The sequence below is a fragment of the bacterium (Candidatus Blackallbacteria) CG13_big_fil_rev_8_21_14_2_50_49_14 genome (assembly GCA_002783405.1).
Classification (GTDB): Bacteria; Cyanobacteriota; Sericytochromatia; order UBA7694; family UBA7694.
On the sequence record PFGG01000050.1, the window covers coordinates 1 to 85176 of the forward strand.

At 47.5% G+C, this 85176-nt stretch carries 86 protein-coding genes; 51 read left to right on the forward strand and 35 right to left on the reverse strand.

Features of this window, described 5'->3' with window-relative positions; translation table 11 throughout:
• The coding region (locus tag COW20_11865; GenBank protein PIW47577.1) for a hypothetical protein at window positions 1-250 on the reverse strand (250 nt) is incomplete at its 3' end.
• A 174-nt stretch (window positions 251-424) separates the two neighbouring features.
• Here COW20_11865 and COW20_11870 point away from each other — a divergent pair.
• Both COW20_11870 and COW20_11875 read left to right on the forward strand, forming a co-directional pair.
• Entirely contained in the window at window positions 425-946 is a 522-nt protein-coding gene (locus COW20_11870) for a flagellar protein FlaR (protein PIW47578.1), read from the forward strand.
• Window positions 947-1029: 83 nt separating this feature from the next.
• On the forward strand, window positions 1030-1617 hold the full coding sequence (locus tag COW20_11875) for a hypothetical protein (protein ID PIW47579.1): 588 nt from the start codon (window positions 1030-1032) through the stop codon (window positions 1615-1617).
• A gap of 204 nt (window positions 1618-1821) precedes the next feature.
• Here COW20_11875 and COW20_11880 read toward each other — a convergent pair whose 3' ends face one another.
• The gene (locus tag COW20_11880) at window positions 1822-2706 is read right to left on the reverse strand and encodes a hypothetical protein (GenBank protein ID PIW47580.1); all 885 of its coding nucleotides are present in this window, start codon (window positions 2704-2706) and stop codon (window positions 1822-1824) included.
• A 392-nt stretch (window positions 2707-3098) separates the two neighbouring features.
• On the opposite strand from COW20_11880, the gene COW20_11885 reads away from it, so the two are divergent.
• From COW20_11885 to COW20_11900, 4 genes are all read left to right on the forward strand, one after another.
• On the forward strand, window positions 3099-4859 hold the full coding sequence (locus tag COW20_11885) for a hypothetical protein (protein ID PIW47581.1): 1761 nt from the start codon (window positions 3099-3101) through the stop codon (window positions 4857-4859).
• A 120-nt stretch (window positions 4860-4979) separates the two neighbouring features.
• Entirely contained in the window at window positions 4980-5276 is a 297-nt protein-coding gene (locus COW20_11890) for a hypothetical protein (protein PIW47582.1), read from the forward strand.
• 88 nt (window positions 5277-5364) lie between these two features.
• Window positions 5365-6771 carry a hypothetical protein gene (locus tag COW20_11895; GenBank protein PIW47583.1) on the forward strand — a complete coding sequence of 469 codons (1407 nt, stop codon included), beginning with the start codon at window positions 5365-5367 and terminating at the stop codon, window positions 6769-6771.
• 155 nt (window positions 6772-6926) lie between these two features.
• Window positions 6927-8390: a hypothetical protein gene (locus tag COW20_11900; GenBank protein PIW47584.1), complete on the forward strand. Its 1464-nt coding sequence runs from the start codon at window positions 6927-6929 to the stop codon at window positions 8388-8390.
• A gap of 42 nt (window positions 8391-8432) precedes the next feature.
• Here the strand turns inward: COW20_11900 and COW20_11905 are convergent, their stop codons facing one another.
• Window positions 8433-9320 carry a hypothetical protein gene (locus COW20_11905; protein PIW47585.1) on the reverse strand — a complete coding sequence of 296 codons (888 nt, stop codon included), beginning with the start codon at window positions 9318-9320 and terminating at the stop codon, window positions 8433-8435.
• 79 nt (window positions 9321-9399) lie between these two features.
• Here COW20_11905 and COW20_11910 point away from each other — a divergent pair, with 79 nt between their 5' ends.
• Both COW20_11910 and COW20_11915 read left to right on the forward strand, forming a co-directional pair.
• Window positions 9400-10608, forward strand: a complete 1209-nt coding sequence (locus tag COW20_11910) for a hypothetical protein (protein ID PIW47586.1) — start codon at window positions 9400-9402, stop codon at window positions 10606-10608.
• 292 nt (window positions 10609-10900) lie between these two features.
• On the forward strand, window positions 10901-12442 hold the full coding sequence (locus COW20_11915) for an aldehyde dehydrogenase family protein (protein ID PIW47587.1): 1542 nt from the start codon (window positions 10901-10903) through the stop codon (window positions 12440-12442).
• Between the two features lie 182 nt (window positions 12443-12624).
• Here COW20_11915 and COW20_11920 read toward each other — a convergent pair whose 3' ends face one another.
• Together COW20_11920 and COW20_11925 are read right to left on the reverse strand one after the other, a co-directional pair.
• A complete protein-coding gene (locus COW20_11920) occupies window positions 12625-13077 on the reverse strand; it encodes a hypothetical protein (protein PIW47588.1) in 453 nt (150 codons plus the stop codon).
• Window positions 13078-13093: 16 nt separating this feature from the next.
• Window positions 13094-15601, reverse strand: a complete 2508-nt coding sequence (locus COW20_11925) for a hypothetical protein (protein PIW47589.1) — start codon at window positions 15599-15601, stop codon at window positions 13094-13096.
• 250 nt (window positions 15602-15851) lie between these two features.
• On the opposite strand from COW20_11925, the gene typA reads away from it, so the two are divergent.
• Window positions 15852-17633 carry a translational GTPase TypA gene (gene typA / locus COW20_11930; GenBank protein PIW47657.1) on the forward strand — a complete coding sequence of 594 codons (1782 nt, stop codon included), beginning with the start codon at window positions 15852-15854 and terminating at the stop codon, window positions 17631-17633.
• 5 nt (window positions 17634-17638) lie between these two features.
• Entirely contained in the window at window positions 17639-18727 is a 1089-nt protein-coding gene (locus tag COW20_11935; protein ID PIW47590.1) for a hyaluronidase, read from the forward strand.
• Here COW20_11935 and COW20_11940 read toward each other — a convergent pair.
• A complete protein-coding gene (locus tag COW20_11940) occupies window positions 18715-18945 on the reverse strand; it encodes a hypothetical protein (GenBank protein PIW47591.1) in 231 nt (76 codons plus the stop codon). The genes COW20_11935 and COW20_11940 overlap by 13 nt on opposite strands.
• Before the next feature lie 192 nt (window positions 18946-19137).
• On the opposite strand from COW20_11940, the gene COW20_11945 reads away from it, so the two are divergent.
• Entirely contained in the window at window positions 19138-19593 is a 456-nt protein-coding gene (locus COW20_11945) for a hypothetical protein (protein ID PIW47592.1), read from the forward strand.
• A gap of 166 nt (window positions 19594-19759) precedes the next feature.
• Here COW20_11945 and COW20_11950 read toward each other — a convergent pair whose 3' ends face one another.
• The 6 genes from COW20_11950 to COW20_11975 form a co-directional block, all read right to left on the reverse strand.
• Window positions 19760-21868 (reverse strand): hypothetical protein, encoded by a 2109-nt coding sequence (locus COW20_11950; GenBank protein ID PIW47593.1) that lies wholly within the window; start codon window positions 21866-21868, stop codon window positions 19760-19762.
• Window positions 21865-23052, reverse strand: coding sequence for a hypothetical protein (locus COW20_11955; protein ID PIW47594.1), 1188 nt, complete (start codon window positions 23050-23052; stop codon window positions 21865-21867). The genes COW20_11950 and COW20_11955 overlap by 4 nt, the downstream gene beginning before the upstream one ends.
• A 119-nt stretch (window positions 23053-23171) precedes the next feature.
• Window positions 23172-23927 carry a hypothetical protein gene (locus tag COW20_11960; GenBank protein ID PIW47595.1) on the reverse strand — a complete coding sequence of 252 codons (756 nt, stop codon included), beginning with the start codon at window positions 23925-23927 and terminating at the stop codon, window positions 23172-23174.
• On the reverse strand, window positions 23924-24841 hold the full coding sequence (locus tag COW20_11965) for a hypothetical protein (protein PIW47596.1): 918 nt from the start codon (window positions 24839-24841) through the stop codon (window positions 23924-23926). The genes COW20_11960 and COW20_11965 overlap by 4 nt, the downstream gene beginning before the upstream one ends.
• An 81-nt stretch (window positions 24842-24922) precedes the next feature.
• On the reverse strand, window positions 24923-27064 hold the full coding sequence (locus COW20_11970) for a hypothetical protein (protein PIW47597.1): 2142 nt from the start codon (window positions 27062-27064) through the stop codon (window positions 24923-24925).
• A complete protein-coding gene (locus COW20_11975) occupies window positions 27024-28925 on the reverse strand; it encodes a hypothetical protein (protein PIW47598.1) in 1902 nt (633 codons plus the stop codon). Before COW20_11975 ends, COW20_11970 begins: the two co-directional genes overlap by 41 nt.
• A 457-nt stretch (window positions 28926-29382) precedes the next feature.
• Here COW20_11975 and COW20_11980 point away from each other — a divergent pair, with 457 nt between their 5' ends.
• Both COW20_11980 and COW20_11985 read left to right on the forward strand, forming a co-directional pair.
• A complete protein-coding gene (locus tag COW20_11980; GenBank protein ID PIW47599.1) occupies window positions 29383-29697 on the forward strand; it encodes an RNA-binding protein in 315 nt (104 codons plus the stop codon).
• A 166-nt stretch (window positions 29698-29863) separates the two neighbouring features.
• Complete coding sequence (locus COW20_11985) at window positions 29864-30136, forward strand: ethanolamine utilization protein EutN (GenBank protein PIW47600.1); 273 nt, start codon at window positions 29864-29866, stop codon at window positions 30134-30136.
• Between the two features lie 83 nt (window positions 30137-30219).
• Here the strand turns inward: COW20_11985 and COW20_11990 are convergent, their stop codons facing one another.
• Together COW20_11990 and COW20_11995 are read right to left on the reverse strand one after the other, a co-directional pair.
• Window positions 30220-30423 (reverse strand): hypothetical protein, encoded by a 204-nt coding sequence (locus COW20_11990; protein PIW47601.1) that lies wholly within the window; start codon window positions 30421-30423, stop codon window positions 30220-30222.
• A gap of 54 nt (window positions 30424-30477) precedes the next feature.
• Window positions 30478-32076, reverse strand: coding sequence for a glutamate--cysteine ligase (locus tag COW20_11995; GenBank protein PIW47602.1), 1599 nt, complete (start codon window positions 32074-32076; stop codon window positions 30478-30480).
• Window positions 32077-32243: 167 nt separating this feature from the next.
• Between COW20_11995 and COW20_12000 the strand changes: the two genes are divergently transcribed.
• The 3 genes from COW20_12000 (at window position 32244) to COW20_12010 (ending at window position 34730) form a co-directional block, all read left to right on the forward strand.
• Window positions 32244-32621, forward strand: a complete 378-nt coding sequence (locus tag COW20_12000; GenBank protein ID PIW47603.1) for a hypothetical protein — start codon at window positions 32244-32246, stop codon at window positions 32619-32621.
• Window positions 32622-32725: 104 nt separating this feature from the next.
• A complete protein-coding gene (locus COW20_12005) occupies window positions 32726-34012 on the forward strand; it encodes a hypothetical protein (protein PIW47604.1) in 1287 nt (428 codons plus the stop codon).
• Window positions 34013-34016: 4 nt separating this feature from the next.
• The gene (locus COW20_12010) at window positions 34017-34730 is read left to right on the forward strand and encodes a hypothetical protein (GenBank protein ID PIW47605.1); all 714 of its coding nucleotides are present in this window, start codon (window positions 34017-34019) and stop codon (window positions 34728-34730) included.
• Here the strand turns inward: COW20_12010 and COW20_12015 are convergent.
• From COW20_12015 to COW20_12065, 11 genes are all read right to left on the reverse strand, one after another.
• Window positions 34727-35467 carry a hypothetical protein gene (locus COW20_12015; GenBank protein ID PIW47606.1) on the reverse strand — a complete coding sequence of 247 codons (741 nt, stop codon included), beginning with the start codon at window positions 35465-35467 and terminating at the stop codon, window positions 34727-34729. The genes COW20_12010 and COW20_12015 overlap by 4 nt on opposite strands.
• 25 nt (window positions 35468-35492) lie before the next feature.
• The gene (locus COW20_12020) at window positions 35493-36053 is read right to left on the reverse strand and encodes a hypothetical protein (protein ID PIW47607.1); all 561 of its coding nucleotides are present in this window, start codon (window positions 36051-36053) and stop codon (window positions 35493-35495) included.
• Complete coding sequence (locus tag COW20_12025) at window positions 36050-36736, reverse strand: hypothetical protein (GenBank protein PIW47608.1); 687 nt, start codon at window positions 36734-36736, stop codon at window positions 36050-36052. Before COW20_12025 ends, COW20_12020 begins: the two co-directional genes overlap by 4 nt.
• Before the next feature lie 21 nt (window positions 36737-36757).
• A complete protein-coding gene (locus COW20_12030; GenBank protein ID PIW47609.1) occupies window positions 36758-37477 on the reverse strand; it encodes a hypothetical protein in 720 nt (239 codons plus the stop codon).
• Window positions 37478-37523: 46 nt separating this feature from the next.
• Window positions 37524-37985 (reverse strand): molybdenum cofactor biosynthesis protein MoaE, encoded by a 462-nt coding sequence (locus COW20_12035; protein PIW47610.1) that lies wholly within the window; start codon window positions 37983-37985, stop codon window positions 37524-37526.
• A 2-nt stretch (window positions 37986-37987) separates the two neighbouring features.
• Window positions 37988-38236, reverse strand: coding sequence for a molybdopterin converting factor subunit 1 (gene moaD, locus COW20_12040; GenBank protein ID PIW47611.1), 249 nt, complete (start codon window positions 38234-38236; stop codon window positions 37988-37990).
• Complete coding sequence (locus tag COW20_12045; GenBank protein ID PIW47612.1) at window positions 38233-39330, reverse strand: molybdenum cofactor biosynthesis protein MoeB; 1098 nt, start codon at window positions 39328-39330, stop codon at window positions 38233-38235. The genes moaD and COW20_12045 overlap by 4 nt, the downstream gene beginning before the upstream one ends.
• Before the next feature lie 242 nt (window positions 39331-39572).
• The gene (locus tag COW20_12050) at window positions 39573-41318 is read right to left on the reverse strand and encodes a hypothetical protein (GenBank protein ID PIW47613.1); all 1746 of its coding nucleotides are present in this window, start codon (window positions 41316-41318) and stop codon (window positions 39573-39575) included.
• A gap of 11 nt (window positions 41319-41329) precedes the next feature.
• The gene (locus COW20_12055) at window positions 41330-42112 is read right to left on the reverse strand and encodes an AAA family ATPase (GenBank protein PIW47658.1); all 783 of its coding nucleotides are present in this window, start codon (window positions 42110-42112) and stop codon (window positions 41330-41332) included.
• A gap of 4 nt (window positions 42113-42116) precedes the next feature.
• Window positions 42117-43496, reverse strand: a complete 1380-nt coding sequence (locus COW20_12060; protein ID PIW47614.1) for a nitric-oxide reductase large subunit — start codon at window positions 43494-43496, stop codon at window positions 42117-42119.
• Window positions 43497-43508: 12 nt separating this feature from the next.
• Window positions 43509-43943, reverse strand: a complete 435-nt coding sequence (locus COW20_12065) for a nitric oxide reductase (protein PIW47615.1) — start codon at window positions 43941-43943, stop codon at window positions 43509-43511.
• A 137-nt stretch (window positions 43944-44080) separates the two neighbouring features.
• Here COW20_12065 and COW20_12070 point away from each other — a divergent pair, with 137 nt between their 5' ends.
• Window positions 44081-45493 (forward strand): hypothetical protein, encoded by a 1413-nt coding sequence (locus COW20_12070; GenBank protein ID PIW47616.1) that lies wholly within the window; start codon window positions 44081-44083, stop codon window positions 45491-45493.
• Between the two features lie 52 nt (window positions 45494-45545).
• On the opposite strand, the gene COW20_12075 is transcribed toward COW20_12070, so the two are convergent.
• Together COW20_12075 and COW20_12080 are read right to left on the reverse strand one after the other, a co-directional pair.
• Window positions 45546-45905 (reverse strand): DNA-binding protein, encoded by a 360-nt coding sequence (locus tag COW20_12075; protein ID PIW47617.1) that lies wholly within the window; start codon window positions 45903-45905, stop codon window positions 45546-45548.
• 2 nt (window positions 45906-45907) lie between these two features.
• On the reverse strand, window positions 45908-46960 hold the full coding sequence (locus COW20_12080; protein PIW47618.1) for a hypothetical protein: 1053 nt from the start codon (window positions 46958-46960) through the stop codon (window positions 45908-45910).
• A gap of 186 nt (window positions 46961-47146) precedes the next feature.
• Here COW20_12080 and COW20_12085 point away from each other — a divergent pair, with 186 nt between their 5' ends.
• Window positions 47147-47761: a hypothetical protein gene (locus COW20_12085; protein ID PIW47619.1), complete on the forward strand. Its 615-nt coding sequence runs from the start codon at window positions 47147-47149 to the stop codon at window positions 47759-47761.
• A 9-nt stretch (window positions 47762-47770) separates the two neighbouring features.
• Complete coding sequence (locus tag COW20_12090; protein ID PIW47620.1) at window positions 47771-48040, forward strand: hypothetical protein; 270 nt, start codon at window positions 47771-47773, stop codon at window positions 48038-48040.
• 33 nt (window positions 48041-48073) lie between these two features.
• Here COW20_12090 and COW20_12095 read toward each other — a convergent pair whose 3' ends face one another.
• From COW20_12095 to COW20_12105, 3 genes are all read right to left on the reverse strand, one after another.
• Complete coding sequence (locus tag COW20_12095) at window positions 48074-48478, reverse strand: cupin domain-containing protein (GenBank protein ID PIW47621.1); 405 nt, start codon at window positions 48476-48478, stop codon at window positions 48074-48076.
• A gap of 18 nt (window positions 48479-48496) precedes the next feature.
• On the reverse strand, window positions 48497-48874 hold the full coding sequence (locus COW20_12100; GenBank protein PIW47659.1) for a hypothetical protein: 378 nt from the start codon (window positions 48872-48874) through the stop codon (window positions 48497-48499).
• 89 nt (window positions 48875-48963) lie between these two features.
• Window positions 48964-49548 carry a hypothetical protein gene (locus tag COW20_12105; GenBank protein PIW47622.1) on the reverse strand — a complete coding sequence of 195 codons (585 nt, stop codon included), beginning with the start codon at window positions 49546-49548 and terminating at the stop codon, window positions 48964-48966.
• 108 nt (window positions 49549-49656) lie between these two features.
• Here COW20_12105 and COW20_12110 point away from each other — a divergent pair, with 108 nt between their 5' ends.
• Both COW20_12110 and COW20_12115 read left to right on the forward strand, forming a co-directional pair.
• Window positions 49657-50175, forward strand: coding sequence for a hypothetical protein (locus COW20_12110; protein PIW47623.1), 519 nt, complete (start codon window positions 49657-49659; stop codon window positions 50173-50175).
• Window positions 50176-50242: 67 nt separating this feature from the next.
• Window positions 50243-51031 carry a hypothetical protein gene (locus COW20_12115; GenBank protein PIW47624.1) on the forward strand — a complete coding sequence of 263 codons (789 nt, stop codon included), beginning with the start codon at window positions 50243-50245 and terminating at the stop codon, window positions 51029-51031.
• On the opposite strand, the gene COW20_12120 is transcribed toward COW20_12115, so the two are convergent.
• The gene (locus COW20_12120) at window positions 50965-52005 is read right to left on the reverse strand and encodes a hypothetical protein (GenBank protein ID PIW47625.1); all 1041 of its coding nucleotides are present in this window, start codon (window positions 52003-52005) and stop codon (window positions 50965-50967) included. The genes COW20_12115 and COW20_12120 overlap by 67 nt on opposite strands.
• Before the next feature lie 70 nt (window positions 52006-52075).
• Window positions 52076-52420, reverse strand: a complete 345-nt coding sequence (locus COW20_12125) for a hypothetical protein (protein ID PIW47626.1) — start codon at window positions 52418-52420, stop codon at window positions 52076-52078.
• Window positions 52421-52660: 240 nt separating this feature from the next.
• On the opposite strand from COW20_12125, the gene nirK reads away from it, so the two are divergent.
• Genes nirK through COW20_12145 form a run of 4 tightly spaced genes read left to right on the forward strand, consistent with a single transcriptional unit; the run spans window position 52661 to window position 55950 of the window.
• Window positions 52661-54118 (forward strand): nitrite reductase, copper-containing, encoded by a 1458-nt coding sequence (gene nirK, locus COW20_12130; protein ID PIW47627.1) that lies wholly within the window; start codon window positions 52661-52663, stop codon window positions 54116-54118.
• Between the two features lie 10 nt (window positions 54119-54128).
• The gene (locus COW20_12135) at window positions 54129-54893 is read left to right on the forward strand and encodes a hypothetical protein (GenBank protein ID PIW47628.1); all 765 of its coding nucleotides are present in this window, start codon (window positions 54129-54131) and stop codon (window positions 54891-54893) included.
• A 15-nt stretch (window positions 54894-54908) separates the two neighbouring features.
• Complete coding sequence (locus tag COW20_12140; GenBank protein ID PIW47629.1) at window positions 54909-55529, forward strand: hypothetical protein; 621 nt, start codon at window positions 54909-54911, stop codon at window positions 55527-55529.
• A gap of 10 nt (window positions 55530-55539) precedes the next feature.
• The gene (locus COW20_12145; protein PIW47630.1) at window positions 55540-55950 is read left to right on the forward strand and encodes a hypothetical protein; all 411 of its coding nucleotides are present in this window, start codon (window positions 55540-55542) and stop codon (window positions 55948-55950) included.
• Here COW20_12145 and COW20_12150 read toward each other — a convergent pair.
• Genes COW20_12150 through COW20_12160 form a run of 3 tightly spaced genes read right to left on the reverse strand, consistent with a single transcriptional unit; the run spans window position 55947 to window position 59032 of the window.
• Window positions 55947-57011, reverse strand: a complete 1065-nt coding sequence (locus tag COW20_12150; protein PIW47631.1) for a tRNA 2-thiouridine(34) synthase MnmA — start codon at window positions 57009-57011, stop codon at window positions 55947-55949. The two genes, COW20_12145 and COW20_12150, sit on opposite strands and share 4 nt — an antisense overlap.
• Before the next feature lie 12 nt (window positions 57012-57023).
• Entirely contained in the window at window positions 57024-57905 is an 882-nt protein-coding gene (locus COW20_12155) for a Crp/Fnr family transcriptional regulator (GenBank protein PIW47632.1), read from the reverse strand.
• Entirely contained in the window at window positions 57848-59032 is a 1185-nt protein-coding gene (locus COW20_12160; protein ID PIW47633.1) for an NnrS family protein, read from the reverse strand. Before COW20_12160 ends, COW20_12155 begins: the two co-directional genes overlap by 58 nt.
• Window positions 59033-59183: 151 nt before the next feature.
• Between COW20_12160 and COW20_12165 the strand changes: the two genes are divergently transcribed.
• From COW20_12165 to COW20_12290, 26 genes are all read left to right on the forward strand, one after another.
• Window positions 59184-60284, forward strand: a complete 1101-nt coding sequence (locus tag COW20_12165) for a hypothetical protein (protein ID PIW47634.1) — start codon at window positions 59184-59186, stop codon at window positions 60282-60284.
• Window positions 60277-60936 carry a hypothetical protein gene (locus tag COW20_12170; protein ID PIW47635.1) on the forward strand — a complete coding sequence of 220 codons (660 nt, stop codon included), beginning with the start codon at window positions 60277-60279 and terminating at the stop codon, window positions 60934-60936. Before COW20_12165 ends, COW20_12170 begins: the two co-directional genes overlap by 8 nt.
• Window positions 60937-61069: 133 nt before the next feature.
• The gene (locus COW20_12175) at window positions 61070-61561 is read left to right on the forward strand and encodes a cytochrome C (protein ID PIW47636.1); all 492 of its coding nucleotides are present in this window, start codon (window positions 61070-61072) and stop codon (window positions 61559-61561) included.
• A gap of 17 nt (window positions 61562-61578) precedes the next feature.
• On the forward strand, window positions 61579-63576 hold the full coding sequence (locus tag COW20_12180) for a nitrous oxide reductase (protein ID PIW47637.1): 1998 nt from the start codon (window positions 61579-61581) through the stop codon (window positions 63574-63576).
• A 73-nt stretch (window positions 63577-63649) separates the two neighbouring features.
• Complete coding sequence (locus tag COW20_12185) at window positions 63650-64777, forward strand: hypothetical protein (GenBank protein PIW47638.1); 1128 nt, start codon at window positions 63650-63652, stop codon at window positions 64775-64777.
• Entirely contained in the window at window positions 64704-66017 is a 1314-nt protein-coding gene (locus COW20_12190; GenBank protein PIW47639.1) for a nitrous oxide reductase family maturation protein NosD, read from the forward strand. The genes COW20_12185 and COW20_12190 overlap by 74 nt, the downstream gene beginning before the upstream one ends.
• A complete protein-coding gene (locus tag COW20_12195) occupies window positions 66014-66727 on the forward strand; it encodes a copper ABC transporter ATP-binding protein (GenBank protein PIW47640.1) in 714 nt (237 codons plus the stop codon). The genes COW20_12190 and COW20_12195 overlap by 4 nt, the downstream gene beginning before the upstream one ends.
• Window positions 66714-67490, forward strand: coding sequence for an ABC transporter permease (locus tag COW20_12200; GenBank protein PIW47641.1), 777 nt, complete (start codon window positions 66714-66716; stop codon window positions 67488-67490). The genes COW20_12195 and COW20_12200 overlap by 14 nt, the downstream gene beginning before the upstream one ends.
• Window positions 67491-67573: 83 nt before the next feature.
• Window positions 67574-68677, forward strand: a complete 1104-nt coding sequence (locus COW20_12205; GenBank protein ID PIW47642.1) for a hypothetical protein — start codon at window positions 67574-67576, stop codon at window positions 68675-68677.
• An 84-nt stretch (window positions 68678-68761) separates the two neighbouring features.
• Window positions 68762-69445: a hypothetical protein gene (locus COW20_12210; GenBank protein PIW47643.1), complete on the forward strand. Its 684-nt coding sequence runs from the start codon at window positions 68762-68764 to the stop codon at window positions 69443-69445.
• Complete coding sequence (locus COW20_12215; GenBank protein PIW47644.1) at window positions 69442-69822, forward strand: hypothetical protein; 381 nt, start codon at window positions 69442-69444, stop codon at window positions 69820-69822. The genes COW20_12210 and COW20_12215 overlap by 4 nt, the downstream gene beginning before the upstream one ends.
• A gap of 1 nt (window position 69823) precedes the next feature.
• The gene (locus tag COW20_12220) at window positions 69824-73318 is read left to right on the forward strand and encodes a molybdopterin oxidoreductase (GenBank protein ID PIW47645.1); all 3495 of its coding nucleotides are present in this window, start codon (window positions 69824-69826) and stop codon (window positions 73316-73318) included.
• A gap of 16 nt (window positions 73319-73334) precedes the next feature.
• Window positions 73335-74468: a dehydrogenase gene (locus COW20_12225; GenBank protein ID PIW47646.1), complete on the forward strand. Its 1134-nt coding sequence runs from the start codon at window positions 73335-73337 to the stop codon at window positions 74466-74468.
• 14 nt (window positions 74469-74482) lie between these two features.
• A complete protein-coding gene (locus COW20_12230; protein ID PIW47647.1) occupies window positions 74483-75376 on the forward strand; it encodes a hypothetical protein in 894 nt (297 codons plus the stop codon).
• An 87-nt stretch (window positions 75377-75463) separates the two neighbouring features.
• Window positions 75464-76111, forward strand: a complete 648-nt coding sequence (locus COW20_12235; GenBank protein PIW47648.1) for a hypothetical protein — start codon at window positions 75464-75466, stop codon at window positions 76109-76111.
• Between the two features lie 2 nt (window positions 76112-76113).
• A complete protein-coding gene (locus COW20_12240) occupies window positions 76114-76338 on the forward strand; it encodes a twin-arginine translocase TatA/TatE family subunit (protein PIW47649.1) in 225 nt (74 codons plus the stop codon).
• A complete protein-coding gene (locus COW20_12245) occupies window positions 76335-77537 on the forward strand; it encodes a molybdopterin molybdenumtransferase MoeA (protein ID PIW47650.1) in 1203 nt (400 codons plus the stop codon). Before COW20_12240 ends, COW20_12245 begins: the two co-directional genes overlap by 4 nt.
• Window positions 77504-78505: a GTP 3',8-cyclase MoaA gene (gene moaA / locus COW20_12250; protein PIW47651.1), complete on the forward strand. Its 1002-nt coding sequence runs from the start codon at window positions 77504-77506 to the stop codon at window positions 78503-78505. Before COW20_12245 ends, moaA begins: the two co-directional genes overlap by 34 nt.
• A gap of 11 nt (window positions 78506-78516) precedes the next feature.
• The gene (gene moaC, locus COW20_12255) at window positions 78517-79011 is read left to right on the forward strand and encodes a cyclic pyranopterin monophosphate synthase MoaC (GenBank protein PIW47660.1); all 495 of its coding nucleotides are present in this window, start codon (window positions 78517-78519) and stop codon (window positions 79009-79011) included.
• Window positions 78977-80143, forward strand: a complete 1167-nt coding sequence (locus tag COW20_12260; protein PIW47652.1) for a bifunctional molybdenum cofactor guanylyltransferase MobA/molybdopterin-guanine dinucleotide biosynthesis adaptor protein MobB — start codon at window positions 78977-78979, stop codon at window positions 80141-80143. Before moaC ends, COW20_12260 begins: the two co-directional genes overlap by 35 nt.
• A gap of 17 nt (window positions 80144-80160) precedes the next feature.
• Window positions 80161-80934, forward strand: a complete 774-nt coding sequence (modA, locus tag COW20_12265; GenBank protein PIW47661.1) for a molybdate ABC transporter substrate-binding protein — start codon at window positions 80161-80163, stop codon at window positions 80932-80934.
• A 1-nt stretch (window position 80935) separates the two neighbouring features.
• Entirely contained in the window at window positions 80936-81640 is a 705-nt protein-coding gene (gene modB / locus COW20_12270; protein ID PIW47662.1) for a molybdate ABC transporter permease subunit, read from the forward strand.
• Window positions 81633-82712 (forward strand): hypothetical protein, encoded by a 1080-nt coding sequence (locus COW20_12275; protein ID PIW47653.1) that lies wholly within the window; start codon window positions 81633-81635, stop codon window positions 82710-82712. The genes modB and COW20_12275 overlap by 8 nt, the downstream gene beginning before the upstream one ends.
• Window positions 82709-83371, forward strand: a complete 663-nt coding sequence (locus tag COW20_12280) for a hypothetical protein (GenBank protein ID PIW47654.1) — start codon at window positions 82709-82711, stop codon at window positions 83369-83371. The genes COW20_12275 and COW20_12280 overlap by 4 nt, the downstream gene beginning before the upstream one ends.
• A gap of 162 nt (window positions 83372-83533) precedes the next feature.
• Window positions 83534-83953 carry an aldehyde-activating protein gene (locus COW20_12285; GenBank protein ID PIW47655.1) on the forward strand — a complete coding sequence of 140 codons (420 nt, stop codon included), beginning with the start codon at window positions 83534-83536 and terminating at the stop codon, window positions 83951-83953.
• A gap of 350 nt (window positions 83954-84303) precedes the next feature.
• Window positions 84304-85176, forward strand: an 873-nt coding sequence (locus tag COW20_12290; protein PIW47663.1) for a hypothetical protein, incomplete at its 3' end; no start/stop codon positions are given.

Consider the following 85176-nt stretch of genomic DNA (forward strand, 5'->3'; position numbering starts at 1 on the left):
CAGGTTGAACTTTTGTCAAAAGCCAATTCAAAAGTGTGTCTGCCAGGTCTTGAGAAAGCCAAGCATAACGGTTCAGAAAATCGTAAATAGAGCTAAAATGCTCTTGGGGTGGTTTCTTACGAATCAGCTCTGTTATGGCTTTTGGCCCAGGCACTTCTAAAAATCCTTTCATCAAGCGTACAAAATACTTGAAAGCAGGACGTGTGAAATTTCCAGCAAACTGATTTAAAAATTCGGGTATAATTTCCATTGGGCGTTCTCCAAAGGTTTAGTCACTTTACAGAGTACGCCCTCTTCTTTGGAATTTCAAAATCTCCGAAACTACAGTGTATTTTCCAATGTTTGAAGTAATGTCAACAATAGCAAAAGATATAAAAAGGCATTGAAGGATGAAAATACGATTCGATTTAAAAGAAAGCATGTGATGAAGCGAATTGCAATTGTTGGGAATGGTGGAGGCGGAAAAACCACCTTAAGTCGTGGCTTAGGTGCCGCCTTAGGGCTGCCTGTTTACCATGTCGATTCACTTCAATTTCAGCCAGGTTGGAAGGTGACTCCCCAAGTTGAAACTTCGCAAAAATTGGATCAGATTGCGCAAACGAATGCCTGGATTATTGACGGTTTTGGTACAAAAGAAGTGATCGAGCGTCGATTTAATGGGGCGGACACGATTGTGTTTGTGGATTTTCCGCTCTGGAGACACTATGGGTGGGCTTTTAAGCGTCAAATGGGATCGTTTAAAAAAGTTCGCGAGGAGTTGCCCGAAAACTGTCCTGAATTTTCACTGCAATATACCTGGAAGCTGTTTCGTGCGATTTGGAGAGTTCACAAAGAATACAGGCCCTGGTTCAGAGAAAAAATTCAAGCTTTGCCTCCAAGCACCCAATGTTTTCATATCAAATCCAAGCAGGACTGGCAGAAATTTTATGCCCACTATTGTGAATAGTAAGTCGCATTTTGTGTAATAATTATGCAAAGGACATTCAATTGATACCGTATTATTCTTTGACTGAAGTGTTAAATTTTATTATGGATGTAAAATTTGAATATGAAAAGATATATGCAGTTCATTCATTTGAGCGACTTGGCTTATTTGAGTGCTTAAAAAGTACATTTGAAATAAATACCGTTGCATATATTGGTTCTTCAATCCATATTACTCCTTCTTTTGTATTTCAAAATGTAACTTACATAGATAAGAGTGATTTAACAAAATGCTTTTTTAAGGAAAAGAATGAATTAGTTTCATACATAAATACTCGAAAACAATATAAATTGAAACCCTACATTCATTTCATAGACGATGACTATAATCAAGGTGAATTGTTTTCAAGATCAGAATATGACTTAGTATTGGCTATAAATTCACCTAATTCATTAAATGCTGCACTCAAAATCGTAAAATCTAAAGGTTTACTGCTTTATTTGCCATTACCTCAAGAGGCAAGTTTGTTAACCTCGCAAGCTAAAATTAAATCTATTGGTTTTATTCATAAAAAAGGAAAGAAGTATATTTTTGAAAAAGATGAAATAAATCAAAGATTAAAAAAGAACTACAATAAGAATCTAGTCTTTGTTGAAAATAATGAATATCATGTATATGAAAAAGTGATATGAGGTAAATCCAATATTTAGTTGAAAATTTGGACAAAGTTAAGATAATTTCTGGGCCTTTAACTCCGAGAAAACGGATTTCATACAGCATTCTTTCGTTCAGAATCTGCAGGAAGTCTTTCCCTTGCACTATTTTGTTGCTAGTTTATTTTAAGACTTTGTCCTATTTGGGGGGGAAGAATGCTCTTGGTATACTGGCAAAACGGTTCACGCATTGAGTAGATCTTGGCTTTCTTCGACACACTGAATCATCTGATGGTATTTAGCTTCTAGCAGGCGATATAGTTCATTGTGGGAATCAAGATCATCAAGTTGATCGGCTATCAGATCACAGCGATCCAAAAGATGCTCTAGATCCAGATCCTCAAGATGGGCTTTATTTGTAGAAATTTCGTTGAAGATGTTTCCTATTTGTTGGTGAATTTTTAGCCCAGATCGTAGCTGAATCTCACTCTGTGATAGCTGTATATAGTAGGCTTCAATGGCTTGGGTGTCTTCAAAAAATGGATTGATATCAAAATGCCGATCAAGCTGTTCCAGCTTTTGCTGAATGAGATGACATGCCGATAACCAGGACGGTATTGCAGTTTCAAGCTTTGCCAGCTGTGTTTCCAACTTTTCCAGATCAGCGACAATTGCATATTCAGTCATTTGGCTCTTAATCTGTTGCAAAAGCCATTCCATTTGGCTATAGAGAACCTCTGGATCATAGGTCAGGGGCTCCGGCTTTTTTTTAGGTAGGTAGGGAAGGGGTTTGCCCTTGTCTAAAAAAAACTGGAGATCCTGGGCAAAGGTAGAATGGGGTGACAGTTCTTGGCCTTTTTTTAGGTATTTGACTGCTAACTGAGGTTGTTCCAAGGCAAAATAGAGGTAGGATAGCAATAAATAGGGTTCCGCTTGATTTTTATCATATTTTAGCGTTGTTACCAGTTCTTGAATTGCCTTCTTTAGCGTTTCTTGCTCCAAATTTTGGCGGTATTTTTCCAGAAAATCAAGGGCAAACTGGTAATGTTTTCTGGACTCTTGTTGTCTCTGTTCTGTAGGATTTTTGAGTTGGGTTTTGACTGCTGCTAAACTTTTAAAGTCAATCATTTTTTTATCTGGCTCCGAGTCTGAATAGGTGCTACCATGGGTCTGAAAATCTAGGTAATTTCAGAAATCAGACAATCTATGGAGAAGGTTATTTCTTTGCTCTTAGCTGTATCTATTTGATTTACCTTATTGTACTATAAGTCTACAATTGTTCTGAGTTTAATTTCTTTGTGCTGATACATTACAATAAAGAGGTCTCATCTCATATGCAGGTAAAACCAGACACAACAACACTTCTGTTGCATTCCAACGCAATACCTCAGCACTCACAACAGCCAAGAGTGAACCCTACTCCCCCCCTGGCTCTGACTGATCGGCCATGGAGTGAAATGGAACGACTGGGAAGCACTTCTCCGGACAAAGCTGCTCGCCTAATTCGCCAGGAATCCGATATGCAACACATATTTTCGTCTTCCAATCTGTTCAGTGCTTCGCACAGTGGAATGGCTATCCAATTGCCCATCCTCCTCCCCTCTCTCGAGAGTGGGGAGAGTTCTCATCTTTCTTTGGATCTTGTTCACAAAATGCCTTCGAATCTTGAAATTGTTCCCTTTGTTCACCCGATCAATCAGAAAGCCGAAGCATTATTTAAAGATATTCAGATCTCTGTTGGGCTTCAGTTTTCAGATAGGGTCAGGCATCTGTGCCCTCAGCCTGCCTATCTGGCGGGTGGCGCAGCAATTAACTTACATTTTCCCACAACCTCCCGCCCTATTCAGGATATGGACTTTCGGATTGATGGCTCATCCAGTATTCCCCATTTTAATTGCAGTGGCGGAAAGAAATTGATCGATGGGCTGAACAAGGCGATCAAGGGGATTGCTCTTCACCCAGATTTAATCCGCGAGGCCAGCGAAATATTAGCTTCTCCCGATGCAAAACATTTATCCCCTGAAATGATCAAAAACTTAGAAAAGAGTGTCACTGCTCTGCACGGGCTCTCTGGTGGGCAGTTTCATTTTAATGGGGAGGATGCCTTGACGATTAAGAACCCCAGTATCTATGGGGTTGAAGTCAGCCTTACTGTTCATCAGGGCTTTGCCCACGAACTTCCTGTTCCATTAGGGGATACAGGTCTCTTGGGTTTGCACCCTGTAGATTTGTTACAAGACAAAATCAAGACAGCGATTACGCGGACAAAGACAGGAGATCAAAGTATTAAAAAGGTGGCTCAGGATCTGTTTGATGCCTTGACAGTTGCGGGTCATCTGGATGTCTTTGCCACAGGGGTTCGGGGAGTGATGCCTCACCTTTTGGCCAGAGAGCCCCAATACCAAGTTGCCAACCTGGAGACGACCGTTCTTCCTTATCATGGAGATCCCAATGCAATGGCTTTGCGAATGTTGGATCGTTTTGTGCGAACCTTGGAATCCCATATTGGCCCTGGTTCACATGAACTCAGAGGGGTTAAGTTTATCGAGTTGACCAGGCATTGTCCTGGTGCCATGGAGGAAGGACTCAAGCTTTTGAGTCTCAAGCCTCAGGTGGATAGTGGGGTCAGCCAAATGCATGATCACCATTGGGATCAGGTCAGCTATGTTCTTTTTCAAGTTTTGGACATGGCTGCGGGCCGATCAGGACTGGATACATCGAATATGAGTGTCCATCAAAAACTGGCTCTGGGCCGGGAAATGCGCCACACAGATCGCATTATTTCAACCATTATCCATTATGCGGATGACTTGGATCTGAGCAGTTGGTTCCAGATCTGGAACGCAACCTTGCGTCCACCCGCGATCCCTGAGCACTTGCCTGGAGTTGCCAAGCCTTCCCTGGTCTCTACAACGATCAATGCCCATTCCAGTGTGGATGAGATCATGGCCTTGTTGCCCAAGGGTGCCACGATCTCTGATATGGATAAGGTTTTGTTTATAACCCATCATTCAGGTGGCCTGCGCCCCTTGACGAGTATGGACCCACAAAGCATTCAGGATGCTTTTGGAATGAGTAAATTAGCTTTTAATAAAGCTTATCAAGCCCTGAAAAAACGCGACTTGGTTTCTCCACAAAATGAAGGCTTAAAAATGGAAACTTCTTTGTATCATCTGTTTCTTGACCCTGACAATTCTCAGACTCAGGCAAATCAAGTGAACTTTCCCCATACCTATCAAGCTTTCCAGGACTTATTCAGTGAACCTCTTCCAGACTTTTAAGCGGGTACAGTGCGCCCCTTCGTCAAGATAGCTAAATCACGCAACATGAACTCCCTGGCCTGAAAACGTGTTAGAGTCTGCATAAAAAACCTGATCGGGTGTTTTATCTGCTAAAGTTTGGTGATACCTCCTCTGGTTGTAAAACTAGACGTAGAGCTTGATTCCAACCTGCAATTCCAATACATTTTGGTAGTCTTTGAGATACAGGTCTTCGTAGCGATGCTCGCTCCATTTTTTTCCGCCCAGTTCACCTTGAGAGTGCATCTGAGTCTTATTCTCTCAGATCAGGAACTTAAAATCACGTTATCGCTGTCCGATTTTGGGGGAGCAGTATACTTGGGTTTTCAATTTAATTTTTTCAACACGGGCAGAGAATCAATGCTATATTTATACAAAGAGATCCATTCCCTGCCTTGATCAAAAATGAGGAAAGCTCACTGAGCCTGCTGAGCCTGATGAATGCCCTCAGCAGATAACTTAGCCCTCAGGATGCTGATAGAGATTTATGCTGCAAAATGATCGTGAACTGATTTTAGCGGGTTCTGAATACCAAGATTCCCTTACCGATTTACAGTGGGCGCGCCAGGGGCCCCATGGCAACTGGGCAATTCGCCTTTTGGGCTTTGTGCTTCGCAAAGCTTTCCGCAGAGGCTGTTCCAGCATTACCTTTGACAAGCCCAGTTTTCAAGCGGCCATGGCCAAGATTGACGATGAGCAGCTGGTGGTGCTGGCACCGACCCACCGCAGCATGATGGACTTTTTGGTCTGTTCCTATCTCTGTTATGCGCACCCTGAACTGAAAATTTCAATTCCCTATATCGCCGCCGATTTGCAATTGGGGCAATTGCCTTTTCTGGGCTGGCTGCTGAAGCAGGCCTATGCCTTTTATATCAAGCGGGGCCAAGGCAAAGCCGATCCCGAATTGAATGCCCAACTCAGACAATTGGTAAGCTCAAAACAAACCCTTGAAATTTTTATCGAAGGCACCCGCAGCCGGGCAAGGCAGTGTTTGCCACCCAAGCGGGGCTTGTTGCGTGCGCTGCAGGCCACGGGTGTTTCCTGTACGCTTTTGCCGATCACCATCAGCTATGACCGCATTCCTGAAGAAGAAGCCCTGATGAAAGAGCTGCAGGGCGGCCCCAAGCCTTTAATGCGCATGGGCCCCTTGCTGAAATGGTTTCAAAAATTAATCCAGGGGCAGATTCAGATTGGCAGGGTGCATATGGTCTGCGGTGAACCGATTCAAATGGGGCCAGACAGTGATGTGCCTGCTGTCAGTTATGCCGTAATGCAGGAATTGCAAAGGCACTATGTTGTTTCAACCTACCATTTGCGCGCATTTTTGCACCACCATCCAGAATTGGGAATCAGTCTGCAAAGCCTGATTTCAGCTATTCAAGCGCGGGGAGGAACGGTCATTGAAAGCCCACTCAGCGATGTTTCTCAGGTGGCGTTAAAAACTGAGTATACCCTGCGCTGCCAGTGGTTGCATTTGTTTTACCCTGATTTGCTGGCACTTTACCCGCACCATCCAATTGTTCAGCACCATGTGCATAGCCATTGCTTTTCAGAGCGCTATCGCCAGGTGGCAGAACCTTTGCAAAATGAACAGGAATTGGCCCTTTTAAAATCACTTTTTGACCCCCTGTTTCAAGCCTATGCCCGGCTGATTGAAGTAGCCTCTCAAGACTCAGGTCAAGGCTACCCCCATCCCCGTGCTTTTGTCGCTCAAAATCCAGACTGTTTCTTGCCCATGGTAGAAGAAGCCCTGGCCCACCTCACCGATACCCAAATTTTGATCAAGCGCGATTCGCATGCAGGTTTTGAAAAGGGAGAAGCTTGGGCCAGTCAGATTGAACGCTACCAAGTGCCGTGGGGAAAAAATCTGGTTTCAAAATCCTCGTCACGCTGATTTTGTTCTGTCGGGATATTGTCTCATGGGCTAGCTTTGACTTCTAGAAAAGCAAGATGGGTTTGTGAATGCTTTGGATCTTTCGTTTTACTGCTTTAATTTTGGGGGGCAAAGTGCTAATCTGAAGGGGCGAACAGCCAACTGAGGTTAAACCGATGCAAATCTATTCAGTACTTGTCATTTCCCCTGTCTACAGTACCCGTGAAATGATCGCCCGCTATCTTTCGTCTGAGAATTTAATTGTCTATACGGCTGAAAATGCCCGTGATGCGGTGCCGATCATTGAAAAATTGCCTTTGCAAGCCGTGATCTTTGAATTGGATTTGGATCAGGCTTCGGGCTTGGATCTCTTACTCTGGCTGAATCAACGCCATTCCCATTTGCATCCCATGTTGATTTGCGATCCCCATGATACAGATTTGATTCAAATCTTACGTTCGCAACGGGCCTCTGTGGTTTCACGCGATAATTTAAATCTTCAGGCCATTCGCAACCGCCTGCAAACCATGCTGAAATTTCCCAGAGGAACCACCAGTCTGTTTGAGCAGGTCAGCTTGTTTGAATTGGTACACTTGGCCTCCCAGGCGCAGACCTCAAGACGTTTGAGCATTCGCAGCCCCCAAACCGATGCCAAGGCTGAACTCACCTTTCAATTGGGAAGGGTCAACCATGCCTGTTTGGGAGAGCAAACCGGGGAAGAAGCCTTCTTTGAAATTATCCGCATGAAATCTGGGCGTTTTGAGGAACTCAAACAGAAAGCTGAAGTCCCCCAGACGATTGGGGCCAGTTTGAATCAGCTCATGTCCAAATCCTCGCTGCGGGTAGACGAGGGGGGCGTGAAAATGCCGACCACCTATTGTACAGTGCTTTCTGATGACCTCAGTTTGGGGGATTATTTGAGTGCAACCTATCCAGAAGCTGAAATGGAGCTGCTCTATACCGATCATCCTGAAACAGCGTTGAATCAACTTAAAACCAAAGCAGATTTGTTGATTATTGACTTGGATTTGCCAAACTTTGATGCCCAAGCCTTTTTAGAAACGCTGCGTCATGAACGGGTGGCCATGAATGTCTTTTTAATGGGCTCCCAATTTTCAGCCCCTCTGCATGAATGTTTGAAACGGGAGCATGTGCACCGCTTTTTTAGAAAAAATCTGCAGTTCAAAGAACTTGGCGATTTGATCCACCACAATTTTCTCAACCAGCAATTTCAGGGACGGATGTATAATCTCTCGCTTTTGGGGGTGCTTGAAACCTTTGTCTATTTCAAACAGCCCCGCCTGCTCGAAATCACAGATTTTCTCACAGGTCAGACCGGCCAGATCTTTATGGCTGAGGGCGTAATTCAGCACGCTGTTTATGATAAGCAGGTAGGTCGCGATGCCCTCAACGAAATGATGCAGATTCAAAGCGGGATTTTTCAACAGGAAACCTATTGGGCACCCGCATTTTTCAGCTTAAACGTACCTGTGGGCCGTCTCTTTCTCTATCTCAACCGCATCATGTCAAAAGTGCAGGCCCCCCAAGAGCTGCCGCGTGATCTCTTGCTGCAAAATGGCGCGGTGATTTCCTTGCAACCTGAAAAGCTTTCCTATCTCTTGGCGGTCAGCCAGGGTTAGCTTTGCTGGCCTTGCAAAAATAGCAAGCTTGAGAAGCTGAGACTAGCGTTGAAGATCTGATTCAAGCAGGTAATTTTTTTCATGTGTTTCCTGTTTGGTTTCATGGCTTTTCAGATCCAGGCTATAGAGTTCAAAAGAACCGTCACGGTTGGAAGAAAAGAGAATTTTCTGATTGGAAACCCAGCTGGGAACGCCATCCCAAGCTTTGTTTTCGGTTAGACGGGTGGTTTTTTGCGTCTCCAATTCAAACAGGTAGAGTTCATTGTTGCCGCTGCGGTCAGAGACAAAGACGATGGCTTTGCCATCGGGGGAAAATTTGGGGGTGCGTTCAGCTCCTGGGTTGGGGCTCAAACGCTTCCAAGCTTTGCTTTTTAGATCCAAGAGGTAAAGATCGTCGTTGCCCGCTTTGTCTGAAATAAACACAATTGATTTCCCATCGGGGGCCCAATCTGGTTCGGTATCCATGCTCGGGGAGTGGGTCAGGCGGCGAAGGTCTTTGCCCTCTTTGTTCATGAGATAGAGTTCTTCATTTTTATCGACTCGCTCAGAAACAAACAGAATCTCCTTGCCATTGGGTGACCAGCGAGGATGTTTGTCGGGATAGGGGTCATGGGTCAGACGAATCAGATTGCTGCCATCGGCTTTCATGCGGTAAATTTCGTCATTGAATTCGCGGGTGGAAATAAAGACAAGTTCTTCGCCATCGGGGGACCACTGGGGTTGGCGTTCGATTGAGGGATATTTGGTGAGATTGACCCAGGGCCCCTCAGGATTTTCGCGCACAAAGATATCCCAATTTCCCTCTTTGGCGAAAGCCGCTGCCAGTTTTCCTGATTTAGCAGGGCTGCACCCCTGTGCAGCCAGGAAAAGACAGAGCAGCCCCAGGGCCATGCTCTGCCAGGATTTGAGAGATAGAAACTTATTTGACATCTTTTTGTACCTCCCCTATTATAAGGAAAAATGGGTATGATGGAATCTATCGCATACTTTCTTCCTGCAAAGGTCACTGATGAACAGACCGCTTAAAAAAATCGGTATGGCTCTATTCTGCGCCTGTCTTATTTTGGGCAGCAGCCAAGCGCCTGGGCAAACTCAGGAAAAACGCTTCAGAATTGCCTTGTTTACCCCGCGCAATGATGAATTTTGGACGCTCTATGCCAATATCGCCAAAGCTGCCTGTGAAGATCTGGGCATGGATTTGGAGTGGCACCCCGCCATGAACAAACCTGAGAGGCAACTGGCTGATGTCAAAGCCGTTCTCAGTCGTCCGGGCCCCAAAATTGATGCCATGGTGTATAAAAACTTTGATGGCACAGCCGGTGAGATCATGGCTTTGGCTGAAAAAGCCAAGGTCTATTCACTGATGGTTGAAGAAGGCTATACCGATGCTGAGCTTGAAAAATATGGGGTTCCCCGTTCCAAATTCAAGTATTGGATTGGCGAATTTTTGCCTGATAACCAGGATGGGGGCTTTGAGCAAACCAAGGTGCTTGTCCGTTTGGCGCATCAAAAGCACCGTTTAGACAAGCACCAGCAAATTCAGATGGCCGTTGTGGCGGGCAATATGGTTGAAGGCAGTTCAACAGAACGCGTTTTGGGCATGCACATTGCCTTGCAGGAATATCGCGAAGTTCTCCTGCATCAAATTGTAGCTGGCTATTGGAAGAAGGCAGTGGCCTATCGCAAAACCCAACGTCTGCTTCAAGACTACCCAGAACTTTCCACCTATTGGACAGGCAATGATACCATGCCCCAAGGGGTGTATCAGGCGGTTAAAGACTACCGGGCAAAGCATCCTGCTTATCCCCAGGCGATCATTGGCGGGTCGGGTTCAACACCGCCGGCAGGGTTTGATGTCGAAACGGATCGAATCCAGGTCACGGTGGGTGGGCCATTTTTGCTTTCAGCCTTTTCAATGGTGTTGCTGCATGATTTTCTGCACGGAATTGATTTCGCTGAAGAGTCAACCACCATGCGCCTCTGTTTTTATGTTTTTACCCGTGAAAACGTGCATGCCTATACCAGTACCCTGGGCAAAGCTGAATGGAACAAAGTCAATTTTGCCCGTTTTTCAAAACATCTCAATCCTGGGTTGACCAAATACGATTTTGGCTTTGGTCAGGTGCTTGAGCAGTTCAAGGCCTTGCCAGACCCGATGCGAATTTCAGAATTTTCAGGAATTAAAAATGAATCGCTTGGATCAAAAATCGCGCAGTAAACGCAGAAAGTCACTTAGCCAATCGCTTTACTGTGAAAGGGAAAGGCCTTTGATATTTGGCGAATCGGGTTTGCGATATGTTTCTGGTCTATGCTTGAGCGGGCTGTTTTCCCAAATCGCTATAATTGGGTTCAAAACACACTGAAGACCCCGTCTGAAGAGCGAATTCCAGCCTGAGCCCACCGCAGGCAGTGGGGACTGATTCCTCTCTCCTTCAGGGCCTGGAAAATGGTAAAATTTAAATTAAATCAACGTAAGGCAAGTGATCGATTCACTTGCCAAGGAGCTTGCGATGCAAAATATTCAAGAATTATTGACCTCTCTTGGAATCGAAAAATTATCTTCCCCCTGTTCGACAGGTTTGAACTGGTTTGGCAATACTGAGTCTCAGATTGAATCGGTTTCTCCAGTCGATGCCAAGGTGATTGGCAATATTGGCAAGGCCAGCCCATCAGATTATGAAACCCTGATCCAAACCGCAGAAAAAGCCAAGGGGCCTTGGGCCAGTATGCCTGCCCCCAAGCGGGGCGAAATCGTACGCCAGATTGGCAATGCTCTGCGTGAAGCCAAAGAAGACCTGGGCATGTTGGTTTCCTATGAAATGGGAAAATCCTACCAAGAGGGCCTGGGCGAAGTTCAGGAAATGATTGATATCTGCGATTTTGCAGTCGGTCTTTCACGTCAGCTCTATGGTTTGACCATGCATTCTGAGCGCCCCAATCACCGCATGTATGAACAATGGCATCCGCTGGGGGTGGTGGGCATCATTTCAGCCTTTAATTTTCCTGTCGCTGTTTGGGCCTGGAATTCAATGATCGCAGCTGTCTGTGGCGATGTTAGTATTTGGAAACCCTCTGAAAAAACCCCCTTAACGGCAGTCGCTTGCTTTCATATTATGGCCAAAGTCTTAAAAGACAATCATGTGCCTGAAGGTGTCATGAATCTGATTGTGGGAGATGTTCATCCGATTGGTGAAACCCTGATTGCCGACCCCCGCGTGGCTTTGATTTCGGCAACCGGTTCCACCCGCATGGGCAAACGTGTAGGCGAAGTTGTGGGGGGCCGTTTGGGCAAAGCGATTCTTGAACTGGGCGGCAACAATGCGATTATCCTGACCCCCGACGCGGATTTGAAAATGGCCTTGCCTGCAATTGTCTTTGGTGCAGTGGGCACCTGTGGTCAACGCTGCACCTCGACCCGCCGTCTGATTATTCATGACTCCATTTATGCCAAGGTCAAAGAGATTATTCTCAATGCCTACCAAGGTTTGAAAATTGGCAATCCGCTCGATCAAGACAACCATGTTGGCCCCTTGATCGATCAGGATGCCGTTGAAATCATGCAAAAGGCCCTGCAGGCGGTTAAAGCTCAAGGTGGAGAAGTGGTCTATGGCGGGCAGCGTCTTGAAGGCCCAGGCTTTGAAAGTGGTTGCTATGTCATGCCTGCCGTGGCAGAAGTCAAACCTGAAATGGAGATCGTGCAGAATGAAACCTTTGCCCCGATTCTCTATCTTACCCGCTATTCAGGCGATGTAACCGAAGCAATTGCGATTCAGAATCAGGTCAAACAAGGACTTTCTTCTGCCATATTCACCACCAATATGCGTGAATCTGAGCGCTTCCTGAGCTGTATGGGTTCTGATTGTGGCATTGCCAATGTCAATATTGGAACCTCGGGTGCCGAAATTGGTGGTGCCTTTGGCGGTGAAAAAGAAACGGGCGGAGGCCGTGAATCGGGTTCTGATGCCTGGAAAGCCTATATGCGTCGTCAGACCAATACGATTAACTATGGTTCCGATTTGCCCCTGGCCCAAGGGATCAAATTTGATATCTAAGTTCGATTGCGTTTCAACAGGGTCCTCTTCGGAGGGCCCTGTTTTGTTGCCCAGGCTAAACAGAAAGACACACCTGGCGTTTGCTGAGAATTGATAGCCAATCCGAGAGCCCCTTATACCCCGGCTCAGATTGGCTCCCCAAAGATTTGGTTTTGAGTCTGAACCCTTGGGGGGGGCTTGAACTATGGCTCCTCCCAGACCCTTGCCTCTTCCTCTTGATTCGCAATCGGCGCAGTGAGGGTTTCCAGCTCAAAAACTGAAAGGGCGTGGCCTTGGGCTGGAGGAGCGTTCAAACGTGCTGAACGCTGATCCTGAGCAAAGATCACACTGCTCAGTAGGTTTTCAAGCAGTTCCTGTTCGGGCTGCACAACAGCTCCCGGAATCTTCGTGGCTTGCGGGGTTTTCTGCAAGCGCAATTCAATTTCCGTTTCAAGAGCTTGCAGGGCTGGGCCCGAATAGCTGTTTAAACCGTCTCGAAACCGATTGAGCGCATAGCCTCTCTCATTTTCGGGCAGGGCCAGCAGTGAATTTAGCAAATGCTCAAGTTGGCCGGGTGTCGCTTGGGCGTGAGCAGGCGATGTGTGCTGAGCGTTCAGGGCCTGAGACTCAGAGGGGGGGAGCGGAGAAATATTCATTGAAGCAGCCTTCTTTCTACCAATTTTTGGCACCCATCAAGATATTTTTAGCAATCACGGTGGTTCCATCCTGGTACATATCATCCATGGTCTTATAGAGGGCCTTGAGCGTATCTTTCGGAACCTTGTCAATGATTGCTTTCAAACGTATTGCCAGGGACTCTGCCAAATTATCTGAATCCCAGGTCCATTTGACAGCAAGATCAATAAACAATGCGTCAAATGCCTGCCAACAACCTGCTTTTGCCAGAGATTCAAGCTTTTCTGCCGCCTGTTCAACACTCCAAGTGGCTTTGTCTTTGCTGATTAAGTTTTGAATCTGCGTTTCAATTTTATCCTGTTGACCCAAGGCCAGCGCTTGAAGCAGTTTCAGCATTTCAGCTTTCTCCAGTTTCTCGGGGTTTAAACTGAGCAGCAGGGTTTTAATTTCTTCAGAAATCAGGGGGTTGGAGCGCATTGCGTCTTTTAAGGCCGCCGTACGGAAGGCTTCCTGTTTGTCGGCACTCAGGGTTTCATAGCCATGTTTGACATATACTTGGGCCAGTTCCAGGGCGGAATTTTCAAGTTTTAACTGTATTTTGACCTTGTCCCCAGCGATGAGCGCTTCAAGCAAAGCTTTGTTTTCTGCCGCGTTCAAAAATGCGCCCGGTCTGACATTCAGAATCTGACTCAGGGTTGTCTGCGTGATGCTGCCTTTTTTGACGGCATCATAGCCATTTTCAATCAGGCGCAGCAATTGAAAGGCTTCATAGGCTGAAGAGCAACGCTTGAGCTGCTGTGTGATTTCTGTTGCTTGGGCTGCACTCAGAGGGTGTTTATTACAGGTATTGCGTAAGTATTCAAGAGCATAGGTTCCCAGTTTCAGATCCTTGAACGCATCCCCGATCTCCGTTTGCTGGGCAGCTGAAAAGCTTGTCTTCAGTTTGGGATCACGTTGCATTTGTTCGAGGGGCGTACGATAGCGATAGCTTGCAATTTCTGGGTAGGCCTCGGTTTTGGCCATGGCACCTGGCAGAAATTCAAGTGCGGGTTTGAGCTGGTTGGATTCCTTGGGCAGGCAAGCGCTGCGCAGACGATCCTTAAATTCATCCAGGGGCATGCTTTGCAATTCACCCCAGGGATTAAGCAAATAGACTGTTTTGGCAGCTGCATCAATTTTGCTGACAATCACGCGGTGTCCACCGTCATCCCATCGCAGGCCGACCGAAAGGGGAGTTCCCGCATCGATATGGGCTTTCACTTTGGCATAGACTTCTGCTTGGGTGGGTTTGGGCTCGCCTTCAAAAATCGAATAGTTCTGATAATCCCGAAGCGGAAAGAGGTATTGAATCAGGCGGGTTGTCTCACTGGAGTATAAGCCGCTGTGCGCATCAGAATGTTTATCTGTGGCATTGTCATAGTTCAGCTCCTTATTGGCATACTCCATAAAGGCCGGTTGAATCAGTCTGCCGCTGATGCTGCGTCCGCTCAGATCATCGGTTAATGTGCCAGGCTCTCTTTCAATACTGCCATCATCCACTTTGCCGTCTGGGCTGGCCAAAGCTTTGACGATATTTAAATATTTGCCAGGGTCTTGAAGGGCCAAGAGAATTTGAGCGCTGGTGGCAGCGCAGGTGCCGCGTGCATGTTGATTGATCTGGTGGGGAAAGGCGATATCCTGTAGAGAACTGCGTAAAAGTCCCATTCTTTGGGGCTGTAAATCTGCGTGGAGTGGGGCTTTTTTTAGATCTTTTATGGCCTTGTAAACACCATAGCTGAGTCTGTTGGTGTTGATCAACTGCACAACAGAGGACAAAAGGCTGTTGACATAATGGCCTTCTTTTCCTTCCCCGATCACACCTCCGCCTACGGCTCCTCCCCCGAAGCCCTGAATATCTGCAGCGATCAACTCTTTTAAGGGGATATCCGCCAAGAGCTTGAGCAGGGCAGCTTGCTTGTTTTTACTGTAATGCGCAAAGGCAGGAGCCGACTGAAGCAAAAAACGTTTCAGCAGTTCAGATTTTTTATTTTCAGCGGGCAAGAGGCCATTTTTAACTTCTTCATTGATTGTTTTGCCGATTTGGCGCAAGAGATCATGCGATTTTTGATCCACAGGATTCAGTTTTGCATCGGCTGGTGCGCCGGGGGCAAATTTGGCAAGGCCTTCGCTGGGTTGAGAAGAATGCCGGATTTGGTCGAGTAAAGGAGCGGCTGCATCAATTAAAATATGTTGCTGGCGTGGGTTCAGTGGGTGTGCTTTTTCAAGACTTTCAAGCAAATGTTCTTTTTGCAGGTTTTCAAGTGGAATGACCAAGGCTTTGCCATTTTGAAGGGGAACACTCAAAAGTGCTTGACTGGAAGCCTGATAGCGGTGGGGATCAACCATGACCTCTTCAAGCGGAATGGGGTTTTCATGGTTTTCGAAAATCACATGGGGTTGATTCTCGAGGCTGCTTTGGTGTAGCTTGGCTAAGGTTTGGGCATTCAAGCCTTCACGCAGTTGGGGCTCATAAAAATGAAGGCGCTGATCAAGTTCTAAACTCATGCTTTGCTCCTCTGTATGCAGAACGCGCTAAGTTTAGTTTAGACTTTTTCAAAAAAGAATTCACGCTGCTTAGAACAAAGAATCGCTTGATTCAGATCATTTTATTTCAAGCGCTATCCCCTTTAATTCTGGCGCAGCGCATTGGTATAATGACCCTTCAAAGAAAAATTTCTCCATTTTAAGCTGCTCTTGTTTTTTTCATGCGCATACCAATGGAAATCAAAAAGGAAACCCCATGACCGTTGCTGTTCTGACCCAACCGATTCGAAATGTTGCCGTAATTGCCCACGTGGACCACGGCAAAACCACCCTTGTAGACTGCCTGCTTCGTCAGAGCGGGACTTTTCAACCCCATGAAAAACTGCAGGAACGCGTGATGGACTCCAATGACCTGGAGCGTGAACGCGGGATTACCATTCTTGCCAAAAACACGGCGATTGATTACTACGAAACCCGTATCAATATTGTAGACACCCCGGGTCACGCGGATTTTGGCGGTGAAGTTGAGCGCGTGCTGGGCATGGTCGATGGTGCGCTGCTGATTGTGGATTCTGTTGAAGGCCCCATGCCCCAGACCCGCTTTGTGCTGCGCAAGGCCTTGGCCCAAAACCTGAAGGTGATTGTGGTCGTGAATAAAATTGACCGCCCCTTTGCCCGTTCGACTGAAGTTGTAGATGAAGTGCTTGATCTCTTTATTGAATTGGGTGCCAGTGATGAGCAGTGTGATTTTCCCTTGATTTATGCCTCAGCCGTTCAGGGCACTGCCACCGTTGACCTGGAACACCCCCGTGCAGATATGCAACAGCTCTATGACGTGATTGTAGAGCACGTTCCCCCGCCTGTGGTGCACCCTGAAGAGCCCTTGCAACTGCAGGTTGCCAATATTGATTACGATGAGTACGTGGGCCATATTGGCATTGGCCGTCTGATTCAGGGCCAATTGCGTTTGAATGATCGGATTGGGGTTTCAACCCTTGAAGATGGCATTCGCCAGGTCAATGTCAATAAGCTCTATCGCTTCAAAGGCCTGAAACGCTATGAGATTACAGAGGCCATTCCGGGTGATATTATCGCTTTCAGTGGTTTGGGAGAATTGCATATTGGTGAAACCCTGGTGGATCTCAACAACCCCATGCCCCTGCCGCCGATCAAAGTAGACGAGCCCACCCTGCAAATGACCTTTGCTGTGAACGACAGCCCCTTTGCAGGCAAAGAAGGGGAGTTTGTCACCTCTCGCCACCTGCGTCGCCGCCTCTACCGTGAAATGCTGAGCAACCTCAGTTTGCGGGTCGAAGATGGCGATACCACAGATCTCTTCTATGTTTCTGGCCGGGGTGAGCTGCACCTGGGTATTTTGATTGAAACCATGCGTCGTGAGGGTTTTGAGTTTCAGATCAGCCGTCCCCGCGTTATTTTTAAAGAAATTGATGGTCAGAATTGCGAACCCTTTGAAACCCTGGTTCTCGACACCCCTGCGGAATACGTGGGTTCCTGTATTGAAGCTTTGGGTCGCCGCAAAGGCGAAATGGTGCATATGGAAAGTGGCGAGCAGAACCGTTCGGTTTTGACCTTCTCGATTCCTGCCCGTGGTTTGATTGGCTATGCTTCTGAATATATGCGCATTACCAAAGGTGAAGGTATTATGAGCAGTACCTTTGAGGATTATAAACCCTTCAAAGGGGAGTTTGAGCAAACCCGCAATGGCGCGATTTGGGCCATGGAAGCCGGCACCTGTTCAGCCTATGCCCTGCAAGGTTTGGAAGACCGTGGCTTTTTCTTTATCGGCCCAGGTACCGAAGTCTATACAGGCATGATTGTGGGGGAACACAACCGTCCCCAGGAATTGCCCGTCAATGTCACCAAAACCAAAAAATTAACCAATATGCGTTCTGCGGGTGCCGATGAGCTGATTCCGCTCAAGCCCCCCCGCCATATGAGCTTGGAAGAAGCCATGTCGTATATCAAAGACGACGAGCTGATCGAAATCACGCCCAAGCATATGCGTTTCCGTAAAAAGAACCCCAAGCGCTAAGCCCCATGCCAAGCTCAGGGAGTGCCGCCAGATTGCCCGAACTCGGGTTGATTGAAGGCTATTATGGCACGCCCTGGAGCTGGCAGGAACGCCATGAAAATATGTCGTTTCTGGCAGCGGCGGGTTACCGCTTTTTTCTCTATGCCCCCAAGGCCGATGCCGGTTTGCGCCGGGAATGGCAACGTCCTTTTTCAGACTCTCACTTTGCTGCGCTTGAAAAGTTTTCTCAGGCCTGTCAAACCCAGGGGGTGCGTTTTGGCATGGGGCTCAGCCCCTATGAAATCTATTTGGATTTTAATGCCGAGGCCCAGCAGGCGCTGGCAGCCAAACTCGAAGCTTTTAATCGACTGGGCGTGCGCGATTTGGCCTTGCTCTTTGACGATATGCGCGGAGATATTCCCCAACTGGCGCAAAAGCAGATTGAAATCGTTCATTGGGCTGCCGAACGCAGCCAGGCCGATCGGATTTTGGTTTGCCCCAGCTATTATTCCGATGATCCTGTGCTCGACAAGGTCTTTGGCCAACGTGACCCAGACTATCTCAGCCGCTTGGGGCAGGGGCTTGACCCTGCGATTGAAATTTTCTGGACGGGTGAAGAGGTCTGTTCACGGGCTTTTTCAGTGGGGCATTTGCGCCGTGTGGCCCAGGAGCTGAACCGCAAACCCTTTCTCTGGGACAATTATCCTGTCAATGATGGCCAGCGCATGTCGCAATATCTCTATCTGCGCGGCTTTACAGGTCGCCCCGCTAAAATAGCCGATGAGATTTCTGCCCACGGGATCAACCCCGCCTTGCAGCCGACACTTACCCGGATTCCCGCCTTGAGCCTGATAGAAAGTTATTTGCAGGGCGAAAATTATGAATACCGGGCTGCAGGTCATCGCGCTGCCCGGCAGGTTTTAGGCCCAGAATTGGGAGACCTGCTGCATGAGGATTTACTCACTCTCCAGGATATTGGCCTGGATCGGCTGGCTGAAAAGGCCGCTTGGCTGCGTGAAAGGTATTCTGGTCAAACTCACCCAGGGGCCCGCGAGATTCTGCGTTGGCTGGATGGAGCGTACCGCATCAGCCAGGAAATGGTTCAAACCCAGTAACCGGTCAGTTTTATCGTTTTCGCTACATTTTTCTGGTAGATCTTTTCAATTTGAGAAGTATAGACTTGAGCTGCTTCATTCGCTATATTGATCCCCACCAGTGATTGGATCAGAGGGCCTGTGTGACCTATATCTTGTCCAAAGCGAACGACATTGAGCATTTCTTCAAGAGACCCTTGGGGAGTTTGCCCAAACTTGACAGAGCTGGCATTTAGCATTAGTTTGGCGTGAATCTCTTCTATCCAAATCGCAAAACGCTGAAATTCAAGGGCTCAATTCAGTGTTTGAGTGGCTGGAATTGTGATTATACTGAGAAAGGGATTTATTGCTGCGCATAGGCAGAAGGAAGGGCACCCATGTTAGAAATACGCGCTTTTGAGGATGCCGATGCTGAACTGATCTTAAGCTAGATCGGCAATTTTCAGGAAAATTTTTTCTGGTCAGGACTCAAATCCTATCCCTTAGAACCTGAGGTCTTTCAGACCTGGCAGATAGATCCAGATATCCAGGCGTTTTTGGGACAGATCCAGGGGGAAACGGTTGTTTACGCTGAGTGGATGTTGAACCCCGATTTGGGGGAACTTGAAATCATGCGCTTAATCGTTGCCCCAGAGCATCGTGGCAAAGGGGTTGGAAAAGCCTTTCTTCAGAGTTTGCTTAAGCAAGTGTCTGAATTAGAGGCCTCTTTTCCCTATCGGGCAGCATATGCACGCATTTTTCCCCAAAACGATGCTGCTCAACGCTGTTTCTCGGGGGCAGGTTTTGATCGGGTTTCCCCTGAACGCGAAGCCCATTTCAATCAATGGGACAGCGTTGATTTTGTTTGGCTGGAGCATTTTTTACAGGTTGAGGCTATAGCTTCATAAATCAAGAGCCCTTGCGGGCCCTTGATTTATTGTGTTGCGTAGATAAATATTAATTTTATTTAGAAAATTAAGATATTTAAGCTGTATATAAACTGAGAAGTTTATTTTCTGCTTCAAACGCGGAAGAACTGTTACAAAGTACAGATCTGCCGCATAGAAGTGAGCTTTATTTCAGCTTTTGGGCAATCTTCAAGAGTTCCAAATACTCTTGAGCGAGCGCACTCTTACGTTCTCCGAGCAGCGCCAATTCCTGACTGACTTGGGCGCTGTTCAGCTCATTTTTCAAAAACCTCGGCAAGAGGGTGACAAGATGCGCATCCTTGATATTTTCAAGATCCTTGCCGATTAGCTCGCCCACTGTTTTTTCAACCCATACCAATTTGGGTTGATAGCTTACAGGATCGGTATAGGCGATTGAAAGCCTGATTTTTTGCTCCAGGATCGTGCTGTCCCCAGGAGCCTGCATTTGTTCTAAAAAGAATTGCGAGGTATTAAAAGAAAAATTAGAAGTCTGAACTTTTTCGGCTTCCTGTGAAGACTGTTCAGCAGCACTGACCGCACGTTTCAAGGCTTTGGGATACTCCAGCCGGAAGCGTACATCCCGTGCAGCGACATTGATCAGTCCCATAAAGCGTTCGCCCATGGCGCGTTCCACATCGCCGAGGGTGATCATTGAGAAATAGGCACCTTTTCCTGCTTCGGTCAATTGATTGAGAAAAGCCTCATTAAAATTTTGTCCAAAACCCAAGCCAGAGAAGTAAATTCCTTCAGCGTTGTTGATACGGGTATAGTAGGAAACCCGGTTCACATCCGTATCACCGGCATTGGCGTAGGCATCGGTCAGCATGATCACGCGGTTGATCTTGTTGGGGTCATAGTATTTATTGGCAAGGGCATAGGCCTGTTTCATGCCTGCCTCTAGATTGGTTCCGCCTTCAGGGGTCATGTCCATGATGGTTTTTTCATAATCGATTGACCCATTCAGCTGATAATTTTCAAAGCGCACACGGGGTGCGTCTGAAAAACTTACCAAATTGATGATGTCACCTGCTTTTAGATTTGCTTTTAAAGCTTTTAAGCTGGCTTGAACCAAGGACAGTTTGCTGACACCTTTTTCGGGTTGAGAAGGTTCTTGCATGGAACCTGAGACATCGACCACCAAAGTTAAAACCAGGTTGCGACGTTGGGCCCGACTGATCTGAGGAGAGGAAACATGAGCCCCAAATTCATAGTTTTCAAGCCCAGTTTGTTCGCCCGCAGGATATTTCCAAATGCCCATTGAAATTTTAAACAAACCGTGAGATTCCTGGGCTGAAGAATCAAACCGGGCTGAATTGAGGAATTCCCAAGGACGCAGCAAGGTTGTACTGGGTAAATATTGATGTGAGAGCGCATATTTGCTGAGTTCTACCCCAGCTGTACTGGCTGAGTCATCATAACTGAAAAAGAAAAAGTCAGAGTTTGCCAGGGGGGCCGGAGTTTGCTGGGGAAAGGGCGTTGCTGTGGGTTCTGGGCTGGGATAGGGGGTTATCTCTGGCTGTGGTGTGGGCAATGGGGTGGGGGCCATGGAGGGTGTGGGCGTCGGGCTTGGAATAGGGTAGGGGGTTTGACCTGGTGCAGGAGTTGCCGTTGGGGTCACGCCCACCTGAAAATCATAGCGGTTAATATCGCTATTGCCGAATTTATTCGTCTTTGGAATTTCAACCCTGCGCAAGATGGAGTGATCAGTCAATACTGCCGTGATTTCAACTTCAATTCCTGGCGGAACATTGTTCATGGCATAGGTGCCTCCTGCCAAACTTGTCGCCGCTTCATAGGGTACTGAAAGATTGAGTGAGCGGGCATAAACCATTCCGCCAAGCGGAAGTCCCGAAGCATCGCTGATAGAGCCGTGAAAGGTGGTTTTTTCAATGATGGAGATGTCTGAAGTGGGAAAGGGCTGTGGAAGGGGGGCTTGACCATTTCCTGGGCTGGGGGGCAGTAAAGCAGGCGGAGAAGCAGGAAGCAAGCTATTTGGCCACCCCCGCGGAAGAATGCCTGAAGATACGCCTGAAAAATTTTGCTGAAGGGACTGGCCTTGAGCGCTTGGATCGGTCGCTGAGCCTGGCTGGCGGGTTCCCTTGGGCAGAGGAGCAATATTACTATTCATATTCCCTGGCCTGGGAGCACTCATTGCTGCAACTTGGGGGGAGTCAATCACTGGGGAATGTAGAGATTGTGTACAGGCGGTGAGACTCAAACTCAGGGTGAGGCCCCAAAAGATTTTCCATTTCATCGTGTTTGCTCCTCGCTTTTTTCTTGAATTTTTTGAAATAACTCGGGATCATAGGCCATCAAAACTGACAGATCGGGGTCTGCTTGCGCTTCACTCAGGGTGCGGTTGCCTGGATCTGTATCCAGCAGGGCTTTTTGCAAAGCCGATGAAGCGAGGGCGAGCAATTTGGGTGCCTGTTTCTGCTGAAAATTCAGACAGAGGCAGACGGCTCGGATATAGTGTAAAAGCCAGCTTTCAGGTTGGTAAATGCTGACCAGATCGAGGGTTGAGAAGGCGGCTTGAAAATCATCGGTCTTGGCCAGGGCCAAAGCCAAAAAAAGCGCTGCTTCGTTTAAGACAATGCCCCCCAAATCCTGCTTGTTTTCAGCCCGAATCACCGATTGAAAAGCTGAAATGGTTTGCTGCCAGACTGGTTTTGACGCTGAGGCATCTAAACACTGCGCCCAATTAAAACTGCAGCGGGCAAATTCGTCGAGAATATACACATCTTCAGGTGCCAGGGAGCTGGCTTCGTGAAGTATTTCACAGGCTTTGCCTAAGGCTTCTGTGCGGTCTTCTTGAGGGATTTCGGCTTGGTGAACCGCCCTGAGAAAATACATTTCCCCCAGATTGAGTTTTAAATCTGAAAGTTTGATATTTTCAGGTTTCAGACTGAGATAGGCCTCAATTGCCTGGTTTTGGGCTTCTATGGCTTCGAGATAATTCCCCCGACTCAACTCCAGCAGGGCCAAAAGGCTTTTTAATTGAAGATGATCCTGGAAGCGTTGAAATCCCATTTGCAGTGCTTTCTGAGCTTCTTCCAGGTGATTGTTTTTCAAAAGAGCCATTACCCAGGTCGAAAAGGCTTGAAAATTATCCTGCTCAGATTCAGCGGCTTCAGCTTTTAGCTCAAGCAGATCTTTAAGCAGTGAAAGATTCGCTTGGTGAATGGGAGAAAAACCTGCAAGTAGCAGCAGTTCATCAATTTGATGGGTTTGATAAGGGCTGAAAAAAAGGGCTGCAAGCTTAAGCACCAATTCCCGAGAGGGTTGACGTTCCCCACTTTCCAACATTCGGATATACGTGGCTGAAACTTCGACCTGGGCCCCCAGTTCTTCCAATGAGAAGCCTCGTTTGGTGCGCAATTCAGCCAATTTTTGACTTAAGGGGGTGGCCTCAATCTGTTTGGTTCGTTTACGTCCCATACTTCCATCCAAATAAAAACAATTTGTTTTTATAATATAAACTATTTGTTTTTAAATTGCAAGCCGAGACAGATACGCTTGATTTACATAAAAAAAAAGAGCCCTTGCGGGCCCTTGATTTATTGCATCGGTTCGGCCAGTTTGCGGGCCGTCATCCACTGCATCAACACAAAAAACAGCAGGCTGATGCTCAAGACAGCAGCCCATGAAACCAGGATGGGCGTGTCGGCATACCCTACAAATCCATAGCGAAAAAGATTGATCGTATGGTGGACGGGGTTGAATTGGCTGAGCATATTCCAGGGCGCAGGCAATTGTGCGATTGGATAAAAGACCCCGGCCAGAAAGATCATGGGCTGTAAGACAAAGGTCGTAACAAAGGTCAGGGCTTCAAAACCGCGTGCCCAGAAGCCAAAGGTGACTCCCAGCATGCCGTATTGCAGGCCGGTAATCAGCATCACAGCCAGCAGGCCCAAGGGGTGGGCAATGCCCATGCCGGGAATGAACCAGATGGTCAGCAATACTGCAACACAGAGCGTAAACAGGCCACGGGTTAAAGCGGCCAAAGAAAAGGCAATGCCAATCTGCCAGGGCTTGAGCGGGGTGACCTGAAGATCGAGAATTGAGCCCAGATTTTTGGCGATGATCAGGGCAAAGCCTGGATTGGAAAATCCAGAATTGACCATGATCATGCCCAAGAGACCCGTATAAATAAAGGCCAGAAAACTGATCCCTTCGATGCTCTTGGTGCTGACCACCACGCCAAAAACAGCAAGGTAGAGCACCATCGAGACAATCGGGCTGAAAACGGTATCGAGCATGAGCTTGCGAAAACGTTTGACTTCACGCGCATAAAGCGCCCACATAAAAGTCATGCTGTTTTTTCCTCTCCGGTAAGTTCAAGAAAAACCTTTTCAAGCGAAGCCACTTCGTTGCGAAACGATTTCAGGTTTTCGCCATAGTGTTCAAGCAGGCAGCGCATATCACAGGGCAAGTCCTCAAAGGGATATTCAAACTCAACGCCGACCTTGCGCACCCCCGGCAAATGTTCGACTTCTGTTTCAAAGAGTTCAAAGTGAATCAGCTTTTGCGAAAATTCCTGCTGAATTTCTTTGACCTTGCCTTCTTTGATGACCTGCCCTTTGTTGATAACGGTCATGGACTCACAGAGCTGTTCCGCTTCTTCAAGATAGTGGGTGGTAAAAATTATCGTGGTGCCCTGTTGGTTGAGCTGTTTGACCAATTCCCAGATTTTTTGGCGCAGGGCCACATCGACACCTGCGGTGGGTTCATCCAGAATCAGCAGACGGGGCTGGTGCAGCAGGGCTTTGGCAATCATCAGGCGACGTTTCATGCCCCCCGAAAGCCAGCGTGCTCTTTCACTCATCTTGTCAGCCAAACCCAGCGATTCCAGCACTTCGGGAATGCGCTTGCGCCGATCTGTGGCAGAAACACCGTACATGCCGCTGAAATAATGCAGGACTTCTTCAACGGTGAAAGCAGGTTCTACGACAATTTCCTGCGGCACGATGCCCAAAAGCATTTTTGCAGCTTGGGTTTGTTTCACAACATCATGCTCAAAGATCTTTATCGGCCCACTGTGGGGGTCGGGTTTGAGTGAGCCGCTGATCATGCTGATCAGGGTGGATTTTCCTGCGCCATTGGGGCCCAACAGACCATAGATTTGGCCTTCGGGAATATGCAGCGAAATATCTTTCACGGCTTTGAGTTCGGGTCGATTGGGGCTGCGATAGGTTTTGTGGACATGTTCTACAGAGAGGGCATCCATTCTGTTTTCCTCACGGTTCTTCTTAACAAGGCAGATAACTTCAGCTTACAGGAGGGTTCAGGCCGCTGAAAAGCAAATGCTTTAAACTGTCTTTCGCCAGGCAATGACTTTCTCAGTAACAAAATCTGAGAATTCGCGCAGGCTCTCGGGATTTTCAAACAGGATTTGGTTTTTAGCCAATATTTCGCTCTTCAAGGCTTCGCGCCAGACGCTATCCTGGGCCAGTTTGAGAGCCAGTTGAATGGTTTCTTCGGGGGTTTCTGCCACCGGGCCAGCTATTTTCATCAAGCGGTAAGCTCCCAAGGCCACCCGGCCCCGAAACCAGGGTGAGGCCCAGCTCACGATCGGAATCCCCAGGCCCAAACAGGTAAAGACGGTATTGCCCCCTCCGACGGGCCAGGAGTCTAAGACCACATCGACCTGTTCCAAGAGATGTAAAAACTGTGAAGGCGGCTGCCAGGGGGCAAAATGGAGCTGAGCATCAAAGCTCGCCAGACTTTTTTTCCAACGCCCCGCCAATTTTTGACAGATTCCATCCTGACGGTGCATCAGCACCCAGATCAGGGCTTGGGGGTCTTGCTTGAGAATGCCCGCCAAAATCTGATCAAAAAGGGGGTGGAATTTGAAGGGGGTCATCGGGCAGAGATAGATTCTGCGATCGGCCGGCAAACCCAGCTCTGCGCGTGAAAGCAGCGGAGAGGAACGCTTTGGTTTGCGCGGCATAACAGGCAGAGCTTGGGTGCGTATCAAGGTTTCAGTATAGTGCGCTTCTGCATCGGGGGGTTCCATCACCTCGGGAGAGAGATAATAATCAAGGCTCTTGATCCCTGTGGTTTGCATAATGCCAGGTAAAACGATTTGAATCGGGGCCAGGCGGTAATGGGCCAAACACCAGCTAAAGGGGTCAGAGCCTAAATCTGTATAGATCAAGGCTTCAGCCTGCCAGGCCGCTAACTCGCGCAGGCTTTGCGCAAGCGACCCACTTAAACTGAAAAAATTCTCTACCCGGTCAGCCAAATGCTGGGTGCGTGCATCCTGAATGGCGGGGGCAATCAAAAAAACAGCGACTTCAAATCGGCAGGGATCAAGCCCGCTGATCAGGGCTTCAAAGAGGTGCAATACCGAGTGCTCATAAAAGAAGTGAGAGACAAAGCCGATTTTTATCCTGCCGCTGCCTTTGACGAACTCAGGTTGGAAGCTGGGTAAAAACCGGGTGTAAATCTCTGCAAGTTTTTCAAAGGGGGCTCTGTTCAGTTCGGCTTGAAAAGCGGGGTAAAAGGGGGCTGTTTTGAGTTCGCGAAAAGGCTCAGCGATGCAAAGCGGGGGGCCATTTTTCAGGCTTTCTAACTGGCTGATAAAGCGCACTCTTGCGGTTTGGGCCTGTGCTGAATTTTGATAGAGCAGGGGCAGCATCAACAGGGCTTCGAGTTTTAGCGCATCGCTGGGTTTGCGTTTTTGAGCTTCCTGAAGGGCCCACTGGGCCTGTGCCTCTTCGCCAATTGCTTGATAGGCCCGTGCTAAAAAAGCATAGAGTTGAGCCTGATCCCCTTTTTGCCATTCGGGCAAAGCCCTGAGACCTTCCAGACTTTTCTGAATCAAAGGCGTATACCGGGCATAGGTTTCATAGAGCCCGAGCAGGGTCAGCCGCAGTTCCATCTCCCAGGGAAACCGGTTTAAACCGGCTTCGAGCAGTTCAAACGCCTTTTCAGGCGCTCCTATTTTCAGGGCCTGTTGGGCTCCTGCCAGCCAATCTTCTGGCCGGGCTTGGGGGTGGGCGAGCCAATTTTTCCAGACAGGATAAAGCCCTTGGGGATTGAGTTTGAGTAAGAGTTCGGCCTGCAGTGGCAAAAGCGCGAGTGCTGCTTCCGAATCAATCGGTGTCAGCGTTAAGGCTTGGCAGCAAAGTGAAAGGGCTTCTTCAGGGGCTGTGTTTCGCAGCAACCAGGCCAGATTATTCAAGCTTTCAATCGCATCGGGGGTCAGGCTTAAGGCTTGACGGTAGGCTTTTTCGGCTGCTTCAGCCTGAGCTAGATTTTGCAGGCAAAGCCCCAGAGCATGAAAGAGTTCAGGTGTGCTTTCAGCTTGGGCTTGAGCCTGTTTCAGCAGTTCAAGCGCTTCTGCCCAGGCTTTTGCTTTTATCTGCGTCAAAGCCTTTTCAAATAAGGCTTTTCCTGTGCTCAAGCTAGAAGAATTTCCGCTCAAGATGATCGGCAATAAAACCACGAATACTGCGGAGATAATCCTGGTAGGGTGTCACTTCTTGCATCTTTTGAGCCAGTTGGGCCTGGATTTTGACCTTGTCAGGTTTGGCTTCGGCTAGATTTTTTGCTATCGCCAGATATTCGGCCTCAGTTTGCGCAATGGAATGGGTTTCAGCAAAAATCTGAAGTGCAGCCTGGGCATAGCGGCTGCGTTGGCTTTGACCTGGCAAAGTGAGAATTGGGGTTCCCAAAGGCAGAAAAGAAAAGACCTGGGCGCCCAGCCCGAAATAATAGGGGTCCAGAATTAGATCCACATGCTGGGCCAAACTCATCAGTTCATGGCTGGATAAGGGGGGGAGCAACTGCAAGCGTTCTTTGCCCTCCGCAATAGTTTTTTCCCAACGGGAACGCAGGCGTTGGTTCAAGATCGCATAGGGGTGGCTCAGCACCAAAATCTCAGCTTTGGGATCTCCTGCCAAAAGTTGGGCAAGTACCTGGTCGTAGTCAGGATGAAGGCCTACGGCAGAGACAGGGCAAAGATAAAAATTGCGGGTTTCGGGCAGTTGAAAAACAGAGCGGGGCAGCAATTGCGAAAAAGGCTTGCGCAGCGGGTAGGGCAGCCCCTCCAGGGCAAAAAGCGGTTCGCTGTAATCGGCTTGCGCATTCGGGGGTTCCAGCCACTCAGAAGAGAGATAAAAATCCAGGCTCGCAATGCCGCTGGTGGTGGGGAAACCATTCAAAACGCCTTGTCTTGGCGCCAGACGGTAATGGGCCAAAAGCACAGAGTTTAAGTCATTGGGGCCCAAATCCGTGAAGATCAGATAATCCAATTCGAGCTTTAAAATTTCTTTGCGCTGAAATTCGAGATCCTTGTGAAGCACAAGATACTGTAAATCGGGATCGGAGAGCACCTGCGCAGGGGGGTCTACCGACGAGAGCAGGATCACTTGAAAATCCCGGCACAATTGTTGAATTAAGCTGAAAAGCGGTTGGTAGAGCCCTGTCTGATAATTGCACCAAATCCCCAAGCGCGGCGTGCGAAAGTCATTGCTGGGGAAAAAGGGATGGTCATCTAGATTTTTTAAGCTTTTCTTGAGCAAGGCCTGGGCCATTTCAAAAACGGGTTGAAGGGGTTCCTGACTGTTTGCCAGACGGTAAAACCCTGGAGGGCAAAGTTCCCAGAGTGGATTGTGGATAGTTTGTTCAGCCTGAAGCGCTGCTTGGATTTGGGTTTTCCATTGCGCCAACCAAAGGGCTTGCTCTTGTTGATCTGCAAAAATCCAGGGGGGATTGAGCAATTGACTGATTTTGGGCCCCGTGCTTTTTTCAGAGACGAGCATTTCGTCCCAGACCTGAGGCGATTCTCCGACCAAATTCAGGGCCTGTTGGGCTTTGATATGAATTTGGGCCCGGTTGAGCAGAAATTGTTCTTCTGGATGTGATTTGACAAAGGCTGCGTAATGTTGCAGGCAGAGGTTCCAGTTTTGTTGTTCAAAATTTAACTCGCCGAGATAGAAATGGGCGAAGCGATCGGGGCTTGGGCTTTTCAAGGCCTGTACAAAGGCCAATTCAGCCTCTTTGCGGAATCCTTTCAAGAGCAGAATCTGTCCCACCATGCAAAATGCCCGTCCCCTTTCTGGGGCATTTTCGGGGGCTTGCTCTAAAAAGGCCTGAAATTGGCGGATGGCCATTTCAGGTTGTCCAGAACTTTGCTGGAGCAAGGCCAGTCGATAATTTGCGAGGTAGTGTCGGGGTTGAATTACCAAGGCCTTGATATACGCGCGCATGGCCTGTTCCTGACTGTCTTGTTCCTCAAAAAGCAGACCCGTCTGAAATAAATCCTGTGCTATCTGCTCAGGCGTCTTGCTGGTATCTTCAGACATTTTTCTATATTCTTTCTGTTTTTGGGCTCAGTATACCCGATTTTGAAGTTTTCAGTCTGGCCTGAGATAGATGAATCGCGACGAGATATTCAGTTATTTTCGCTGCAGAGGGTAAATTTAAAGCGCTTTTTGAGCTTGACGTGAAAAGGGCTTTAAACCGAATCAGGTGAACGAAACCTGACACTCAAACCAGGAAAATTCAAGGGCAAACTTCTGAAACGTAAAAATAATCTTGGCTTTGGCCCCTTGTATTCCAGGGACGAGTCGTGTATGATTAATTTCAATGAGACTTAAGAGTCCATTCAGTTCGCTGCTATCGTGTGTTTCGTCCCTGTTCCGCCGGTGATAAGGATTCCAAGCGCTTCCCTCCCCGTCCCAGGTTCCCCCACTGTCTGCTGCGCTTCAATTGAATTGGAGTCCCATGTCCTTATCACATTTTTAAAGGTATTTTTCTCGAATGAATATTTATGTTGGCAATCTTTCCTACCAAGCTGATGAACAAAGCCTTGCAGATCTTTTCTCTGCTTACGGCGAAGTTCGCAGCGTACGCGTAATCACCGATCGTGAAACCGGTCGTCCCCGTGGCTTCGGTTTCGTCGAAATGGATTCCGCTGATGCAGGTCAGGCTGCTATCTCAGCTCTGAATGGCAAAGAACATCTTGGCCGTCAGCTGAATATCAACGAAGCACAGCCCCGCCAGGAACGCAGCGGTGGTGGTGGCGGTGGTTTCCGCGGTGGCGATCGTCGCTCTTTCAGCAACAGCCGCTACTAAACACATAGCATTGAAGGCCCTCCGTTTGACGGGGGGCTTTTTTCATGCTCATTTACGCAATCCCAGCCCTAAGTTTGGCTGATTGGGGAGAGAGTTCCTTTGCAATTTGGCTTGAGCAGGCGATCTGTGGTAACATGCCTCTGAATTTTTCCCAGGAGAATACCCCATGCAACTGGCCCGAGTGATTGGAAATGTGGTCGCCAGCCGCAAAGAAGAAAGTCTGAAGGGTGTAAAGCTGATGATCGTTCAAAAAGTGAACGATCAGAATCAACCCCAGGGTTCACCTTTTATCGCGATTGATGCAACTCATCAGGCGGGAGAGGGAGATTTGGTCTTTCTTGAAAGTGGTCGTGAAGCGGCTCTGGGTCTTGAGGCCTGGTATAATCCTGCAGATCAGGCAATTCTTGGGATTGTGGATCAGGTACACACGGTAAACTAAGACCTGTTAAGAGCTCTGCTACTTCTTTGAGCTCTTCCGGTAGATCCGTAAATGTCACGGAACCATCCGGATCTAAAAAGATTTCAATACTGTTTGTTTTGGATGCTTCCATCGTTTTGGACCTGCGCAGAATAATACTCGCTTTTAAAGCGGCGATCTTCTACAACGCCCAAGGCGTCTTCAAGAAAAGCTGAGAGTTCTGTGCAGACAGGGCCTTGCGCGCCCATGACTTCAATCTGAACGTCTCCATTGGGGGCTATCTTGATTTGAAATTCAGCTTGACTCATGGCAAACTCCTCAGCGGGTACTGTGTTTACTTAAACATACCCACCCCTTTGAATTCAAGCGTTCTCGAGCAATCCTGTTTCTTTCAGGGTGAGAAACCTACGCAGGGCCTCAGCAAAACTGCCAGAATTTTCGGCTTCAGCTTCGGCAAATAGACGTAAGGATTGCTGTACTTCAGCTTCAAGCGCATCCTGAAGGGGTTTTTCCAGTTGGATGGCTTTTAATTCAGCTTGTAACTGGGTGGATTGTTTTAAATTCCAATCCGGATAGCTCAAGTTTGAGGTCTGCAGGGTCTCTATCACCTGGGCTGAAGGGGTTAAGTTGGGGTCTTCAAATTTGGCGCGTTCGTTGGCCAACAAAGGCCGATAATAGGGCTGAGAGCGCCCAGCATCCATCAGCTCGGCCAGGGGTTCCATTTTTTCGAGAATGCCCAAGCCCCAGTCTTTTAAGAGAATGCTGCCTTCAGGTCGCAAAAGCTTCATGCCGGGCTGACGGCCTTGAATTGAAACCCAATGTTGGTTCTCATTGATCAGTTCCAATTCATCCATGCCGATGGGAGGATTGGGGTCGAGCAGGCAATAGAGCAGGAAAAGTCTGACAAAATGCAATTGGTCGGCAGTCACTCCAATATCTTCAAAGGGATTGATATCCAAGGCTCTCACTTCGACATAATCAATCCCCCGTGTGCGCAGGGCACTGAAGGGTCTTTCCCCACGGTGAGGGGGTTGTTTGGGGCGAATCAGGGCATAATGCTCGTTTTCAATCTGGAGAATATGATCATTGAGTTGCAGATACTCGCCGTTGACTTGAATTCCCAATTTTTCAAAACTTGCACAGGGGCTGCTGATCGCCTTGTAGAGACCTGCCAGATACTCGGTCAGGCTGTTGTAATTGATGGAATAGGTGCAGCGATTTGAATTGACATAGCCCAGGCGGCTCATGCGCAAAGAAGTTGCCATGGGGCCAATCAGCGTATCCTCATTTAATTTTTGCAGTTCAGGTATTTCACGCTGCACAAAACTGGGGTGCGTGACAGGCGCAGCCCCATAGAGATAGGTTAAAATCCAACACTGACGCAGATAATTGCGCATCAGAGCCAGATAATTTTCTGAAATAAAGGCATTCATACTCAAAGGGCTTTGGGTCTTGTGGTGCAGGTATTCCCAAAACTGGGGGTGAAAAGAATAATTAAAATGAATTCCAGAAATGATCTGCATCATTTTGCCATAGCGGTTGGCAAGGCCTCTGCGATAGATTTCTTTGATTTTACCTGCATGGGAATGCCCAAACTGTGCAATTTGGATTTCAGCTTCTTGAATTTGAGGGGGCATGCTTTGAAACCAAATCATTTCAGCGGGGTTCATTTTCTTTGCACTGAAGCTGTGAAGATTGCGCTGGTGGCTCAGCAGAGCATCGATTTCAGCGAAGGGGGGGGTAATCAGCTCGATCTGGGCTTCGGCAAAGTCAGTGGTGATGCCGGGATGGGTTAAAGCAGACCCCAAGGCCTGGGGGTGTGGGGTTTGCGCAAGTTTACCGACTTGGGTGACGCGAAGTGCTTCCCGCTCCAGACCTGCCTGGTACATTTCAAGCAAAGCGCTTTGGGAATCTGCTGCAAAACTATGCAGCCATTGCGTATAGGAAAGCGAGTTATTCATGTAAGCCCCTTTGATTCAGGATCGGTATGCGTATTTTAGCTGGTATTGTTCCCACTTGGGAATTGTGTCCTGAGGTCTGTTCTGTGGTAAAATTTTTGTGTCATGTAACTGGTATATGACCAGTACATTCGTGGTTCTGGGAATTCCTCCCATCAGAATATGTAAAGTTGGAACGGGATCAAACCTTGACAGACACAACAAAACAACCTAAAGCAAAGCTCACCATTACCCGGGGAGGTACTCAGGGTAAGGAATTTCAACTTGAAGGAGAACTGACTGCGATCGGGCGTTGGGATCCTGATGGCGGTGCTTTTCCTGAAATTGATTTGACCAACGATGATATTGAGGCCAAAATTTCGCGCAAACATGCCCGAATTGTGTTTCAAGAGGGCAAGTATCACCTTGAAGACATGGGCAGTTTAAATGGAACGTATATTAACCGGGGACCACGGCTGATTCCGGGTGAACCTCAGGAAATCAAGCACAACGATGAATTGATTATGGGCAAGACTTTTTTCCGTTTTGAAATTGCAGGTCAGGAATAATCAAGATTTTGTGTGTGCAGTGATTCAGAGCTAATCTGTGTTTTTCCTGCGTTATCCTGTGATACAATCAAGATTAATTATGACAAGAGGATACTGCTTGCGGAATGGCGCGTAACAACGCTCTGATTTCTCAATTTATTCGCGGCGAAGAGCGTCGACAGTTCAAGGATATTATCAAAGCGCTGGCGCTGGTGATTGACCTTGCTGAAGGGTACGATGCCCAGCATGGTTATAATGTGGCCCTCAGTGCCGTTCAGTTGGGTAAATACATTGGCTTGGGCCCAGACAAACTGCGTACTATTTTTTACGCAGGCCTTTTGCATGATGTGGGTGAAGTGGGTTTTCCCAAAGAGACCGACGCGTTTGATTTCTTTGAGTGGCAAACCCAACCCTATATCCGCCCCCATCCCCTGATTGGTGAGGCGATTGTCTCTCAGTTGCCGACACTCAAAAAAGCAGGTGAGATCATTCGCTCGCACCATGAAGCCTGGGATGGCAGCGGTTATCCCGATGGGCTCAAAGGCGATAATATCCCGATTGAATCTCAAATCATCGGGCTTTGCGATACCTTTGACGTTGCAGGCTCTGTTTACCATGACAAAGACACCCTGCGTTCCCGGCTTGCTCCCGTTTTGCGTTCGCATTTTTCACCTGATCTGATTCAAGAGTTTAAACGCATGTTGGCAGAAGCTGAACTTTGGGGAGCAAGAAATTTCAATCAGGCGGCTTGGCAGGAATTGGGCATTGACGCTGTAGATTTGGCTGTCTTACTTGAAGTTGAAGTTGATTATTTTAAAGTCACCCTGAAAACCTTTGCCAATGTGATTGACGCCAAACACCAATACACCAAGGGCCATTCTTTACGGGTCGGTGCGCTTTCACGTCGCATTGCCACCGAGATGGGCTTTAGTGAGGAGGAATCGGCCACAATAGAACGTGCGGGTTTTCTGCATGATGCCGGCAAGGTGGGTATCTCCAGATGTATTCTCGACAAACCTGGGCCACTCTCAGATGTTGAATATGGGCGCATCAAAGCGCATCCTGGCATGTCTGCTGCTTTGCTGAATACGATTCAATGTTTAAGTGACCATGCTCCTTTGGTACGGCATCATCACGAACGCTTTGATGGTTTTGGGTATCCAGACCGTCTCAAATCTGAAGAAATTCCGATTGGCAGCCGTATTCTGGCAGTAGCCGATACCTATGATGCAATGACCTCTGATCGGGCCTACCGCAAAGGGCTTCCCGATCGCATTGCCCGTGAGGAAATCATCAAGTACAGCGGTAAAATGTACGACCCCGATGTGGTCGAAGCATTTTTGCGTTTGAACAGTGAAGAGATCATGCTTTTATTTGAAGAGGCAGAAAAAAGCTCCTCGCTGATTTACTGAGTAAATGAATTCTACTGGCTACCACCCGCATTTGTTTTTGCCAGTTAACCATGCCTGGCTTTCACGTTTTAACGCCATTTATCCTGAAGCTTTTCAGAAGTGTTTTGAATATCTTCAGCTCAGTCAAATCAAAGGGCCAGTGCTTGAGTTTGGTACCTTTTTTGGCTATTCGGCCAGCGTCATTGCCTATTTACTCAAACATTTTCAGCTTGACTGGCCGCTCTATCTTTACGATTCATTTCAGGGCTTGCCTGAGCCTGAGCACAGTGTCGATCAAGCCAGCTATGAAGTCAAAGCCCACCAGGTCTGGCTCAAAGGCGCCATGAATGTGCCTGAAGAAATTCCCGACCAAATCCACAAAGGGCTTTCGGTGCTTTTGCCCTTAGAACAGATCCACGTGATTCCTGGTTTCTTCTCAGAAACCTTGCCTGCTTCCCTGCCAAAGGAGCCGGCAGCTTTGGTGCATTTGGATTGTGATTTGTATGCTTCCAGCCTGAGCGTTCTCAAGGCCCTGCTGGAAAGAGAGCTGTTTCAGGATGGCTGTCTGCTTTTGATGGATGATTACAGTTGCAATAAAGCCAATCCCAAAATGGGCCAGCGTCGCGCCTTGCGCGAAGCCTTCGCGGAGCAGGAACGCTGGAGTATATCAGAGTTTATGGGCTATGGCTGGGGCAGCAAGGCCTTTTTTGTGCACGACACTGCGGTAGAACCCGTTTAAATTTTCAGGTGCATCAGAAAATACGCCATTTTTTTACGCCACCAGGGCCAGTCATGGTTGACATCATGGCCCCAGATATCGATCCAACAGGGGATTTGCTTTTGATCGAGAATGGTTTTCAGCGCACGCGTATCCGCTAACATGGGGTCTTCCCAGGCCCCTTGGCCAACCGAAACGATGATCTGGCTTTCGCGCAGGTATTTGAGGGTTTGGGGGTCGTTCAAGTGGGGCAAGAAGGCCAGGGGGGTATGAAAATAGACCTGTGAATCCATATAGTTCCCAATAAACAGATTCAGACGATAGACACCGCTGATGGCAAGCAGGGCATCAAATTTATCGGGGTGGCGAAAAAAGAAATTGGCGGCATGGTAAGCGCCCATGGAGCAGCCTGTGGTCAGAATGCGCTGGGAGTGAAGGGGGTTGTTTTCGCGGATAAAGGGGAGAACCTCTTGCAGAATATAGCGTTCATATTGCTCATAGCGTGCGACACGGGCTGGCACAGATAAATGGGGGTGCGTCCACGACTGGGCATCAATGCCGTCGACTGTATAGATTTGAATCCGACCCGCTTCAATATCTTCGGCACAGACTTCGACCATGCCAAAATCTTCAAATTCAAAAAAGCGCCCCTCTTGGGTTGGAAAGACGAGCATGGGTTTGCCCGCGCTGCCATACACTTTGAGTGCCATGGTCTGTTCGAGTTGGGGGCTCCACCAGCTATGATAGCCAATATGCATCTGAAAAATTCTCTCCTTGAAATTTTTAGAAAAGCAGGCCTGCTTGCATGCCCAGGCTGAAACTGCCAGCTGGCCAGATCAGGTTTTTTGTCGAGGTTTCCTGGGCCTGAAACGGATTCAGCAAATAATAGCGCAGATCAAAACTCAGGTGAAGACTGTTATTCCAGCTGTATTCAAGTCCCAAACCAGCATGGCTGGTTAAGCTGAGCGGTGTTAAGGCTGGATCTGCGCTGAAAACTGGGTCAAGGCCTAAAAACACGTAGGGTCGTAGAGGAAGGGGGTAAGGGGTATTGATCATAAAGGCCAGACTGCTACTGGCTTTAAACAGGGGATAGCCCGTCAAAGCGGCAGAGAGGCCATAGAGCACACGCCAATTGGGAGAGAGATCGCTAAAGCCTGAAATGCCTGCAAACTCAGTGGTTTCTCGCCCAAAACCGGCGATCAGTTTGCCCGTCTCATCGTATTTTTCGACCTGCTTGTTCAGTGGGGCCAAAAGGGTTTCCTGACTGAAGGAAAAACTATGACCTGCCCTTGCCGGGGCAGAAAACAGACTGAGAAAAAGCAGGGTCAGCAGTAAACGTTTCACTTGGGTAAATAGTCCGGTTGAAAGTCGCAGGGGTCGAGGTGTTGGGTGCGGTTGACGAAACGGATATAGCGGCGATCGCCTTCCAGGCCAATCAGGCTGAGCGAGGTATTGTCGATGCAAATAAACAGATTTTCTGAGGGGGGAACGGCTGCCACAACGCCCAAGAGTGCGCGGATAAAACCGCCATGGGTGACCACCAGGCCTTGAGCTTTGGCTGGCTTTTGCGCAGACAGTGCCTTTAAAAAGTCGCGGGCCCTTTGCCACAAGACTTCACGCGATTCTCCTTCAGGCACCACGCCCCAGTCACGGGCCTGTTTAAAGCGAGAACAGTCTTCAGGGTAGCGTTCAAGGGCTTCAGGCCAGGTCAGACCTGAAAAGATACCTGAGCTGACTTCAACCAATTGGGCATCGGCTTCAGGCGTTGGTATTTGCAGGGTTTCGGCAATGACCTCTGCGGTTTCCCAGGCACGTTTGAGTGGGCTGGCCAGAAAAAAATCAGGGGGGGCTTCGCGGTAATGCTCTTTAAGATGACGTGCCAAACAGGCAGACTGCTGTAAACCCTGGGGGGAGAGCGGGAAATCTACACGACCCTGCATTACCCCACGGACATTGCCCTCTGATTCGGCGTGTCTGACCAGCAATAATTCCATTGTTTGAAGCGCTTTAAAACCCGGCAGAAACAATCTGCCGGGTTGTTTGCTTACTTAGCGCAGGATGTTGGCATGCATTTGGCTGGAAATTTCAGCCAAAACAGCCTTCATACCATCAAGGTCGGCACCGGCACGAATGGCGGCACCAATGCCAATGCCCTCAGCGCCGGTTGCAACGGCGGCTTGAACATTGCCTGCATGCAGTTTGCCACTGACCATGACAGGGATATTGACAGCAGCACGAATCGGTGCCACATGGCTGATATCACCGGTGATATTTTCGATTTGCAGCAGATCTGCACCTGCCGCTTCGAGCTGACGGGCCAATTCAATCTGCTCTTCTAAACCGAGAACGCCAGGAACGGTGACGCAGACGGGGACACGGCCCTGAATCCGGGCGGTCAGGTCATGGGTCCATTCCATCACCATTTCGGGAGAGATCAGCGCGCCTCTTTCATAAATCGGCGCAAAATTGCCCAGCTCAACAAAATCTGTGCCCCATTCCAGAGACGCTTCAAGTTCAGCCGGAGAAAGCGAAGAAACAAACACAGTCAGGTCAGTATGGGCTTTGACCCAGGCAATGCTTTCAGGGTGAACAGAGAGGTCAATGGAGCTTGCTTGGCCTTGTGCGGCCTGCGCCACAGTCTGGATTTCGGCGGCATTGAAATTTTCAATCCCGGCAATTACTTTCAGAAAAGGTTTTTCAGCAAGCAAACGGGCAAGAATGGGATGTGTCACGCGGATTCTCCTATCGCATATTGTGGTAAGTCCCAGAGGACATCAACCAACAGGATAGCACAGATTGGGCCGAAATTGAACGTCAGCCGCAACAGTTCTCCAACCACATTGAGCCATCCTGCCAGTATTCTTTTTTCCAGATCGGCACGCTTGCTTTCAAGGTATCAATGATAAAATGCATGGCTTCAATGCTTTCTTGGCGGTGAACCGATGAAACAGCGATGGCAACAGCTGCTTCGCCAATCTCAATTCTGCCCACGCGGTGAATCACCCCGATACGCTTAAGCGACCAGCGTTCACGCGCTGTTTGAAGAATGCTTTGAATCTCCAGCAGGGCCATTTCGGGATAACACTCATATTCAAGATAGAGCACCCCCTTGCCCTGGTTGTGATTGCGAACGCTTCCCAAAAATAAAGAGCTGGCACCGGCCTCGGGGTCGGCTACACTTGCCAGCAGTGCAGAGATATCAATCGCAGAAGCGATGATTTCAATTTCATCACGCTCTGTTTTCAAGGTTTGTTTCACAAACTCAGAAGCTTGCATGCCTAACCTCCACTCACCGGTGGAATCAAAGCCACCTCATCGTTTGTTTTTAGGGGCGTCGTTAAATCTCTGACATAGCGTTGATTGAGAGCCAGTCGGGTATGTTTCAGATCCTGTTCCAATTCAGGGAATTGCTGTAAAAATGCCTTGAGGCAGGTTTCAAGCGTGGCTTGTTCAGGAAGCTCAAGCTCTATTTGGCCTCTGCCTGTTTTTTCGCGCAATTGGGCAAAGGTTTTGAGGGTAATTTTCATGTATTTGTTTCCTTAAAACTAGTCTTGAGGGCCTCCAGGCCACCGCTTAGGCTCACCGTTTGCAGATAGCCGACATTGCGCAGAATTTGTGCTGCTTGCCGTGAACGGATGCCGCGTTGGCAAAACAGCAAAAGTTCCTGTGATTTTGGGGTGGGCCAGGTGGTGGGGGCAGAGAGGTCAAGCCATTCTGCCCCTGAAAGCTGAGCAGGCAAAGCATCTCCTGGGCTTGGACGCAGATCACAGAGCCGAGCCTGTGGGTGGGCCTTGAGCCAGGCTTCAAGTTCTGAAGTCTGAATTTCACTGACGGGCTGACACAGTTGCTTTAAGCTTTTGAGCGGGGCCGGTTCTGGGCCACAGCCTGGGCATTCGGGGTCTTGGCTGAGCTGAATTTTTTCAAGCTCCAGGTTCATGCCATTCCAGAGCAGCAGTTCTGGTTTGGGGGGGCGCTCAGGCCAAAGCAAATATTTCAAAGCTTCGAGTGCCTGAAATTGGCCGATGATGCCGGGCAAAACCCCCAAAATGCCCCCTTGGTTACAGTCGGGAATGCTGCCAATATCAGGCAGCTCAGGAAAGACACAACGGTAACAGGGCCCAGCGGGGTGAAAGCACGCCACCTGGCCATCAAAGCGGTAGACACTGCCATAAATCCAGGGAATCTGCGCTTCGCGGCAAGCCGCATTGAGCAGGTAACGCAGAGGCAATTGATCGGTTCCATCAATCACCAAATCCCAATCTTCCAGTCTCTGCGAGATATTTTCGGGCCCCAAGGCTTCTGGATAACTGAAAACTTCAATTTCAGGATTCAGGGCGTTTAAGTGGCTTTGGGCCTGCTCGGTTTTGAACTTTCCCAGATCTTGAGGGGTATAGAGTATTTGGCGCTGTAAATTGCTGAGCTGAACCTGATCCGGGTCGATCAGCCCCAAGGAGCCCACTCCGGCAGCCGCCAGATAGAGCGCAGCAGGACAACCCAAGCCCCCTGCGCCGACGATCAGCACCCGCGCATTTTTGAGCCGCAACTGGCCAGTTTCCCCCAGTTCAGGCAGGCTGATCTGGCGACTGTAGCGAATTTTTTCAGCAGGGCTGAGCGTTGACATCAAGCCTTTTACATCCCATTATTCTGAAGTGCTTTCATGATACCGCTGAATGGCGATATTTTTCAGGGCCTGGGGAATTTTTTTGAGTACGGGATCATTTATTAAGCGTTCAGGATCTTTTTCACCGTTGATATTGACGATCATCAGGCGACCAGCCCCCGTCTGTGAACAATTGACGATGTGAAAAAGGGCTTGTGTTCTTTCTGCCCGGAAAATACCTCAGGGGCATGCTGTTTCTTCCCTTACGATTTGATTAAGCGGCCATAAAAATCAGTCAGGGCTTCGGGAAGGAGTTCCGGTCGTGGCAAAATGCGATAGCCTCCTTGCCCCAACATCATGGGCAGATAATTGCGTGCCAGACTTTCAATGGCCAATGCATAAATCTGCACGCGCTTTGAGCGCGCTTCCTGAATGGCCTGGCGCACATCAGCCAGACCGTATTGGCCTTCATAGCGATCGTAATCATTGGGTTTGCCATCCGAGAGCAGTAAAATCCAACGCGAACGGCTCTGTTCTTTTTCAAGCAGACTCGTGGCATGCCGCAGGGCGGGCCCAATCCGGGTATAGCCACGGGGCTCGACTGCCCCGACCCGTGCCGAAGCCTGACCCCAGTTTTCATTGAACGATTTGAGGATCAGGTATTCACACTGATTGCGGGTATGCGAGGCAAAGCCGTCAATCTGAAAGCGGTCTCCCCATTCAGAGAGCAGTTCAGAAAAAAGAATGACTGCTTTTTTTTCGACATCCAGCACCCGCTGACCGCCGGTATAGCCATCACTTGAAAGGCTGAGATCCATCAAGAGAATCAGTGAAACTTCGCGTCTTTTTTTTCGTTGACTGAGATAAATCTTTTCTGAAGGGGTGCGTCCTGCAAAGCGTTCAGCAAAATTCTCGACCAGGGCTTCGTAATCGGGTTCTTCGCCCTGGGTTTGCCGCCTGACAGTCTGCCAGGCATTGAATTGCATGCTGAAGCGTTTGCGCAGATGATTGAGCACCCGACCATGGTCTTGAAGGGTTTGCTGGTAATATTCCAGGTCTTTTTCATGTTGAAAACGGGGATAGACCTTGCACCAGTCACGGCGGTACGCTCGTTTGCGGGTATCCCATTCGTCATAGCTCAGGCAATGCCCCTGCCATCTTGAATCTTCTACATCCGGGACTGAAATTGAAGAAATAAATTCAGCCTGCAGCACCGAATGGGCTGTATCATCACTGCGGGTGAGTTTGCGCAAATCCACTTCCTGAAGCGCATCGGCGTGGGCATCGAGCTCGTCTGAACCATCGGCATCCCGCCAGGTGCCTTGGAACTCTTCAAGGGTTTCGACCTTTTCAAATTGGTGTTGGAGGGTATAGGCCTGCATGGCTTCTTTGTCCATGGCTTCGATTTCGATCTGTTCACGGGCGGGGGCTTGGCGGGAGGTCATTTCCCCCGTATGTCCTTCTGGAAGGTTTTGGGAGGTATGGGCTTGAATTCTATCTGTCGGGTTCTCAGATTCCATCCAATGTCCCCACAGCAGGGCCTGAGCGGCCTCAGTCTCAGCCTGGGAGTTAAGTGTCTGAATCAGCGCTTGAAAGGGCTCTGCCATGCCAGGAAAGCGTTGGTAAAGCTGCTTGAGAATCTGGGGTGAAACTTCTTTTGCTTTTTGACGGGAAAGTTTCAAATCGTGATTCTGCGTATCCTGCCAATTGAGGTTTAATTCGCGTTGAATGCTTAAATAGCAGACCCGAAAGAGATAAAAGAGCAAATTGTCTTCGACGCTTGCCGCAAGACTGACAGAGGCAGGCAGATAGAGGATATTTCCGCGCACTCCGCCCTCCTGCTCGGCCCTGAGTATTTCAACGTGAGCTTCACAGAGCATGCGCGCAATCAGCGTGAGTCGGGTATGGATCTTTTCAAGTTCCAAAACATTGGTTGACGTTTCTGAGCCGGGCTTAAAGCTTGCAAGCCAGTTCCAGGTTTTTTTAAACAGAAGCTGATCCCAATCCATACCCAGCCTCCTTAAAAATACAGAGCGATTAAATCGCGCAGGGCCAGACGGGTATCCGCTTCATCCGTTAAAGGTTCGGCGATCCCGACTTCACAGGAAAGACGGGGCGGTAAGCCATCTGCGATCAAGGCTCCTGCGTCTATCAAGAGGCGGGTAGAAACCGTTTCGGCAAGCCCCCACTCCACAAGTTTTCTTATTTTACCTGCCAATTGAACCAATTTTTGCGCCCGCGCTGTATCCAATCCAGTTTCAGCGATCAGGATTTCAGTTTCAATATCCGCTTTGGGATAATCGAAACTAAGCGCCAAAAATCGCTGGCGGGTAGAGGGTTTAAGCTCCTTGATCCCCCGTTGGTAACCAGGATTGAAGGAGGCAATTAAGATAAAACTCTCAGGTGCTTTGAGGTTTTCGTTGTGCCGCTCGAGAAAAAGTTCACGGCGATGATCCGTCAGCGAATGAAGCACGACCAGGGTATCCGGGCGTGCTTCTGCAATTTCATCCAGATAGAGAATCGCGCCTTCGCGCACAGCCCGTGTTAAGGGGCCGTCCTGCCAGACGGTTTCTGCTCCCTGAATCAAATAACGGCCCAATAAATCGACTGCTGAGGTCTCTTCATGGCAGGAAACCGTGATCAGTTTTTGATTCAAACGGGCCGCCATGTATTCCACAAAGCGAGATTTGCCTGACCCCGTAGGGCCTTTGAGCAGCAGCGGCAGACGTCGCCGCCAGGCATGCTCAAAGATCTGTATTTCCTGTCCGATCGGGCGATAATAGGGCAAGTCAATGCTTTGCATGGGCTCAAGCTGGCTGAACAAGTGCGTTGACATCTTCGATTTCCTCCTCTGAGGGGCTTCTGCCAGCTTCTACTGAAGGCAGACCGTATTGGATAAAGGTCCAAATAAACAGAATGATGCCCGCTGTAAATAAGCTTGCTGCCAGAAGCAGGCCGATAAAATGTACCTGAAGCTCTTTTTGCACCAGCAAAAATTCGAGGCCCATTTTACGTTCCAGATAGACCTGGGTGACCCCAGCGACCGCAAATGCGCCAGTCATGCCCACCATGCCAATATTTGAAAGCCAAAAAGCCAGCATGCCGCTCATGGAGTTCCACAGTTTGCGGCCTGTGAGTTCAGGCAGGGCATAGGTCGTAATCGCCATCACGATCATGGCATAGGCTCCCCAAAAGGCCATATGGCCGTGCATGGCGGTGACCAGGGTGCCATGGGTATACATATTGACTTGGGGCAAGGTATGGGCAAACCCGAGAAAGCCTGCGCCGACAAAAGACATAATCGCGCAGCCAATCGTCCAATAGAGTGAAATTTTATTGGGATGTGAGCGACCAGAGCGACGGTACATGCTGATGGCAAAGAGCGCCATGCCCAAAAAGGCAAGGGGCTCAAGTGCTGAGAAGATGCCGCCGACAATCAGCCAGTATTTGGGGGTGCCGATATAGTAATAATGGTGACCGGTGCCGAGAATGCCAGATAAAAAGGTAAGGCCCACGATGATATAGAGCCATTTTTCAATTACTTCACGATCTACGCCTGTCAGTTTGATCAACAGATAGGCCAAAATCGAGCCCATGATCAATTCCCAGACGCCTTCTACCCAAAGGTGAACGACCCACCAACGAAAGAACGAATCCATGGTTTGGCTGTCAAAGTAAATCATGCCGGGCAAATAGAGCAAGGCCGCAGAAAACAGACCCATAAAGAGCACAATGCCTGTGGTACTGTATTTTTTGCCTTTTAAGACCGTCATGCCGATATTAAATATAAACATCAAGACATTCACCACCACCAGATAATCCAGCGGACGGGGAATTTCGAGGAATTTACGGCCTTCCCACCAATTCAAGTGAAAGCCAATAATGGCGACCACGCCAACAACGATCAGCGATAGCAATTGCACATAGGCCATTTTAACCGAGAAAATTTCCCTGCCCGCTTCATCAGGAATGATATAGTGGGCCGCGCCCATAAAGCCGCAGAGCAGCCAAACTACCAGCAAATTGGTATGGGTGGCACGGGCGGCATTGAAGGGGATCCAGTCATGCAGTCCATCCATGCCAATCCGGGCAAAGCCCATAATGAATCCGTAGACGATTTGTAAGCTGAAAAGCAACATACAGGTTGCAAAGAACCAATAGGCCACCTTTTGTGATTGGTATTTCATAATCTTTCCTTTCTAGCTGCCTGCTTCTGATTTGAGATCAGGTTTGGGAGGGAATCCATTCAGATCCATTTCGCCGATCCATTTAAAAAAGGCAATTAAATCATCGGTTTCTTCGGGTGTGAAATGGTATTTCACCATTTTGCGCTGACCGGGATACATGGCCTGGGGATCTTTTAGAAAGGCTTTGATCCAGTCGGGGCCTCTTCTTTCAATGACTTTGGTTAATTCAGGGGCATAATAGGCCCCTTCGCCTAATAGGGTATGGCAGCCCATGCAGTTGTTTTTATCAAAGAGGTGTTTTCCCCGTTTGACAGCGTCGCTGATATTGGCTGCGTGGGTCTGTTCTGGTACTTTTCCGATCGAATCTACCGTCAGGTAGAGAAACACACAGGAAAAAACCAGGGTTCCGCTGAGAAAAAACAGCCGGGCCTGGGATTTTGAGAGCATATGGGTTCTCCTTTCAGAGATTGTCTATGATATTCAAGCTTAGGAATAAATGGCTGGATCGTCTTTGCGCTGGCACAAAGAGCGCCCCGGATCGACGGGCTAAGATATGAAAGTGAAACTTCCTGGAGGAAATCAATATGAAAAAAACATTTACTTTACTTGCACTCAGTCTGTTCATCGCACCTCTGATTTCACCCTTGGCAGCAGAAAGCCGACCCGCGATAAAAAACCTGCGCTATGAAGAAGATTGGTCAGCTCTCAAGCAAAACCAGGATTCAGCTGATTTTTGGGATACCCTGAAGTATCTTCCCTTGAACGAAAGTGGAGACATTTACTTATCCCTGGGGGGTTCCTGGAGGGTACGCGGAGAGGGCTGGACAGGTTATGATTTTAAACCCGATCAAAATGCTGTCTTTGCGCTGAACCAACTGCGCTTGAACGCTGATTTTCATGCCACAGATTTTTTCAGACTTTATCTTGAAACCTTGAGTGCATTGGGAACCCCCCGCAATCTTCCAGGCGGAATTGCCAACAACCAACCTGCAGGCTTAAGAGGTATTGATCTTGATTCAATAGATTTACAAAACGCTTTTTTTGATTTGAAATATGCCTGGGACCCCACAAGCTATATCCTGCTGCGCCCAGGCCGTCAGGAAATGGATTTTGGCAAACAACGCCTGATCAGTTCACTGGTTTGGGTCAATACCCGGCGCACCTTTGACGCCGTCAGTCTGATTGGACAGGTGGGAGGCTGGAACTTGAGAGGTGTTTATGCCCAATGGGTAAAAACCCAAGCCTGGAATTTTAATTTGAGTGACGCAGGCACCTCTTTTTATGGCTTGTATTCGAGTGGCCCACTGTTTGACGGTTGGAATTCTGACCTGTATTGGTTGGGGCTTCACAAAACCAGTACGGCTTATCAGGGGGTGACGGGTCAGGAAGAACGTCAAACCTTGGGCCTGCGTTTGAATGGTAAATTACCTTTTGGTATTGAAACTGATGCAGAAGGAGCCTATCAGTTTGGATCTTTTGCAGATCAGAGCATTGCTGCGGGATTTGGGGCTGTTGATCTGAGCTATCCCCTGGATTTGCCCTGGAAGCCCCAAGTGGGTTTGGGTTTGAATTATGCAAGCGGGGATAGCAGCCGTTCAGATAAAAGCCTGAATACCTTCAATCAACTCTTTCCCTTGGGCCATGCCTATTATGGCTTAATGGATCAATTGGGCCGACAGAATGCGATCGATCTGCGTGGCAGTCTCAACGTCAAACCCTGTCCAGAATTAAGCCTGGCTTTGGATGGGCATGGTTTCTGGCGAGTCAGCAATCAGGATGATGTGTATTCTGTAGCTGGAACGGTGGCACGAAAGGCAGCTTCGGTTCAAGATAATTATCTGGGCTTTGAAGCAGATTTAACAGCTACCTGGAAATGGGACAGCCATTTCTCTACCTTGGCTGGTGTGAATCTGTTTGTACCTGGCAGTTTCTATCAAGAGGGGGGAACCTCTGCTTTACAAACCTTCAGCTATTTACAGACCCAATACAGTTTCTAAATTCTTCGTTTGTTGCCATACCGGGCCTCTGCCAGAGAACAGAGGCCTTTTTTTATGGTTTTGGAGGGATAGACTCACGTACAGAACGGGGAAGTTTACTCAGCACCAGCAAGTACGAATGTTCAATCTGCTTGAAAATTTCTATATCAGGCAAATCAGAATCAAAACTTACCGTATTCCAATGACGTTTGTTCATATGCCAACCGGGTGCCACGGCTTCATAGTTTTCCCGCAAGAGTTCAGCCAGTTTGGGCTCAGATTTGAGATTGACCCGCAAGGGCATGACGTCAGGTCTGCACAGGGCAAACATTTTCCCCGCCACTTTAAAAACACATACTTCTGGGCCAAAGGGAAAGGTTTCTTCTGCCGCAGGCAAGGACAGGCAAAATGCCTTTAATTCTGAAAACTGCATGGTTAAATTGCCTGCGTGGATTTTTGGGCATGGACCCAAATCCAATCAATCTTTTCAACGGGATCAACTTGCAGAGTTTGTAAATGAATCAGTTCAAGTCCTGATAGTTTTAGAAGGTTATGAATTTCCTCTGGGGTCCAGCTGACATGAGGTTCATAGGTTGAAAGTGCAGCATCAAAAGTACCTGAAGGTGAATGCATAAACTGGCAGAGGATTTGTCCCTCAGGTGCGAGTTTTTCTGCAAAACCTTGTATATATTCTGTGACCAAATGTTTGGTAAGGTGTTGAAAAACGGTATAAGAGAAAACGAGATCAATGCCCGAGGGAACTTTCTGCTGCCATTCTTCAGCCAAGACGGGCTCGAAATTGTGAATTCCCGCTGAAACTAAGTTTTGTCGGGCGCGCTCAAGCAGGGGTTTACTGACATCTATACCCCAAATTTTTCCAACCAAGGGTGCAATGAGTTTTGATTCTCGACCGTATCCACAGCCAATAACAGCAACCTGCATATTGGTATTCAGGGGGCAAAAATTTTGAATAAACTCTGCTTCATTGCCGTGATCAATCAGGCCCTGCTCTGCCTGATAATGGGGATGATGATCAAAATATCCCTGTTCCTGCATTTCCTTCCAATGATTCAGATTGCTTTGTTCAGCATAGTGAAAGGCTTTTAATTTGTTTGAAATTTCGGTATGTTTGGTTTCAAAGTAGTGGTCTCCAGGAAACCTGGATTTACCTGCTTCGCAGAGCTGCTGGGTAAACTCTAATAAACCTAACTGCTCTGCAAAGCTGATAAATTTAAGTAAGACCTCATTGCAAAGTATATCGTCGAAATAGAGTGTGTTGACAGCCGCTAAAAATTGAGGTTGGGCTTCATTGTAATTTTGTAAGTAGGTATAGCCCAAAGCCAGGTAGTAATGTATTAAGCCTTTGGATTTGAGATCAAGTTCAGGTTTTAAGCTGGCCTGATGTAATTTTTCAACAGTATCAGCTATATTTTTCTGGGTGTTTAGGTTCTCATGTGACCAAATCAAAAGCGATTGAATGCTGTTCATATTGTTTCCAGGAAATTTTTGCAGTCTATAAATTTTAGCATAGCGATTTATATCCTCAACTTATTAAAAACTTGAAACCAAGTATAACTTTATTCGATTTTTGCGCTGGCACAAAGACAGCAGGGATTTTAGACAGGATAATCCCACTATTACCAATGCAATTCTGTGAAACAAGGGAAACGAATCATGCTGAATGAACTTGATCAGAAAAAATTATTCCATCCCACAAATTCTGAAAATCAGCGTCAGCTGTATCCGTTTTTAGAAAATTTGCCGGGGGGTGGATTGATTTGGATTGTATTTTGGTTGGAAATTCTGACTTTTGCTTTGTTTTTTCTAGTCTTTGCTTGGATAGGCAGAACAGATCGAACCGTCTTTATCGAGGGGCAAAAGCTATTGCATCCTTTACTGGCGACTTTGAATACAGTGGTCTTGCTTACGGGCAGCTGGTGGGTGGCCCGTGCCGTTTTCTTAGCGCGCAGTCCTGAAAAGATCTCCGCTTGGTTATATGCCACAGGCTTGTCTGGCTTTCTTTTTATCCTGATCAAATCTTGGGAATACACTCAGATTTTTAAACAGGGGATTTCGCTTTCGAGCAGTATCTTTTGGTTTTTTTATTTGTTTTTAACACTCTTACACCTGGCGCATGTTGCGCTCGGTGGGGTGATTTTTATCTGGCTTGGTTGGAAATCCAGCAGCGAAAGATTGCAGACAGAGACCCTTGAAGCTGCAGCAATCTACTGGCATATGGTCGATATTATTTGGTTGATCTTATTTCCTTTGATCTATTTTACGCGTTGAGGTATCACTATGAATTTTACTCACAGGGAATCATCTCTCAACCTTCAAGTGGTTTGGGGAGTTCTCCTTCCTTTAACGCTGGGAAGTTATTTATTTGCAGAAAAAATGAATTCTGTAAGTACTGTAAATGCGATTGTACTTCTGCTTGCTTTAGTTAAAATTTGGATGATTCTTTCTGAATTTATGGAGTTGCGCAGAAGAAGTTCAGGAATATTAGTCTTTACGTTTGGTTTCTTTCTTGTGATGGTCACAAGTTTGATACTGTTGCGATTGAACTAAATTCCTGAACTTTGAAGATTGAATCTTTCGTGTTTAGAGTTTTCCGGCTTGTTTGAGCAGGAGCATCTTAAAGCGAGCCGGTGCCTTGACCGAATGCGGAACCCCCGCTGGTAAAGTAAAACCTTCTCCAGCTTTCATCACAATCGCTTTGTCTTCCAGCATCAGAATGCCTTCGCCTTCAATGACCTGTATATATGCTGAGAAAGGCACACTGTGGCCCTTCAGGCCCTGGCCTGCATCAAAGGCAAAGAGGATCAGCTCATATTGTGGCGTTGAGAACAAGATTTTTTTTGCGGGTTTTTCAGGATTGTATTCAATCTGGGCTTGTATAGATTCAGCATGGGCTTGTGACTGAGTTTCAGCCAAAGCCATGCCCGTGCTCAAGCTCAAAGCCAAGAACATAGCACTCAGGAGAGAGATTCGTTTAAAACTTTTCATGGTATCGATTTCCTTTTCTTATGAATGATTTTTTGAGAATTCAGAATTTTTGGCCTGGCTCAGTGTGAGTATTCCCAGCCAAGCTACTGATAGGGTCATACTCAGCGCGCCGATTACCACAAAAAGTGGGGGAAAATGCCAGAGCACTTCCATGAGAATGCCAATCGGCATCAGCAGTCCCAGCAAAGCCAGCACAGAAATTGTTCGGGCCTGTTTGGTCGGGTAGGGCAATCGCATCAGGAGATACCCCATTACCAGATTGAGAAAAGCCAGTAAGTTGCCATGTACATGGGCCAATTTAGCCTCAAAGTGGGGGCCCGTGGCTGAAGCTGCAATCCAGGCTTCTTTGCCGGGGGCAAAGTCGCGCAGATAAATCAGCAGGAAGCCATAGGCCATGAAGCCCGCCAGGGCCAAGAGGCCAATTCCAAGATTGGCATGTCCGGGAGGACAGAGATGTTTTTTTAGAGACATGTAGAAAACCTCCTTTAGAGGGTGACTGAGTTTAAAAAGATTTCCAGATTTATTTCCAATTGAATCTCCAGGGTATGGGGGGCAAAAAAGAGCCCTTCCGATACCTGGTTGAGAAAGAGTGAGCCAAAGAGTTGTGTCATGAGTAAACGGGACAGAGCATCTGGTGGTAAATCAGCTCTTATTTCACCACTATCTTGCCATTGTGTGAAACATGTACCAAGTTCTTCTCGGGCTTGCAATAAAACTTGTTTGAGCCAAGCCTGTTTGAGATCGGGCTCTACTTCACTTTCAAGCAGTACAATTTTGAGCAAGGGAAAAATCTGACTGAATTGGTTTGCCCGTATTTGAACAAATTTCTGTAAAACCTGCCGGGGTGAGCCTTGCTGAAAGTCTGATGCGTTTAAGTCTTGCGCTATATTCGGATCTAAAAGAGAAATTAGAATATCCCGTTTGCTGGCAAAATGTCTGAAAATCGCCCCTTCGGTAATCCCTACCTGAGCTGCCAGCTTGCGTGTAGAAGTTCCATGGTAGCCGTGGTGGGTAAAGAGCTCGCGTGCTGCAGCTAAGATGCGCTGACGGGTGGAAGTGATTTCAGACATGTTGCTCCCATGTAAGTAAATGATTACTTACATCCTAGATCAGAATCTGAATAAATTCAAGCCAGATCCTGAAAATAAAAGTGATAATTAAATAAAAGGGTGATCTCAATGAAACGCAGTGAAGAACTGGCTCCCCTGTCTCGAGAGCATCTAACGGCTTTGATCCTGGTGTATTGTCTCAAACATGGCCGATCTTCGAACCCGCGCTATCCTTGGCCGGAGGATCCTCTGCGTCAAGGCGCAAAGGCACTGCAAATGTGGCAGGATGAGTTGCATTGGCATTTTGAAGCCGAAGAGCAATTTTTGTTTGCTCCTTTTGAAGCGCAACTCTCTCCTGAATTGCAACGGATCAGTCAGGAATTGCTCAACGAGCATACCCAAATCCGCAAACTCATTTTGGGGCTTGCCAATCAGTCTGAAACCGAGACTGTTAGGGCTTTGATGCAGCTTGGAATTTTGCTCGAAGCCCATATCAAAAAAGAGGAAAAGGTCTATTTCGCGGGATTAGAATCTGAACTGCCAGAGGCTGCCAGAGTCCAGGCTGGGCAAGCGATTTTGGACTTTTATGCCCAACGGGAACCCTTTGTCTGTATTTTTACCGGCGAAAAACGCACTTTGCGCTTCTGAAGCGTACCTTGCGCCAGCGCAAAGATGGCTTTGATTGCATCCTTTATGCTTAATAAAAATTGCGAGGATGGATATCATGCACATGTTGGAGAGCAAGGTGAGTGATCTTTTGCAGGAGGACCCCCGTCGAGCAGCTATTTTTGAAAAATATGCCATTGATTATTGCACTTGCAATCATCTTACCTTGGCTGAGGTTTGTCAAGAAAAACAGCTTGATCCTGCTAATTTACTCAGATCTCTTTCTGAAAAAGCTGATGACAAGGTCGATACATTTGTCTCCATTCAAATCACTGCCTTGGCAAATGATATCGTCAATCGCCACCATCAATATGCCCGTGAACAGGGAACGTGGATTTTGTCACTTTTGGATAAGGTTTGCCGAGTGCACGGCCAGAGAGAATCCCGCCTGACAGCTATCCAAGCGGTTTTTCGGGAAATGAATCAAGATCTACTTCTGCATATGCAAAAAGAAGAGCAGGTACTTTTTCCCATTTGCAAAGAATTGGAACAGGCTCAGGCAGAATTTGAAATGCACTGTTGCGCCTTGGAAAATCCTATTCAGGTCATGCAATACGATCACGATCTTGCCAGTGAGCAGTTGAAACAATTGCAAAGCCTGAGCGATCAGTATACGCCTCCAGAATGGGCTTGTAACTCTATGCTTGCCTTGTATCAGGCATTAAAAGACTACCACTCTGATCTGGAGGTACATATGCACCTTGAAAATAATATACTCTTTCCTGCAGCCTTGCGCAAAGAAGCACTGTTGATGGGCTCTGCCGATCCTTTTCAAGAAGAGCGGCCCTCATCAGGTTTTGAGGGCGGACTGAGCGCCTTCAGGCCAAAAACGGAATAGGCGTCTAAAGGTTTGGTCTGTCCGGCATAAGGCAAGATAAATTGCTCAATAAATTCGGCATCTTCCCCGCAGATACAGCTCTCATGTTTTTCTGAAAACCAAGGACTTTGAAGGATTTCAGAGCGCATTTGAGAGAGAGGTTTTTCAGAAATCCTGCCCAGACTGTATTGCAGAAAATTACAGGGCAGGCATTCTCCATTGGCACTGATGCTCATAAAATTAGTTGCTGCAGGACAGTTGGGAGATGATAGGCTCCCATAGATATCGCGATGAATGAGTTTTTGTCCATTGCTGAGAGTTGGAGAGTCATGAAAGAGTTTCTCGATAAATGCGCTATCTTCGAGGCGCATTAAAAGATCCGTTTGTGCATCCCATTTCCCCACAGGTTCTGCAATTTGAATATGAAAGCGAATATCTTTTTTAAGGGTAAAATCATATAGCATCTGAAACCCTTCAGAATAGAGCGAAGTGCGTGTAACAACTGTCGAAATTCCACAGAGAAGACCGGCCTTCAGGGTGTCTTCAATGGCTTGTAAAACCCTTTGGTGTGATCCTTTCCCACGAATTTTATCGTGTTCTTCAGGAATGCCTGAATCCAGACTGTAGGTAATTTTGTCAATCTGCAGGTCTTTTAACCAGTCTATTCTTTCTGCAGTCATGGCCCAGCCATTACTGATCAGGTTGAGGTAAGTGGATTCTGGGTGTGCGTAGCCAATCAGTGCTTCCAGCCTTTGTGGATCGAGAATTGGCTCGCCACCTTGAAAAATATAATGAAAAACACCCATTTCAAAGGCTTCATCGCAGAGACGTTTGTAAACTGTCAAATCAATTGGTTTTGATTTGACAAAGGTTTCAGCATAGCAATACGAACATTTAAGATTGCAGATTGGAGTAATATCAAGGGCCAGGGTTCTCAGTTGACCCGGTCGATGTGCCGCCTGTCGGGCATGGAGCAAAGGCTTTTGTTCATACATGGCTTCAATTCCTTATTTGTGAAAACATGAAGAAAGGCACCCCCTTGGAGTGCCTTGGCTCTTTTCGTAACTATTTCTTGACAGAACGAATAAAAGCAACCAAATCTTTCAGCTGTTTATCACTGAGAGAAGCATAACCTGGCATAGGGGCTTTTCCTTTTTTGATAAAGGCTGCAATTTGTGCATCCGAGGAACCATAGAGAAATTTACCCTTGCTAAAATCCCGAGGAGCGGGTTTTAAGCTTTTGCCAGCCACGCCATCCCCTTTTCCTGCTGCACCATGACACATCGCACATTGGGCGGTATAAAGTGCTTTACCGGCTTTTGCATCGCCACCGGCAGCCTGGGCTTTCAGGCCCGAAGCTGCTGCACTGAGCAAGACCAGGAGCAGCGTGAATATTGCGTATTTTTTCATATTGTTTTCCTTTCGCGAATCAATAGGATCACTGAAAATTCTGAATCTCAAGATCTTTGCTTTCAGTCATCACTTGGTATCCTAAACTTTGAAATTATCGGCGTCTTTGATTCAGCGCAAACAAACTCTTCTGCTCTTTGATCTTCCGCAAAGTTGAGCCTTGAGAGTGCTGTTAGAATCCCTGCAGATACAAAGATTTTCATGCTGTAAAGAAATTGATGATTTGAAAGGACGAGAAAAATGCGGAAACACATTCACTCTAAAATTTTTGGAAGCTTACTTTTAACAACGGCTTTGGGAACTGGCTTGCTTGGAATTCCAAACACTGCCCAAGCCCAGGAAACATCTTACCAGCTCGCAAACGCAGCCCTGGCAAACTTGCCTGTTGAAAATGCAATTCTGACAACCCCCCCGATGGTTCCTCCTGCGATTAAGCGCAAAACGCCTGCCAAGGTGATTGTCGAACTTGAAGTTCAGGAATTTATTGGCAATCTCGCAGATGGCGTTCAGTATAATTTCTGGTCTTTTGGGGGCAGTGTTCCAGGTAAATTTATTCGGGTACGCGAAGGGGATAGGGTGGAGTTCCACCTTAAAAACCACCCCGATAATAAATCCCCGCATAATATTGATTTGCATGCCGTCACAGGCCCAGGTGGGGGGGCAAAAGCGACGATGACGGCTCCAGGGCATGAAACCCAGTTCACCTTTCAAGCCTTGAATCCCGGCCTGTATATCTACCACTGTGCAGCCCCCCCCGTGCCCATGCATATTGCCAATGGAATGTACGGTTTGATTTTGGTCGAGCCCAAAGAAGGCCTGAAACCTGTGGATAAGGAATACTATGTGGTTCAGGGTGATTTTTATACCAAAGGGAATTTTGGCGAACCTGGTTTGCAGCCCTTTGATATGCAGCGGGGGATTGATGAACACCCCAGCTATGTACTGTTTAATGGCTCTGTCGGTTCAATGGTGGGTGAAAAAGCAATAACCGCTAAAAAAGGTGAAACTGTCCGCCTTTTTGTCGGCAATGGAGGCCCGAATCTGATCAGTTCCTTTCACGTGATTGGTGAGATCTTTGATCTGGTCTATACAGAAGGGGGATCCCTTGCAAATAAAAATGTGCAGACAACCTTGGTTCCTGCCGGAGGATCTGCAATTGTTGAGTTTAAAGTTGATGTTCCTGGGAATTTTATTCTGGTAGACCACTCGATTTTCAGAACCTTTAATAAAGGCACTTTGGGGATTCTCAATGTTTCAGGCGATGCCCAAGCCGATGTCTTTACAGGACAACAATCGGACAAGGTCTATCAGGCCCAGCCTATGCATAAACCCGTGGCAACCACTCCTGCCACACCTCCCGATCAAAAGCTGATGGAGACCGGTAAAAATCTCTTCGTTGCCAACTGTTCTGCCTGCCACCAGACCGATGGGGCGGGAATGCCTGGGGTATTCCCCCCGCTGGCGAAGTCAGATTATCTGATGGCCGATAAGGCCAGAAGTATTGGCATTGCCCTCAAGGGCCACAGCGGCCAACTTTTGGTTAATGGAAAAACCTATGATGGCGTTATGCCCGCCATGACCCATTTGAATGATGATCAGCTTGCTTCTATTCTGACGTATATCCGGAACAGCTGGGGCAATAAAGGCGATGCTGTAACCCCTGCTGAAGTAAAAGCTGTCAGAGCACAGCAGAAATAGAGGTTTTTTTATGTTCCGGCAGGTAAACAGATTGGTTTTTCAGGCTGTTTTAATCGGAGGGTTGGGGCTGCTCTTGCAAGCCGCTCAGGCGCCTGTTGAAATGGTCAAGGTGCCTGCTGGAGTGTTTACGCCTCAATTTTCTCCGCGTCCGGGCCAGAAAGACTTTCAGGTGAAGTCTTTCTGGTTGGATGCCCGCCCTGTGAACCGAGCAGAATTTCTGGAATTTGTCAGAAAATATCCACAGTGGCGTCGCAGTCAGGTTCCCCCCCTGTTTCAAGAAGGCAATTACCTGGCTGATTGGCAGGGCGATCTGAGCTTGCCCTTGCCCAGTCAGGAAGTCAAGCAACCTGAGCTTCAAGCGGTGACAGGGGTTTCCTGGATGGCGGCCCGTGCCTACTGCGATGCGCAGAAAAAACGCCTGCCCAAGCTTTTGGAATGGGAATATGCCGCCGATGAAACAGATCCTGAAAAACTCAGTTGGTACAGCTTGGTAGGGATAGGAATTCCTGTGCAAGCTGGGGTGGCTGCCCCCAATCAGAAAGGAATTTATGACCTTCACCACATGTATGAATGGGTTGATGATTTTAATCAGGTGATCATGACTAATGACAGCCGCGAAGGAGCAGAAAAAGACAACCAGCTCTTTTGTGGCAACAGTGGTTCGGCCACCGATCGCATGAATTATGCAGCTTTTACCCGCTATGCCTTTTGGAGTTCCTTACATCCTTCTTATACCCTTAAAAATTTAGGTTTTCGCTGTGCGCGAGACCTTTGAACCAGGAGCAAGATTATGAAGAAAATATTTTTACTGGGCTTGGTTTGCCTTTTGACTGCCATGCCAGCTTTGGCAGAAGATCACTCTCACCATCACCCTACCAGTCTGCAGGGAGAAAAGCCCACAGGAAAGTCCCTCTATTGGTTAGGCGGTCAGTGGAAGACCCATCAAAATCAAAAGCTTGAACTCAAGTCTTTGAAAGGCAAACCTGTTGTTTTGGCGATGCTTTACACTTCCTGCAAGGCAGTTTGTCCTTTGATTTTAGAAGATGTTAAAGCGATTGAAAAAGGTTTAGCATCTGCTGATAGAGCGAAAACCCAATTTGTGATTGTCAGTTTTGATCCCGAGAGAGATACTCCTTCTGTATTGGCTGATTATGCTCAAAAACACGGCATAAGGGCTTCGAATTGGAAATTTTTACACGGAACCTCAAAACATGTTTCAGAACTGGGGGCACTTTTGGGGGTTCGATTTCAGCCCAATGCCCAAGGGGATTTTATCCATTCCAACCAAATTACCTTGCTCAATGTTGAGGGTGAGGTGGCCTACCAACGTCCTGATTTGAAGGAGCCGCTGACGATTATTCTTGAAAAATTAAAGGCCAATCTGCCTGTATCCCATCCACATCAACATTGAGGTCTTGGCGATGAAAACAGAAGGCTTTCGCAAACAGCACGCAGAAATATTGACTTTGGTTCACCATTTAAAAGCTGATCTCAAAAATTTGAATCCGAGTCTTCATTTTCAAACTTTCAGAAATCAGATCACCCATTTACTTGGAAAAGTTCAAGTGCACCTGACCATGGAAGACCATGTACTCTATCCCATTCTCATGCAAAGTAGGTCTCAAGATCTGTCTTCACTGGCACAGGATTATCAAACCGAAATGGGCGGAATAAAACGTGGCTTGATAAATTTTACACAGGAGTGGACCGCTGAAAAAATGAGGGAGGAGCCTGAAGGTTTTGGTCGTGCTGGCTTCACATTGCTTGCTGAACTTGAAACCCGAATTGAAAGGGAGAATGAGCAACTTTATACACAGTATGATGCCCTTTAAAGCATTGCTTCGAGCAGGCCACCGCCCAAAAGACGGCCCTCAGCATCGTAGATAACAGTAGATTGGCCCTGTCCTACCCGCATTTGCGCTTCGATCAGTTCGACCTTTGCTTTTTGTTCGGGCAAACAGCTGAGTTTTCCTGCGACAGGTTTGGCGCGTGAAGAGAGTTTATAAAAAGCTTCAAGTTCACCCGCTGGTTCAGGGATTGAAACCCAATTGACAGAATTTAGAAGCAGTTGGTTTGAGAGATTCTGTTCACGGGTTGCCACCATCACTCTGTTTTTTTCTGGTTCTACCGCCATCACGAATTGACGCTCAGGGCTTCCTCCGCCCAGACCTTTGCGTTGACCCGGCGTATAAAATACGCGACCCGTATGTTTGCCAATCACCTCACCTGACTGATTGACAATTTCACCCGGTTCACAGGCTTCTGGCGCATTCTGTCGCCAAAAATCTTCAGAGGTGGGCACGACAAAACAAAGATCCTGACTGTCTGGCTTTGCTGCCAATTCCTGCAGGCCCATTTCTGCAGCCAAGCTTCTCACTTCAGATTTCATCAAATTCCCGAGCGGAAAGACCGAACGGGCGAGTTGTTCCTGGGAAAGTTGCCAAAGCATATAGCTCTGATCTTTGCCGGGATCCGCCGCTTGAAAGACTTCCCAACGCTGGCTTTCCGGGTTCAGGCTCAAGCGTGCATAATGCCCTGAGGCCAGCGCCTCTACTTCTGGGTCGCGACGAATCACCTGATCCCAGAGCAGGCCAAATTTAAAATATTTATTGCAATGTACACAGGGGTTGGGGGTTTGTCCCTGGGTGCGCCCCAGAATAAAGGGTTTGACGATTTTCGATCTGAAATCATCAAGGGCCTCAATCAGATAGTGTTTGATGCCCATCTGGTGGCAAACCACTTTGGCGCGTTCTACATCTTCAAAGGAACAACATAAACTGCCCCGCCAGAGTGCGAGGGTGACCCCAATCACATCGTGTCCTTGAGCCTTTAAAAGCCCAGCGGCAACTGTGCTGTCGACACCGCCGCTCATACCGATTGCTATTTTTGCCATTTTTCTATTCCTTCATACCTGCGCCAGTGCTTTTAGGCGCACAAGATCCTGAATGGTTAACTGTTCCCGCCCTGAGCAGACAATGCCTTTGCTTTCCCAGGCACTCAAAATCCGGCTGATGGTATAGAGGGTGGAGCCTACCATTTCTGCAAGATCCTGACGGGAAAGGGGCATGTCCAGGAGCAGCCCTTTGTCTGTTTCGAGCGCGTTTGTCTCAAGCAAGCGCAGCAAGGCATGGGCCAGCCGCTGCTCAACGGGTTCTGTTGCCAGCTCCAGATAGCGATCTTGCAACTCATGGGTGCGTTTTACCATAATTTGAAAGGCATTGATCGCCAATTGGGGAAAACGGCCCATCAGTTTGAGAATATCTTGATGTGAAAGCGCAAGGGCTTCGCAATTTTTGGTAGCTTGGGCAGAACCGGGGTATTCGCCTGCAGAGAGGGCGGCGACACAGCCAAAAATTTCAATCGGATTGACCATGCGCATCACCACCTGTTGCCCTTCAGGGGTGAGTTGCAAAACCTTGACCTGACCTTCGAGCAGGATATAGACATGTTGTGCGGGTGTACCCTGGTGAAAAAAATAACTGTCTGGATCAAAGCGGGTGGGAATGGCATAGGCCAAAACCTCTTCAAGGTCTCCTTCTGGCAGGCCTATAAACAAAGGGGTCTGCGAAACCTGAGTCAAAATGGGTTCACGTGCGATATGGGGGGGCAAGGCTTTCATGGCATGACTGTCTTTTTTTGAATGATAAAGCCAGTATACTGTTTTTTTTAACAGATTGAGAATGATTTCCGTGCTTTTCTTGAACAGAAGGATCCTGGCTTGGGGCAGAATTATCCTGGCTTTCCATCCAGGCGGGGCCGTATCAAAACGGGAATATATTGAAAGCATAAAAGACCAAAGGCCAAGCTCCAAAAAATTCCGGCTGCCAGTACCCAATCAGTGCTTTGATTGGGAAGCCAGGCAGGCAAAATTCTCAGCAATGCTGCCAGATTGACACAGAGATAACCTGAGACAATGGCCTTTGAAGCTTGAATCGGGCGCCCGGTATGCCCCAATGAAACACGTGAAACCATGGCATAGATCATCACCCCGATTGCACCCACTGTCCAGGCATGGGTCGCGCTGCTGGTAGGGAGCAGCCCAAGCTGACTGAAAGCTTGAAAGAAAAAGCCCACAATCAGCCAAAAATAACCGATGAACAAAATACTCAAGATCGGGATTTTTCTGGTTTGCCAGGGGTTCCAAACGATCCAGCGCAGGAGATGCAAGCTTCCTGCCGAGAGTGCAAGAATAGCCAGGAAAATAGGCGCTATTGGCAGGATTTGTAAAACCGCATAGGCCAGAGTCAGGCCCAAAACCCAGCGATCTAAACCCTCCCAACGGCGTACCTGAGCTGAAGGAAGTGCTTTTTCTGTGAAAAAGGGCAGCACCCTGCCTGAAATGACGGTGATCATGGCGACGATAATGCCGATTGCGAAATGCAGCGCGGGAATCCCCAGACCCCTGGCGAGCCCTGCTGCATCCAAACAAGTGAGTAAATCTGCACCTGTCATCAGGCCCAAGAGCAGCCAAAATACGCGGTTTTTTCCTTTGAGGTTGGGCAATAGCAAATAGCTGAGGTCAACCCAAAAACAGAGTTCAGCAAGCAATGACAGGAGCGGTGATTGTTTACTCAGAATCAAAATTCTGGCCAGCAGCCAGAAAAAAATCAAGCTTTGCAATTTGAAGCCTGAGGTGCCCTTGTTTCCACTCCAATTGGCACTGGCGGTGAGTAAAAAACCTGCAATAATTGCGCCAGAGAAACCAAAAACCATTTCATGGCCATGCCAGAGGGTGGGGGGCCAAGCGCTGAGCGGTTGGATCAGACCTGAGATTTGGAATATCCAGAGACTCATGAGCAGCAGTGCTGCGCCCATGCCTGCAAGAAAAAGGGGGCGGAATCCAAGGCCCCACAGGCCATAATGCTCAAGAATTTTGGGGCTTTCCTGCTGTTTTAATTTTATATTTAAGTCCATTGCTTATCCGACTTTCGAATCATTGTTTATATGAATTTTAAGCTTTAAATAGATTTTGAAGATTGCGCCAGCGCAAAGAAGCTTGGGTGGATACTCTGAGATAATAAGCCTATTCCGATGTATGAAAAATTTCAGAAATAAAATATGATGCATGCCTGATTCCCGTTTGTTTGCAACTGGCTTAAAACTGCTCTTTGGATTAGGGGGAGTAACCCTATTGCTGGGGTTGATTTCAGGTTTTTTGAGGTTGGAATGGTTTGCCTTTGCCGGTGCTGAGCGCCTTCAATACCATGGGGTTTGGATGATTTGTGGATTTTTGGGTACTTTGATTGGCCTTGAAAGAGCCATTCACTCTGAATTTAAAGCTGCTGTTCTCATACCGCTTTTGGCGGTATTGGGATCCGCACTGCTTATTTTTCAATCCCCATTTACAGCGGCTCTTATGTATGGGCTTTCCTGTCTCATGCATCTTGTGATTTATTGTCAGAAACAAAAATACTTTTTTCCTTCCAGTTTACTCAATCTCTTGGCGCTTTTGGCTTGGGCTGGGGGGATTATCTTGTGGCTGTCAGGCAGATCCTTTCGCTTGATTGGGATCATTTGGGTGCTCTTTCCCCTTTTGACGATTCTTCCCGAACGTTGGAACTTTCAAACCAAGCAAAAGTCCTGGTCTGACGTGATCTTTTTAAGCTTTGCTCTGAACCTTGGCCTTTTCTGGCCTTTACTTCTGTTTTTCCCAGACTTGATTTTGCGTCTGCAAGGTCTAAGTCTCTGTGGTTTGGGGATCTGTTTGTGGCTGAAGGATGCAGATTTGAAATCTAGTAAACAGAATTCCTGGAACATCTACTTTGCTCTCAATTTGAGCTTTGCCTATTTTTGGTTGATTTTCAGCGGTTTTGTCTTGGTTTCTCAAGGCGCTTATCTGCTTCAAAATGCCAGTTTTGATGGTTATTTACATGGGATTTTTTTGGGTTTTGTAATGGGCATGATCTTTTCACATTTCCCGAAAGTAATACGTTTAATTTTGAACCAGGAGTTTTCATTTCATCCAATTTTCTATTTGCCCTGGAGTTTGCTCCAGTTGGGGCTTTTGCTGCGTTTTAGTCTGATCTTTCAGACTGAAATTGTCTTTTGGAAATGGGGGGGAAGCATCAATCTCTTGGCAATTGTTTTATTTTTCGGCTTGGTTATTGCAAAATTGGGCTTGGATCGTTTTTCATCCCTGAAAGGGGAGGAAATCGGTGTTGAGTGAGGAGTATCTGTCTTCAGAATGGGATTGGGCCTGTTTTTGGCGCTCAATACAGGCCTGGCTGATCAATCTTCCTTCAGACTCTCCCAGATTGGAGCAGGAAGGAACGGTCTATCTCAAGGATTTATCTCCCCGGCTTGAAGGCTTGCTTCGACTCTTGACTGGTGAGGCTTTGTGTTTGATCGGGGTTGCCGACGAGGGGGGCTGGTGTGAACCTGCTTGTTTTTTGCCCTCTCAGTTTAGCCAAGGTAAAACCCTGCTTCAAAATCTTCAATTTTATTTGTATCGAATCCTCTATCTCTCTGTCCAGCGAGATTTAAATCTGAATTGGCAGGTGAATGGCAATTTTCAGGTGAGCACCTCGAGAATCTGTGCGCGCAATTTCTCTTCACAGGTATTAGCTCAAATTTATCTGCGCTTTCCAGGTTCTGAACTCTGGATTCCGCAGCTCTTGCAAACTTTTCGTCAGCGAGCCCTCTTTGAACACGAGCTTGCCTATTTGTGGGGACGCTGGATTTCTCCTGCAAAAACGAAGCTCAGCAAGACACAATCCAGGCGTGAAGCTTCAATGCGATTTTCACCCTCCGAACTTTATCATTTTCGCTTAAAAAGTGCCCATGAGGTGCATTTTTTCTATACACATTATTTAAATTAGTTTGCAAAATTAATTTCATAAATTGATCAAGATCAAGTTTAGTTCCTCAGTTTATTGTTCCAGCTCAAATAACTATTGATCAATTCCTTATATTCTTAAATGTACAGAATCAAAGGAAATCGAGGAATCCACTATGAAACGAAGCTATAAATTGAGTCTCTTCATCGCCAGTCTTGGACTGGTGAGTGCGTTTTTACTGGGGTGCCCAGCTTCTCAGACCTCTGAAAATAAAACTGAAACCACGACCAGCGCTGCACCTGCCGATGTGCCTCTTGCCGAAGCGGGGGCAGATGGCAAAGGCATTGGGCCTGTCAAAACAGTTGAATTGACGGCTTTGGATACTGCGCTGGTGGCAGAAGGTCAGAAAACGTTTGAGTCGAAATGCGCGTCCTGTCATAAATTTGAAGCCAAATATGTGGGGCCAGCCTTGAAAGGAGTCACTGAAAGACGCAAGCCAGAATGGATCATGAATATGATCCTGAATTCAACCGAAATGGTTCAAAAAGATCCTGAAGCCAAAAAGCTGTTTGCGACCTTTATGATGGCCATGCCCAACCAGAATATGGACGAAAAATCAGCTCGCGCTGTCTTGGAATATTTCCGCAGTATGGATGAAAAGAAATAAGCATTGAGGAGAAAATTATGAAAAGTACGCGAAAATTATTGAAACCTTTGTCCCTAACGCTGACCACTGCTCTGGTCATTGTGGTGGGCTGTGTAACAGGACAAAAGCAGTCCGAAAAACCAGCAGCTGGATTAACTTCCAGTTCAGATGCGGCTGCGAAAGTCTATGTGGAACCGGGGAAACATGACGAGCTGTATGCCTTTATGTCAGGGGGCTTCAGCGGACAAGTCGGTGTCTATGGCTTGCCCTCAGGACGCTTGCTCAAAGTGATTCCTGTGTTTTCACAAAACCCTGAAAATGGCTATGGCTATTCAGAAGAAAGTAAACCCCTGCTTACGACAACCCATGGCTTTATTCCCTGGGGCGATGCGCATCACCCCAAGCTTTCGCAAACAGCGGGAGAACAGGATGGCCGCTGGTTGTTTATCAACGAAAACAATACTCCACGTGTGGCCCGTATTGATCTTTCAACCTTTAAAACAGTAGAAACGCTTGAAATTCCAAATTCAGCGGGGAATCACGCCTCGCCCTATATTACCGAAAATACTGAATATGTCATGGCCTCAACCCGTTTCAGTGTGCCGATTGGGGACGGTGATGTACCGATTGACAGCTACAAACAAAATTTCAAAGCAACGACCAGTTTTATCAAAGTAGACAAGGACACAGGTAAAATGGCGATCGCCTTCCAAATCCTTTTGCCTGGCTACGACTATGATTTGAGCCATGCAGGCAAAGGCCCCTCTCATGGTTGGTCGTTTCTCACGACCTACAATACTGAACAGGCCAACTCGCTCAAAGAAGCCAACGCCAGTCAAAATGACAAAGACTTTATTTTGGCGATTAATTGGAAAAAAGCTGAAGAATATATGGCCCAAGGAAAATTCAAAGAAATTTCGGGCAAGCATTTTCACAACCATTTAAATGAAGCGACCCATACTGCCAGTTCAGAGACCGTCGAGAAAGTAAAAGTGCTCGACCCCACTGAATTGCCAGGCCTCGCCTATTATATTCCCTGCCCCAAATCACCTCACGGGGTTGATGTGGACCCCACAGGTGAGTATATTGTCGGCGGTGGGAAATTGGCGGCAGTGATTCCCGTTTTCTCTTTCTCGAAAATGATCAAAGCGATTGAAAGCAAAGCCTTTGATGGGGAATCTGGCAAAATACCTGTGCTGAAATATGATTCAGTCTTGGCCGGAGAGGTCAAAGAGCCGGGTCTGGGGCCTCTGCACACTGAATTTGACGGCGATGGCAATGCCTATACTTCCATGTTTGTTTCTTCTGAAATTACCAAATGGAAAGTCGCAACCCAAGAGGTGATTGACCGTACGCCTGCTTATTATTCAATTGGCCATTTGATGATTCCTGGGGGCGATACCCGCAAACCCTATGGCAAATATGTCGTGGCTTTGAATAAAATCACCAAGGATCGCTACTTGCCCACAGGCCCTGAACTGACCCAGTCTGCTCAGCTGATCGATATCACGGGTCAGAAAATGAATCTTTTGTTGGATTTCCCAACCATTGGAGAACCCCACTATGCGCAAGCCATGCCGGCTGCAAAAATTGTCGAACGCCAGAAAAAGATTTATAAGCTTGAAGACAACCAACACCCTTACGCGATTAAATCTGAAAAAGAGACCAAAATCGAGCGCAAAGGCAACGAAGTGCATGTCCGCATGAGTACGATTCGTTCTCACTTTTCTCCCGATAATATTGAAGGGATCAAAGAGGGGGATACGGTTTTCTTCCATATCACCAATCTGGAACAGGATTGGGATGTGCCGCACGGATTCTCGGTCATGGGCAATGAAAATGCCGAATTGCTGATCATGCCAGGTGAAACCATGACGGCCACCTGGAAACCCAAGAAGAAGGGCATGTACCCCTTCTACTGTACAGATTTCTGTTCGGCACTTCACCAGGAAATGCAGGGGTATATCCGCGTTTCAGATAAAAATGCAAATCTGCCCCTCAAGTTTAGCTTGAGTGCCCCTCCCGGCACGAATTAGACTCTTGATTTAAGCAAAGAAGGCGGGGTGGGGCACTCTCCCCCGCCTTTGTAACTGAGAAAGTAGGCTGACAATGAATACGAAATTACATTTTTTTACCCGAATCTTGATGGGCATGATCTCTTTGGCTCTGGGTGCCGTTTTTACTCTGCCACTCTGGAAAATTCAATTGGAAGCCCCCCAATATCCTGAGGGGCTTTCGATGGGGATCTGGATCAACCGTCTGAGTGGGGATCTGAATACCATCAATGGCTTAAACCACTATATTGGCATGCAGGAAATTCACGCAGCTTCTTTTGCTGAGCTGCGCTTGATGCCCTATATGGTGGGTTTTTTTATTGTTCTGGGCTTGCTGACTGTTCTTTTGAACCGGCGTTTCCTGCTGACGCTTTGGTTTGGCCTCTTGGGGGGGGCTGGTGCAGTGGGGATCTGGGATTTTTGGCGCTGGACCTATGATTATGGTCATAACCTGAATCCCCATGCGGCGATTAAGGTTCCCGGCATGTCGTATCAACCCCCGGTATTTGGCAGTAAAACCCTTTTGAATTTCAAAGCCCATTCCTTTCCCGATCCCGGGGGGTGGATTCTGATTGGAGCGGGTCTGATCGTCTTTGCTTTGGTAGTTTTTGAGTGGCTACGCAAAAATCCACAGGCTCCACATAAAATCTCTGCGAAAGTACTCCAAACAGTTTTGAGTTTTGGTATGGTTTTGGGCTTGATGGCGTGTTCACCAAAAACAGAGCCCCTGCTTTATACCCAGGACAGTTGTCATTATTGCCGCATGACCTTGATGGATCCCAAATATGGGGCTGAGTTACTCACACAAAAGGGAAAAGCGTTTAAATACGATTCTGTGGAATGCCTGGCACATCATCTTCAAGCTGAACCGGGTTTGAAGGCTGAGATTCATTCCCTTTGGGTGATAGATTCAGAACAACCCGGCAATTTTTTAGCCGCTGAAAAAGCGAGCTATCTTCACAGCTTCAAATTGCCCAGCCCGATGGGGGGCTTTATGACGCCTACGCGCAGTACTGAAACTGCACAACTGCTGCAAAAATCGTTTCCGGGGGAAGTTCTGACCTGGGAACAGGCCTTGAAAGCCTTGAATCAAACCGCGAAAACAGGGAATGCTTCTCACTCTCCCGAGATGCTTTCTGATTTGGAGAAAGCGAAATTGGAGGCTAACCATGGAGATTCCTAGACAAGCGGGATTGGCAATCATCCTAATTTTGGGGCTGTATTCACTGCCTGCCCAGTCAAAGGTTCTGGAGGCCGGGCAAGGGCAAACCTATCCCCGTTTGCGTCAGGCCTTGGCGATTGCCCAACCAGGAGATGAGATTCGCCTGCATGCGGGTACTTATTTTGAAAATGAGTTGGAGATCAATCAACCGCTTAAATTGAGTGGAATTGATTTTCCCGTGATTGACGGGGGCGGAAAAGGGAATTTGCTCAAGATCACTGCCCCCGGAGTGACAGTTCAAGGTCTGACCTTGAGAAACTCGGGATTCAGTCATGTGCATGATTTGGCTGCGATTCGCTTGGAAGCAGCAGACAGTATTGTTCAAAACAACCGCATCGAAAATGCCCATTTTGGAATTTATCTTTCAGCAGCTGATCGCTCAAAAATTTCAGGCAACCAGGTGAATGGCAAGGCCTGGCGCGAATCGAATTCTGCCAATGCCATTCATGTTTGGAAAAGTGTAGATTTGATTTTAGAAAATAATCAGGTTTCAGGCCATCGCGATGGTTTTTATTTTGAGTTTGTCAAGAACAGTCTGATTCAAGGCAATACCAGTTCAGGCAATCTACGCTATGGGCTTCATTTTATGTTTTCAGATGGCAATACCTATCAACGCAATACCTTTTCCAAAAATGGGGCAGGGGTTGCTGTGATGTATACCCGGAATATCAAGATGAAAGAAAATCTATTCTTGGACAATTGGGGGCCAACATCCTATGGACTCTTGCTCAAAGATATCAATCAAAGTGAGATCGAAGACAATCGCTTTGAACACAATACCGTTGGCATTCATATGGAAGGCTCAAGTCGCCTGAAAATCAGGCACAATCAGATTCTAAACAATGGCTGGGCGGCTCGGGTACATGCCAATTGCAATGAGAATCAAATTGAATATAATCAATTTTCAGGCAATGCCTTTGATATCGCTACCAATGGTTCAGATTCAAGTCAAACAGGAAACAGTTTTCAACATAATTTTTGGGACAAATATACAGGCTATGATTTGAACCATGATGGGGTCGGCGATGTGCCCTATCATCCCGTCAGTATCTTTTCAAGATTGGTTGAGAAAGTGCCGCCTTCTTTGATTCTCCTGCGCAGTTTTCTTGTGCAGGTAATGGATTTGGCTGAACATGTAGCGCCTGTATTAACACCCAAAACCCTGGTGGACCCAACCCCTCAAATGCGGAGGGTGAAATGATTGAACTGAAGCAAATTTCAAAACGTTTTGGTCGCTTTCAGGCTTTAGATCGGGTTTCGCTCAAGGCAGCACCTGGAGAAGTGCTCGCAATTATGGGGCCCAATGGCTCCGGTAAATCGACACTGATGAAATCTTTGGTGGGGCTGGTCTTGCCTGACTCAGGCGAGATTCGTTTTAAAGACAGGTTGATACAGTCTAAAAGCTCATGGCGTCATCATTTGGGCTATATGCCTCAGATTGCCCGCTATCCTGAAAATTTAACGGTTGCCGAATTAATGGCGTTGATCAAAGATCTGCGTAGCCTGGAAGAAAGCTTGGATTTAGATCTGTTTCATGCTTTGGGGATAGAAGAAATGGAAGAAAAAAAATTGGGGGCTTTGTCGGGGGGAATGCGTCAAAAGGTCAACGCGACGCTGGCCTTTTTGTTTGCCCCTGATTTGCTGGTTTTGGATGAACCGACTGCCAGTTTGGATCCCCTTTCTTCAGAAACCCTCAAACAAAAAATCTTAAAACAGAAACAGGTGGGAAAATCTGTTCTGCTGAGTTCTCATCTCATCACGGAGGTAGAAGAGCTTGCGGATCGGCTGGTCTATCTGCTTGAGGGGAAAATCTGTTTTGATGACAGTCTTGAAAGTTTAAGAGCCCAAACGGGCCAAAACCGTTTGGGAGCAGCACTTGCAGAGTGGGTACGTGTACATGCTACTCAATAATAAACTTTTGAAATACGTGCTTTTTGATCTGCTGAGGAGCAAGGTGATGCTGGCCTACGCCTCTTTGTTGTTTGCGATGACCTTTGCACTTGCTTCGCTCAGTGCCGATCGGGCCCAAACGGCGATCAGCCTGCTCAATCTTGTGCTCTTGTTGGTTCCCCTGATCAGTCTGATCTTCAGCACGATCTACTCCTATAATTTGCGAGATTTTTTGGACTTACTGCTGGCCCAACCCGTCAGCCGCAAAGGGGTTTTCCTGGGACAGTATCTTGGGGTTTCCAGTGCGCTGGCCTTGGCCTATCTGGTGGGTACGGGGCTGCCCCTGATCTTAAGTGGTTTGACCGAGCCCTTGGCCTGGATTCTGGCCATTGGGGTGCTCTTAAATTATATTTTTTCAGGTTTTGCCTTTCTGGCAGTCAATTGGCAGAGTGATCGCGTCAAAGGCATGGCCTCTGCCCTTTTTATCTGGTTTTATACAGCCATTCTCTTTGATGCGCTTGTACTGTTTGGCTTGGTCGCTTTCCAAGATTATCCACTTGAAAAACCTGCCTTGATTTTGAGCTTTCTCAATCCGATTGATTTAGCGCGCATTCTGGTTTTACTCAAATTGGATATTTCAGCGTTGATGGGCTATACAGGTGCACTTTACCGCAATCTGTTTGGCTCCTGGTGGGGCTTGGTATTGGCCTGTGCTGTGTTGCTGATCTGGGCTGTTCTGCCTGTGATTTTGGCCATGAGACTGTTTGAAAAACGAGATTGTTGAATGGAGATACTGCTCAAGTCAATCACCTTACCCATCGGGGAGATACGCACTAAAATTTAATCACTACGAAAAAGGGAAATCCAATGTACAATCCAATCTTGAGTTCACTACTTGCCCTCGCATTGACGATTCCTTTGCCCTTGATGGCGCAGACTGAGGCAGAATTACCTGAGCAAACCGCTCTCGAAGAGCAACGGCCTGCCCACTCCCATCACCATACCCCAAGTCATGCAGAGCATTTGCATGCCGATACGATACCTTTTGGGGTGATGGGGGCCCATATGCATCCAGCCGGAGAATGGATGTTCTCCGCCAGTCTGATGGGGGCAGGTATGGGCGGAATGCTTGACCAGACTACAGCTGTGGATGAACAGAAGATCTTGGACAATTATGAAATGGCTCCCCGCACCATGCTGATGGGCATGCCGATGTTGGGCGTGATGTATGCTCCCAGCGACTGGATCACCCTGATGGCCATGGTGCCTGGTATGGGCATGACCATGAACCATGTGGGACATGAGGCCCATCTGCATACGCTGCAGACGGCCTCCGCAAATTTGCCAGGCACGAATATGCAATCTCTGGGTTTGGGCGATATTTCAGTTTCTGCACTGCTGGGCAATTGGACCTGGCAGGCCCATTCTTTGCATGCAAACCTGGGCTTGAGCCTGCCCACAGGTGCCATTGATATTCTGGGCCCAGTCATGGGAACGATGCCAGCTGAACCCTTGCCCTATAGCATGCGTCTGGGTTCTGGCACCTGGGATCTCTTGCCTGGATTTACCTATTCTGGCAAGTTGGAGAATTGGTGTTGGGGGTTGCAACCCTCAGGGGTACTCCGTTTAAGTACCAATTCTTTGAATTACCGTCTGGGCAACCGTTTAAGCACCAATGCGTGGTTGTCATACCGTTGGAATGACCTCTTGAGTTCTTCTCTGCGTTTTCAGGGGCAAATCTGGGGAAATGCAGAAGGTGAGGATTCCCGTATCAGCAAGAATGCCATTCCTTCAGCCGATCCTTTAAAATTAGGCGGTCAACGCCTGGATCTCTTTTTGGGGCTGAATTTTACACCTTTTCCCCGTCAACGCCTGGGGCTGGAAATCGGCATGCCTGTTTATCAAAACCTGTCGGGTCCCCAAATGGCGCAAGTTTGGAGTGGCATTGCTGGTTGGCAAATCAGTTTCTGATTCCTTGACTTAGATCAAATTCTCTCTTTGCGCTTGCGCAAAGTTCTAGCAAAGAACGTTTGTCAGAATAATGACAAACGTTCTTTGCTTTTGAATGGTTTTTTCTTGATTATTCCACTGAAAGTCTATGCCATGGCCGAATCTGAAGTTAAAAAATTGGAAATTGAGTTAAAGCAGGCCTTTGATCAGGGCCGTATTTCAGGTATGCAATTAAAAGCTGAACATCAGAAGCCGCTTACACCCTCAGAGTTGGCAAAGGTATTGAAAGAAAGTGGTTTACCCTGCATCGGAGGATCATGGCAGGAAATTGAAGCAGGAATCTGGGAGTTAAGGCGTATACCCTGCCAAAGGGATAATATTCATCTTTGCCATGTCTGGCGGGAATCTGTAGATGGATTGGTCATGGGGGCCGGTGAGTCTGCCCGCTACAGTCGTTATCGGAATTTTGAAGACCCCGGTTCAGAATGTGTAGATGTTCTCTATCCAGAATCTGAATCCCAGTGGCGTTGGGATCAATTTCCTGAAGCACATCTGAATTTACTCGAAACTCTCAAAACTCAACTTAGTGAGCATCTGGCCGAATTTGTTTTTTTAGGCTATGCCGAAAGTAAGATTTATTATCGCTTGATAGATCACCACCCGAACCTTTCGGGACATAGACAGGGTTTCCTGACACATTCCCTGCAAACCATGCTGTCAAAAGAAAATTCCAAGTTAGAGCTATGTGAAATGTCTCCCAGAGCAGTTTGGCAAGGGGAGTTCTCATGAAATTGAGTCGGGCAGGTTTTTTGAGAAAAATGGCTGCAGAGGCGATCAATGTTCTGCCCCATTTTGTTCCGGGTCTTCCCCTTCTGAATGTGTCTGAACCTGACTTGCACCGTGAATGGATTGAAATAGGTTCTGTCGCTCAATTTAAACCTGAAACTTTAACAGAGGTGAACCAAAAACAGCAGATTGTCTTTGCCGATTACAAGGGCTTTTGGGCCCTGGATTATGAAACCTATCATCAGGGCGGAAACTCCCCACGACGCCCCCTCCGTATCGAGGTCAACGGTCAGCTTTCTCTGAATCCTCAAGAGAGTTGGTCTGAAGGGGACTATTTATCATTTCTGACGGGCAACCGTATTACCGAGGAGGAAGTATAGCATGTCAAACTCTATGAATCGTCTCAGCTTTTTAAAACGAATGGCCGCTTGGGGGGCTGCAATAGGTGTAAGTGGGTGTGCTTCAAGAGCCAATAATCTGGATGATAGAGACAATCCTGTATTGCGTTATTTTAAACCCCTACAGGTTGAAAACCCCTTGAAAGCTTATCCCAATCGGGGTTGGGAAAATGTATACCGCAATCTGTTTCAACATGATTCAGATTTCAGTTTTCTCTGTGCCCCCAATGATACGCATAACTGCCTGCTCAAAACCTATGTCAAAAATGGGATTGCAATCAGAATCGGGCCTACCTATGGTTATGGAAAGGCAAAAGACTTGTATGGTCAAACTGCCTCACACCGTTGGGATCCAAGACTCTGTCAGAAGGGTCTGGGTTTGGTGCGAAGAATATACGGGGATCGGCGATTAAAAGCACCGATGATACGCAAAGGTTATAAAGCATGGGTCGATGCAGGATTTCCCAGAGATCGCCAGACAGGTAAACCCGATCCAAAATATTTTCAAAGAGGTAAGGATGCCTGGTTGCGGATAGATTGGAAGGATGCCTATTCAATTGCTGCAAAGGCCTTGAGCAATATCGCAGAGACCTATCACGGAGAAACCGGTCAAAAACGTTTGCTGGCACAGGGCTATGATGATGCGATGGTTCTTGCCATGGAAGGTTCTGGTACGCAAACCATTAAATTGAGGGGAGGGATGGCCCCATTGGGGGCCACCCGTATTTTTGGAATGTACCGTATGGCCAATTCCCTGGCCTTGATGGATGCCAAGCAAAGAAAGGTGTCCCCCGAGAAGTCTTTTGGTGCCAGGGGTTGGGACAGCTATAGCTGGCATACAGATCTTCCGCCTGGCCATCCAATGGTTACAGGGGCGCAAACCAATGATTTTGAACTTTTTTCTGTAGAGCATTCCAAACTGGCAATTGCATGGGGCATGAACTGGATTACAACGAAAATGCCTGATTCTCATTGGTTAACTGAAGCCCGTCTCAAAGGTACAAAAACGGTAACGGTAACAGTGGAATACAGTGCCACCGCTTCTAAAACGGATGAAGTCATTGTGATTCGTCCAGGTTCTGATCCTGCTTTTGCTTTGGGTCTTGCCCAGGTCATTATTGAACGCAATCTCTTTGATAGTGAATTTGTAAAAACCAAAACAGATTTACCTTTTCTGATTCGTCTGGATACCTTGCAACCCCTGCGTCCTGAAGATGTGATTAAAGACTACAAAACGAAAGTACCTAAAAATCTGGATGTATTAATCGGAGATGAGAAACCTCCCGCCAATGTGCTTCAGAAAGATCAGTTTATCAAAGAGAAAATGGGTAAAAGTTTCCAGCCGTATATGATTTGGGATTCAGTTAAAAGCCAGGTAATGCCTGTTACCCGTGATGATTGGGGTAAAAATATGCTTAAACTGGGTTTGAATCCAGATCTGAATGCGGTAAAAAAAGTCAAATTAGTTTCTGGAAAGGAAGTTGAGGTTCGAACGGTTTTTGATCTTACCCGACAGTATCTGAATCAAAACTTTACTCCAGAACAAACGTCTCAGATTACAACAGCCCCGGTCAGCGGCATTTTATCTTTAGCCACCCAAATTGCGGCCAATAAAGAAAAAACACTCTTTGTAACCGGAATGGGCCCCAATCAGTTTTTTAATGCCGATCTGAAAGACAGAGCGATTTTTCTGGTGGCGGCCTTAACCCGGAATCTGGGTTTTCCTGGCGGTAACGTGGGCAGTTATGCTGGCAATTACAGGGGGGCTCTGTTTGGAGGAGAACCTTTGTATACACTTGAAGATCCCTTTCACCCCCAATTGGATCCAAAAGGCAAGGTCAGTACGGCCAAATACAGCCATTATGAATCCCTGCATTATTTCAATTATGGGGATCGCCCCTTACGTATGGGTAAACATCTTCTTACTGGTGAATCCCACTTGCCCGTTCCGACCAAAGCCATGTGGCTGAACAATTCTAATTCAGTTTTGGGAAATATCAAATGGCACTTTGATGTGATTAACAATACCCTTCCCAAACTGGAATTTGTAGCCTATGCAGATTGGTGGTGGACAGGGTCCTGTGAATATGCTGATTTGGTCTTTGCCTGTGACAGCTGGGCAGAATTCAGGCATCCTGATTTAACGGCTTCCTGTACTAATCCTTTTGTTCAGGTTTACCCGACCTCACCACTGAAACGAATCTTCGATACCCGTTCAGATATTGAAATCATTGCTGGAGTAGGCAAGGCTTTGGCCCAGGAATTGGATGAACCCCGTCTTGCGCAGATGTGGGAATTTGTTGAAAAAGATCAAGTAGATGTCTATCTGCAGAGAATTATCAATGGTACTTCAGCTCTGAAAGGTTATACATTTGAAAAGCTGCATTTGGATGCCAAAGAGGGCATCCCTGCATTGATGAATAACCGCACCTACCCTCGTTTGTCTTCCTATGAACAGGTTCATGATGAAAAACCTTGGCATACCAAATCGGGTCGCTTGGAGTTTTACCGTTTTGAACCTGAGTTTGTCGAAAATGGAGAAAACCTGGTGGTTTACCGTGAACCGATTGATTCTACGCATTATGAGCCGAATGTAATTGTTTCTAAACCACATCCGGCAATCCGTCCCAAACAACCGGCAGATTATGGTGTCAATGAAAATCAATTGGATACCGAAACGCGACAGGCTCGTCATGTGGTGAGAACTGGGGAGGAACTGCTCAAAAGTAAACATCCTTTGAAAGCCCAGCAGTTCAGCCATGTCTATCACACGCCAAAGTACCGGCATGGTGCGCATACAACACCTGTAGATACAGATTTTACGGGAGTTTGGTTTGGTCCCTTCGGAGATATTTATCGCCATGACAAACGCAATCCATCAGTGATTGAGGGGTATGTTGATATCAATCCGCTGGATGCCAAGGAGCTTGGTGTTGATGATGGCGATTATGTCTATATAGACGCAGATCCTGGAGATCGTCCTTACCGTGATCATATTGCCTCTACAGAAGCCTATAAAGTTGCACGTCTGCTTTTGCGGGCCCGCTACTATCCAGGTACCCCCAGAGGTGTGGCTCGTACCTGGCACAATATGTACGGTGCAACCTTTGGCAGTGTCAAAGGACATGAAACTCGGGAAGATGGTCTTGCAAAGAATCCTGAAACCAATTATCAGTCTATGTATCGCTACGGCTCTCACCAGAGTGCAACACGGGCTTGGTTAAAACCGACCCTGATGACAGAAAGTCTGGTTCATAAATCTATGTTTGGCCAAGGACTGGCAAAAGGGTTTGAGCCCGATATCCACTGCCCAGTAGGGGCTCCCCGTGAAGCTTTTGTCAAAATCACCCGTGCAGCCTCAGGAGGATTGGATGCCAAAGGAAAATGGCGACCCGTAACTTTAGGTTTCAGACCTACCTATGAGAGCAAGGCCATGAAAACCTATCTCAAGGGTCAATTTACTGGGGTCAAGAGATAAAGAAAGGAATCGTCAGATGTCAGAAGTTAAAAATTGGCAAATTAATCGTCAGATGGAATATCCTTACGAGGAAAATCGCCCCAAACGTCAATGGGCAATTGTATTTGACTTGAACAAATGTATCGCCTGTCAGACCTGTTCTTTGGCCTGTAAAACGACTTGGACCAGTGGCAAGGGGCAGGAATATATGTTTTGGAATAATGTTGAAACCAAGCCTTGGGGTTCTTATCCCATGGCCTGGGATATCAATATTCTTGAGAAACTGGGGCGGCAGGATTGGGATAAAAATGGTGAAAAATTTGCTGGAAAAACTATTTTCGAGGCAGCAGAACCTGAGGAAGTTGCGGCTCATTTTTTTCCAACAGATGAAGACTGGATGTATCCCAATGTGGGGGAAGATGACTGTACGGGAAATCTCGAAGCCGGTGCTCATTTGAATCTGCCTCATAAACACTGGTTCTTTTATTTGCCCAGAACCTGTGCGCACTGCACCTATCCTGCCTGTTTGGCTGCTTGTCCCCGCAAAGCCATCTATAAGCGACCCGAAGATGGGATTGTTCTAATTGATCAATCCAGATGCAAAGGCTATGGGGAATGTGTGCGGGCCTGTCCCTATAAAAAATCGATGTACAATCCCTATACACGTGTCAGTGAAAAGTGTATTGGGTGTTATCCTGCTGTGGAGCAGGATAAACAACCGATGTGTGTGCAAAACTGTATCGGTAAAATCAGAATTATGGGATTTATCAATCCCCCTTGGAAAGCACGTGCTGACAATCCCGTTGATTTTCTCGTACATCAAAAAAAATTGGCTTTGCCCTATTACCCTCAATTGGGGCTTGAACCGAATATTTATTATATTCCTCCTATCCACGCCGATCTCGATTATCTGACCCAGATGTTCGGGCCTCGGGTTGAAGAAAGTATTGAGAATTATAAAAAACTCAAGGACGATCCTTTGGCACAGGGACTCCTGGTTTTAATGGGCAGTACCGATCGGATTATCCACTCCTTCAAGGTAAAAGATCAAAGGGCCTATGGTTACAGTGCTGAGGGTGAAGAAATTGTTTCCGTTCCATTAACTGAAAATATGGTGGTTCGGGAGAGTTATGATGATAACATTGGTGCTTCACGGCACAATACGCCCTAGAAAGGAAGAAAAAAATGAATAAGAAGCTTATTAAAAAAATTGTTTTTCCTGGTTTGGTTTTGCCTTTGGTGTTTTTCGGCCTTAATTTAGGTTCTGTGGTGTATGGCCAGGCTACTCAGGGCATTTCAGCTGAGAAAACCAGTGCCGATCCCTTTCTACTCAAGTTAGAAGATTCAGCCTGGAAAAAAGTTCCAATTCAAACAGTTTTGCTTATGGCGCAGCCTATGGCCTTGCCAAGACCCAAGCTGACCCTGACAGAAAAACTTTCTGTACAGGCATTGCATAATTCAAAATCTATAGTTTTTCGCTTGAAATGGAAAGATCCTGAGCTTTCAGAGGCTGGAAAGCTGGGCCTATTTTCAGATGCTGTGGCATTAGAATTTCCTGTCGCTCTGAAAGATGGGAATCCTCCCTCACCGTTTATGGGTGAACAGGGGAAACCTGTGCATATTTTTCACTGGCGTGCGCAATATCAAAAGGATAAAAAATTGGGCCATGCTCCTACCATGAAAGAACTCTATCCCAATATGTCTGTGGATGGGTATCCGATGGACTATAAAGTTTCAGAAGCCCCGCATGCTTCCTCCTCTCAGAAGAGACAGTTTATTCCTGGGCAGGCAGCTGGTAATCCACAGTCCTATGTCAAAAATGGAGTGGATGAAATCTTTGCAGAGGGCTTTGGTAGCAGCAGCCTGGTTGAAAAACGCGAGTCTGAATCCCTGGCCGTCTGGAACAAAGGGGAATGGACGGTTCAGATTGCCCGTCCTTTGAAAACCTTAAATGGTTCACTTTTGTCTGTCGGTGGCAAAAATTATGTCTGCTTTGCTGTTTGGCAGGGGGGGCAGCGTGAGGTCGGTTCACGTAAATCAGTGACCTTGATGTGGGTCGAATTAAAACTAAAGGCCTAAACTAACGTGTTAAACAGTCAGTTTCCGTCTCCATATCTTTTGGCTTCGCTTTTAACCGGTTATCCGGCATCGGATCTTGAGGAAGAAGTGAAAACCTTACTTCCCTTGCTGAAGCAGGAAAACTCTTCTGAGTCTATGGCGCTGTGGCAGGCACTGCAAACACTTGACTCAGCATTTCTGCTGCAATTGCAATCAGACTATATCGATCTCTTTGATCGGGGGCATGCCCAAAACCCAATTTATGAAACAGAATTTGGACGCAATCGCTCAATCAGTAAGGCCTCTGAACTGGCTGACTTGGCAGGATTTTACAGGGCATTTGGATTGAATTCTGAAGGAATTCCTGAAATGCCAGACCATATATCTGTGGAATTAGAATTTTATGCTTTTCTACTGCTCAAAGAGACTGCTCTTATTGAGTCAGGAGAAAGTGAGGGTGTTGAAATTGTAAAGGAAGCAAGAGCATTGTTTTTGAAAGAGCATCTTGCAGGATTTGCATTGGCCTTGCCCCTCTCAGAAGGGGTGGTGGCACATCCCATCTATCGACACGTTTTTAACTGGTGCAGTAAACTGGTGAAAGACGCTTGTGAACTTGAAGGTGTTCAACCCGATGCCTTAAATTATTTTCATCAGGAACAAGAGCCTGAAGAAATGAATTGCAGTGTTTTGGGGGGCTGTACGGCACAGCTGGCCACAGGCAGATCTGAACAGCTTTTACAGATAGAAAGGGGATAAATATGTTTGGAATTGGTGTACCTGAACTTTTACTGATTCTGGTCCTGGCCTTGATTATCTTTGGTCCAGGAAAATTACCTGAGGTGGGAAAGGCCATTGGCAGAGGTCTTTCAGAATTTCGCAAAGCCGCTAAAGATGTACAGGAGGCTGCAGACCTGAGTTTAACTGAAAAAACAGGCGAATCAAGTGCTGAAGATGCTAAAAAGGTAGAAAAATCCAAGGTATGATCTCAGTTTCAGAGGCTATGCGTGAAATTCTGGCTTGTATTCCCTCCTCTCCAATCAGCGAGTTATGTTTAAGTGAGTATTATCCAGCCGTTTTGCGTGAGCCTCTGGTTGCTGATCGGCCTTTTCCACCTTTTGACAGAGTCGCCATGGATGGCATTGCACTTGCCCATAAAACCTGGCAAGGGGGGCAACGAGCATTTAAAGTTGAAGCCCAACAGCCAGCCGGAACCCCCGCTCACACACTCCACTCAGAATTACATTGTATAGAAGTAATGACAGGTGCCGTTTTGCCAAGGGGATGCGACTGTGTTGTAAAAATAGAAGATTTAGATCTCCATGAAGGCAGGGCCCATCTTAAGCCAGATATCAAGCTTCAACCCAGACAAAATATTCATTCCCAGGGCAGTGATTATCAAACGGGTGAAGTTTTGGCCAAGCCCGGCAGTATCCTGCGTGCGCATCATTATGCAATAGCTGCTTCTGTAGGAAAAACAAGCATAAAGGTTTCGAGGTTACCCCGTATTGCTTTGGTCAGTACAGGAGATGAATTGGTACAACCTTCACGCTCACCCTTGCCACATCAAATTCGAAGTTCAAACCAAAGTTTTTTTGCCTCTGCTTTGTTCCAGGCGCATCTTGCTGAAACAGAAAATTTTCATCTGCCGGATTCAGCACCTGCTTTGGAGTCGGGTTTGTCCAGCATCTTGGCTGAGTTTGATATGCTGATTATTTCTGGTGGTGTTTCCATGGGCCTTTATGATTTGGTGCCTGGCACGCTTGCAAAACTTGGGGTGAGAAAGATTTTTCATAAGGTCGCACAAAAACCTGGAAAACCTCTTTGGTTTGGAGTCAGTCAAGCGGGACTGCCCATCTTTGCTTTGCCTGGCAATCCTGTATCTGCAGCAATCTGTCTGTATAGGTATGTCTTCCCAGCTCTTTTTCAATCCCTGAATCGTTCCCCGTACCCTCTTTCAGCACTGCTCAACCAGACGGTCAGATTTTCGAAAAGCTTGACACAATTTTTGCCCGTGAAACTGTGTCAAAATGAATCTGCTCAGTGGTTGGCAGACCCAGTGAAAATAAATGGTTCAGGTGATTTTGCAACGTTGGCCAAGAGTGACGGTTTTTTAGAATTGCCTGCTCAGCCTGAAGTTTTTGAGAAAGGATGTGCTTATCCTCTGTGGCTCTGGCAAGTATAATTCCATCTTCATTCGATCAAAAAGAGGCAAAACAGCTTTTGGATCCGCACGGAAGAAGAATTCGAAAATTGCGTGTATCCTTACTTGATGCTTGTAATTTCCGTTGCTTTTATTGTATGCCTGAAAAGATCCGCTTTTCATCTCTCCGCAATGCTTTGAAGATTGAAGAACTTACTGGAATTTGTTCCGCTTTGGTTGCTGCTGGGATTACCCAGATTCGTCTGACTGGTGGTGAGCCTACCCTTCGTCCTGATTTTCAGGAGGTGGTTAAAAGCCTGTCCCAACTTCCCATTGAAAAATTAGGGTTGACCAGCAATGGGTTCCTTCTGGAGCAGCATTTGGCTTTTCTAAAGCTGATGGGCTGCCACTATCTGAACATCAGCCTGGATTCGCTCTCTGAAGAGAATTTTAATCGCATGACCCGTTCCAAAGGCTTTTCAAACGTTTTATCCTCGGTATTAAAAGCCCGTGAATTGGGGTTTTCGCTCAAACTCAATACGGTAGTGATGCGGAATGAAAATGACCATGAAATTCTGGATTTTGTACGTTTTTCAGAAGAAACAGGTATTGAGATCAGATTTTTGGAATTGATGAAAATAGGTCAGGCTTGTCAATACCAGTCTGATGCTTTTGTATCTGCTGAAGAGATGCTTGATCGCATTCAGGCTCAGATTGCTTTGCAACCCGTTCAAGTAGATAGAGATTCGACAGCCTTTAGTTTTCATACCGCGCGGGGGGGACGCATTGGGTTTATTGCTTCAGAGTCTCGTCCTTTCTGTGGCAGTTGTTCTCGCTTGCGCCTCAGCCATGACGGCCAGTTACGCGCCTGTCTGATGTTGAATAGGGGTGAAAGCCTGAGGAATTTGGACCCCGCTGGTTTAGAGCAGGCAACACAACAGGTTCTCGCGATGAAACCGATTACACGTCTTGATTCGATTTCTCAAGACATGTATAGGATAGGGGGTTAGGCGTGACGAATATGCCTGGCCTGAGCCATATTGATGCTCAGAATTTACCTACAATGGTGGATATTGGTGGCAAAAAACCGACACGAAGGGAGGCCATTGCCCAGACTCTCGTTATCCTTCCTCCTGAAATTTTGGCCTGTCTGACCCCTGAAGGGGAAGTGCTCGGCCCCAAAGGCCCTGTCTTTCAAACGGCTATAATTGCAGGGACGATGGCTGTAAAACGTACCCATGATCTGATTCCTTTCTGTCACCCGCTGCCGATTGAAAATTGTAAGATTGAGATAGAATTTTACTCGGAAAATCAGATAGCGATCCGCTGTAGTGTGTGTGTAACGCACAAAACAGGAGTAGAAATGGAAGCTTTAACCGGCGCAACAGTGGCGGCTTTGACCGTATATGACATGTGCAAGGCCCTTTCACATTTGATCGTGATTCAAGAAACCCGGTTACTGAGTAAAACCGGAGGCAAATGTGATTATCAAGCATCAGAAGACACACCAAGCTGAGTTTTTTCACCCGCTTACGCTGGCGGTCTGCGGTCTGAGTCATTCTGGAAAAACAAGCTTGATTAAAACACTGATAGCAAAATATAGCAAAAGTTTTCGGGTGGGGTATCTCAAGCATGATGCTCATTCTTTTACGATGGATACGCCCGGTAAAGATACCTTTCTGGCGCGAGAGGCTGGAGCGGCAAAAGTCTTGATTTCAAATGCCCATGAACAGGCCGCACTTGCACCAGAGCCCCTTGATTTGCTTGAGAAACGCCAGGCCTTTCAAAACTGTGATTTTTTATTTGTCGAAGGTTATAAAGAAAGCAACTGGCCTAAATGGGTCTTTCTCGATGCTCAGGGAATCATGCTTGAGCGTGTGAAATCAGGAGAAATCAACCAGGTATTGGCTTATATCTGCGAATTTAAACCTCCTGCAGATCTACCTGTTCCTGCCTTTTGTCGTTCGGATATTCAGGCGATCTCCGAATTTTTTGAAACTTGGCTGGGTTCACAGATCTCTAACCGCCCTTTCAATGGCCTGGTTCTGGCGGGTGGAATGAGTCAACGCATGGGGCAGGACAAAGCGGCATTGGTTTACCGGGATAAAACGCAATTGGAAACAAGTACGGAACTTTTAGCCTCTCTCTGTCAGCAGGTCTATGTTTCCTGTCGGGGTGAACAAAAAAACAGTCTTCAGGCCTTAACGGCTTTTCCTGTGCTGGAAGACCGCCTGCTCGGGCTGGGACCTTTGGGGGGGATTTTAACCGCTTTTCTTCACCAACCTGAAGCGGCGTGGTTGGTTTTGGCCGTAGATTTACCCTGGCTCGATTCTGCAACCCTGCAATATCTAATTCAAAACCGGGATCCCTTTGCCCTTGCAACAGCCTTTCGCAGCAGCACTGATGGTTTGCCCGAGCCCCTGTGTGCGATTTATGAACCCAGATTCAAGGAGCGGCTGTTTGCTTTCTTGGGGGCTGGGTATCAATGTCCGCGCAAAGCCTTGCTCAATTCCCCGATCCAATACCTGGAACTGCCCGAACCCCACCGTCTGGCGAATGCCAATACGCCCCAAGACTATGAAGCGATACGCAGGGAAATGGCTGACGGGAACCGATCTGGGACTTTACTATTGGGGGAGAAAGCGTGAAGCGATTGCACCCCCAGCTGTTTCAAGTCGTTCTCAAAGCGCTTGTCTTTTGCTTTCTATTTGCAGGAACATCCCCTGCCTGGGGAGAAGATTTTTCAGTTGCTGCGGCCTCGGATCTGCAATTTGCCCTGCGAGAACTGATCCACGGTTTTGAAGCCCAAAGCGGCCACCATGTGCGCGTCAGTTTTGGTTCTTCGGGCCAATTTTGCAGCCAGATACAACAGGGGGCTCCCTATGCGCTTTTTCTCAGCGCCGACCAGCACTATGTCAATCTTTTGCTTGAAAAGGGGCTGACCCGTGATCACGGGGTTCTTTATGCCCAGGGCAGGATTGCGCTTTTTGCTCCCCAGGGCTCTGTCTTGAAAGTTGAAAAAGGGCTGGCAGGCCTACTTCCCCTCTTAGCGGCAGGTAAAATCCGACATTTTGCCATTGCCAATCCCCAGCATGCTCCCTATGGACGGGCTGCAAAACAGGCCTTGCTGGCAGCGGGGGTCTGGAATGCTCTGCAAGGGCATCTCTTAATGGCTGAGAATGCTTCACAGGCCGCTCAGTTCAGTTTGTCAGGCTCCAGTGAAGGGGGCCTGATTCCGCTCTCGCTGGTTTTGGCACCGGCCTTCAAAAACAAGGGGCGTTTTCTGTTGGTGCCTGAAAATTTACATGCCCCGCTGCTTCAGCGCATGGTCTTGCTGAAAAACGCATCCAGGGCAGCCCAAGACTTTTATCTATACCTGCAAACGGGGAGAGCCAGGCAGGTCTTGATGCGCTATGGCTTTGCCCTGCCAGATTCTTGAAATGTCTGAATTTACCTCCTTTGGACTGAGTCTGAAACTGGCTTTCTTGACGGCTTTGGGCCTCTTGCCGCTGGCGCTGTTTCTGGGAAGATTTCTGGCCTTCAGTCAAAAAAACTGGCGGGGTTTCTGCGAGGCTGGCCTGATGCTGCCCTTGGTCTTGCCCCCGACGGTGATGGGCTATTATTTGTTGCTGGGTTTGGGGCAGAATTCCTGGCTGGGTGGAATCTATGCTGCAATCTCTGGCAAGACATTGGTGTTTAGTTTTGAAGGAATTCTGCTGGCTTCCTGGTTGTTTAATCTGCCCTTTGCGGTTCAGCCCATTCAAAGAGCCTTTGCCGCGATTCCCCATGAGATTCGCGAAGCAGCAGCCTGTTGTGGGCTCTCAAATTGGCAGGCTTTCTGGCGGGTCGAATGGCCGCTGGCCTGGCCTGGGATTTTGTCATCGCTCTTGCTCTGTTTTGCACATACCCTGGGAGAATTTGGTGTGGTCTTGATGGTGGGGGGCAATATTCCCGGTGAAACCCAGACCCTTTCTCTGCTGATCTACGATAAGGTTCAGGCCTTGGATTTTCAAGGGGCCCGTGGGCTTTCTCTGGGCTTGCTGGTCTTTTCGTTTTTGAGTTTAGCGGCCATGAGCCGCCTGGAAAAACGAAAACCTGTTCAAAGGACTTTGTCCTGGGCTGCCCAGGGGGTTGAAGATGTCTGAAGGTTTATATTTTCAGGTGGAACAAACCCGCCCTGTGCCCCTGGATCTCAGTTTGCATCTGCCTGCTGGGCAGTTGATGATCCTGGCGGGGCCATCGGGAGCTGGTAAAACCTCTCTTTTGCGCCTCTTAATGGGCTTGGATAAGCCCGCCCAAGGACTTTTGCGCTTGAACCACAAGGTCTATTTTAACGCACAGACTCAGATCTTTGTGCCCCCCCAGGCCCGATCCGTGGGGTTGGTTTTTCAAAACTATGCCCTTTTCCCCCATTTAAGTGCGCTTGAGAATATCAAGCTGGCGCTATTGGAGCAACCCAATCCAGCGCGCGAGAAACTGGCCTGGGAATGGCTCGAAAAAGTGCGTTTGACTCACCGGGCCCATGCCCGCCCGCAGACCCTTTCCGGCGGCGAACAGCAGCGTCTGGCCCTGGCAAGGGCTTTGGCCCGTCAGCCTGAACTGCTGCTTTTGGATGAGCCCTTTGCCGCCATGGATACCCCTTTGCGGCGCGAACTCTATCTTGAATTGGCCCAATTGCGTGATGAGTACCCATTGTCAATTCTGCTGGTGACCCATGAGCTGCAAGAGGCGTTGCAAGTGGCCGATCAGTTGGTTTTGCTCCAGGCTGGACGCATTCTTCAAGAGGGGCCGCCCCAGGTTTTGCGAAAGGCACCTGCCAATGCTGAGGTGGCAAGACTCTTGGGGATTGAAAACTTTTGGCCCGCAGAGCGAATTTCTGACAAGCATGTGGTTTGGGCCGAAGGCGAAATTGAGTTGTCCAGTTACGCTGAAGCTTCAAGGGGGGCAGGCTGGTTGATGGGAGCCCCTGAAGATCTGGTGATAAGTACTGAGCCCGATTCTTCACGGGGGCAGGTTTGGCCGGCCCGTGTCGAACAGGCTTTGCGTTTGGGGCAGCGCTGGCATCTGCGCTTAAAGCTTGCAAAGGGAACGCCTGTGATCGCCAGTGTGCCCTTTGCGGTTTCTACCGGGGCCCAGATCTGGGTATATTTCCCACCCCAGGTTTTGCAATGGGTTCCAGAGTCTCAGCGAAAACGAAGCCATAGGAGTATCTTATGAAACGATCCTTTCAGATCTTGGGTGTGTTGGGGATGGCCTGCTGTTTCAGTTTTGGCCTTCCCAGCTTTGCCCAAAATACAAGCACAAAGCAGGCAGAAGAACTTGCTCAAGCGCAATTGAATCTGGCTCTGCAGGCCTTTGAACAGGGGCAATACCGTTCAGCTTTGCCAGGTCTGATCAAAGCGGTTTCAGATGATCCTAACAATCTCCATCTGCTCAGAATCCGTGCTGAAACCTATCAGTATTTGGGGCTGTTTGAAGAGGCTGAAGCCGATTTACAGGTGGGTTTAAAACGCGAGCCCCAAAATACTGAATTGCTTGAAGGATTGGGCTGGTTGCGCATTTTTCAAAAGCGCTTTGCTGAAGCCGAAAAAATTCTTGAGCAGGCTCTCGCGCTCGATCCAGAAAGCTTCTGGATACAACTCAATCTGGGTCATGCCTTGCTTTTACAGCACAAAGATACTCTGGCCTTTAAGCGCTATTGCGGCCTTGCCCATTCGGGCGATGGTCCTATGTTGGGGGATGCCCTCAAAAAGGATTTTTCAAAACTTACCCGTTTTGAGATTTTTCACCCCCGCTATTTTGAGCTGATTCAAAAGTTTGAGTCTCACTGTGGTTTGGGGTTGGTCTTGCCAGAGGAATGTTTGCAGCAACATTAAATTAGTCAAGATAAAGTAAAGCCGTTCTTAAACTACGCGTTTAAACACCCTGATTTAATGAAAATAGAATTCAATGAGAGCGCATCATCAGGGGTTTCTGCTGATCCATCATTGTGTGTTTTCACAAACACACTTGAAGCAATTAAAAGAGGAGTTATCTCAATGTCTTATGAGACGAGTTGCCTTTGTGGCACTGTAAAAATGACAGCTGAAAATATAAACCCCAAGTTTACAGTATGTCATTGTCAATCTTGCAGAACTTGGGGGGGGGCGCCATTCTTCGCGGTGAAATGTGGCACAGAAGTGAAAATCGAAGGGGATGATAAGGTTAAAATATACAAATCATCTGCCTGGGCTTCTCGTGGTTTTTGTACCGAATGTGGAACTCATCTGTTCTATCAGCTTAAAGCAACTGGCGAGTACAATATACCTGTAGGTCTATTTTCAAATCTAAAAGGCTTGGAAATGGATATGCAGTATTTTAGTGATATGCGCCCCAGTTACTACTGTTTCACAAATGAAACAAAAGAAATGACCAGCGAAGAAATCATGGCTTACTTTGCTGATAAAATGAGAACCTAAGAAGTACCAGCACATGTCTGAACGCATCTATTGGATGGGGGGGCGGGTTTTCGATTTGGCCAACTTAATATTCCAGCCCATCGCCCTCATTGCTGAAGCGATGGGCTGTTCTGCGCATGGTAGCTGAGGGAGAGATGAAATCTGCTCCGCTCTTTCTTTTCCTGAACCAAATTTGCAAATTTCAGTATGAGATGCTTGATCTTTATCAAGGTCAAGCCTGGACAATTGCGTAAAACTAAAAGAAAATAGCAATGCTCTGAGGGGCTTCAGAGGAATTCTTTTGCTATATTAAAGTTTAAGCTGGAAATTCATTCCGAAAGAGGGTGTGAATGGGGTGGGGATGATTTGAAATGGCTGCTTTGATGCGTTTGCTAAGTTTGAGCTTGGGTTTTTCTTTGCTGTCGGCATGCAGTGAAGTCTTTTTGGATTATCATCTTCCACCCACTCAGCCCGGTTTGAGTGCTGTTTCCCTGGAGTCAGGAAAATCTGCGTCTGTGCCTTTGGCTCAGAACCTGCTTCGTCTGTTGCCCCAAGTAAAGGTTCAAGCCGCTGATTTGCAAAATCTGAGTGTTTACGTGACCCTTACGCCAGCAGGCGGCGGAACTCAGCGAGATTTGCGCTTCAGTGCAGAGCAACTCTTACAGGGCGATATGGCTGAAATCCTTAATCTCCCAGTGGGTCAGTATCGCTTGGCGGTTCAATTGCAAAATTCCAAGCAGGAAGTGCAGGCTTCCTTTGAAAAAACACTGTCCTTGGCTGCCGATCAAATTTTGACGCTTCCCTTTCTCTTAGAAAAGGGAGAAAAGGGTTCTGAACTGCGTATTTCCGAGCCGGAGCAAGGGGCTTCTTCCTCTCCAGCAGGGGCTCTCTCCTCTGAAAGTGAGACTTCTTCTGGCATGGATGCAGGGGCTGGGGGAGGCAGTTCTTCCAGTGGCTTGGGGAGCAGTCATTCGGCAGGGCCTGCACCTCGGAATCTGAGAATATTGGAAAGCAGTTCCAGTCGTCTGCAAATGGTATGGGAAGCGCCGCTCAATCAAACGGTTCAGTACTATCGTCTCTATCGCAATGGGGTTTTGGTGGCCGATCATCTTCCGGTCACGAATTATACGCTGGAGGGTCTTTTTGCCGATCAAGACTATCAGCTGAGTGTGACGGCTGTCAGTGCTGCCGGAGAAAGTCTGCCTTTGGAAATGAAAGCCCATACAGCGGCCTCCAATGGAGGC

Excerpts from the sequence above, each read along its gene's own strand:
- COW20_12190 (PIW47639.1), top strand. The coding sequence starts at position 64,704 with ATGCTTCTCACTCTCCCGAGATGCTTTCTGATTTGGAGAAAGCGAAAT.
- nirK (PIW47627.1), top strand. The coding sequence starts at position 52,661 with ATGCGGAAACACATTCACTCTAAAATTTTTGGAAGCTTACTTTTAACA.
- COW20_12055 (PIW47658.1), bottom strand. The coding sequence starts at position 42,112 with ATGCAAAGCATTGACTTGCCCTATTATCGCCCGATCGGACAGGAAATA.
- COW20_11875 (PIW47579.1), top strand. The coding sequence starts at position 1,030 with ATGGATGTAAAATTTGAATATGAAAAGATATATGCAGTTCATTCATTT.
- COW20_12125 (PIW47626.1), bottom strand. The coding sequence starts at position 52,420 with ATGAAAAAATACGCAATATTCACGCTGCTCCTGGTCTTGCTCAGTGCA.
- COW20_11870 (PIW47578.1), top strand. The coding sequence starts at position 425 with ATGAAGCGAATTGCAATTGTTGGGAATGGTGGAGGCGGAAAAACCACC.
- COW20_12145 (PIW47630.1), top strand. The coding sequence starts at position 55,540 with ATGAAAACAGAAGGCTTTCGCAAACAGCACGCAGAAATATTGACTTTG.
- COW20_11965 (PIW47596.1), bottom strand. The coding sequence starts at position 24,841 with ATGGATGCCCTCTCTGTAGAACATGTCCACAAAACCTATCGCAGCCCC.
- COW20_12205 (PIW47642.1), top strand. The coding sequence starts at position 67,574 with ATGTACAATCCAATCTTGAGTTCACTACTTGCCCTCGCATTGACGATT.
- COW20_12175 (PIW47636.1), top strand. The coding sequence starts at position 61,070 with ATGAAACGAAGCTATAAATTGAGTCTCTTCATCGCCAGTCTTGGACTG.
- COW20_12010 (PIW47605.1), top strand. The coding sequence starts at position 34,017 with ATGAATTCTACTGGCTACCACCCGCATTTGTTTTTGCCAGTTAACCAT.
- COW20_11960 (PIW47595.1), bottom strand. The coding sequence starts at position 23,927 with ATGACTTTTATGTGGGCGCTTTATGCGCGTGAAGTCAAACGTTTTCGC.
- COW20_12165 (PIW47634.1), top strand. The coding sequence starts at position 59,184 with ATGCCTGATTCCCGTTTGTTTGCAACTGGCTTAAAACTGCTCTTTGGA.
- COW20_12225 (PIW47646.1), top strand. The coding sequence starts at position 73,335 with ATGTCAGAAGTTAAAAATTGGCAAATTAATCGTCAGATGGAATATCCT.
- COW20_11905 (PIW47585.1), bottom strand. The coding sequence starts at position 9,320 with ATGTCAAATAAGTTTCTATCTCTCAAATCCTGGCAGAGCATGGCCCTG.
- COW20_11980 (PIW47599.1), top strand. The coding sequence starts at position 29,383 with ATGAATATTTATGTTGGCAATCTTTCCTACCAAGCTGATGAACAAAGC.
- COW20_12285 (PIW47655.1), top strand. The coding sequence starts at position 83,534 with ATGTCTTATGAGACGAGTTGCCTTTGTGGCACTGTAAAAATGACAGCT.
- COW20_11895 (PIW47583.1), top strand. The coding sequence starts at position 5,365 with ATGCTGCAAAATGATCGTGAACTGATTTTAGCGGGTTCTGAATACCAA.
- COW20_12195 (PIW47640.1), top strand. The coding sequence starts at position 66,014 with ATGATTGAACTGAAGCAAATTTCAAAACGTTTTGGTCGCTTTCAGGCT.
- COW20_11975 (PIW47598.1), bottom strand. The coding sequence starts at position 28,925 with ATGTCTGAAGATACCAGCAAGACGCCTGAGCAGATAGCACAGGATTTA.
- COW20_12065 (PIW47615.1), bottom strand. The coding sequence starts at position 43,943 with ATGCTCTCAAAATCCCAGGCCCGGCTGTTTTTTCTCAGCGGAACCCTG.
- COW20_12135 (PIW47628.1), top strand. The coding sequence starts at position 54,129 with ATGTTCCGGCAGGTAAACAGATTGGTTTTTCAGGCTGTTTTAATCGGA.
- COW20_12150 (PIW47631.1), bottom strand. The coding sequence starts at position 57,011 with ATGGCAAAAATAGCAATCGGTATGAGCGGCGGTGTCGACAGCACAGTT.
- COW20_12180 (PIW47637.1), top strand. The coding sequence starts at position 61,579 with ATGAAAAGTACGCGAAAATTATTGAAACCTTTGTCCCTAACGCTGACC.
- COW20_11950 (PIW47593.1), bottom strand. The coding sequence starts at position 21,868 with ATGAAATGGAAAATCTTTTGGGGCCTCACCCTGAGTTTGAGTCTCACC.
- COW20_11990 (PIW47601.1), bottom strand. The coding sequence starts at position 30,423 with ATGAGTCAAGCTGAATTTCAAATCAAGATAGCCCCCAATGGAGACGTT.
- COW20_12215 (PIW47644.1), top strand. The coding sequence starts at position 69,442 with ATGAAATTGAGTCGGGCAGGTTTTTTGAGAAAAATGGCTGCAGAGGCG.
- COW20_12105 (PIW47622.1), bottom strand. The coding sequence starts at position 49,548 with ATGTCTGAAATCACTTCCACCCGTCAGCGCATCTTAGCTGCAGCACGC.
- COW20_12160 (PIW47633.1), bottom strand. The coding sequence starts at position 59,032 with ATGGACTTAAATATAAAATTAAAACAGCAGGAAAGCCCCAAAATTCTT.
- COW20_12280 (PIW47654.1), top strand. The coding sequence starts at position 82,709 with ATGAAACGATCCTTTCAGATCTTGGGTGTGTTGGGGATGGCCTGCTGT.
- moaA (PIW47651.1), top strand. The coding sequence starts at position 77,504 with ATGTGCTTATCCTCTGTGGCTCTGGCAAGTATAATTCCATCTTCATTC.
- COW20_11995 (PIW47602.1), bottom strand. The coding sequence starts at position 32,076 with ATGAATAACTCGCTTTCCTATACGCAATGGCTGCATAGTTTTGCAGCA.
- COW20_11885 (PIW47581.1), top strand. The coding sequence starts at position 3,099 with ATGCAACACATATTTTCGTCTTCCAATCTGTTCAGTGCTTCGCACAGT.
- COW20_12200 (PIW47641.1), top strand. The coding sequence starts at position 66,714 with ATGCTACTCAATAATAAACTTTTGAAATACGTGCTTTTTGATCTGCTG.
- COW20_11955 (PIW47594.1), bottom strand. The coding sequence starts at position 23,052 with ATGGGACGTAAACGAACCAAACAGATTGAGGCCACCCCCTTAAGTCAA.
- COW20_12070 (PIW47616.1), top strand. The coding sequence starts at position 44,081 with ATGAAAAAAACATTTACTTTACTTGCACTCAGTCTGTTCATCGCACCT.
- COW20_12015 (PIW47606.1), bottom strand. The coding sequence starts at position 35,467 with ATGCATATTGGCTATCATAGCTGGTGGAGCCCCCAACTCGAACAGACC.
- COW20_11910 (PIW47586.1), top strand. The coding sequence starts at position 9,400 with ATGAACAGACCGCTTAAAAAAATCGGTATGGCTCTATTCTGCGCCTGT.
- COW20_12240 (PIW47649.1), top strand. The coding sequence starts at position 76,114 with ATGTTTGGAATTGGTGTACCTGAACTTTTACTGATTCTGGTCCTGGCC.
- COW20_12090 (PIW47620.1), top strand. The coding sequence starts at position 47,771 with ATGAATTTTACTCACAGGGAATCATCTCTCAACCTTCAAGTGGTTTGG.
- COW20_12085 (PIW47619.1), top strand. The coding sequence starts at position 47,147 with ATGCTGAATGAACTTGATCAGAAAAAATTATTCCATCCCACAAATTCT.
- COW20_12035 (PIW47610.1), bottom strand. The coding sequence starts at position 37,985 with ATGCAAGCTTCTGAGTTTGTGAAACAAACCTTGAAAACAGAGCGTGAT.
- COW20_12045 (PIW47612.1), bottom strand. The coding sequence starts at position 39,330 with ATGTCAACGCTCAGCCCTGCTGAAAAAATTCGCTACAGTCGCCAGATC.
- COW20_11915 (PIW47587.1), top strand. The coding sequence starts at position 10,901 with ATGCAAAATATTCAAGAATTATTGACCTCTCTTGGAATCGAAAAATTA.
- COW20_11920 (PIW47588.1), bottom strand. The coding sequence starts at position 13,077 with ATGAATATTTCTCCGCTCCCCCCCTCTGAGTCTCAGGCCCTGAACGCT.
- COW20_12095 (PIW47621.1), bottom strand. The coding sequence starts at position 48,478 with ATGAAAAGTTTTAAACGAATCTCTCTCCTGAGTGCTATGTTCTTGGCT.
- COW20_11935 (PIW47590.1), top strand. The coding sequence starts at position 17,639 with ATGCCAAGCTCAGGGAGTGCCGCCAGATTGCCCGAACTCGGGTTGATT.
- moaC (PIW47660.1), top strand. The coding sequence starts at position 78,517 with ATGCCTGGCCTGAGCCATATTGATGCTCAGAATTTACCTACAATGGTG.
- COW20_12050 (PIW47613.1), bottom strand. The coding sequence starts at position 41,318 with ATGGATTGGGATCAGCTTCTGTTTAAAAAAACCTGGAACTGGCTTGCA.
- COW20_12245 (PIW47650.1), top strand. The coding sequence starts at position 76,335 with ATGATCTCAGTTTCAGAGGCTATGCGTGAAATTCTGGCTTGTATTCCC.
- COW20_12230 (PIW47647.1), top strand. The coding sequence starts at position 74,483 with ATGAATAAGAAGCTTATTAAAAAAATTGTTTTTCCTGGTTTGGTTTTG.
- COW20_12155 (PIW47632.1), bottom strand. The coding sequence starts at position 57,905 with ATGCTTTCAATATATTCCCGTTTTGATACGGCCCCGCCTGGATGGAAA.
- COW20_12060 (PIW47614.1), bottom strand. The coding sequence starts at position 43,496 with ATGAAATACCAATCACAAAAGGTGGCCTATTGGTTCTTTGCAACCTGT.
- COW20_12275 (PIW47653.1), top strand. The coding sequence starts at position 81,633 with ATGTCTGAAGGTTTATATTTTCAGGTGGAACAAACCCGCCCTGTGCCC.
- COW20_12080 (PIW47618.1), bottom strand. The coding sequence starts at position 46,960 with ATGAACAGCATTCAATCGCTTTTGATTTGGTCACATGAGAACCTAAAC.
- COW20_12110 (PIW47623.1), top strand. The coding sequence starts at position 49,657 with ATGAAACGCAGTGAAGAACTGGCTCCCCTGTCTCGAGAGCATCTAACG.
- moaD (PIW47611.1), bottom strand. The coding sequence starts at position 38,236 with ATGAAAATTACCCTCAAAACCTTTGCCCAATTGCGCGAAAAAACAGGC.
- COW20_12185 (PIW47638.1), top strand. The coding sequence starts at position 63,650 with ATGAATACGAAATTACATTTTTTTACCCGAATCTTGATGGGCATGATC.
- COW20_12005 (PIW47604.1), top strand. The coding sequence starts at position 32,726 with ATGGCGCGTAACAACGCTCTGATTTCTCAATTTATTCGCGGCGAAGAG.
- COW20_12220 (PIW47645.1), top strand. The coding sequence starts at position 69,824 with ATGTCAAACTCTATGAATCGTCTCAGCTTTTTAAAACGAATGGCCGCT.
- COW20_12120 (PIW47625.1), bottom strand. The coding sequence starts at position 52,005 with ATGTATGAACAAAAGCCTTTGCTCCATGCCCGACAGGCGGCACATCGA.
- COW20_11940 (PIW47591.1), bottom strand. The coding sequence starts at position 18,945 with ATGCTAAATGCCAGCTCTGTCAAGTTTGGGCAAACTCCCCAAGGGTCT.
- COW20_12075 (PIW47617.1), bottom strand. The coding sequence starts at position 45,905 with ATGCAGTTTTCAGAATTAAAGGCATTTTGCCTGTCCTTGCCTGCGGCA.
- modB (PIW47662.1), top strand. The coding sequence starts at position 80,936 with ATGTCTGAATTTACCTCCTTTGGACTGAGTCTGAAACTGGCTTTCTTG.
- COW20_12140 (PIW47629.1), top strand. The coding sequence starts at position 54,909 with ATGAAGAAAATATTTTTACTGGGCTTGGTTTGCCTTTTGACTGCCATG.
- COW20_11925 (PIW47589.1), bottom strand. The coding sequence starts at position 15,601 with ATGAGTTTAGAACTTGATCAGCGCCTTCATTTTTATGAGCCCCAACTG.
- COW20_11985 (PIW47600.1), top strand. The coding sequence starts at position 29,864 with ATGCAACTGGCCCGAGTGATTGGAAATGTGGTCGCCAGCCGCAAAGAA.
- COW20_11880 (PIW47580.1), bottom strand. The coding sequence starts at position 2,706 with ATGATTGACTTTAAAAGTTTAGCAGCAGTCAAAACCCAACTCAAAAAT.
- COW20_12100 (PIW47659.1), bottom strand. The coding sequence starts at position 48,874 with ATGGCCTATGGCTTCCTGCTGATTTATCTGCGCGACTTTGCCCCCGGC.
- COW20_12115 (PIW47624.1), top strand. The coding sequence starts at position 50,243 with ATGGATATCATGCACATGTTGGAGAGCAAGGTGAGTGATCTTTTGCAG.
- COW20_11900 (PIW47584.1), top strand. The coding sequence starts at position 6,927 with ATGCAAATCTATTCAGTACTTGTCATTTCCCCTGTCTACAGTACCCGT.